Raw genomic sequence first — 115,343 nt, forward strand, 5'->3', positions numbered from 1 at the left:
GAAGCATCGCGTAGACGGCGTCCTCCGGCAATATCGGAAGGTCATCCGCCAAATGGTGCCCTATGGTTACTGGCTTATTTGTTATGAAATTGACGTTTAAGGCATACGCATCACATGAGCACAGATCCTTAAGTGCTTCGTCCACGAAGAACCCGCCCAGCCTCGGGTTTACCTCAATCACTTGGGGGCCGTTTTTGGATAATTTGAACTCGACGTGTAAAAATCCGTTCTTTACCTTCAGTGCTTTTATAGAATTGCTAATAGTTGATACGATCACCGATATCTGGTCGTTAGAAAAGCTTTGCGGTGGTGTAACTATGACCTTTTCTAAAACCGTACTGGAGGTGCTGCTTGTTATCATCTTTTCAAATATCAACATCGGGTGAATGCTCCCGTCGACAACCAAGCATTCTAAAGAACCTTCAGGCCCCTCAATGAATTCTTCAATTAACACGGAAACGCCCGGCGTATATAGCACAGGGCCTGCTTCTGGAGAACTAAGCCATTTTTCAGCTCCCGAGAAAGAATAGGCTCCAGGCACGTCAGGAAATCTTTGTATGAAGTGATTATATGCTTTTTCAAGACTCTTTCGGTCATCACATATCGAGACAAACGCCGAGCCGCCCCCGTATACCGGCTTCATCACTACGGGAAATATAAGATCATTTATAGTTTCGAAATCTCCATTGAAGAGTCTGAAATTTACCGACCTAACACCCTTTATATTGCTAAGTTGCGAACGCATTAAGTACTTATTGTTACAATTCTCTAGCGGCTCGGCGCTGTAATATTTAAGCCCGCATTGCCTAGCGATATCTTCAACTACATGGTTAGCGTCCCCACGCGGTGTGACATGCGCTGGGTAGCAAAACAGTCCTTTCACACTATATGTTCGGCTTAAACGTTCTACTGCGCAGAGTACTTCGCCAGTTTCAATACTATCTACCAAGACAACTTCATCACTTTCATCGCTAGCCTCCCTAATATTTTTGCTATCTTTTGCGATTATTGTTAAGCATCTGATACCTTCTTTTGCTGCGGCTTGAAAGTGCAATTTTCTATACAAATATAGTGAGGTTGATAGATAGTCGTTATCTATGAAAATTAATATTTCTGGCTTCATATATAGGTCCATGATCATTTTCGTTGTTGTAAAATGAGATAGCGAGCATTGTATGCACTGTTTGTCACACACGCATGATCAGTGGAGATCTGTTGGGAATGGCATAACTTTCTGCGCACCACGTAATTGTTGGCCGTTATCCTATGTAAACTCCCACGACGAAGTTGCACGCTGAATCCTCCTGCCATTACGAGGCTGGCTGCCCGCAGTTGCCACACGGTAGATAGCTGTGGGCGGATGAGCGTTGGCGTAAGCCTGTTGTTGCTCAATAATCCTCAAGACGTCTTTGTTCGCACCTTCAAGTTACTGCGAGAAAAGGTAATCTTCTTGGCTGCGAAGAAAATCAGGGGAGGCTTCATTGGTGTACAAAGGGGAGAGGGGAGCATTCATTTACAGACTCCTTAACTGTGAAGGGGTGTCCATGAATGATGCGGCACAAACTAAGTAATTCGTACCGCCGAATTCACAGTCACAGGAAGGAAAAGGAAACTTCGCAGTAATGGACACTAAAAATCCTACAGAAATTTCTGCTCGATAAGGCGCAAGACAATTTCAATCAAGCTTTCACAGTCCGTTGATCTTCCCTCGGACAGCGCTCCATGGCGCAAGCACTTGAACCTTACACAGGATGAAGTGGCCAAACGGATGGGTGTCTCTCAGCCGGCATTTGCCCAGCAAGAGACCGTCTCAAAGCCTCGGAAGGCCACTCGCGAAAAATAGCAGCGGCGTTTGGTATTACCGCTAATCAACTTGAGCTTTAGGCTGTGAAAGGGATCGACATGAAATTCTGCGGCATCGAAATCAAAGGCAGCGAAGCGATCATCGCCGTGGCCGCCCTCGACGGTCAGGCGTTGAATCACGTTGCGCTAACCACCAAGAAAATCGCCCTCGACGATGACGACGAAGCCGCGAACGTCAAAGTCTTTGCCGCTCAGGTGGCGTCGTTTGTGCGCGAGAACTCCATCGACCGGATCGCGATCAAGAAGCGCAGCAAGAAAGGTGAGTTCGCCGGTGGGCCGACCACGTTCAAGATCGAGGGTGTTTTCCAGTTGCTGGAGAATTGCGAGGTGACGCTGCTGTCGCCACAGACCATCAACGCGCAGAACAAGAAGTTCGATTTTGAACTGCCGGGCACGCTGAACAAGTATCAGCATGAGGCGTTTAAAGCGGCCTGCTCGGCGCTGATGAAAAAGTGAGTGCCGCAAATTCTGTAGGAGCGAGCGGTGCGGCGATCCAACTTGCCCGCGAAGAGGCCGGCACATTCAAAATTACTGTCGCCTGACACGTCGCCTTCGCGGGCAAGTCGGATCGCCGCACCGCTCGCTCCTACAGGGATTGGGTTTCGCCCCATGCCGGAGGTTCAGGCCTTTTGGCTTTGCCGGCGATCTTCCCGCGGACACCGCGCAAAACGCGCCCGATAACTGCGGGTGAAATACGACGGAGATTCAAACCCGCAGGCAATACTCACCTCCAGCACGCTCATGTCCGTCTGCCGCAGCAACTGCCGCGCTTTCTCCAGCCGTAAACGCAGGTAGAAATTGCTTGGCGTGTCGTTCAGGTGCAGGCGAAACAGGCGTTCGAGTTGCCGTCGCGTTACCTTGATCGATTCGGCTAACGTCAATGTGCTCAACGGTGGTTCGCTGTGCTGCTCCATCTCGCCAATCACCTGCACCAATTTCTTATTGCTGATGCCATAACGCGTGGCGACTTCCATGCGCTGGTGGTCTTTGCGCGGGCGGATGCGCCCCAGTACGAATTGTTCGCTGACCTGGATCGCCAGTTCCGGGCCGTGGGCCTGGCTGATGAGGTCGAGCATCAGGTCGATGGACGCGGTGCCGCCGGCGGAGGTAATGCGCCGGCGGTCGATCTCGAACAGCTCTTGGGTGACGCTGAGCTGCGGATAGGACTCCTTGAACGCGTCGATGGCTTCCCAGTGCAGCGTCAGGCGATGGCCGTCGAGCAGGCCGGCTTCGGCGAGGACGAAGCTGCCGGTGTCGATGGCGCCGAGGGTCACGCCTTCGTTGTCCAGTCGACGTAGCCAGTGCTCCAGCGCCGGGGTGGCGAATTTCAGGGGTTCGAAACCGGCGACCACCAGCAGAGTCGCGCCTTTCTTCAACGGTTCCAGCGCCGCATCGGCGTTGACCGACATGCCATTGCTGGCCAACACCGCACCGCCGTCAGCGCTCAGCACATGCCAGCGGTACAGCTCGCCGCGAAAGCGATTGGCGACCCGCAGCGGCTCGATGGCCGAGATAAAACCGATGGCCGAGAAACCCGGCATCAACATGAAGTAGAAATCCTGGGACATGGAGCGCACTCGACTGGCAGGTAACGAGAGGGCGGGAAGCGTGTGGACGTTGATACGCCACTTGCAAGAGGCATTCAAGAGGACAGGTCGCTGCAGTGCAAGAGCTGGTCGCCGCAGTGCGCTTTCACGGGAGCTTAGCTGCGTAACTTGGCATCACCGGCGCACGAAGACGCCCGGACCCACAATAACGACCTGCCGAGGAACCCGACATGAAACGACTGATCAGCAGCTGTGTTCTTGCACTCAGCGGTACCGCTTTCTTGAGCGCCAGCGTCATGGCGGCCGAACCTGCTTCATGCCAGAACGTGCGCATGGGCGTAGTGAACTGGACCGACGTAATCGCCACCAGCGCCATGACCCAAGTCCTGCTCGATGGCCTCGGCTACAACACCAAACAAACCAGCGCGTCCCAGCAAATCATCTTCGCCGGGATCCGCGACCAGCGCCTGGACCTGTTCCTGGGCTACTGGAACCCGCTGATGACCCAGACCATCACCCCGTTCGTCGATGGCAAGCAGGTGAAAGTGCTTGAAGCACCGAGCCTCAAGGACGCCCGCGCCACCCTCGCTGTGCCGACTTACCTCGCCGACAAGGGCCTGAAAACCTTCGCCGACATCGCCAAGTTTGAAAAGGAACTGGGCGGCAAGATCTACGGCATCGAGCCAGGTTCGGGCGCCAATACCCAGATCAAGGCAATGATCGCCAAGAACCAGTTCGGTCTCGGCAAGTTCCAGCTGGTCGAGTCCAGCGAGGCCGGCATGCTCGCGGCGGTGGATCGCGCCGTACGGCGCAAAGAGGCCGTGGTGTTCTTCGGCTGGGCGCCGCACCCGATGAACGTCAACGTGAAGATGACTTACCTCACCGGTAGCGAAGACGCCCTGGGCCCGAACGAAGGCATGGCCACGGTCTGGACCGTCACCGCACCGAAATACGCCGAACAATGCCCGAACATCGGTCGTTTGCTGAGCAACCTGACGTACACCGCCGAAGACGAGAGCCGGATGATGCAGCCGCTGCTGGATCACAAGGACGCCTTCGAATCGGCCAAGCAATGGCTGAAAGATCACCCGCAAGACAAGCAACGCTGGCTCGAAGGCGTGACCACCTTCGATGGCAAACCGGCGGCTGAAAACCTGCAACTGACAACCCAATAAACCCGATTGAACCACCGACTCGCAGCCCGACCGGGCTGCGATCGGAATCATCACGCCTGCAAGGAACCCGCCTCATGAACCACGACGTCATCATCACCTGCGCACTCACCGGTGCTGGCGACACGACCGCCAGAAGCCCACACGTGCCGGTCACCCCGAAACAGATCGCCGCTGCCGCCGTGGAAGCCGCCAAGGCTGGCGCCACCGTGGTCCACTGCCACGTGCGCAACCCCGAAACCGGCAAGTTCAGCCGTGACGTGGCGCTGTACCGCGAAGTGATGGAGCGCATCCGCGAAGCCGACGTCGACATCATCGTCAACCTCACCGCCGGCATGGGCGGCGACCTGGAAATCGGCGCTGGCGAGAACCCGATGGAGTTCGGCCCGAACACCGACCTGGTCGGCCCGCTGACCCGTCTGGCCCACGTTGCAGAACTGCTGCCGGAAATCTGCACCCTCGATTGCGGCACCCTGAACTTCGGCGACGGCGACACCATTTACGTGTCCACCCCGGCCCAGCTACGCGCTGGCGCCAAACGCATTCAAGAGTTGGGCGTGAAGGCCGAGCTGGAAATTTTCGACACCGGTCACCTGTGGTTCGCCAAGCAAATGATCAAGGAAGGGTTGCTCGACGACCCGCTGTTCCAGCTCTGCCTGGGGATCCCGTGGGGCGCGCCGGCCGACACCACCACCATGAAAGCCATGGTCGACAACTTGCCTGCCAATGCGGTGTGGGCCGGCTTCGGCATCGGTCGCATGCAAATGCCGATGGCGGCACAAGCGGTACTGCTGGGTGGCAACGTGCGGGTCGGTCTGGAAGACAACATCTGGTTGGACAAGGGCGTACTGGCAACCAACGGCCAACTGGTCGAACGCGCCTCGGAGATCCTCAGCCGCCTCGGCGCCCGCGTTCTGACGCCAGCTGAAGGCCGGGCAAAAATGGGCCTGACCAAGCGCGGTTAATCGACCTTTTCAACTTCAGGAAATTGCCATGACTTTTATCACCGAAATCAAAACCTTCGCCGCTCTGGGCAGCGGTGTCATCGGCAGCGGTTGGGTCTCCCGCGCCCTCGCCCACGGCCTCGACGTGGTGGCCTGGGACCCGGCACCCGGCGCCGAAGCAGCCCTGCGCAAACGCGTCGCCAATGCCTGGGCTGCGTTGGAGAAACAAGGCCTGGCGCCCGGTGCATCGCAGGACCGGTTGCGCTTTGTCGCCACCATTGAAGAATGCGTTGGCGACGCAGATTTCATTCAGGAAAGCGCTCCGGAACGCCTGGATCTGAAACTGGAACTGCACAGCAAAATCAGCGCGGCGGCCAAGCCCAACGCGCTGATCGGCTCCAGCACCTCGGGCCTGCTACCGAGCGAGTTCTACGAGAGTTCGACGCACCCGGAACGCTGCGTTGTCGGCCACCCATTCAACCCGGTTTATCTGCTGCCGCTGGTGGAAGTGGTTGGCGGCAAAAACACCGCTCCCGAAGCCGTTCAAGCGGCAATGAAAGTCTATGAATCCTTGGGCATGCGCCCGCTGCATGTGCGCAAGGAAGTACCCGGCTTTATCGCCGACCGCTTGCTCGAAGCGCTCTGGCGTGAGGCGCTGCACCTGGTTAACGACGGTGTAGCGACCACCGGTGAGATCGATGATGCCATTCGTTTTGGTGCGGGCTTGCGCTGGTCGTTCATGGGCACGTTTTTGACGTACACCCTGGCGGGTGGCGATGCGGGTATGCGGCACTTCATGGCGCAGTTCGGGCCAGCGTTGCAGTTGCCGTGGACGTATCTGCCGGCGCCGGAATTGACCGACAAGTTGATCGATGATGTGGTGGATGGCACCACTGATCAGTTGGGCACGCACAGCATTTCGGCGCTGGAGCGCTATCGTGATGACTGTTTGCTGGCAGTGCTGGAGGCGGTGAAGACTACCAAGGAAAAGCATGGGATGGCGTTTAGCGAGTAGTCCACGCTGATCGTTCCCACGCGGAGCATGGGAACGATCAGCGCCGATCATGTCTGGAGAGAAAAATGCCCACCCTAACCACCTACCAAACCAAAATCATCCCCGACTGGGTCGACTACAACGGCCACCTGCGCGATGCCTTCTACCTGCTGATTTTCAGCTACGCCACCGACGCGCTGATGGATCGCCTGGGAATGGACAGCAACAACCGCGAAGTCAGCGGTAACTCGCTGTTCACCCTCGAACTGCACCTCAATTACCTGCACGAAGTGAAGCTCGACGCCGATGTCGAGGTGCACACCCAAATCGTCGGCCACGACAGCAAACGTCTGCACCTCTATCACAGCCTGCATCGGGTGGGCGACGACAAGGCGCTGGCGGGCAACGAGCAAATGCTGCTGCACGTCGACCTCGACGGCCCGCGATCCGCACCCTTCAGCGAAGAAACCCTGAGCAAGCTGCAAGCCATCGTTGCCGAGCAAGCCGACCTGCCCGCCCCCGCCTACATTGGCCGAGTGATCGCGTTACCGCCGAAAAAATGACAAGGAGATCGCCATGAACACCGCCGCCGCTTTTGCCGACTTCCGTACCTACCCGTTGATCAGCGCATTGACCGCCGTACAAACCCTGGCGGACCGAGTTCAAGTGAAGTGGGCCGATGACCGTGTCAGCCCGTTTCATCATCAGTGGTTGCGGGACAACTGTCCGTGCCCGCTGTGCGTCTACACCGTGACCCGCGAGCAAGTGCTGGAAATCGTCGACGTCGCCGAAAACCTGAAGCCCTCGCACGCCAGCATTGATGCCGAAGGCTGCCTGCGTGTCGATTGGCAGGACGGCCATCTCAGCCGCTTCGATCCTGGCTGGTTACGGGCCCACGCCTACGATGATGAGTCCCGCGCCGAACGCCGGAGCGCCAAGCCCAAAAGCCAGCTCTGGAACAGCAACCTGAAGCTGCCGGCGTTCGAATACCAGGCGTTGATGAACGACAACGATGCCCTGTTGCAATGGCTGCTGGCCGTGCGCGATATCGGCCTGACCCAGGTCCGCGGCGTGCCGACCGAACCCGGCTCGCTGAAGCTGATCGCCCAGCGGATTTCCTTCATCCGCGAGAGCAATTTTGGCGTGCTGTTCAACGTGCAATCCAAGGCCGATGCCGACAGCAATGCCTACACCGCTTTCAACCTGCCGCTGCATAGCGATTTGCCGACCCGGGAGTTGCAACCGGGACTGCAGTTTCTGCATTGCCTGATCAATGAAGCAGACGGTGGCGAGAGTATTTTCGTCGACGGCTTTGCCATTGCCCAAGCCTTGCGCCAGGAAGATCCCGAGGCGTTTAAAAGCCTTTGCGAAATCCCTGTGGAGTTCCGTAATAAAGACCGCCACAGCGACTACCGTTGTCTCGCGCCAATCATCGCTCTGGATGCCTTCGGGCAGGTTTCGGAAGTCCGTATGGCGAACTTTCTGCGCGGCCCATTCGATGCGTCGGTCAAGCAGATGCCCACTCTCTATCACGCTTACCGCCGCTTCATTGCGATGACCCGCGAAAATCGATTCCGGGTGATGACGCGGCTAAACCCCGGTGAAATGTGGTGTTTCGACAACCGCCGCACCCTCCACGCCCGCAACGCCTTCGACCCTACCACCGGCACCCGGCATTTCCAGGGTTGCTATGTCGACCGGGATGAATTGTTGTCGCGCATCCTCGTCCTGCAGCGTTAAACCCCAGCCAAAAAAAGCCCCGATCAAGCCGTGACAGGATCGGGGCAGAGGTGGGTACTGTTGAGGAGCCGTTGCGCGAGGGTGACCAAACCTTCGTGAAGCCAGCTGACTCCAGTGTGCCTACTCCCATCCGCAGCAAGTTAGCCGAAAACGACCTGTTCATAGGTATTGCGGCCATTGCGACAAATCGTCCTTGCCGACACCCACGGCCCCTACGAGAATCAAGCCACGACACCGTTCCCTGAAGAAGGATTGCGTCATGATGCACGTCGATTTGATAGACCAGGAAGACCTGTTGGGCCAGCTCAAGGCGTTGGGATTTGCAGTGCCCCCTGGCGCAACCGCTGAGCAGGCCTGCGAATGCGCGGTACGGGGCTTGAACAACGAACGGGCAACGGAACTGCGCACGATGGTCAAGCAGATGTACACCAGCAGCGCGACCATTCTGCCCGCCGTGCGCCAGGCCATTGATAAGCAATTGCTGCCTGCACTGGCGCAGTATCAGCAGAGCCGTAGCGCCTGATCAACCGCTTTCGCGAGCAGGCTCGCTCCCACATTATTGGATCGCATATCCCTGTGGGAGCGAGCCTGCTCGCGAATGAAGGCGCCTCGGTTTAGAGCCTTACGCTGGCGAACGTCGACTCGTTGCGCGCCTGACTCAGCGCCGACAACGGCCCGGACAACGGTGACAGCACCAACGCTTGTGGCAGCGGCATCATCGCCACTTGTTGCGTGGTGTTGGAACCTACGCGCTCGTCACGCGGTGGAATGCCGAAGTATTCGCGGTAGCACTTGGAGAAGTGTGGTGTGGAAACGAAACCACACACCGACGCCACTTCGATGATCGACATCGGCGTTTGCTTGAGCAGTTGCCGAGCACGGATCAAGCGCAGTTTCAGGTAATAACGCGACGGCGAGCAGTGCAGGTATTTCTGGAACAGCCGCTCCAGCTGACGACGCGACACGGCGACGTACACTGCCAGTTCGTCGAGGTCGATCGGCTCTTCCAGGTTGGCCTCCATCAGCGCGACGATTTCCTGCAACTTCGGCTGGTTGGTGCCGAGCATGTGTTTGAGCGGCACACGCTGGTGATCCTGCTCGTTACGGATGCGCTCATAGACGAACATTTCCGAAATCGCGGCAGACAGTTCACGACCGTGATCGCGGCTGATCAGGTGCAGCATCATGTCCAGCGGCGCGGTGCCGCCGGAACTGGTGAAACGGTTACGGTCGAGGGTGAACAGACGCGTACTCATGGCCACACGCGGAAAAGCTTCCTGCATCGAGGCCAGACATTCCCAGTGCACGCTGCAATCGAAACCATCCAGCAGGCCGGCGCACGCCAGGGCCCAGCTGCCGGTGCAGACCGCACCGAGACGGCGGGACTGCCGTGCCTGGCTTTGCAGCCACGAAACGTGTTCACGGGTAACAGTGCGCTGGATGCCAATACCGCCGCAGACAATGATGGTGTCCAGGGCCGGTGCCTTGTGCATGGAACAGTCGGGAGTGATCTGCAGACCGTCACTGGCCCAGACCTGACCGCCGTCGACGGTGAGTGTGGTCCAGCGATACAGCTCGCGGCCGGACAATTGGTTGGCCATACGCAGGGGTTCTACTGCGGAGGCCAGAGAAATAAGCGTGAAATTGTCCAGCAGCAAAAAGCCGATGGATTGAGGCGCACGGTTCTGGGGTTGAGCCCCTGAGTTGAACGTCGTCATCGCGGTATCTCCTCACACAAAGCGGGTGATGGCCTCAGGCGGAGGCTCTTGTTATTGCCATCGTTCTCGCGTGGGAGACGGGCTTTGTAATGACAGAGCAATTGCCATGCCTAAAGTTGAATGCGCGTTCAATAACTCCTGAAAACGACGTCGGGATGTGTCTATATAAGCCGCGCGCTGAAGGGGGGATATAAGTGCCATTATCGGCAGCAGGCGCTCTGCCTCGTTGGGCGTGAGCAAATCGGTAGCACTTGTGGGAACAGGGCTGCGAGGTGCCGGGAGAGAGTGTCACCGCAAGCACAGGTGACAGGCGGTAATGGCCAACTTGGATCCCTGACCTGGGTGAAGTCGCTTATCTGTAAGCGACGCGCCAAAACGTGGCGCGTTTTGAATTGGGTGTTCACTTAGTGCGCAGTTTTGACTGGTCTGACGCCTTCGCGGTTTCAGCACTCAACCGCGCTAACCGCCAACCCACCGCGCGATGTCTCTTTATATTTGTCATGCATATCGGCGCCAGTATCACGCATCGTGCGGATCACCCGATCCAGCGAGATAAAGTGCTGACCATCGCCACGCAGCGCCATCTGCGCCGCGTTGATGGCTTTCACCGCGGCAATCGCGTTGCGCTCGATGCACGGCACTTGCACCAGCCCGCCCACCGGGTCGCAGGTCAGACCGAGGTTGTGTTCCAGACCGATTTCCGCCGCGTTGCACAGCTGCTCCGGTGTGGCGCCGAGGATCTCCGCCAACCCGGCCGCCGCCATGGCGCAGGCCGAACCGACTTCGCCCTGGCAACCGACTTCGGCACCGGAAATCGAAGCGTTCTTCTTGCACAGAATCCCTACCGCCGCCGCACTGAGGAAATAGTCGACCACGTTGGCGTCGGTCACCACTTCACTAAACTTCATAAAGTAGTGCAACACCGCCGGAATGATCCCCGCGGCGCCATTGGTCGGCGCCGTGACCATGCGCCCGCCAGCGGCGTTTTCTTCGTTGACCGCGAGGGCGAAGAGGTTGACCCACTCCATGGCGCTCAACGTTGAGCCGATTACGTTAGGTTTCCCCAGCTCTTGCAGGCTGCGATGCAACCTGGCCGCACGACGACGCACATTAAGTCCGCCGGGCAGGATGCCTTCGTGCTTGAGGCCTTGTTCGACGCAATCCTGCATGGCGCGCCAGAGTTTCATCAGGCCGGCACGGATTTCCTCTTCGCTGCGCCAGACCTTCTCGTTGGCCATCATCAATTCGGCGACGCGCAAGTTGTGTTTCTGGCACAGGCTGAGCAGTTCGACGGCGCTGGAGAAATCGTACGGCAACACCGTGCGATCCAGATCCACTACGCCGCTGGAGGCTTGTGCTTCATCGACGACAAAACCGCCGCCGATGGAATAGTAGGTGTCGCGATGCAGTTCACCGTCATCGCCCTCGGCGATCAGGGTCATGGCGTTGGGATGGAACGGCAGGTTTTCGTCGATCAGGCGCATGTCCCGGGCCCAGATGAACGGGACCGACAAGCGACCGTCGAGCAACAGCGTGTGAGTTTCGCGCAGGGTTTCGATGCGGATGCCGATTTGCGACGGATCGATCGCGTCCGGCCACTCGCCCATCAGGCCCATGATCACCGCGTTGTCGCTGCCGTGACCGATGCCGGTGGCCGACAACGAACCATAAAGCTGAACTTCGACGCGACGCACTTGCTCCAAAAGACCCTGCTCACGCACACCTTGCACGAACAACGCGGCGGCCCGCATAGGTCCCACGGTGTGCGAACTGGAAGGGCCGATGCCGATTTTGAACAGGTCGAAAACACTGATAGCCATTACTGCCGAACTCCTGGATGTCCCAACTCCAGACGCAAAAGCGCCCAGTGACGGAGCTGCTACGCTGAAGCTGCAATCCGCCGAGATGGCCGCATCATCAGGCTTTTGCCTTGTCGTTCGACGTCTCACACCGACGCACTCATGCCCACAAACGCCGCGAGCCTTTGACGCTGCGTTTTCGCCGTTTTTTTGCGGATCGGAGGGGCAAAGAGGGCTGAAAAAAGCTGTAAACGACGTCACCGACACTGGATGCGACCATCCCTGTACTGGTTACGACGCCCCCTGTAGGCGTCAGATTTTCACTGGTACATGATCGTATCGACTCGATTGCAAGGCGCCGTGGTAGAGCTGTCTCCAAAACGCCATCCAACCGCAACCTATAAGTGCGGTGGTCCAGTCGGAACACTGCCAAAAAAAACACCAAGGAGTCCATCCATGAAAGGTTCCCCGTCGTTGTTGTTGGCCGCCATGCTGAGTCTGCCGTTTCTGGCTCAAGCCGCCGAACCGGCTCAATGCAGCACCGTAAATTTCTCCGATGTCGGCTGGACTGACATTACCGTCACCACCGCCACCACCAGCGTCGTCCTCGATGCCCTCGGCTACAAGACCAAAACCACGATGATTTCCGTACCGGTGACCTACAAGTCCCTGGCCGACGGCAAGAACATGGACGTATTCCTGGGCAACTGGATGCCGACCATGGAAAACGACATCAAGGCCTACCGCGATGCCGGCACCGTGGACACCCTGCGTGCCAACCTGGAAAACGCAAAATACACACTCGCCGTCCCGGAAGAGTTGTATAACAAAGGTCTGAAAGATTTCGCCGACATCGCCAAGTTCAAGAAAGAACTCGACGGCAAGATCTATGGCATTGAACCAGGCAACGACGGCAACCGCCTGATCCAGAGCATGATCGACAAGAACGCCTTCGGCTTGAAAGACGCCGGCTTCAAGGTGGTCGAGTCCAGCGAGGCAGGCATGCTCTCGCAAGTCGATCGCGCCCAGCGCCGCAACACCGCCGTGGTGTTCCTGGGCTGGGAACCGCACCCGATGAACACGCGTTTCAAGATGAAGTACTTGACCGGCGGCGACGAGTATTTCGGCCCGAACTTCGGCCAGGCAACCATCTACACCAACACCCGCAAGGGCTATGCGCAGGAATGCAGCAACGTGGGTCAGCTGTTGAAAAACCTGCAGTTCACTCTGGACATGGAAAGCACCCTGATGGGCAACGTCCTGGACGACAAAATGAAGCCTGACGCGGCCGCCAAAGCCTGGCTGAAAAAGAATCCACAGGTCCTCGATACCTGGCTCGCTGGCGTGACCACCATTGACGGTAAACCAGGCCTGGAGGCCGTGAAAGCCAAGCTCGCGCAGTAATCGCTTACGCCGGGCGATCCAGGTCGCCCGGGCTGTTAATTTCCTTGCATGCGGACGTTCACTACCATGCTGATTGATCAGAAAATACCTTTAGGCCAGTACATCGCGGGCTTCGTTGAATGGTTGACGCAACACGGCGCCAACACCTTCGACGCAATCGCCGTGTCACTGGAAACGATGATCCACGGCGTGACTTTTGCGCTGACCTGGTTCAACCCGCTGGCATTGATCGGCCTCATCGCGCTACTGGCACACTTCATTCAACGAAAGTGGGGACTGACCGTTTTTGTCATCGCCTCCTTCCTGCTGATCCTCAATCTGGGGTACTGGCAGGAAACCATGGAAACCCTCGCCCAGGTGTTGTTCGCCACCCTGGTCTGCGTGGTCATCGGCGTGCCGTTGGGCATCGTCGCCGCGCATAAACCGATGTTTTACACACTGATGCGTCCGGTGCTCGATCTGATGCAGACCGTGCCGACCTTCGTGTACCTCATTCCTACCCTGACCCTCTTCGGTCTGGGTGTGGTCCCGGGTCTGATTTCTACGGTGGTGTTCGCAATTGCCGCGCCTATCCGCCTGACCTACCTGGGTATCCGTGATGTTCCCGCAGAATTGATGGACGCCGGCAAAGCCTTCGGCTGCTCGCGCCGTCAACTGCTCGCACGCATCGAACTGCCCTACGCTATGCCAAGCATCGCTGCCGGTATCACCCAGTGCATCATGCTGTCGTTGTCGATGGTGGTGATCGCGGCACTGGTGGGCGCCGACGGCCTGGGCAAACCCGTGGTCAACGCACTGAACACTGCTGATATCGCCCTGGGCTTCGAAGCGGGCCTGGCGATCGTACTGCTGGCGATCATGCTCGACCGTATCTGCAAACAACCCGAAGCCAAAGTAGGGGGTGACGCATGAGCATTATTCGCTTCGAAGACGTCGACGTAATCTTCTCCAAAGACCCGCGCGAGGCCTTGAAACTCCTCGATCAGGGCATGACCCGCGACCAGATCCTGAAAAAGACCGGGCAGATTGTCGGCGTCGAAAAGGCCAGCCTGGATGTCGAAAAGGGGGAAATCTGCGTACTGATGGGCCTGTCCGGCTCCGGCAAGTCCAGCTTGCTGCGCTGCATCAACGGTCTCAACACCGTCAGCCGCGGCAAATTGTTCGTCGAGCACGAAGGCAAGCAGATCGACATCGCTTCCTGCACCCCGGCGGAACTGAAAATGATGCGCACCCAGCGCATTGCGATGGTGTTCCAGAAGTTCGCCCTGATGCCTTGGCTGACCGTTCGCGAGAACATCAGCTTCGGTCTGGAAATGCAGGGACGACCGGAGAAGGAACGGAAAAAACTGGTCGATGAAAAACTTGAGCTGGTGGGCCTGACCCAGTGGCGTAACAAGAAGCCGGATGAGCTCTCCGGTGGTATGCAGCAACGTGTGGGCCTGGCCCGCGCGCTCGCGATGGATGCCGACATTCTGCTGATGGACGAACCGTTCTCGGCCCTCGACCCGCTGATCCGTCAGGGCCTGCAAGACGAACTGCTGGAGCTGCAAAGCAAGCTGAACAAAACCATCGTGTTCGTGAGCCATGACCTCGATGAAGCACTGAAGCTGGGCAGCCGTATCGCGATCATGAAAGACGGTCGGATCGTCCAGTACAGCAAGCCGGAAGAGATCGTATTGAACCCTGCGGACGACTATGTGCGGACCTTCGTCGCCCATACCAACCCGCTGAACGTGTTGTGCGGTCGCAGCCTGATGCGCACCCTGGACAACTGCAAACGCATCAACGGTTCGGTATGCCTCGATCCGGGCGGCGACTCCTGGCTGGACCTGGCCGAAGGCAACACCATCAAAGGCGCACGCCAGAACGGCGCGAGCCTGGACCTGCAGAACTGGATTCCAGGGCAAGCGGTTGAAGGCTTGGGTCGTCGACCAACGCTGGTGGATTCGAGTATCGGCATGCGCGACGCGCTGCAGATTCGATATCAGACGGGTAATAAGCTGGTGCTGCACGACAACAACAAGGTTGTCGGGATTCTGGGTGACAGCGAGCTGTATCACGCGCTGCTCGGCAAGAACCTGGGGTAGGCAGCAGACACAAAAACGCCGCGAGAGGATCGCGGCGTTTTTGTTTACGGGATATCGAGTCAAACAGTATTGCGGCTGATGGCCCCTTCGCGGGCAAGCCTCGCTCCTACAAGTTCAACGGAAATCCTGTAGGAGCGAGGCTTGCCCGCGAAGGATGCGACGCGGTGCATCTGATGCACCGCGCCCTTCAACATTAGCTATAGACCCGGCCAAGGAGCTGCCGATGGCTTTCAAACTGATCGAGCACGTCACGGGTGATCTGATCTTGAGTGAAGCCCATCAAGTCGTAGTCCTGGCTGCCATTGTGCAAATAAACCTCGGCGCGGTAGTAACGTGCGCGCGGTTCATCAGCACTCTCAGCCGAAACCGTGTCGCTCGCCGCTGCCAGATAGCCGTCCAGGCTCACTTCGTAGACAAAAGGGTTGCCCTCTTCCCTCTCGATCCGCAGGCCCATGCAACGCTTGGCCTTGCCCAGCAACGTTTGCACATCCAGGCCTTGAGTACGCAGTTGCACCGCAGCCTCTTCCAGCGCCGGGCTCACTTGCTTGTCCATGAAACGCTGAACGATCGACTGATTCGGCTGCAAGTCCAGCTGAGTCAAACGCTCGCTGAAACCACGACGACCGCGCGCTGCGAGCTCCGCTTGCTCCTGTTCGATCTGCACGTCCTGGCGCATGGCCTTGTGCAAGCCGAACATGAAGAACACCAGCACCACCGAGAACGGCAGACCGGCCAGCACCACCATGGTTTGCATGGCTTCGAAGTTACCGGCAAACAGCAGGCCGATGGTCACCAGGGTAATCACCGCCGACCAGAAGATCCGCAGCCAGTGCGGCGCATCTTCGTCAACGTTGCCGCCCTTGCACGAAAGGTTGGCCATCATCACCGCGCCGGAATCCGCCGGGGTCAGGAACAGCACAAAACCAACAAAGATCGACACGCCGATCACAATCTTCGACGCCGGGTAATGCTCCAGCAACTGGTAAATCGCCATGGACGGCTGTTCCAGCGCCGTCTTCCCGAGCTCCACCGCCCCGTGGTTCATCACCAGGTCCAGGGCCGAGTTACCGAAGATCGACAGCCACGCCAAGGTGAAACCCAGCGGGATCAGCAGCACACCGGCCACCAGTTCACGCACCGTGCGACCACGGGAAATACGCGCGATGAACATGCCTACAAATGGCGCCCAGGAAATCCACCAGGCCCAGTAGAACAGGGTCCACAGGCCCAACCAGCGGTCGGATTTCTCACTGTCGCCTTCGTACACATAGAGGTCGAACGTTTTCAGCACCACGCTGTTCAGGTAGTCGCCGACGTTTTGCACGAAGCCGTTGAGCAGGTGCAGGGTCGGGCCGAACAGCAGCACGAAAATCAGCAGACCGCTGAACAGCACAATGTTCAGGTTGGACAGACGGCGAATACCGTTTTCCACGCCGGACACGGCAGCGATGGTCGCCACGGTGCTCATCACGATGATCACGATCAGCAGGTTGGTGTTGTTGTGCTCCATGCCGAACAGGTTTTCAAGGCCCGACGACACTTGCAGCGAACCAATCCCCAGGTTCGTCACCAGCCCCAGCAGGGTCACGAACATGCCAAAGCCGTCCACCGCATGCCCGGCCGCGCCTTTGACCCAACGCTCGCCGACCAACGGATACAGCGCCGAACGCAATGCCAGCGGCTGGTTATGGCGATACGCAAAGTACGCCACGGCCAGGCCGACCAATGCATAAATCGCCCAGCCATGCAGGCCCCAGTGCAGGAACGTCAGCTGAACCGCCTGACGTGCAGCAAGGTTGCTGCCGGCCACGCCTTCCGGCGGATTGAAGTAGTGGTCCAGCGGCTCGGAAGCACCGAAGTACAACAGCGAGATGCCGATACCCGACGAGAATAGCATCCCCGCCCAGGCGCCATAGCTGAAGTCTGGGGTGTCGTCCTTACTGCCCAGCTTGAGTTTGCCGTAGGACGAAAACGCCAGGCCGAGCACGAAGACCAGGTAAGCGGCGATCACCACCATGTAGTACCAGCCGAAGCTGCGGGACAACCATGCTTGGGCGATGCCGAGCAATCTGCCGGCCTCTTGCGGGGCAATGATCAGAATGGCGGTCAACAACAGGATCAACGCGGTAGAGGTGTAGAACACCCAACCGTTGACCGTCACCTTCTCGGGTGGGGTCTTTATAAGAGAGGCAGAACTCATGGCACAGATGCTCCGGGCAGTGCGGGAGAAGAACACAAGGCAACGCGGTACCCGACTAATCGGTTAGTTGGCAGCCGACCGGCGGGTGATATAAAGACACCCCGAAAAAAGCCCGAAGCCCGGGAGCGCCAGTGCGCAAGGGTTTCGAGCGTTTTCGGATGTCGTTTTTCGCCAACTACGTTTAGGAAAAACCTGTTAGGTAGCGACGATTTGTCGCAGATCTTATTCTTTGTTGATTGAACGTTCAATCAAAACAAAATAGACTGGCCCTCAATCCGATAGACGTTTTACGTCCGCCGGAAGGCCTAAGGAGATGTGCAAGATGCCCAAGGTCGGTATGCAACCCATCCGCCGCCAGCAGTTGATCGAAGCCACATTGCAGGCCGTCGATCAGGTCGGAATGGGGGACGCCAGCATTGCGCTGATCGCCCGTTTGGCCGGTGTCTCAAATGGCATCATCAGTCACTATTTTCAGGACAAAAACGGCCTGATCGCTGCCACGGCGCAGTACCTGATGAGCGTGCTCAGCGAGAACGTCACCGCGCGCCGTCAGGCGCTGGCAGATGACAGCCCACGGGCGCATCTGCAGGTGATCATCGAAGGCAACTTCGACGCCAGCCAGGTCAATGGCCCGGCAATGAAAACCTGGCTGGCCTTCTGGGCCACCAGCATGCACCACCCGTCATTGCACAGGTTGCAGCGGATTAACGATCACCGCCTGTATTCCAACCTGTGCTGCCAGTTCCGCCGTGTGTTGCCGCTCGATCAAGCGCGCAGCGCCGCCCGCGGCCTGGCGGCCCTCATTGACGGCTTGTGGTTGCGCGGCGCGCTGTCGGGAGATGCTTTCGACACCGGGCAAGCGCACCAGATCGCTTACGAATACATGGATTTCCAACTGGCCAAGCAGGTGAGTTAGAGCACACAGAACCGCTCAGCACCTGAACTGCCACTGACCAGCGTTGCCCAAGCTATAAGGCACGCCCAGTGGTCAACGCCAACCACTTATGCACTTGCGAGGACACTATGGCCCGTTTCGAACTGCAAAAACTCTACATCGATGGCGGCTACTCCGACGCCAGCAGCGACGCCACCTTCGAAGCCATCAACCCGGCTAACGGTGAAGTCCTCGCAACCGTACAGCGTGCGACCAAGGAAGACGTTGAGCGTGCTGTGGTCAGCGCTGAAAAGGGCCAGAAAATCTGGGCCGCGATGACCGCCATGGAGCGTTCGCGCATCCTGCGTCGTGCCGTGGACATCTTGCGCGAGCGCAACGATGAACTGGCTGCCCTGGAAACCCTGGACACCGGCAAGTCGTACTCCGAAACCCGTTACGTCGACATCGTTACCGGCGCTGACGTGCTGGAGTACTACGCAGGTCTGGTTCCGGCTATCGAAGGCGAGCAGATTCCGTTGCGCACCACTTCGTTCGTCTACACACGTCGCGAGCCGCTGGGTGTTGTGGCCGGTATCGGCGCGTGGAACTACCCGATCCAGATCGCCCTGTGGAAATCCGCACCAGCCCTGGCGGCCGGTAACGCGATGATCTTCAAGCCAAGCGAAGTCACGTCCCTGACCACGCTGAAACTGGCCGAGATCTACACCGAAGCCGGCGTTCCGGCTGGCGTGTTCAACGTGCTGACCGGTAGCGGCCGTGAAGTCGGCACTTGGTTGACCGAGCACCCACGCATCGAAAAAATCTCCTTCACCGGCGGCACCGACACTGGCAAGAAAGTGATGGCCAGCGCTTCCGCGTCTTCGCTGAAAGACGTGACCATGGAGTTGGGCGGCAAATCCCCGCTGATCATTTTCGACGACGCCGACCTCGATCGCGCCGCCGACACCGCGATGATGGCCAACTTCTACAGCTCCGGTCAGGTCTGCACCAACGGCACTCGCGTGTTCGTACCGACTCATCTGAAAGCCGCTTTCGAAGCCAAGATCGCTGAGCGTGTTGCGCGCATCCGCATCGGCAACCCAGAAGACGAAAACACCAATTTCGGCCCGCTGGTCAGCTTCGCCCACATGGAAAGCGTGCTGGGTTACATCGCCAAAGGTAAGGAAGAAGGCGCTCGCGTCCTGTGCGGCGGTACTCGCCTGACCGACGGCGACTTCGCCAAAGGCGCATTCGTGGCACCGACCGTGTTCACCGACTGCACCGACGAGATGACCATCGTTCGCGAGGAAATCTTCGGCCCGGTGATGAGCATCCTGACCTACGACACCGAAGAAGAAGTGATCCGTCGTGCCAACGACACCGACTTCGGCCTGGCGGCTGGCATCGTCACCAAAGACCTGAACCGCGCTCACCGCGTGATTCACCAACTGGAAGCCGGTATCTGCTGGATCAACGCCTGGGGCGAGTCCGACGCCAAAATGCCGGTCGGCGGCTACAAGCAGTCGGGCGTGGGCCGTGAGAACGGCATCAGCTCGCTGAACAACTTCACACGCATCAAATCGGTACAGGTCGAACTGGGCGATTACGCCTCGGTGTTCTAAACCCCGGCTGAAAACCCTGTAGCAGCTGCCGAGGTACGAGGCTGCGTTGCGTGTCCGCAGGACCGCCCTCAGAGGGCCGCTGCGCGACCCAACGCAGCCTCGTGCCTCGACAGCTGCTACAGGCGACCTGACCAACTTCAAAGAGGGTGCATTTAATGTCCCAAGAATTCGATTACATCATCATCGGTGCCGGCTCGGCCGGTAACACCCTGGCGACCCGTCTGACTGAAGACCAAGGCGTCACCGTCCTGCTGCTCGAAGCAGGCGGCCCGGACTACCGTTTGGATTTCCGCACGCAAATGCCGGCCGCTTTGGCGTTCCCACTGCAAGGTCGTCGCTACAACTGGGGGTACGAAACCGATCCAGAGCCACACATGGACGGTCGCCGGATGGAATGCGGTCGCGGCAAGGGCCTGGGTGGTTCTTCGCTGATCAACGGCATGTGCTACATCCGCGGCAACGCGATGGACTACGACAACTGGTCGAAACTGCCAGGCCTGGAAGACTGGGACTACCTGAACTGCCTGCCGTACTTCCGCAAGGCTGAAACTCGGGACATCGGCGCGAACGACTACCACGGTGGCGACGGTCCGGTCAGCGTGACCACGCCGAAAGCCGGCAACAACCCGCTGTTCCACGCGATGGTTGAAGCCGGCGTGCAAGCCGGTTATCCGCGTACCGAAGACCTCAACGGTTATCAGCAGGAAGGTTTCGGCCCGATGGACCGCACCGTGACGCCGAACGGCCGTCGCGCCAGCACCGCTCGCGGTTACCTGGACATCGCCAAGAAGCGCTCGACCCTGACCATCGTCACCCACGCCCTGACCGACAAGATTCTGTTCGAAGGCAAGCGTGCAGTCGGCGTGCGTTACTTGATCGGCTCCGCTGAAGAGCGCGTTGAAGCCCGCGCCCGCAAAGAAGTGCTGCTGTGCTCCGGCGCCATCGCTTCGCCGCAGATTCTGCAACGTTCCGGCGTCGGCCCTGCCGAACTGCTGAACAAGCTCGACATTCCGGTGGTCCACGACCTGCCAGGTGTCGGCGAAAACCTGCAGGATCACCTTGAGCTGTACCTGCAATACGCGTGCACCCAACCGGTTTCGCTGTACCCGTCGCTGCTTTGGTACAACCAACCGGCCATCGGTGCCGAGTGGCTGTTTAACGGCACCGGCATCGGCGCCAGCAACCAGTTCGAAGCCGGCGGTTTCATCCGTACTCGCGAAGAATTCGATTGGCCGAACATTCAGTACCACTTCCTGCCGGTCGCGATTAACTACAACGGCAGCAACGGCGTGAAAGAGCACGGTTTCCAGGCGCACATGGGTTCCATGCGTTCGCCGAGCCGTGGTCGCATTCAGGCCAAGTCCAAGGATCCGCGCGAGTACCCGAGCATCCTGTTCAACTACATGGCCACCGAGCAGGACTGGCAGGAATTCCGTGACGGCATCCGCCTGACCCGTGAAATCATGCAACAGCCTGCGCTGGACGCTTTCCGTGGCCGCGAAATCAGCCCCGGCATCGACGTGCAAACCGATGAGCAGCTGGACAAGTTCATCCGCGAACACGCCGAAACCGCGTTCCACCCGTCCTGCTCGTGCAAGATGGGCACCGACGAAATGGCCGTGGTTGATGCCGAAGGTCGTGTGCATGGCATGCAAGCCCTGCGCGTGGTCGACGCCTCGATCATGCCCATCATCACCACCGGCAACCTGAACGCGCCAACGATCATGATCGCCGAGAAAATCGCCGACAAGATCCGTGGTCGCCAGTCATTGCCGCGCAGCACCGCCGACTACTTCGTGGCCGGTAATGCACCGGTGCGTGGCAAGCCGTTGCGGGATGTGAGCCTTACTGCTCAGTAAGACGTAATACCGAGGTGCGCCCTTCGCGGGCAAGCCTCGCTCCTACATGGGATCGTGTTTCCTTGTAGGAGCGAGGCTTGCCCGCGAAGGGGTCCTCCCAACCAACACACAACCTCCTGATACACCCTGGTAATCCATTCCTACACCGCTCCGCCCTTGATCCTACCCCCCGCTCAGGCCTAATCTAGCGCCACGCAAACGTTTCACCCCCTCGCAACATCGATACACCGCCACTCCATACCAAGGAGGTTCCCGAATGTTCGATTTCCACCCCCAGCTCAAGCAGCGCTTCGCTGCCTTGCGCACGGGCGCTGAATTCTTTTCGCTGCGTTATGTGCGCGAGTCCGGTCAATACCTGTCGGTGCGCAAGAATGTCGCCGAACCTCCGAGCCTGAGCCATGACGAAGGCGCGATGCTGACCATTCGAGTCAACGGCGTCGAAGCCTACGCCGCGACCAACGACCTGTCCCAATCAGGCCTGCAAGCCGCGCTGGAGAGAGCCGAGCAACAAGCCCGTCGACTCAAGCCCCACGCCTTGCTCGACCTGCGCGAGCAAGGCGTCTCCAGCGACCGCGCCGACTACTTTTCACCGAATCTGAACCAGCCCTTCCCATCCCTGAGCGACTGCTACCAACTGCTCGGCGCCGAATCCGCCGCCGTGCCCAAGGACGAGCGATTGGTGAACTGGCAGGTGAGCATCGGCATCACCCACGTCGAGCAGATCTACCTCAGCAGCGCCGGCGCCGAACTGCGTCAGGCCCAGCGTTTCGTCTACCCAAGCCTGGAAGTCACCGCCTACAACGGTAGCGACAGCCAGACCCGCACCCTTGGCCGCGAGAACTTTGGCCAACAGGGTGGCTTCGATGTCATCAGCCGCTGCGGCCTGGTCGGCGCCGGCCCGAAAGTCGCCGATCAGGCGTTGCAATTGCTGCTGGCACCGAACACCCCGCAAGGCGCACGCGACCTGCTGCTGATGCCGGACCAGATGATGCTGCAGATCCACGAATCCATCGGCCACCCACTGGAGCTGGACCGAATCCTGGGCGACGAACGCAATTATGCCGGCACCAGTTTCGTCAAGGCAGAAGACTTCGGCCATCTGCAGTACGGCTCCAAATTGCTCAACGTGACCTTCGACCCGGACATCCCCGAGCAGCTCGCCAGTTACGGCCATGACGACGACGGCACTGCCGCGAGCAAACAGTTTCTGATTAAAGAAGGCTTGCTGCTGCGCCCACTGGGTGGTGCGTTGTCGCAATTCCGTGCCGGCATGGACGGTGTCGCCAACAGCCGCGCCTGCGGCTGGAACCGCCCGCCAATCGACCGCATGGCCAACCTGAACATCGAGCCCGGCGATCAGCCACTGGAACAGCTGATCGGCAACATCGAGCACGGCATCATGATGTCGACCAATCGTTCGTGGTCCATCGACGATGCGCGCAACAAATTCCAGTTCGGCTGCGAATGGGCTCAGTTGATCGAAAACGGCGAGCTCAAAGGTGTAGTGAAAAACCCGAACTACCGGGCGATTTCCGCACAGTTCTGGAAAAGCCTCAGCGCCGTCGGTGACGCCAGCTCCTTGAAGGTTCTGGGTACGCCGAACTGCGGCAAGGGCGAACCGAATCAGGTCATTCGCGTCGGCCATGCCTCGCCGGCCTGTGTGTTCAGCAACGTAGATGTATTTGGGGGAGACGCCTGATGAGCACTTCAAAAAATCAGGCCGAGTCGTTCAAGGCTTTGGTCAACTGGCTGCGCGATGCGATTCGCGAGCCGGAACAATTCACCCTCAGCTACGCCGCCGAATCGTCGGCCTTCGTGCGCTTCAACCACGCCAAGGTTCGTCAGGCCGGTCAGGTGCAGCAGGCGAGTGTCGGTTTCAAACTGACCAACGAGGGTCGCCACGCCGACCTGAACATCACCCTTTCCGGTGATGCCGAAGTCGATGTTCAGCGCCTCGCCGAAGGTCTGCAACAGTTGCGCGAAACCTTGCCGTTGTTGCCGCAGGACCCGTACCTGCTGCTCAACCACAACGACTGGCAGAGCAAGAACGTGCAGGAACATCCGCTGCCGGACACCGAGCAGGTGGTGGCCGAAATCACCCAGGCCGCCGAAGGGCTGGACCTGGTGGGCTTCTATGCTGCCGGCCCGATCAGTCGCGGTTTCGCCAGCTCTTCGGGTGCGTTCGGTTGGCACCAGGCCAACAGCTTCAACTTCGACTTCAGCCTGTTCCATGACAACGGCCAGGCGGTGAAAGCCAGTTACGCCGGGCACGACTGGAACAGCGAAGGGTTTGCCAGGCGCTTTGCGCTGGCGCGCGAGCAGTTGGCGTTTCTAGGCCGACCACAACACACCCTGGCGCCGGGTCAGTACCGCGCCTATCTAGCGCCGGCCGCCCTAGGGGAAATCATGGACATGCTGGGCTGGGGTGGTTTCTCGGCGCAGTCAATTGCCAGCAAAAGCAGTCCGCTGCAGAAGCTTTACGCGGGCGACATTTCGTTCAGCCCGTTGGTGTCCGTCGATGAAAAGGTCAGCGGTTCGTTGAGCCCGGCATTCTCCGGCGAAGGGTATCCGCGCAGCGATCTTGGGTTGATCGTCAACGGCAAGGCCGGCGTGCAGATGGTCAGTTCACGCAGTGCGGCCGAGTACGGTCTGACCGCCAACGGCGCCAGCGGTGGTGAAATGCCGAGCGCAGTGAACATGGCGGCCGGTACGTTGCCTGACGCAGAGATTCTCAAGCAATTGGGCACTGGCTTGTACATCAGCAACTTGTGGTACCTGAACTACTCGGATCAGCCGGCAGCACGCCTGACCGGCATGACGCGGTTTGCGACCTTCTGGGTCGAGAACGGCGAGATTCAGGCGCCGGTGAGTACCATGCGGTTTGATGACAGTGCCTACAGTTTGCTGGGATCGCAGCTGGAAGCATTGACCGAAGAGCGCGAGTTGATGTTGTCGGCGAGCACCTACAGTCAGCGGGCCACGGCCTCGGCGTTGTTGCCAGGTGCCCTGATCAGCAAACTGACCTTGACCCTCTGACACAGATCGTTCCCACGCTCCGCGTGGGAATGCAGCCTGGGACGCTCCGCGTCCCTGCCGAAGCGGACGCGGAGCGTCCATTGAGGCATTCCCACGCGGAGCGTGGGAACGATCATCTCCGACAACAAGAGGTCCCATGCCCAGCCGCCCGCCTCTCGACGCTGTCACCGCCCGCTGGGTGCCGTGGGTTGTCGCGATCGCTTTCTTCATGCAATCCCTCGACGGCACCATCCTCAACACCGCCCTGCCCGCCATGGCCCGGGACCTGGCCGAAGACCCGCTGCGCATGCAGGGCGTGATCATCGCCTACATGCTCACCGTCGCCTTGCTGATCCCCGCCTCGGGCTGGATTGCCGACCGCTTCGGCACCAAGAAAATCTTCTTCGGCGCGATTCTGCTGTTCAGCCTCGGCTCGTTGCTCTGCGCGTTGTCGAGCACCCTGAGCATGCTGATTGGCGCGCGGGTGATCCAGGGCCTGGGCGGTGCGTTGATGCTGCCGGTCGGGCGATTGGTGGTGCTACGCGCCTACCCGCGCTCGGATTTGGTGCGGATCATGGGCTTCATCACCATTCCCGGATTGCTCGGCCCGTTGATCGGCCCGACCATGGGCGGCTGGATGGTCGAATACCTGACCTGGCACTGGATCTTCCTGATCAACCTGCCGGTGGGCGCCGTCGGGTGCTACGCGGTGTGGAAATTCATCCCCGATCTGCGTGGCAGCGAACGCACGCGTTTCGACAGCCTGGGCTTTTTGCTGTTTGGCGCAGCGATGGTGCTGATCACCATTGCCATGGAAGGTCTCGGCGAATTGCACCTGCCGCACTTGCGCGTGATGTTGCTGCTGTTCGGTGGCATGGCCTGTCTGGCCGCGTACTGGTTGCGGGCCGGGCACATCGACAATCCGCTGTTCGCGCCATCGCTGTTCAAGACCCGGACGTTTGCCGTGGGCATCCTCGGCAACCTGTTCGCCCGACTGGGCAGCGGCGCCCTGCCGTTTCTCGTGCCGTTGCTGCTTCAAATAGCGCTGGGCTATTCGCCGTCCCAGGCCGGGATGAGCATGCTGCCGCTGGCGGCGGCAGCGATGGTCGCCAAGTCGGTGGCGCGACCGCTGATCGAACGTTTGGGCTATCGCATCGTACTGACCGGCAACACGTTGGCGCTGGGGTTGATGCTGGCGAGCATGGGCCTGGTCAGCGAGCAAACGCCGTACTGGCTGTTGTTGGTGATGCTATCGATTCTGGGGGCGATCAACTCCTTGCAGTTCACCGCAATGAACACCGTGACCCTGATTGACCTCGACGATGCCAGCGCCAGCAGCGGCAATAGCTTGCTGTCGGTGGTCGCGCAATTGTCCCTGAGCCTTGGCGTTGCCTGTGCCGGTGCGCTGCTCGGCGGCTTCACGGCGGAGATCGGCAACGACGGAGTGGACACGGTTCTGGGCGCGTTCCAGCTGACTTTTGTAACAGTCGGAATCATGGCGATGCTGGCCGCGACGATCTTCTCGCAGCTCTCACCAAAGGATGGCCGACGGACGGTCAGCCGCGAACACGATATAGAGCACTGATCTGTAGCAGCTGCCGAGGCACGAGGCTGCGTTGCGTGTCCGCAGGACCGCCCCCGGGGGCCGCTTCGCAGCCCAACGCCGCCTCGTGCCTCGGCAGCTGCTACGACTATTCGTCCAGAATTTGCAGGTAGAGAGAGCGAGGCTGGTACACTGCGCGACATTTTGTTTTGCAGGCCAGTCCCGTGACCACCATCGCCACCGCTTTTAATACTTTGCCGCTGTCCGCCGCCATGCTGGCTAACCTCGACTCCCTCGGTTATGCCCAGATGACGCCGATCCAGGCGCAAAGCTTGCCGGTGATCCTCAAGGGGATGGACCTGATCGCCCAAGCCAAGACCGGCAGCGGCAAGACCGCCGCCTTCGGTATCGGCCTGTTGAACCCGATCAATCCGCGCTTCTTCGGTTGCCAGGCGCTGGTCATTTGCCCGACTCGCGAGTTGGCTGACCAGGTCGCCAAGGAAATCCGTCGCCTGGCCCGCGCCGAAGACAACATCAAGGTCCTGACCCTGTGCGGCGGCGTGTCCTTCGGCCCGCAGATCGGTTCGCTGGAGCACGGCGCGCACATCATCGTCGGCACTCCGGGTCGCCTTCAGCAGCATTTGCGCAAAGGTTCGCTGGTGCTCCATGGCCTGAACACGCTGATCCTCGACGAAGCCGACCGCATGCTCGACATGGGTTTCTACGACTCCATCGAAGAAATCATTGCCCAGACCCCAGAGCGTCGCCAGACCCTGCTGTTCTCCGCCACGTACCCGACGGGTATCAAGCAGTTGGCGGCGAAATTCATGCGCACCCCTCAGATCGTGAAGGCCGAGGCGTTCCATGACGACACGCAGATCGAGCAGCGCTTCTACGAAATCTCCCCGGAAGAGCGCATGGACGCCGTGGTCAAAGTCCTCGCGCATCATCGTCCGGCGTCCACCGTGGCATTCTGCTTCACCAAGCAGCAGGTTCAGGAAACCGTCGATCACCTGACCTCCAAAGGCATCTCCGCCGTCGGCCTGCATGGCGATCTGGAACAGCGTGACCGTGACCAGGTACTGGCCATGTTCGCCAACCGCAGTACTTCGGTCCTGGTTGCCACCGACGTCGCCGCTCGCGGTCTGGACATCGATGCGCTGGACATGGTGATCAACGTCGAACTGGCCCGTGACTCGGAAATTCACATCCACCGTGTGGGCCGTACTGGCCGCGCGGGTGAGAAAGGCATTGCGATCAGCCTGGTCGCACCGTCCGAAGCGCACCGCGCCCAGGCCATCGAGCAACTGCAGAAGTCGCCGTTGAGCTGGGATCAGCTGGACAACCTCAAATCCCAGGGCGGCGCGCCGCTGCTGCCGGTGATGAGCACGCTTGTCATCGGCGCGGGCCGTAAAGACAAGGTTCGTCCGGGCGACATTCTTGGCGCACTGACTGGCGATGCGGGCATTCCGGGCGCTCAGGTTGGCAAGATCGCGATTTTCGACTTCCAGGCGTATGTGGCTGTTGAACGCGGGATCGCCAAGCAAGCCTTGCAGCGCCTGAACGACGGCAAGATCAAAGGCCGTTCGTTGCGCGTTCGCATCCTCTGACCCTGATCGTTCCCACGCTCTGCGTGGGAATGCATCCCGTGACGCTCCGCGTCACATAACGGCGGACGCAGAGCGTCCATGGCGGCATTCCCACGCAGAGCGTGGGAACGATCATTGTGTGAGGACACCGTTTTGCGCTCTACCGAAGTCGTGATCATTGGCGCTGGCGCCGCAGGTTTGATGTGTGCGCTGACCGCCGCCGGGCGCGGGCGCAAGGTGATGTTGCTCGACCATGCGAACAAGGCAGGCAAGAAAATCCTGATGTCGGGCGGTGGCCGCTGCAATTTCACCAACATGTACACCGAACCGAACAATTTCCTCTCGCAGAACGAACACTTCTGCAAATCGGCCCTGGCCCGCTACACCCAGTGGGATTTCATTGGGATGGTCGCCAAACACGGCGTGCCCTACCACGAGAAAAAACTCGGCCAATTGTTCTGCGATAACAAATCCAGCGACATCCTCGAGATGCTGCTCAACGAGTGCGATCAGGTCGGCGTCAGCCTGCACCTGGACACCTCGATCCAGCACATCGAGAAAATGGAAAGCGGCTACCTGCTGCAAACCACTCTCGACCAGATCACCTGCGAATCGTTGGTGATCGCCACGGGCGGCTTGTCGATCCCGACGCTGGGTGCGACCGGTTTCGGTTATCAAGTGGCCAGGCAGTTCGGCCACGACTTGCTGCCGACCCGCGCAGGGCTGGTGCCGTTCACCATCACCGATCAGCTCAAGGAGCTTTGCACCGAGCTGTCCGGTACATCGGTGGATTGCCTGGTGAGCTGCAACGACCAGAGTTTCCGCGAGAACATCCTGTTCACTCACCGCGGCCTCAGTGGCCCGGCGATTTTGCAGATCTCGTCGTTCTGGGAGTCCGGCGATACGGTGCAGATCAACCTGCTGCCGGATCACGACGTACCGACCTGGCTGCAACAGCAGCAGGCCGAGCGTGCGAACAGCGAGCTGAAAACCCTGCTGGGGGAAATCTTCACCAAGAAGATGGCCAACCTGCTGGCGGACAGCTGGTTCGTGTCCAAACCGATGAAGCAGTACACCCACGCGGAAATTGCCGACATCGCCGAAAAACTGGCGAGTTGGAATGTGGTGCCGGCCGGCACCGAAGGCTACCGCACCGCCGAAGTGACTCTGGGCGGTGTAGATACGCGAGAAGTCTCGTCCAAGACCATGGAATCGCTGAAAAGCCCCGGCCTGTATTTCATTGGTGAAGTACTCGACGTCACCGGTCATCTGGGCGGCTTCAACTTCCAGTGGGCCTGGGCCTCGGGTTACGCCGCCGCGCAATTCGTCTGATCGACCGCGTTATCGTTCTTCGCGGGCCAGTCGGCGTCATTACTGACTCGATTTAGCGTCATTGCCTCGGAAGGCCTTCGCACTTCATGCCATCGACCCCGTTTAATCAGTCTCTGCGTCGCCTCTGGGCGCTGGATAAATTCAGCTACAGCGTGCGGGTGTTCATCGCGCTGACCGGCAGCATGGCGCTGTGTTGGTATAAGGATGAAATGGGGCTGCTGATCCCGCTGTTCCTCGGGATCATCGCCAGCGCCCTGGCCGAGACCGACGACAGTTGGCAGGGCCGCCTTAACGCACTGGCCGTGACGCTGGTGTGTTTCAGCGTCGCCGCCTTCTCCGTCGAATTACTGTTCCCCTACCCCATCATTTTTATCATCGCCCTGGCGCTGGCCAGTTTCGGCCTGACCATGCTCGGTGCCCTCGGCGAACGCTATGGCGCGATTGCCTCGGCGACGTTGATTCTGTCGGTCTACACCATGATCGGCGTGGACCAGCGCGGCGGCGCCGTCACCGATTTCTGGCACGAGCCGGTGCTGCTGGTGGCCGGCGCGGCCTGGTACGGTTTGCTCTCGGTGCTGTGGCAGGCGCTGTTTTCCAATCAGCCCGTGCAGCAAAGCCTGGCGCGGTTGTTCCGTGAACTGGGTTTTTACCTGAAGCTGAAATCGTCGCTGTTCGAGCCGATCCGCCAGATGGACATGGAAGCGCGTCGACTGGAACTGGCGCAGCAAAACGGTCGTGTCGTGGCAGCACTGAACGCCGCCAAAGAGATCATCCTGCATCGGGTGGGCAACGGTCGACCGGGCTCGAAACTCAGCCGATACCTGAAGTTGTACTTCCTCGCCCAGGACATCCACGAGCGCGCCAGCTCCTCGCACTACCCTTACAACGCCCTGGCCGACGCCTTCTTCCACAGCGACGTGATGTTCCGTTGTCAGCGCCTGCTGCGCCAGCAAGGCAAGGCCTGCCGGGCGCTGGCCGAGTCGATTCAGATGCGCCAGCCGTTCATCTATGACGCCAGCTTCGCCGAAACCCTGAGCGATCTGCACGCCTCCCTCGAACACCTGCGCATTCAGAGCAACCCGGCCTGGCGTGGGTTGTTGCGCTCGTTGCGGGCACTGGCGGCCAACCTCGGCACGCTCGACCGTTTGCTCAGCGACGCCAGCAACCCCGATGCCCTGGCCGACGCCACCGACAGCAGCCTGCTCGACCGTTCGCCACGCAGCCTCAAAGATGTCTGGATACGCTTGCGCACCCAGCTGACACCGACCTCGTTACTGTTCCGTCACGCCCTGCGTTTGCCCCTGGCCTTGAGCATCGGCTACGCGATGGTGCATTTGATCCACCCGTCCCAAGGTTACTGGATCATCCTCACCACGCTGTTTGTCTGCCAGCCAAACTACGGCGCCACCCGCCGCAAACTCGGCCAGCGGATCATCGGCACCGCCTTCGGCCTGACGGTGGCCTGGGCGCTGTTCGATCTGTTTCCGAATCCGTTGGTCCAGTCGTGCTTTGCGATCGCCGCCGGGGTGGTGTTCTTTATCAACCGCACCACCCGCTACACCTTGGCCACAGCCGCGATCACCTTGATGGTGCTGTTCTGCTTCAACCAGGTCGGGGATGGTTACGGGCTGCTCCTGCCGCGGCTGTTCGATACCTTGCTCGGCAGCCTGATCGCCGGGCTGGCGGTATTCTTGTTCCTGCCGGACTGGCAAGGCCGACGCCTGAATAAAGTGCTGGCCAACACGCTGACCTGCAACAGCATTTACCTGCATCAGATCATGCAGCAATACGCCGCCGGCAAAAGCGATGACCTGGCTTATCGCCTGGCCCGCCGCAACGCGCACAACGCTGATGCGGCCCTATCGACGACGCTCGCCAACATGCTGATGGAACCGGGGCATTTCCGTAAGGAAGCGGATGTCGGTTTTCGCTTCCTGGTGCTGTCGCACACCTTGCTCAGTTATTTGTCCGGACTGGGCGCACACCGGGAAACCCAGCTACCGCCGGACGTACACGAGCAGTTGATCGACGGTGCAGGCGTGAAACTGGCCGCCAGCCTCGATGAAATTGCCCAAGGCCTGGCGAGCAAACTGCCGATTGCGATTCAAAGCGATGAGGAAGAGGCACTGGCCAATACGCTTGAGCAGATGCCGGATGAGATCGATGAAGGGCAACGATTGGTGCAGACGCAGTTGGCGTTGATCTGCCGACAGCTTGGGCCATTGCGGACGTTGGCAACGCACCTCCTCAAGGAAACGAGTGAGAATTGAGCGTGGGCCCGGCACTTACATTCCGTGCAGCTTCATCAATCGCTGATAACTCCCATCCACTTTCATCGCCGCGATCTCGCGGTCGAATCCGGCGACGATCTGTTCATGCCTGGGGTTCTTCAGGCTGACCAGGATGTGCAGGCTGTTCTCGCTCAGTGGCTTGGGCAAAAACTCCACCGCATTGCGCACTTTGGAGGATTCCAGTGCCAAGTAGTAACGCGCGACGTATTCGTCCTCCAGCGTCAATTTGACCCGGTCCGCAGCAACCATGCGCACAGCCATGGAGAAGTTGTGCACCGGGACTTTCTGCAGCGACACGTCACCATCAAACTCCGGCGAATAGGCATAACCGCGCACCATCGCTATCGGGTAGGTATGCAGTTGTTGCAGGTTCTCGTATTCGATCGGTGTGTCTTTGCGCTTGAGAAACCGCACACGGTTGAGCAGGTATTCGCCGGAAAACTGGCCAATTTTCGTGCGATCGTCGGTGTACCAGGCGTTGATCAACACGTCGTATCGACCCTCGCCCACCCCCAGTATCGCCCGCGCCCAAGGCACTTGTTCGAAATCACTGGCATAACCGGCCCGGGCCAGAGCGGTGCTGACGATGTCCGTGGCCAACCCACCGTTGACCAGCGTGGCATCGGTAAAGGGTGGCCAGGCATCGGCCACCAATCGCAGCTTTTCCGCTGCCGCGCCTTGAGTCAGCAACAGCAACCCAATCAAAGCAAAGGCTCGATGCAATCGCGACATGCTCGAAGATCCTTAGAGGGCGGGACGCCCGACATGTTTTCAGCCAAAACTCCAAGGCTCCCTGTGCTGCCAAACCCAAGAACTAACATTAGCTCATCGACGCCACTGCTCAGCGCTTCATCTCAGATTACACAAAGAAGACAACGCCACGCGAAATGAATGATGGCTTTTTGGCCTTCGTCACAGATTCCTCTGCCATAAAGACATCTTTCGTCTGGGCGCTTAGTATCGGAACGACTTTGTTCAAGGAATGTGAAGATGACAATCGATTGGGTCTGCAAACACCACAGCGATCTAGGCAAAGAGCAGCTATACGCCATTCTGCAGCTGCGTGCAGAAGTGTTTGTCGTTGAGCAGAAATGCGTTTATCAAGACGTCGATGGCCAGGATCTGGAAGGTGACACCTGCCATTTAATGGCCTGGGACGGGGATCGGCTGGTGGCGTACCTGCGGTTGCTCGACCCGGAGTTACAGGGTGGTGACGTGGTGATCGGCCGGGTGATCATTGCCCCTCAAGCGCGCGGCACCGGGCTTGGGCATGAGCTGATGGCGCAGGCGTTGAAGCAGGCTGAGAAGCACTGGCCTGAAATGCCGATTTATCTCTCGGCCCAGGCGCATTTGCAGGGGTACTACGGGCGGTACGGGTTTGTGGTGGCGGGTGAGGAATTTCTGGAGGATGGCATTCCTCATATCGGAATGCGGCGTCCGCAATGATCGTTCCCACGCGTGCGTGGGAACGATCGGGGTCGGTCATTCAGGGGTACTCAAGCACCGCTTTAATCTGCAGCAAATTACGCTCGATCCACCCCCGATCAATCGCCCCCCACTCGCGAATCCGATAGCGCCCGGCATGATTGCGTGCGCCTTCTTCCTGCTCGAACTCGCAAACAATATCCAGATCCGCCAACGCCGCGATAGTGTCCTGGGCTGTGCGCCGGGGCATGCCGGTCACTTCGGTCAGCGCCGGGACACTGCTGGCCAGCCCGCTATCAATCAGGTACGCCACGTACAATCGGCGATAGAAGCTGCTCTTGGTCTTGCTTACATCCATCTAAACACTCCCGGCTGCGCTATTTTGATCTCTATTGCATATCTCGCCACGTCAGGTACACCCGCACATCGAACTCCACCTGGTGATACCCCGGCAACATGTGTTCGCACAGTTTGTAGAACGCTTTGTTGTGATCCGACTCCTTGAAGTGCGCCAGTTCATGCACCACGATCATTTTCAGAAACTCGGCAGGCGCCTCCTTGAACAACGAAGCGACACGAATCTCTTTCTTGGCCCTGAGCTTGCCGCCCTGCACCCGGGATATCGCGGTGTGCAGGCCGAGGGCGCGGTGGGTCAGGTCCAGGCGGTTGTCGAACAACACTTTGTCGATGGCCGGGGCGTTACGCAGGTATTCCTGCTTGAGATCCAGCGTATAGGTGTACAACGCCTTGTCGCTCTGTATCCGGTGTTTTTCCGGGTAACGCTGGCTCAGGTAGTCGCCCAGCCGACCCTCGGCGATCAGCTGGCGCACCTGGTCCTGCAACGCTGCGGGATAGGCCTGGAGGTATTTCAACGCAGTCATTGGGGCGGCAACACACATCAGGAAAAGGTCGCCAGTGTAGCGAATTCAGCCGGTCAGCGTGTTCCAGTCGAATGGCTGCACAAAGTCGCCGACGTCCTTGGCCATCATCGGCCGCGCGACCAGAAACCCTTGTACGTACTCGCAACCATTGGCTTGCAGCCACTGATATTGCGCAATGGTTTCCACCCCTTCGGCGATCACCAGCATCCCGTACTGCTTGCACAGGTCGATCACATTGCGCACCAGCGCCGCATCGCGTGAGGACTCCGGTAACCGGGCAATCAAATGCCGGTCGAGCTTGAGCGTGTCCAACTCAAAATCACGCAGATGAGACAGCGAACACGGCCCGGAACCGAAGTCATCCAAGGCCACTCGCACCCCCAGGTTACGCAGCAGGCGCAGCTGTTTGCGAGTCTCCTCGGGGTTTTGCATCAAGCCCTCTTCAGTGACCTCGACTTCCAGATGGCGCGCCTGCAAACCATGGCGCTCCAGTACCTGGCGCAACTCGGTGACGAGATTGGGCATGCCAAACTGCGTACCGCTCAAACTGACGCCCAGCACCAGATCCTCAGCAAACGAGGTTTCCCAGGCTTTTCGCTGGCTCGCCACTTGTTGATAGATCCAGCTGCCCAGGTGACTGATCAACCGCGCCTCTTCCAGCAATGGTAAAAACAGCCCCGGCGGTACATCGCCGACGCTCGGGTGCTGCCAGCGCAGCAACGCCTCGAAGCCGCGAATCTGCCCACTGGCAATGGCCACCTGAGGTTGATACACCAAATTGAAATCACGGTTCTCGATCGCCGCGCGCACACTTTCTTCGAGCATCAGCCGCGAGCGTGCGCGGCCGTTCATCTCGTGATCGTAGAAACGATATTGCTGACGGCCGGCGCGCTTGGCTTCGTACATGGCGATGTCGGATGCGCGCAGCAAGCCGTCGAGATTGGCACCGCAATCCGGATACGTCGCAATGCCGATGCTGGCGCCCAACGCGATATCCAGACCATCAATCTGCTGACAGATCGACACCCGCTCAATGAGTTTCTCGGCAATCTTTGCCGCTTGCTCGGGGAATTCCAGATCCAGCAAAGCAGTGAACTCATCACCGCCCATGCGCGCCAGAATGTCGAAGGGCCGCAGACTGGCCTTCAACTGCTCGGACACCCAGCGCAGCACCCGGTCGCCGGCATCGTGACCGAGGGAATCATTGACCCGTTTGAAGCCGTCGAGGTCCAGATATAGCAGCACCCAGGCGCTGTCGGAACGTTCGCCACGCAGCAGCAGGTTTTCCGCCGTCTGATAAAAACCGCGACGATTGAGCAGCCCGGTCAATGGGTCAGTGACCGCCTGGAACTCCAGTTGCTGATGCAGATGGCGCACCACCGACATGTCCAGCACCGTCACCACCATGGCATGTTGTTCGGTGGGCAATGGCGCGCAGGACAGCGCCACCGGCACCTGCTGGCCGGGCGCCGTACGCAGCAATGCATCATGCAGGCGCAAGGTTTCGCCGCGTTTGTAACCGGCGAACAGCTCGGAGTCGGCCCAGATCGGGATGTGCGGATTTTGCAGGAAATCCAGGAACTCTTTGCCTTGCAGGTCTTGCACCGCGGCATTGAGTAGCCGTGACATCGCCGGATTGGCAAAGCGGATCAGACCGTCCTCACCGACCACCAGGATGCCTTCGGCGGCGTTGTCCAGCACCGAGGCATTGAACGCGCGTGCGACCTCCAGATCGTGGCTCAGGCGCTGTAGTGCACGGCGATTGCGCTGATGCTCGAGCAGCGCCTGGACTTTGGGCTTGAGAATTTGCGGGTCGAACGGTTTAAACAGGTAATCCACCGCGCCGCTGGCATAGCCCTTGATCACGGCGTCCTGGGACTGTTCGTTGGCGGTCAGGAAAATAATCGGTGTAAGACGGGTTCGCTGGCTGCCGCGCATCAGGCGCGCCACTTCAAAACCGTCCATGCCCGGCATCTGCACATCCAGCAGCACCAGGTCGACATCGTGTTCGAGTAACAGATTGAGTGCCTCGAAGCCCGAGGCGGCGGTCATGACCTGCCAATCCTGGCGCTGTAACAACGCGCGCATGCTGATCAGGTTTTCAGGGTAATCATCGACGATTAAAAGGATTGAGTTGCCTTCAGATGGCGGGGGCTGCGCGCATTCCATGCTGCTTCTCTTATGCGGGACGTCAGGCCGGTTTCTCGTGAAAACCGGACAAATACTAAGCCTTCACTCTAGACCGGGATCCGCGAAAGCAGAAGGTGTCAGTGCGCCATCATTAACCAAAGCGTTCATTTGCCGACTAACGGTCGACGCCACAGGCCCCTGAAACCGGGAAAGATGGCCTTTTAACAGGATTTTGACGTCACCCGTTTGTCATTTACGCGTTAACAAATTGAACTTCTGCGCTTATAAGGATGGCCCCCAAGGCGCGTGCCAGAGCTTCTGGAACGTGCGTGCAGTAAAAAAACCGTGGAAGCTTTTGTCTATGATTGATCTCGCAACCTGGAACCTCAGTGTTCCTGTCGGCAATCCGCCGTACACCGTTGATACGCCAAAACTGGTGAATGGCTTCAAGGACCAATACTTCCACTCCTACACCGGCACCTTGTTTTTCTGGTCCCCGGTCACCGGCACTAAAACTGAAAACGCAACGTATCCCCGCACCGAGCTTCGCGAAACCTACAGCAACGGCACCCTGCGCAACTGGCTCTACCCGGACGCCGACAATACCCTGCGTGCCACCCTGGCGGTGAACCAGGTTCCGAGTTCGGGCAAGATCGTCATCGGCCAGATCCACGCCTATCAAAGCCAGAAGCCCATGGTGAAGCTTGAGTATCAGTACAAGACCAGCACGCAGTCGGGCAACATCGTCGCCAAGGTTCGTATGCGCCCTGATGACGGTGAAGGGCGGGTGATCACCCTTGCTACCGGGGTGAAACTGGATAAGGAATTCAACTACCTCATCCACCTGAGCCCGGGCGGCGCGCTGGGCATCAGTGCGGCGGGCTATCAGTGGAACACCGACATCAGCGCGTCCTGGCGCGACAAGCCGCTGTACTTCAAGGCTGGGGTTTATGTGCAGGACAACACCGGGTACACCAGTGAAGGCGGGAAAGTGACATTCAGCAAGCTGGATATTGATCACGATAAGTAAGCCCTTAAGCGCGACTCAATCCCTGTAGCAGCTGCCGAGCCTGCGAGGCTGCGTCCGGCTGCGAAGCAGTCGTAAAACCGGCGACTGCGTTTTTTCAGGAATCCAGTGTTTTCCAGATTGCGACCGCTTCGCGATCGAACGCAGCCTCGCAGGCTCGACAGCTGCTACAAAATCCTGGCGTCCGCAAAATTTGTAGGACCACTCCCTCCGTGGCGAGGGAGCTTGCTCCCGCTGGGCGGCGAAGCAGCCCCAAACCCTGCCACCCTATTTCCTCAGACACACCGCAGTGCCCGGTTTTACGACGGCTGCGCCGCCGAACGGGGCGATGCGGCGTTCCGACAAGCCCCTTCGCCAAAAGTGCGCGGTCCTACACCCCGGTTGCAGCCATCAAAGTCGCCGCTTATAGCTCGCCCCGTCGCCGGCTACAGTCGGCGATAGGGTTTCGCAGCCCTACCGAGTTAGAACCACAACCGTCAAAATACGACACGGGCAGCGCTTGCCCGTACTCGTTTTTTATGGCGGCTGTGCGTGGGAGACCCTCGGGTCTGCCGGGTCTTAACTCCTCGGTCTGCGAACCCGCGCACAGCTGTCACCTAATTTGTTTCGCAGCAAACGGTGGCAAATTCTTTTCTCGAGTTAAGGATTTCCCATGTCAAATCAGCTACCGCCCCGCCGCTTCACCCCCATGTCCCAATTCGCCACTGACTACCCGTCCTGCTCATCGACAGCGACGCCCCGCTACGCGAACTCCACAACTGCGTCAGCGAACGCCTCAACGCCGTTCTTGCATCTGATGGCCTGCACCAGCCTGCCCGACTACGCCGAGAACGACATCAACACTGTCACTAACATTGCGCGGATCATGGTCCAGGATGTGAGCGATATATTTCGGGTGATTGAGCAGCGCGGATTTGAAACGCCCAAGAATAAGTAGCCAATTTTCAGACAATAAAAACCCGTATCGCAGCGGGTTTTTTAATACCGGTAAACGCTTAAGGCTTAGTTCACTTTTGCGTTCAACTCGCCCTGCAAATACAGCTGATACATCGCTTCCAACGAGATCGGCTTGATCTTCGAAGCATTACCTGCAGTGCCGGAAGCTTCGTAGCGAGCGATACAAACATCACGCATCGCCGTCACAGTAGCGCCAAAAAACTTACGCGGATCAACAAACAATGGGGCGGATCTATTTAACCGTGACGATTAAATAGATCCGCCCCTAGATCTGTCCCCTATTCGCTACTTTTCACCTTTCTTTGCAGCAGGCCAAAATTATCGGTTGAACTTGAACTGACAGTCACCACTAGAAAGAATTATAAACTGTCAGTTCAAGTTTTAAGTGTTAAGCCTTACAACTCATTTAATTCGATCATAACCACCAGCAGCGTTCCTAGTATATTGAGTACCTATAGGGTGGCCAAAGGAGTTTGTTAGCGAAGGGGAAGCATTCCCAGGTTCTGAAACAACTCTGAGTGTTAAATAACCGTCGTTATCGCTAATTCCAAGCTCATTCATGCACATCCATAAATCCAACCCAGCCACCACGCATATACATCCTGTATCATCCAAAATTACTGGATGTCCGTTTTCACCTACGCGAATAACAAGTTGACCGAGTACGGCGCCATCATCACTGTAAGGATATCTAGTGTCACCCTTACTTATTTCTCTGACGTAGTAGTTCCCAGAGGTGTTACTTCGACCCCTTGAGTTACAGCGCTTTGCGTTATCGTTAGCCTCCCAATACCATTCTCCATCAGCATATAAGGTTGCGCTTTTTTCCACTTTGCCGATATGTTGCCAGCCTTTGTTTGCATAAACTTTAGTTTCCACTTCTCTCACCTGCTCGTGCTTAACAATAAAGGAACTGAACAATAATAATAAAGTGGACAAATCTATTTAATCCACCTCACTCCACTTTTCTCGGGTTACGCATCAAACAATAAGCATCCACCAACATTAAATCACCTGTAATAAATGACAGTTTTTAATACGTTTTCGCGATAATCGATATAACTTTAAAATAAGAATACCGGAAATGACTTTAGCGGCAAGGGCACGACTATTTGCTGCTACGATTCCCCATCACTACAAGGACGTAGGAGGATATATGCCCAGAATGGGACGTGTTGTGTTACCCAATTATATGCATCATGTCGTGCAACGCGGCCACAACAGGCAGGTTGTGTTCGCCGAGCCGAGTGACTTCAAGCATTACCTCGAAGATCTGCGAGCTCAAAACGCTATTCGACGTGAAAGTGTATGCCTTCTGCTTGATGGCCAATCATGTCCATCTATTGCTCGCCCCGGGAGACTCCGTTGCGGGTCGCGGGAGATCGAACCGCTAAAAATGTCACCTATATCGGACTTTTCTGTCTCAAGCCTTAAAAATGTCCGTTATAGGTGACATTTGATTCGCTGAGCATTACCTGCGCCGCGTAAAAATCTCCGGCCACAAAAAACCCGCCTCTCTCGGCGGGTTTTTATGCGACTCAAACGCTTAAGGCTTAGTTAACCTTAGCGTTCAACTCACCCTTCAAATACCGCTGATACATCGCTTCCAACGAGATCGGCTTGATCTTCGAAGCATTACCGGCAGTGCCGAAAGCTTCGTAGCGAGCAATACACACATCACGCATCGCAGTAACAGTCGCGCCGAAGAACTTACGCGGATCGAACTCACTCGGGTTGGTTGCCATCAGGCGACGCATCGCACCGGTGGGCGCCAGACACAGGTCGGTGTCGATGTCGATGTCGATGTTGACCTTGCGCACGCAATAAGGAAAAGGGGACGGATCTTAGATCTGTCTCCTTTTCATTGTCCCTTTTCATTTTATTCTAGTTTTGTATTATTAATTATTGCGAAATCGTATAAGAAACTGTCATTTATTACAGGTACCCAAGCAGGGAAAAATCTTTAACCTTCGCTACGCAACATCAAAAAGCGGAGTAAAGCGGACAAATAAATTTGCCAATTTTTCCGTCCTGTTTTTCCAGGTTGAACCTCGTCGATTCCCGACGAGTCAAGGAGCGACTAAAATGGCTAAGCCAGTTATCACATCGATTACAGGGACCCAACAAACCGACACCGTTGTCACCGGCGACGGCGCCCCTGCGAATACATGGATTTACCTTTCAAAGGATGATCACGGAGCGGAGTTCGGGAGAGCCCTTTCTAACGCGAGTGGGGAGTTCACCATCAATGCTGGTCGTCGCGGCTCAGATGTTTACGATTTCGTCGTAACAGCTCTCGATAGCAACGGAACAGTAGGTGACAACCAAGGCTGGTCAATCCCTAAGCGCCATAAAATCTATTAATAACGCGACAAATAGCTATAAAGGCAAATAAAGCCTGAAGATTTTATTCAAGTTTTCTTCATACTCCCCCATTAAAAACCCGCCTCTCGGCGGGTTTTTAATGCGACTCAAACGCTAAAACCTTAGTTAACCTTAGCGTTCAACTCACCTTTCAAATAACGCTGATACATCGCTTCCAACGAGATCGGCTTGATCTTCGAAGCATTACCGGCAGTGCCGAAAGCTTCGTAGCGAGCAATACACACATCACGCATCGCAGTAACAGTCGCGCCAAAGAACTTACGCGGATCAAACTCGCTCGGGTTGGTCGCCATCAGGCGACGCATCGCACCGGTGAACGCCAAACGCAGGTCAGTATCAATGTTGACTTTGCGCACGCCGTGCTTGAGGCCTTCGACGATTTCTTCAACCGGTACGCCGTAGGTTTCTTTGATGTCGCCGCCGTACGGGTTGATGATCGCCAGCCACTCTCGTGGAACCCACTAGGAACCGTGCATCACCAGGTGGGTGTTCGGGATGCGTTTGTGGATTCTTGACGGTCTACGACCCCCGTGTCGCCGCTGGCCGTGGACTTAAATGCGACGTAGATAAAATGTTGCGCATACGCTACATTCAGCTACGAATGTTACGGTAGTGGAACATGGATTATTTTCTGTTGATCAGCCGTCTTGGCAACCAATTACGGGAAAAACGTATAAATCGCGGTCTGACGCAAGCACAGCTTGCCGACCTCGCGGGACTGACACGATACAAAGTCATTGCAGTAGAGAAAGGTACTCTGTCTGTCGGCATGATCGCCTATGCGCGTGTCCTTGGCGCTCTGGATTGTGAGCTTGCTGTCGTTCCAGCTGCTATGCCGACCCTTGAAGAGCTTGGGGATTTATTCGAATGAAGATGACCTCTCTCAAAGTCAGCACGCCTGAGGGGCGTAGCGGCAGGCTTTTCAGCGATGCCGAAGACTTCACTTTCCGTTATCACGAAGATGCATCGCCAGAAATGGCTATCAGCTTGTCGATGCCAGTAAGGCATGACGAGTTTCGTCGGCGTGAACTGCACCCTGTTTTTCAGATGAACCTGCCGGAAGGCTATGTATTGGAGCAACTGCGAAATCGATTAGCCAAGACTGTGAATGTCGACCCGATGCTGTTACTGGCGCTTTCCGGCAGCACTTCGCCCATTGGCAGGGTTCAAGTGCGCTCTGAAACGGTTGACGCCTTGCTGGAGGAGCAACAATTTCCGGGGGAAAAACTCGAAGAGATTCTGACGTGGGACGGCACGGAAGATATCTTCGCTGACATTCTTGATCGCTACATTCTGCGTGCCGGCATTTCCGGTGTTCAACCCAAGGTGTTGGTACCAGAACGTCAGGAAACCGGATTACCACGAGTGACCTCGAAAACCTCGGACCTGATCATCAAAAGCGGTCGAGACGAATATCCCGGTCTGGCAATCAACGAGTTCCTTTGCATGTCCATTGCGAAGGAGGCCGGTATTCCCGTTCCGCCGTTTTACCTTTCCGACAATGCCAAGCTGTTTGTCATGCGTCGCTTTGATCGCGACGACCAGCTCAACCCAATTGGATTTGAAGACATGGCGGTGTTGATGGGGCTATCGGCTAACCAGAAGTACAGCAAAAGCTATGCGGCAATCGCCAAGGCTATCCGTGTGTTCTGCCCGACTAAACATTTACGCACCTCCCTTGATCAACTCTTCGATAGCGTTGCCCTGAGCTGTATTGTCGGGAATGGCGACGCTCATTTGAAAAACTTCGGATTGCTCTATTCCGAGCCTACGCAACGCGATGCACGCCTGGCGCCGGCCTACGACATCGTCAACACCACGGCCTATATTCCGGAAGATGTTTTGGCTTTGGATCTGGCGGGCAACAAGTCAATGTTTGCCTCGCGGCAAGGACTGCTGGAGTTTGCGCACACCTGTGAGATCGAGCGACCCCAGGAGCGCATTCAGCAATTGCTTGCCTCGGTTGAAGCAGTACTTGAGCGCTATCCTGAGTATCGGGAACAGGTACCTCATGTGGTCAGTGCCATTGAGCAAGCGGCAGCGCCATTTTCTCTGACTTTTGGGTAGTGATTGCGCGCAAAAGTCCCTGCCCATAAAAAACCCGCCTCTCGGCGGGTTTTTTATGCAACTCAAACGCTCAGGCTTAGTTCACCTTAGCGTTCAACTCACCCTTCAAATACCGCTGATACATCGCTTCCAACGAGATCGGCTTGATCTTCGAAGCATTACCGGCAGTGCCGAAAGCTTCGTAGCGAGCGATACACACATCACGCATCGCAGTAACAGTCGCGCCGAAGAACTTACGCGGATCGAACTCGCTCGGGTTGGTCGCCATCAGGCGACGCATCGCACCGGTGGAGGCCAGGCGCAGGTCGGTGTCAATGTTGACCTTGCGCACGCCGTGCTTGATGCCTTCGACGATTTCTTCAACCGGTACGCCGTAGGTTTCTTTGATGTCGCCGCCGTACTGGTTGATGATCGCCAGCCAGTCTTGCGGAACCGAAGACGAACCGTGCATCACCAGGTGGGTGTTCGGGATGCGTTTGTGGATCTCTTTGATGCGGTCGATGGCCAGCACGTCGCCGGTAGGCGGCTTGGTGAATTTGTAGGCGCCGTGGCTGGTGCCGATGGCGATGGCCAGGGCGTCGACCTGGGTGCGCTTGACGAAGTCAGCGGCTTCTTCCGGGTCGGTCAGCATTTGGCTGTGATCCAGAACGCCTTCGGCGCCGATGCCGTCTTCTTCACCGGCCATGCCGGTTTCCAGCGAACCCAGGCAGCCCAGCTCGCCTTCTACCGATACACCGCAGGCGTGAGCCAAGGCGACGGTTTGTTGGGTAACGCGGATGTTGTAGTCGTAGTCGGTCGGCGTTTTGCCGTCTTCGCCCAGGGAACCGTCCATCATCACCGAGCTGAAGCCCAGTTGAATGGAGCGCTGGCAGACGTCAGGGCTGGTGCCGTGGTCCTGGTGCATGCACACCGGGATGTGCGGGAATTCTTCGATCGCCGCCAGGATCAGGTGACGCAGGAACGGTGCGCCGGCGTATTTGCGAGCACCGGCCGAAGCCTGGACGATCACCGGGGAGTCAGTCTTGTCAGCGGCTTCCATGATGGCGCGCATCTGCTCAAGGTTGTTGACGTTGAAGGCTGGAACGCCGTAGCCGAACTCGGCTGCGTGGTCCAGCATCTGGCGCATGCTGATAAGTGCCATTGTGTGTGTATCTCCCGGTTGAGGGTCGTTAATCGTGCCAGCCTGCCGTAGCGGCGGCGGCTATTCAAGTTATTGCAGATCGGGGGTCAGCCCGGCCTGCCAATTCGGTGTTGCCTCAATCTTGCGGCGTTACTGCGCTTTGCAACCGCGGCCGATCAAATCATTGGTGGCGACCCAGTACACCAGGCCTTCCTCACCTTTTATGTGAAACGCCAGCATGTCGTTGCTGTACAGCGAACCTTCGGCGCCCGGCTCATGCTTCAAGCGGTAGACCTGATCGGCACCGCCGAGGCGAACGTCGACTTCCTTGCGGCTTTCGTCGCTGTAGCGCCAGAGCACGTTGGCCTGACTGTCGCAGGTCCAGGTGGTCCAGCTGTCCGTCGATTCGGCAGGCTTGAACAGGTTCAAATTGGCGCAACCTGCCAGCAGAGCCAGCGCCGTAACGGCGATAAAACCTTTCATCCATGTTCCTCGACTGACGACGCACGCCGCCAGCCCTGAGTAAAGTGTCAGACCCGTCAAGGGCAACCATGTTCCTTGGCCGGGGTCTGCGTCTCGTATTTGTCCAGGCCATCAGGCCCGGAACGCTTGTTGATCACCGGGTTGGTTTCGGCCTGCCAGTCGGCCTGGTAGCAGCCTTTGTCCTGTTCAGGCGTCTCCGGCACCTTCGGGGCTTTCGGGTTACTCCCGCAAGCCGCAAGCGAACCCGCGATAATCAACAGCGCTAACGTTTTGACCATCTGAACACTCCTTTGCCTGGTCAAATGGGCGGCCTCAGGCCTTGGCCCGGCTTTCCAGGACTTCAACGGCCGGCAGAACCTTGCCTTCGACGAATTCGAGGAACGCGCCACCGCCGGTAGAAATGTAGGAGATCTGATCGGCAACGCCATATTTATCGATCGCTGCCAGGGTGTCGCCGCCGCCAGCGATGGAGAACGCCGAGCTTTGTGCGATGGCCTGGGCCAGGACTTTGGTGCCGTTACCGAACTGGTCGAATTCGAACACGCCGACCGGGCCGTTCCACAGGATGGTCTTGGACGACTTCAGCAGCTCGGCGAAATTCGCCGCGGTCTGTGGGCCGATGTCCAGAATCATGTCGTCTGCGGCCACATCAGCAATCAGCTTGACGGTAGCGGTGGCGCTTTCAGCGAATTCCTTGGCAACGACGACGTCGACCGGCAGCGGTACGCTGACCTTGGCGGCGATGGCGCGAGCGGTGTCCAGCAGATCCGGCTCGTACAGGGACTTGCCGACCGGGTGACCGGCAGCGGCCAGGAAGGTGTTGGCAATGCCGCCGCCGACGATCAGCTGGTTGCAGATCTGGCTCAGGCTGTTGAGTACATCAAGTTTGGTCGAGACCTTGGAGCCGGCAACGATGGCAGCCATGGGTTGAGCCGGGGCGCCGAGGGCTTTGCCCAGTGCGTCCAGCTCGGCGGCCAGCAACGGACCAGCGGCCGCGACTTTGGCGAACTTGGCCACGCCATGGGTCGAACCCTCGGCGCGGTGAGCGGTGCCGAAGGCGTCCATCACGAACACGTCGCACAGGGCGGCGTATTGCTTGGCCAGTTCGTCAGCGTTCTTTTTCTCGCCCTTGTTGAAGCGCACGTTTTCGAACAGCACGATGTCGCCGGCTTTCACGTCGACGCCGCCGAGGTAATCGGCCACCAGCGGCACTTCACGACCCAGAGCCTTGCTCAAGTAGTCAGCGACTGGCTTGAGGCTGTTTTCGGCCGAGAACTCGCCTTCGGTCGGACGGCCAAGGTGCGAGCAGACCATCACGGCCGCGCCTTTTTCCAGGGCCAGCTTGATGGTCGGCAGCGAGGCCAGGATTCGCGCATCGCTGGTGACAACACCGTCCTTGACTGGGACGTTGAGGTCTTCGCGGATCAGTACGCGCTTACCTTGCAGATCGAGGTCGGTCATCTTCAACACGGTCATGGGTCGCATTTCCTACTGTTTTGGAGAGCAGTGTTTTGGAGAGCCAGCTGATTGCAGATAGTGTTCCGCAACATCCAGCATTCGGTTGGCAAAACCCCATTCGTTGTCGAACCAGGCCAGGATGTTCACCAGCCGCGGGCCGGAAACTCGGGTCTGACTGGCATCGACGATGGCCGAATGTGGGTCATGATTGAAATCACAACTGGCGTGAGGCAACTCGGTGTAGGCCAGAAGGCCCTTGAGTGGGCCCGTGGTGGCGGCCTCGCGCAAAATCCGGTTGACCTCGGTGGCGTCGGTGTCGCTCACGGTCTGCATCGTAATGTCGAGGCAAGACACGTTAACCGTCGGCACCCGCACGGCTTTGGCCTGAATTCTCCCGGCAAGTTCCGGCAACAGCCGTTCGATGCCACGCGCCAGACCAGTGGACACCGGAATCACCGACTGAAACGCCGAACGGGTGCGGCGCAAATCTTCGTGGTGATAGGCGTCGATCACCGGCTGATCGTTCATCGCCGAGTGAATGGTGGTGATCGACACATATTCCAGACCAATGGCCTGATCCAGCAGGCGCAACAGCGGCACGCCGCAGTTGGTGGTGCAGGACGCGTTGGACACCAGCAGCTCGTCGCCGGTCAGGCAATCCTGGTTCACGCCATAGACGATGGTGGCGTCGACATCCGCCTCGCTGGCCATCGGCTGGGAAAACAGCACGCGCGGTGCGCCGGCATCCAAAAAACGCTGGCCGTCGACCCGAGTGTGGTAGGCGCCGGAGCACTCCAGCACCAGATCGACGCCCAACGACGCCCAATCGATGCCTTCGGGGGTGGCACTGCGCAGGACCTTCACGCAGTTGCCATTAATATGCAGACAATCGCCGTCGACCTTCACTTCACCGGGAAAGCGCCCGTGAGTGGAGTCGAAGCGTGTCAGGTATTCGATGCTGGCCATGTCAGCCAGATCGTTGATCGCCACAATTTCAAACCCGGCCGCCGCCCCTCGCTCGAACAACGCACGCAAGACGCAACGACCAATCCGGCCGTAGCCGTTGAGTGCAACTTTGTAAGGACGCGGTTGAGGCATGGGGTTCTCGATAGACGCGGGCAGACGAATTCTTTGTAACAACACGGACCTGTAGCAGCTGGCGCAGCCTGCGTCCGGCCGCGAAACGGTCGTAAAATCAAGCACCGCGCTCCATTTTGAAGATACGCGTTGTCAGGTTTACGACCGCTTCGCGGCCGGACGCAGCCTTCGGCAGCTGCTGCAGGGATCGTGGCCGGCATGAAAACATGACTGCCACGTCCGTGTTTAGTCTTCCAGCAGCTCTTCAGCCTGACCCAGGATGTTTTCCAGGGTGAAGCCGAATTCTTCGAACAAGGCTGGCGCAGGCGCCGACTCGCCGTAAGTGGTCATGCCGATGACGCGGCCTTCCAGGCCCACGTACTTGTACCAGTAGTCCGCGTGGGCGGCTTCGATGGCGATACGGGCGCTGACCTGCAATGGCAGAACCGCTTGCTTGTAGCCGGCGTCCTGAGCATCGAACACGCTGGTGCAAGGCATCGAAACCACGCGCACCTTGCGACCCTGTTCGGTCAGCTTGTCGTAGGCCTGAACCGCCAGGCCGACTTCGGAACCGGTGGAGATCAGGATCAACTCAGGCTCGCCGTCGCAGTCCTTCAACACGTAACCGCCACGCGCGATCTCTTCGATCTGAATCGCATTGCGGGTTTGATGCTGCAGGTTCTGACGCGAGAAGATCAGCGCCGAAGGGCCGTCCTTGCGTTCCAGAGCCAGTTTCCAGCACACCGCCGATTCAACGGCATCGGCTGGGCGCCAGGTGTCGAGGTTCGGCGTGCTGCGCAAGCTGGTCAGTTGCTCGATCGGCTGGTGAGTCGGGCCGTCTTCGCCCAGACCGATGGAGTCGTGGGTGTAGACGAACACGACACGCTTCTTCATCAGCGAGGCCATGCGCACTGCGTTGCGGGCGTATTCCATGAACATCAGGAAGGTCGCGCCGTAAGGCACCAGACCGCCGTGCAGAGCCACGCCGTTCATGATCGCGCTCATGCCGAACTCGCGAACGCCGTAGTACATGTAGTTGCCGCTGGCGTCTTCAGCGGAAACACCTTTGCAACCTTTCCACAGGGTCAGGTTGGAACCGGCCAGGTCAGCGGAGCCGCCCAGCAGTTCAGGCAACAGCGGGCCGTAGGCATTCAGTGCATTCTGGCTGGCTTTACGGCTGGCGATGGTTTCGCCCTTGGCGGCGACTTCAGCAATATAAGCAGAGGCTTTTTCAGCGAAGTCTTCCGGCAAGTCGCCGCTCAAGCGACGGACCAGTTCGTTGGCCAACTCAGGGAAAGCAGCGGAGTAGGCCGCGAAACGCTGATCCCACTCGGCCTCGGCCGCGCGACCGGTTTCCTTGGCGTCCCACTCGGCGTAGATGTCGGCCGGGATTTCGAACGGGCCGTGATTCCATTTCAGCGCGGCGCGGGTCAGAGCGATTTCCGCATCACCCAGTGGGGCGCCGTGGCAGTCTTCTTTGCCTTGCTTGTTCGGCGAACCGAAACCGATGGTGGTCTTGCAGCAGATCAGCGTCGGTTGCTCGCTTTTACGCGCGGTTTCGATCGCGATCTTGATCTCTTCAGGGTCGTGACCGTCGACGTTGCGGATGACCTGCCAGTTGTAGGCTTCGAAACGCTTAGGCGTGTCGTCGGTGAACCAGCCTTCGACTTCGCCGTCGATGGAGATGCCGTTGTCATCGTAGAAGGCGATCAGTTTGCCCAGGCCCAACGTACCGGCCAGGGAGCCAACTTCGTGGGAAATGCCTTCCATCATGCAGCCATCACCCAGGAACACGTAGGTGTGGTGGTCGACGACATTGTGGCCCGGACGGTTGAACTGCGCCGCCAGGACTTTTTCTGCCAGGGCAAAACCAACCGCGTTGGCCAGGCCTTGGCCCAGTGGACCGGTGGTGGTTTCAACGCCTGGGGTGTAGCCGAGTTCCGGGTGGCCCGGGGTGCGGCTGTGCAGCTGGCGGAAATTCTTCAGGTCATCGATCGACAGATCGTAGCCGGTCAGGTGCAGCAGCGAGTAGATCAACATCGAGCCGTGACCGTTGGACAGCACGAAGCGGTCACGGTCGGCGAACGATGGATTGCTCGGGTTGTGCTTCAGGTAGTCACGCCAAAGTACTTCGGCGATATCCGCCATACCCATAGGGGCACCGGGATGGCCGCTGTTGGCTTTTTGCACGGCATCCATGCTGAGGGCACGAATGGCGTTGGCACGCTCACGACGGCTGGGCATCGCTGTTCTCCTGCGGGTTCTGAATCGAGAGTGAATAAAACGAAACGGAAAAAAGGCGAGCATTTTCCCTCACCGGGCCGCCTCGGGGCAATGACAGATAGTCATCTGAAGGCGTTTTTCCGGTGGATAAAGTCGCATTCGCCTGATGAAACCTTTCCGCTGACGATTTGTAGAGTGACCCTGTCCCCGAGAAGTGCCATCTATCGAGCAATATCAAAACTTTTTGATATTGCTCTTGCAGTGATTTCTGACCGTCACTAGACTGCTGGCCTTATGAATTTACGTGCGCCCTCCATTCGACATGACGATTGCGATGAGCTGGCGGCCCTGTGCAAGGCCGGCGGTGATCCTCTGCGTCTGAATGTACTGCGCGCGCTGGCCAACGATTCGTTCGGCGTGCTGGAACTGGCGCAGATCTTCGGCATCGGTCAGTCCGGCATGAGTCACCACCTCAAGGTATTGGCCCAGGCCGACCTGGTGGCGACTCGCCGTGAAGGCAACGCGATTTTCTACCGTCGCGCCCTGCCTCACACCGACCTGCTGGGTGGCAAGCTGCACGCTGCGCTACTGGAAGAAGTGGATAACCTGACCCTGCCTGCCGAGGTGCAGTCGCGGATCGGTCAGGTCCATGGGCAACGAGCGGCGGCCAGCCAGGACTTTTTCTCACGGGTCGCGGAGAAGTTTCGCGCCCAGCAAGACTTGATCGCCGGTCTGCCGCAATACCGTGAAAGCGTGGTGGCGTTGCTCGACAAACTGAGTTTCGGCGCAGACGCCACGGCCATCGAAGTCGGCCCCGGTGACGGTGCATTTTTGCCGGAACTGGCGCGTCGTTTCACACAGGTGACCGCGCTGGACAACAGCCCGGCGATGCTCGAACTGGCGCGTCAGGTCTGCGAGCGTGAAACGCTGACTAACGTCAGCCTGCAATTAGCCGATGCATTGAACGGTGTAAACCTCAAGGCTGACTGCGTTGTACTGAACATGGTGCTGCACCATTTCGCCGCGCCGGCCGAAGCGCTCAAGCGCATGGCCGACTTGCTGCAACCAGGCGGAAGCCTGCTCGTGACAGAGTTATGTAGCCACAACCAGAGTTGGGCCAGGGAGGCCTGCGGTGATCTCTGGTTGGGGTTTGAACAGGACGATTTGGCCCGTTGGGCCACCGCTGCGGGACTCGTTCCCGGGGAAAGCCTCTATGTAGGCTTACGTAATGGTTTCCAGATCCAGGTCCGCCATTTTCAGCGACCGGCTGGCGACACTCACCATCGGTAAATTCAGGAAAAAATCGAGATGAGCGAATACTCCCTCTTCACCTCCGAGTCCGTGTCCGAAGGGCATCCGGACAAAATCGCCGACCAGATTTCCGATGCGGTGCTGGACGCCATCATTGCTGAAGACAAATTCGCCCGTGTAGCGGTCGAGACACTGGTTAAAACCGGCGTGGCAATCATCGCGGGTGAAGTCACCACGTCGGCCTGGGTCGATCTGGAAGAGATCGTGCGTAACGTCATTCTGGACATCGGCTACAACAGCTCCGATGTCGGCTTCGACGGCGCCACTTGCGGCGTGATGAACATCATCGGCAAGCAGTCCCCTGACATCAACCAGGGTGTCGACCGTGCCAAGCCTGAAGATCAGGGCGCCGGCGACCAGGGCCTGATGTTCGGCTACGCCAGCAATGAAACCGACGTGCTGATGCCAGCACCGATCACCTTCTCGCACCAACTGGTGCAGCGTCAGGCCGAAGCCCGTAAATCCGGCCTGCTGCCTTGGCTGCGCCCGGACGCCAAGTCGCAAGTGACTTGCCGTTACGACGGCGGCAAGGTTGTCGGTATCGACGCCGTTGTACTGTCGACCCAGCACAACCCTGACGTGTCCTACAAAGACCTGCGCGAAGGCGTGATGGAGCTGATCGTCAAGCACGTCCTGCCTGCCGAACTGCTGAGCAAAGACACCCAATTCCACATCAACCCGACCGGCCAGTTCATCATCGGCGGCCCGGTGGGCGACTGCGGTCTGACCGGTCGCAAGATCATCGTCGACAGCTACGGCGGCATGGCCCGTCACGGCGGCGGCGCGTTCTCCGGTAAAGATCCATCGAAGGTTGACCGTTCGGCCGCCTACGCGGGTCGTTACGTGGCCAAAAACATCGTGGCAGCCGGCCTGGCCGAGCGTTGCGAGATCCAGGTTTCCTACGCGATCGGTGTTGCTCAGCCGACTTCGATCTCATTGAACACCTTCGGCACCGGCAAAATCAGCGACGACAAAATCGTCAAACTGGTTCGCGAAGTGTTCGACCTGCGTCCATACGCAATCACCACCATGCTCGACCTGCTGCACCCGATGTACCAGGAAACCGCTGCGTACGGCCACTTCGGTCGCACCCCGGCCACCAAGACCGTGGGCGAAGACACTTTCACCACCTTCACCTGGGAAAAGACCGACCGCGCCGATTCCTTGCGCGCTGCTGCCGGCCTGTAAGACTTCCCCGGCGGTACCAAAAAGCCCCGCACGGTTCGCCGTGCGGGGCTTTTTATTGTCCGCTGCCCCGGTGCCGACACACGCTGAAAAACAGCAGGCCTTCTCATCCTGAAAATCCGTCCTAGCCTTCAAGCATTCCACTTGAGCAAGGACGCTCACGATGCGACTCTACCTGTGCCTCTTTTTCGGTTTTCTACTGACAACTTTCTGCCTGACCACCCACGCGGCCGAGTGCCCCAACTGGCCACCGACACGCGCACTGGACGAAGTCACGTCACTGCAAAAACAAATCGACCTCTGGGACGACAGCTATCACCGGGAAGGCCGCTCATTGGTCGCCGACGAACTCTACGATCAGTCCCGTGTGCGACTGACCGAATGGCGCACCTGTTTTGGCCTGGGCCAATCCGCGGAACCGTTACGCACCGCAGGCGGCACGATTGCTCACCCCATCGCCCACACCGGTCTGGAAAAACTCCACGATGGTCACGCCGTCGAAGCCTGGCTAAAAGGTCGGAACGATGTCTGGATTCAGCCAAAAATCGACGGCGTGGCGGTGACGCTGATCTACCGCAAAGGCCTGCTGACTCAGGCAATCAGTCGCGGTGACGGGATAAATGGCCAGGACTGGACGGCTTCGGCGCGCCAGATCGCCACCATCCCCCAACGATTGCCACAACCGCGCGACTTGCTGCTGCAAGGTGAACTCTATTGGCGCCTGACCGACCACGTACAGGCCCAGGCCGGCAGCCTCAATGCACGCGCTACAGTGGCCGGTTTGATGGCCCGTAAAAAATTGAGCACTGAACAAGCCGCCGGGATCGGCCTGTTTGTCTGGGACTGGCCCCAAGGCCCGGCCAGTTTGCCCGCCCGCGTCGCGGCCCTGGATGAGTTGGGTTTCCCGAGCTCCGCACCTTACAGCCAGTCGATCAAGGTATTCGCCGACGCCGAACGCTGGCGAGATCACTGGTATCGTACGCCCCTGCCCTTCACCAGTGATGGCATTGTCCTGCGCCAGGGTCAGCGTCCACCCGCCGAGCGCTGGCAGGCCAAACCGCCTTATTGGAGCGTCGCCTGGAAATACCCTTTTGCTCAGACGCTGGCCGAGGTGCGCAAGGTCCATTTCAAGATTGGACGGACCGGACGGATCACGCCGGTTCTGGAACTGACACCGGTAATGCTTGATGACCGGCAGATCAAGCGAGTCAGTGTGAGTTCACTGCAACGCTGGGAAACGCTGGATATCCGACCTGGAGACCAGGTCGCCATCAGCTTGGCAGGCCTGACCATTCCAAGGCTCGACGGTGTCATGCTGCGCAGTACCGAACGCACTGAATTGAGCGTACCGCTGGTAGAAGACTTTCATCATTTGAGTTGCTGGCAGCCGACACCGGGGTGCGAAAGCCAATTCCTCGCTCGACTGACCTGGCTCAGCAGCAAGCAGGGACTGGCTTTGCCTCATGTTGGCCCTGGCACGTGGGAGAAACTTCTCGAAACAGGCCGCCTGAACGGCCTGCTGGATTGGTTAACCCTCGATGCTCAAGAGCTTGCTAACATTGAAGGCTTCGGCGAACGCAGCAGTGCTCGTCTTTTGAACAGCTTCATCAGTGCCCGGCAACGCCCATTCACTCGCTGGCTCAAAGCCTTGGGTTTGCCACCGACCGGCCTGGCACGCCTCGCCAACTCATGGCAGGAACTGGCACAACGAAGCACCGAACAATGGCAGGCAGAACCTGGCATCGGCCCGGGACGCGCAGCGCAATTGAGCGCATTTTTCCGCGACCCGCAGGTCCTGGCCTTGAGTGAAACATTACGTGTTGCCGGGATTGATGGTTTTTAACGACTGACGATGCCCACCAACCCGGAACCCAATGGCGCCGCCGGGCTCAAACACCCTATCGCCACATAGACCCGATTGCCTTTTCACATGGAGCTTTTATGAAACTTCTTTCACCGCTCGCCCTGTTGACCCTTTGCAGCGTGATGGCCACTCCACTGATGGCCGCCGAAGAAGCTCCGGGGCTGACCGGCTGCGCCGCGAAGAAGCAGGGCATCATCAACCAGATTGAACTGGCCAAGTCTCACGGCAATGCTGATCAGCAGGCTGGCCTTGAAACTGCCCTGAGCGAAGTCACCGCTCATTGCACCGACGCTTCCCTGAAGAAAGAACGGGAGAACAAAGTGCTCGACGCCAAGCACGAAGTCAGCAAGCGTCAGGCTGATCTCGACAAGGCAATGAAGAAAGGCGACGCCGAAAAGATCAACAAGCGCAAAGACAAACTCGCCGAGTCCCGCAAGGAATTGCAGGACGCACTCGACGAGTTGGATAAGTGATCGTTCCCACGCTCTGCGTGGGAATGCAGCCATGGACGCTCCGCGTCCACCTCTGATCAGAGATCAATGATCCCGAAACTCTTTATGGCACGCACTGCAGGCATCTTCGACTTTCTGCACTGCCGGACCCAGGTTACTGGCCTTGTAAGGCTGAACCTTGCTGGCAATCACCAATTCACCGGTGGCGGCTTCAAGGGTGCGGACCATTTCCTGGAAGCGTGCCTGCTGCTGCCACACATTGTCCTTGGCGCTGGTGTGATCTTCTTCGCGCACCTGCGGAAAATGTTTCCAGGGTTCATGGGACAACGCGTCAAGTTTCACGGCGCCATCAGCGAATTTCGGACCGTCGAATGGAATGCGACCACGCAACATGCCGCCCAGGTCTTCGCCGGTCTTGAGCATTTGCTTGAAGATTGCCTTGCGCTGCCCCAGCGGCGAGTTGGGGTCGACACCACCGCAGGCGGACAGCGTCAGGCAGGCCAGCAATACAACAGAAAGTCTTTTAAGAGTCATGGTGGCTTCAGGTCACGGGAAACGGCGGCCAGTATCCTCGCGTCATCGGCAAAGACCAATAGCCCTATTATCAATACGGGTTGTTTGAGCGCATGGAGCACTCAGGCAACCGGCAAAGGAATTACTCCATGAACAGCCGTTTCAAGGCATGCCGTCACAACCTCGCTTGGACCCTTCCGATGGTGGTCGTGCTTGCGGGCTGCACCGGTGGCGACAACAACAAACCAAAAACCCACGCCCTGGCCACCTACTCCAGCGCCACGTGGGAAGCACTTCCGACGGTGTCCGACAACGACCTGGTCGCCGGCTTCGGCTCGTGGCGCAGCGCTTGCACCCGACTCAAAGCCGACCCGGTCTGGGGTTCAACATGTGCGGCTGCCGCCAATGTGCCGCAAACCGCCAACGACATTCGTGGCTTCCTCAAGCAGAACCTCGACGTCTACGGCCTGCGCGCCGCCAATGACAATCCCAACGGCTTGATCACCGGTTATTACGAGCCGGTCTACCCTGGCAGCCTGACCCAGACCGAAGTGGCGAACATCCCGGTGTACGGCGTACCCGAAGACATGATCATCGTCTCCCTGGACAGCATTTACCCGGAACTCAAAGGCAAACGCCTGCGTGGACGACTCGAAGGTCGCGTGCTCAAGCCTTACGACGATGCGGCAACGATTGAAACCAAAGGGGTCAAGGCACCGGTTGTTGCCTGGCTGACCGACCCGATGAATCTTCAATTTCTGCAAATTCAGGGCTCGGGCCGCATTCGACTCGACGACGGCCGTCAATTGCGCATTGCGTATGCCGACCAGAACGGTCACCCCTATCGACCCATCGGCCGCTGGTTGGTCGAGCAGGGCGAGCTGAAAAAAGAAGAGGTGACCATGGGCGCCATCAGCCATTGGGCCAAGGCCAATCCGACGCGCATTCCGGAACTGTTGGGCAGCAACCCCAGCTACGTGTTCTTCACCCGTAACCCGGACAGCAACGAAGGGCCTCGCGGCTCGCTGAACGTACCGCTGACCGCAGGCTATAGCGCGGCGGTGGATCGCAAAGTGATTCCGCTGGGCAGTCTGTTGTGGTTATCGACGACTAAACCGGACGGTACCGCACTGGTACGCCCGGTAGCCGCTCAAGACACCGGCGGCGCAATTGCCGGCGAAGTCCGTGCGGACCTGTTCTGGGGCACGGGCGATGCGGCCGGGCAATTGGCCGGCGACATGAAACAGCAGGGGCAGATCTGGATGCTCTGGCCTAAAGGCGCAGCCCTGCCTCAAGTGCCTCAGGTGACCGACAAGCTTTAAAGTCAAAAGATCGCTGACTTCGCCAGCGATCTTTTGAGCTTGCTCTTAAACAGAAACCACAAAGAAACTGACGATCAACCCCATCCCCACCAACCACACCAGCGACCGCAAAATCGCCCAGTCCGCCAGGTAGCAAATGATGTACAGCAGCCGACTGGTGATAAACAACACCGATAGCACATTGATCGTCACCAGTTCGGCATTGCCGGCCAGGTGCGCAACGATCACCGCCGCCGCGAACGCGGGAGTCACTTCTAAACCGTTCAGATGCGCCGCATACGCGCGTCGGCCCAAACCATTCAGTGACTCGAGAAAGTCACGGGGGTCATGGTTGTCTTTCGGCCTGAACCCGCCACTGACCCTGGCGATGCCCGTGCAGATATAGGGCAGGAAAATCGCGATCAAAATGCACCACAGAGCAACCGTCATAACGCAATCCCTTCTTCAAGTTTCAAGAGTCGAGCTCCAGTCAAAACTTCATCACCAGTATGCCGATCAGCACCAGTCCACAGGCTAAGAGCCGTGGCCTGCCGAAAGGTTCTTTCAGGTAACGCATGCCGAACAGCACCACCAGAATCACACTGATCTCGCGCAATGCCGCCGCTTCGGCAATCGAGCCCAGCTGCATGGCCCACAGCACCAGAGCGTAGCTGAACAACACGCAAAAGCCGACTGCCAACCCCAGTCGCCACTGCTCACGCCAGAACAACATGAAGGCCGGTCGCTTGCGCACCAGAGCCAGTAACGGAAACGGCCAGGCGCTGAGCAACGTGACCCACACCAGGTAATCCAGCGGATGCGACCAGCGTCGCAACGCCTGGCCGTCGATGAAGGTGTAGCAGCCGATGCACAGGCCGATCAACGCCACCACCGGCAGCATCGACCATGGCAAACGCGCGCCGCCACCGCCCTGCCAGAGCAGGCACAGCATGCCAAACGGGATCAGCAGAATCCCGAAGATCTGCTGGTTTGTCAGCACTTCCCCGGCAAAAATCAGCGTCAACGCCAGCACCACCAGCGGCGACAAACCACGCATCAGCGGGTAGACCAACCCGAGGTCGCCGACGCGGTACGCCTGGATCAACAGATAGCGATAGAGCAACTCGAACGCCGCCGACGCCAAAATCCACGGCCAGATTTCCATGGGCGGCACGTTCACCAAAGGCAGCATCACCGCGACAAACAACATCGCCACGCTGTCCATGCAGGCCACTACCAACAATCGTTCCGCACTGAATTTGATCAGGGTATTCCACGCCGCGTGCAACAGCGCCGCGACTAACACCAGTGCTGTGGCAAGCACGGCACACTCCTTTTTGTTGCCCAACCCGCCCTTGTAGGAGCGCGGCTTGCCGGCGAAGGCGTCCTTGAGATCGCCATCGCCGGCAAGCCGTACTCCTACAGGGAGCGGGTCGGATAATTGATTCGCCATATGTCAGCAGCTGTTTATACTGCAAGCGACCACGCCGCACTCAGTTGTGCACTGACTAATTCCAATAATTTGTGCCACCGCCCGCTCTCGTCGAGAACGGGCGTCGGCATGCGTATGCCTGATCAGAGCGTCAAGACTACCGACAGAGACCTTGCGCATGCCACTCGCCTTGCTTGCCCTCGCTGTTGCCGCGTTCGGCATCGGCACCACTGAATTCGTCATTATGGGCCTGTTGCCCGATGTGGCCCGCGACCTCGCCGTGAGCATTCCGACGCCGGCCTGCTGATCACCGGCTACGCCCCGGGCGTGGTGTTTGGCGCACCGATCCTCGCAATCGGCACCGCCAACATGCCGCGCAAAGCCACGCTGCTGGGCATGACGTTGATGTTCATTCTTGGAATATTCTGTGCGCGCTGGCGCCAAACCACGCCACGTTGATGGCCGCTCGCGTGGTAACTGCGTTGTGCCACGGGGCGTTCTTCGGGATTGGTTCGGTGGTGGCCGCCGGCCTGGTCGCGCCGAACAAACGGGCCCAGGCGATTGCCATGATGTTCACCGGCCTGACCCTGGCCAACGTGCTTGGCGTTCCGCTGGGAACCGCGCTGGGGCAATACGCCGGCTGGCGCTCGACGTTCTGGGCGGTGTCAGTGACCAGATCGACTTCGGTGATCTGCTGATGAACTGGATGCTGTCGTTCCTGCTGTTTGCCGGCGCCCTGCACGTCAACCTCAATGACTTGCGCAGCTACCGTTAGCCCATAGGCCTGTTGGCAACGTTCGGCGTATTGATCGCGACCGCCGTGATCGGCTGGCACGTGAGTTTCCTGTACTGCCTGCTGTTCGGCGCATTGATCTCCCCGACCGACCCGATTGCCGTGCTCGGCGTGCTGCGGACCGCCAACGCATCCAAGCCGCTGAAAACCACCATCGTCGGTGAGTCGCTGTTCAACGACGGCACTGCGGTCGTGGTGTTCACCGTTTTGCTGAGCATCACTTACATCGTGGTGCTGTCGTCGATCCTGCTGCAGGGCCTGACGATTGAACATTGAACTACGCGCCTGCTGCATCACCCTGATGCGGCAGGCGCGGGTGCGGCTGCTCTCAGCACCGCATCAACTTGCTCCGCAGCCAGTAACAGATTGCTGTCGTTTCTAAATCCCCCGATCATTTGAAGTCCCACTGGTAACGCCCTGGTATTCCGAACGAGAGGGATATTGATTTGAGGCAATCCAAACGCCATCCAAAACTTGCAGAAATCAGAAGATCCGGTAGCTCCAAGCCCCAACGGCGCGACGATGCCGCAGCTCGCACCCAAGACGGCGTCAAAAGGCATGAATATCGGTTCCAGAACAGCGGCTAACTTTGCTAAACGCTTCTTTGCCGCTGACTCTTGGTTCCAAGTCGTCAGACTGGCGCGTTCGAACATGGCTAACAACTCTTCACTTAGTTTGTCAGGGTGCAATTGCAGTTCTTTGGAGAGTGATCGGGCGCCCTCGCAATCGTTTATCAGCAGATGGTCATCAAATACACCCGCAAATTCCTCGGGCAGCAATACCTCGCTCACTTGATGTCCCGCCAATCGCAGATCTTCTACAGCAGCGTCCAGTGATTTGGACACGTGCTCGTCTACCTGATCCCAACGGGCCGTACGACAGAAGCCGAACGACCGTAAATTGCGCTCATGAGCAAGCTTTGGAAATCCAGGAATCAACACTTTAGCCATCAGCACCAGATCACGAACGGAGCGGCCATACCAACCCACCGTGTCGAAGCTCGGCGCTAATGGTTTGACCCCTTCTAGAGGAACTAACCCGTACGAAGGTTTGAAAGCATACAGTCCGCAATAGGATGCCGGTTTAATCAATGATCCGGCTGTCTGTGTTCCCAAAGCGATCGGAAAAAAGCCGGCCGCCATCCCCGCTGCCGATCCGGCACTGGAGCTCCCTGGGGTCCTGTCGAGATCATGTGGATTGCGGGTTGGACCGGTATGCATGTAAGCGAATTCGGTGGTATGCGTCTTGCCCATGATGACCGCTCCGGCCTGGCGCAGAAGCGAGACGACATGGGCGTCACGCGAAGGACAGTTGTCATCATAGATCGGAGAGAAAAAACGGGTGGGATGATCCGTGGTGTCATAGTTGTCTTTGATTCCCACTGGGACACCCGCCAGGAGACCATTCGCGTTACTCTTTTTTAGTTGGCAAGCTTGAGTGCGCACCCCTTCTGGGTCGAACGAAACGAATGCTCTAATGTTTCGCTCTTGCGATTCAACGTACTCAAGAAAGTGATCAGCTACTGTCTCTGCGCTCACGACACCTGAACGAACCATTTCCGAAATGGTGGTGGCGTCAAACTTATTAAAATCGTGCATATCGCTCCTTCGAGCTACTTATAACCCGGAGACTAATTGGAGGGTTGTCATTACCGACAACTCATGAGATTTCGAGCTTCATCTTTATGGGTGCGCGCCGAGCAGCACTCGGCAGAACCAGCAGATGTATCCAGATAATCAATGCAGAATCTGGCTCAGGAACAGCTTCGTACGCTCATTCTGCGGATTATCGAAGAAGTCGTTCGGCGCGGCCTGTTCGACGATTTCGCCCTTGTCCATGAAGATCACGCGATTGGCCACGGTGCGGGCGAAGCCCATTTCGTGGGTTACGCAGAGCATGGTCATGCCGTCTTCAGCCAGGCCGATCATGGTGTCCAGAACCTCTTTCACCATTTCCGGGTCGAGTGCCGAGGTCGGTTCGTCGAACAGCATGATTTTCGGTTTCATGCACAAGGCACGGGCAATCGCCACACGCTGTTGCTGACCGCCGGACAGTTGCCCCGGGAATTTATGCGCCTGCTCTGGAATGCGGACGCGTTCCAGGTAATGCATGGCGATTTCTTCGGCCTGGCGCTTGGGCATCTTGCGCACCCACATCGGCGCCAGCGTGCAGTTCTGCAGGATGGTCAGGTGCGGGAACAGGTTGAAGTGCTGGAACACCATGCCGACTTCACGGCGGACCGATTCGATCTGCTTGAGGTCGTTGGTCAGCTCCACGCCATCGACCACGATGCGGCCCTGCTGGTGTTCTTCCAGACGGTTGAGGCAACGAATGGTGGTGGACTTGCCGGAACCCGACGGGCCGCACAGGACGATACGCTCGCCCTGTTTAACGTTCAGGTTGATGTCTTTCAACACGTGGAACTGGCCGTACCACTTGTTGACGCCCTGCATCTGAATAATGCCTTCAGGGCTCACAGGCTGTTTGATCGCTTCACTCATAAACTACGCTCCTAACGCTTGTGGCCAGTGTCCAGCTTACGTTCCAAATGCATGGAATAGCGGGACATACCAAAACAGAAAATCCAGAACACCAGGGCCGCGAACACATAGCCTTCGGTGGCCATGCCCAACCATTTCGGGTCGGCGGCAGCTTGTTTGACGCTGTTGAGCAAGTCGAACAGGCCGATGATGATCACCAGGCTCGTGTCCTTGAACAGCGCAATGAAGGTGTTGACGATGCCAGGGATCACCATCTTCAGGGCTTGCGGCAGAATCACCAGGCCCATGCTGCGCCAGTAACCGAGGCCCATCGCGGCAGCCGCTTCGTACTGACCTTTGGGAATCGCTTGCAGACCACCGCGCACCACTTCGGCCACGTAAGCCGACTGGAACAGGATCACGCCGATCAGCGCCCGCAGCAGTTTGTCGAAGTTCATGCCTTCAGGCAGGAACAACGGCAGCATCACCGAGGACATGAACAGCACCGTGATCAACGGCACGCCGCGCCAGAATTCGATGAAGGTCACGCAGACCACCCGAATCGCCGGCATGTTCGAACGACGGCCCAGCGCCAGGACGATACCCAGCGGCAACGCACCGGCAATACCGACGGTGGCGATCACCAGGGTCAGCATCAGGCCGCCCCATTGGCTGGTCGCCACGGCGCTCAGGCCGAACACGCCGCCGTGCAGCAGGCACCAGGCGACAATCGGGTACAGCACCAGGAAGCTCAGGCCATACACCGCTTTATGGTGAAAACGCGAGATGAACAACGGTGCCACGCCGATGACCGCCAGCCACACGGTCAGGTCCACGCGCCAGCGCAGGTCCACCGGGTAGTAGCCGTACATGAACTGGCCGAAGCGCTGCTGGATGAACACCCAGCAGGCGCCCTCCTTGGTGCAGTCAGCCTGGGTGGTACCGACCCAGTTGGCATCGAGGATCGCCCAGCTCAGGATCGGCGGCACCACCAGGTAGATCAGGTAGAACGCGAACAGGGTCAGCAGGGTGTTGAGCCAGCTGGAGAACATGTTGGCGCGCATCCACGCCACGACACCGATGCTGCGGCTCGGGGGTGGCATGTCAGGTTTGAAAGTATGAGTCGTCATGCGCTTTTCCTTACCGCTCGATCAGCGCAATGCGCTTGTTGTACCAGTTCATCAGCAGGGAAATGCTGATACTGATCGCCAGGTACACGCTCATGGTGATGGCAATCACCTCGATCGCCTGCCCGGTCTGGTTCAGCACCGTACCGGCAAACAACGACACCATTTCCGGATAACCGATACCGGCCGCCAACGAGGAGTTCTTCGCCAGGTTCAGGTATTGGCTGGTCAGCGGTGGAATGATCACGCGCAGGGCTTGCGGGATGATCACCTTGCGCAGCGTCGGACCGTTGCGCAAACCCAACGAGTGCGCCGCTTCGGTCTGGCCGTGGCTGACCGACTTGATGCCCGAACGCACGATCTCGGCGATGAACGCCGCGGTGTACACCGTCAGGGCCAGGGTCAGCGCCAGCAGTTCAGGGATCAGCACCCAGCCACCGACGAAGTTGAAGCCCTTGAGCTCCGGCATTTCCCAATGCACGGGGGCGCCGAAGATCAGCGCACACAGCGCCGGGATCACCAGCAACAGCGCCAGGCCGGTCCAGAACTTGCGGAACGGAACGCCGGTGGCTTCGAAGCGTTTGTTGGCCCAGCGGCACATCAGCACGATGGCGACGATGGCCACGACGACGCTGACCACAAACGGCCAGAAACCGTCCGCCGCCAACGCTGCGGGCATATTCAGACCGCGGCTGCTGACGAAGAAGGTGTCGCCGAAGTTATGGCTGTTGCGTGGCCCTGGCATGGTCAGGAACACCGCGAAGTACCAGAACAGGATTTGCAGCAGCGGCGGAATGTTGCGGAAGACTTCCACATAAACAGTCGCCAGTTTGGCAATGATCCAGTTCTTCGACAGCCGTGACACACCGACGATGAACCCGAGGATCGTCGCCAGGATCACGCCGATGAAAGTCACCAGTAGCGTGTTGAGCAAGCCGATGACAAACACCCGGGCATAACTGTCCGATTCGGTGTAGTCGATCAGGTGTTGAGCGATGCCGAAACCGGCACTGCGCTCCAGAAAGCTGAAGCCGGAGGTAATGCCCCGGTGCTGAAGGTTGGTCTGTGTGTTATCGAACAGATACCAGCCCATCGAGACCACCGCCACAATGGTGATGATCTGAAATAGCCACGCACGCACTTTCGGATCGCTGAGGCTGAGCCTCTGCTTTGGTGCGCCGATTGAATTTTGCATGAAGTGCCCCGCAAATAATGGAACAGAACATCACCCGGCGGTTGGCCCACCGGGTGATAGAACCATCAGCGCACTGGTGGTGCGTATTGAATGCCGCCGTTGTTCCACAGAGCGTTCAGCCCGCGGTCAATGGCCAGTGGAGTGCCCTTGCCGAGGTTTTTCTCGAACACTTCACCGTAGTTACCTACTTGCTTGACGATCTGAACGACCCAGTCTTTCTTCACTTTCAGGTCTTTGCCGTATTCACCGTCAGCGCCCAGCAGACGAGCAACGTCCGGGTTCTTGGTGGCTTGGGCTTCAGCTTCAACGTTTTTCTGGGTGATGCCCATTTCTTCAGCGTTGAGCATCGCGAACAGGGTCCACTTGACGATGCTGAACCACTCTTCGTCGCCTTTACGCACGACCGGGCCCAGAGGCTCCTTGGAGATGGTTTCCGGCAGAACGACGTAGTCGGTCGGGGTCGCCAACTTGCTGCGTTGTGCGTAGAGCTGGGATTTGTCGGAGGTCAGCACGTCGCAACGACCGGATTCCAGCGACTTGGCGCTTTCATCGGAGGTGTCGAAGGTGATCGGGGTGTATTTCAGACCGTTGCCGCGAAAATAGTCGGAAACGTTCAGCTCGGTGGTGGTACCGGCTTGAATGCAGATGGTGGCGCCGTCAAGCTCTTTAGCGCTCTTCACACCCAGTTTGTTGTTCACCAGGAAGCCGATGCCGTCGTAGTACGTTACGCCGGCAAACACCAGACCCATGCCCGAATCGCGCGAGCTGGTCCAGGTGGTGTTACGCGACAGCACGTCGATTTCGCCGGACTGCAGCGCGGTGAAGCGCTCTTTGGCGTTCAACTGGCTGAATTTGACTTTGGTCGCATCGCCGAAAACGGCAGCGGCCACCGCGCGGCAGACGTCAGCGTCGATGCCGATGATCTTGCCAGTGGAGTCTGGAACCGAGAAGCCTGGCAGGCCGTCACTTACACCGCACTGTACGAAACCTTTCCTCTGAATAGCGTCCAGCGTCGGACCTGCGACCGCTGCACTCCCCACTCCAAAAAAGGAAGTAACGGTTATTGCGACCACGGCGATTTTTGATACTTTCATTGGAATACCTCAAGTTTGTACATATTGTTTTTTTTATCAGATGCTTGAGTGACACCGACTATTGTCTGGCGTTCGGCGAATTAATACGTGCGGATTTATCCGAGCGTTATTTATTTGAAGAGCAATTATGGAAGTGCATCAAAGAGAAACTTCAAGCCGCATACACTGATTCGAAATCAGTGAAACCTTTTATCTCGATAGGATTTCCGGCAGGGTCCATAAAAAACATAGTTGCTTGTTCACCAGGCTCTGCTGGAAAACGAATGTTCGGCGAGAGCACAAATTTGACTTCAGCGTTGATTAAACGGTCTTTCAAAACAATCCAGTCCGACATATTCAGTATCACTCCAAAATGGGGCATTGGCACCCTGTGCTCTCCTACCTTTCCCGTACGACTCACCGGAAATGGTTCGCCCAAATGCAATGACAACTGATGCCCGAAAAAATTGAAATCGACCCAGGTATCAGTGCTACGCCCTTCCTCACCGCCCAGTAAATCACCATAAAACTGGCGTGACGACTCCAGATCGCGGACGTGAAGGGCAAGATGAAAAATCGACTGCATAGGTGGCTCCTGAAGATCGCCGGAGGATGGAAACGAGTGAACGGGTTGAAGCTTGTGCGGTTTTCACCGAAAGAGATAGCATGTAATTTCTGTGCTACCGAAAGTATTTCTTATGGATACACGCTATTTGAAAAGCCTTATCACAGTCGTGGAATGTGGCTCCATAGCACATGCCGCGCGCGTGGAAGGGTTGACGGCAGCAGCGGTCAGTCAGCGAATTCTCGCGCTCGAACGGCAACTCGGCTTCGAACTGCTTTCTCGCGTCGGACACGCAGCCAAGCCGAGTCAAGCCTGTCTTGCATTACTGCCCAGGGCTAAACGCATCGTTCGCGAGATCGCATTACTGGCGGGAGACGCCGACGTGGGGGGGCTTACGGGACAGTTGAGAATAGGCGCCATTTCAACCGTTCTGACGGGTCTTCTACCCGAAGCATTGCGAGCACTCACCGAGTTGGCGCCGGGGATCACGCCGGTGATAGTGCCCGGAACATCGCGTTCGTTGTATGAAGCGCTTCTCTCAGGGGAAGTGGACGCTGCCGTGTTGGTCGTTCCTCCGTTTGAATTGCCAAAAGCCTTGCAGGTGGTTTCACTTCGCAAGGAACCTCTGGTTTTTCTGTCGAAGGAAAAGTCCTCGGACAGCATCCCTGCTCAACTGATTAGCCGACCCTACATCCGGTACGATCCTGACTCGTGGGGCGGGCGGCATGCTGAGGATTATCTGGCGGACCATGAATTGGTGCCGACGCCGTTGGTCGATCTTGATGCACTGGAGACAATTGCCATGCTGGTGACTGAAGGTCTTGGCGTGAGCCTTGTGCCCTATTGGTCTGGCTTTGAACACTGGGGCCATAAATGCGCTGTGAACCGGGTCGGCAACAATCGGTATGACAGAGAGATTGCGCTGATCAGCCATGTTCAGACTGACCGGCCCAACATGATGAGCGCCTTGTGCAAAGTACTTCAGCAAAAGCCTGACCAGGTTTACTCCGGCCTGGATTCGGAATGATCTTTTTCAGGGCCGTCGGATTTCGGCGGCCCACTCTCACTGCGAATCTGCGCATGGCTGATCAGCGCGAAGATGAAGCTGCCGCCGATGATGTTCCCCGCCAGCGTCGGCCCGGCGAACACCAGCCAGAAATCCTTCCACGGCAACTCGCCGGCGAACACCAGATACGAGACCTCGGCGGAACCGACCACGATGTGGGTGAAATCCCCCAGCGCCATGAGGTACGTGATGAGGATGATGATCCACATCTTGGCGCTCTCCATGGACGGAATCATCCAGACCATGGTGGCGATCATCCAGCCCGACACAATGCCTTTGGCGAACATCTGGCTGGCACTGTTCTCCATGATCTTGCGCCCGATATCGAGGAAGGCCAGGTCGGTCTTGCTGTCGAAAATCGGCAGATGCAGCATCACATACGCCACCAGCAACGTGCCGCAAAGGTTGCCCACCAGCACCACCGACCACAGACGTAGCAACCGACCGAAATTGTTCAGTGTGGGTTTGGTCATAATCGGCAGCACAGCCGTCAAAGTGTTCTCGGTGAACAATTGCTGACGGGCGAGAATAACCGCAAGAAACCCTGCGCAGTAACCAAAACTGGCGATCACCTTGAAGCCTTCGCCGTCCGGCAGACGGGAGTTGAGCAGCCCCATGGCCATCAGCGACAGGCCCATGGTCAGGCCGGCCGCCAGCGCCGACCACCACAAGGCGGCGACGCTGCGCTCAAGCTCCTGATCGCCCTGGGTGCGGATGATTTCGTGCAGCACCGCCGCCCGTGGCGGCTGGCTCTTGTCGACGTCATGCTGCTCTTCAGGCGAGAGGTTCGGGGTCTTGCCGTCTTTTTGCGTGTGCATATAGCTTCGGAACCAGTGGGGTGTCATGTAGGTACGACACGCGCGGTTCGGAGCTGTTCACTGACCACCGAAACGATACCGGTTCTGTAGGAGCGAGCGGTGCGGCGTTCCGACTTGCCCGCGAAGGGTTCGCCTCGGTTTTGGCGGTGACGCAAATGACGCCTTCGCCAGCAAGCTCGGCTCCTACAGGGCTCGCATTACTCGCTGATGCCATCATCCTTGAACTGGTCTTTGACGTACAAGATCTCGGTCCGGCCGTGCGGTGCAGGCAAGCCGTCTTCACCCAGATTGACGAAGACAATCTTCTCTACCGTCAGGATGCTTTTGCGGGTGATCTTGTTACGCACTTCGCACTTCAGGGTGATTGAGGTGCGACCGAACTCGGTGGCGGTGATGCCCAGTTCGATGATGTCGCCCTGGCGCGAGGCGCTGACGAAGTTGATCTCTGAAATGTACTTGGTCACCACACGCTGATTGCCCAACTGGACGATGGCGTAGATCGCCGCTTCTTCGTCGAGCCAGCGCAACAGGCTGCCGCCGAACAGCGTGCCGTTGGGGTTGAGGTCTTCGGGTTTTACCCATTTGCGGGTGTGGAAATTCATATTCACTCCTGAGCGTCTTGCCGAATGATGACGGGCATCATGGCAGAGCCCGACCCAGGGCTCTATCAAGCATCGACTATGGTCTCGATTACCGTTCAGACATTGACCAACAGAAACGCTTTGGAAGTATCGCTCACACGGCTATAATCGCCACCGTTTCAAAACGGTAACGTTCCATTGCTACCGTTTTCCCGCCACCTGTCCGAGGGGCGCTGCAGCAGGTTCGACCTGTCAGGCTCGGATGGGGCGTTGCTTGACCGTTATCGGTCAGACACTAAACGCACAACGGCGCCCATTCGCATACATTACGAATGGAGGCTCATCATGAGCGCTGTTATCACGCCTGCAGATTTTAACGATTACAAAGTGGCCGACATGTCCCTGGCTGCCTGGGGCCGTCGCGAAACCATCATCGCCGAATCCGAAATGCCAGCCCTGATGGGGCTGCGCCGCAAGTACGCCGGTGAGCTGCCACTCAAAGGCGCCAAGATCCTCGGCTGCATCCACATGACCATTCAGACCGCTGTGCTGATCGAAACCCTGGTTGCCCTGGGTGCCGAAGTGCGTTGGTCGTCCTGCAACATTTTCTCGACTCAGGACCAGGCCGCTGCCGCTATCGCCGCTGCCGGCATCGCGGTTTACGCCTGGAAAGGCGAGACCGAAGAAGAGTACGAGTGGTGCCTTGAGCAAACCATCCTCAAAGATGGCGCGCCTTGGGATGCCAACATGATCCTCGACGACGGCGGCGACCTGACCGAGCTGCTGCACAAGAAATACCCGGCGATCCTGGACCGCGTCCACGGCGTCACCGAAGAAACCACCACTGGCGTTCACCGCCTGCTGGACATGCTGGCCAAGGGCGAGCTGAAAATCCCGGCCATCAACGTCAACGACTCGGTGACCAAGAGCAAGAACGACAACAAATACGGCTGCCGTCACAGCCTGAACGACGCCATCAAGCGCGGCACCGACCACTTGCTGTCCGGCAAGCAAGCGCTGGTCATCGGTTACGGTGACGTGGGCAAGGGTTCGGCCCAGTCCCTGCGACAGGAAGGCATGATCGTTAAAGTCTCCGAAGTCGACCCGATCTGCGCCATGCAAGCCTGCATGGACGGTTACGAGCTGGTTTCGCCGTTCATCGACGGTATCAACAACGGTACTGAAGCAAGCATCGACAAAGCGCTGCTGGGCAAGATCGACCTGATCGTGACCACCACCGGCAACGTCAATGTTTGCGACGCGAACATGCTCAAAGCTCTGAAAAAGCGCGCTGTTGTCTGCAACATCGGCCACTTCGACAACGAAATCGACACTGCTTTCATGCGCAAGAACTGGGCATGGGAAGAAGTGAAGCCACAGGTTCACAAGATTCACCGTACCGGTCCTGGCACATTTGACGCTCAGAACGACGACTACCTGATCCTGCTGGCCGAAGGCCGTCTGGTTAACCTGGGTAACGCCACTGGCCACCCAAGCCGCATCATGGACGGTTCGTTCGCCAACCAGGTTCTGGCGCAAATCTTCCTGTTCGGCCAGAAGTACGCCGACCTGTCGCCAGCCCAGAAAGCCGAGCGTCTGACCGTTGAAGTACTGCCGAAAAAACTCGACGAAGAAGTGGCCCTGGAAATGGTCCGCGGTTTCGGCGGCGTAGTGACTCAACTGACCAAGACTCAGGCCGACTACATCGGCGTGACCGTCGAAGGTCCGTTCAAGCCACACGCTTACCGCTACTGATTGGACCTGCTGTCCGCTTCCCATGGGAGCGGACTTGTGCAGAATCCACGCTCCCCTGTAGGAGCGAAGCTTGCTCGCGAACGCATCACCGCGCTGCTCCTGAAGCACCGTGTCGTTGCTTTCGCGAGCAAGCTTCGCTCCTACAGTAAGCGCGGCGACTGCAAGGCTTACGTGCTTCCAAGGATATGACCATGTCCCAAGACCGTCGCTACAGCTTTGAGTTCTTCCCTACGAAGACCGACGCTGGGCATGAAAAACTGCTCGCCACTGCCCGTCAGCTGGCCACGTACAACCCCGATTTTTTCTCCTGCACCTATGGCGCTGGCGGTTCGACGCGTGATCGCACGCTCAACACCGTGTTGCAGCTCGAAAGCGAAGTCAAAGTCGCTGCCGCACCGCATTTGTCCTGTGTTGGCGACAGCAAGGACGACTTGCGTGGCCTGCTGACCCAATACAGGGCCGCCGGCATCACGCGTATCGTTGCCCTGCGCGGTGACCTGCCTTCAGGCATGGGCATGGCCAGTGGTGAAATGCGCCACGCCAATGACCTGGTTGAATTCATTCGTGAAGAAACTGGCGATCATTTCCACATCGAAGTCGCCGCTTACCCGGAAATGCACCCGCAAGCGCGCAATTTCGAAGACGATCTGACCAACTTCGTGCGCAAGGCCAACGCAGGCGCCGACAGTGCGATCACCCAGTACTTCTTTAACGCCGACAGCTACTTCTACTTCGTCGAGCGTGTACGGGCGATGGGGGTGAACATCCCGATCGTTCCGGGGATCATGCCGATCACCAACTACAGCAAGCTGGCGCGCTTCTCCGATGCCTGCGGTGCGGAAATCCCGCGCTGGATCCGCAAGCAGCTGGAAGCCTACGGCGATGACACCCAAAGCATCCAAGGCTTTGGTGAGCAAGTCATCACCGAAATGTGCGAACGCTTGCTGCAGGGTGGCGCTCCAGGGCTGCACTTCTACACGCTGAACCAGGCCGAACCGAGCCTGGCGGTGTGGAACAATCTGAAGTTGCCACGCTAGACGTCGATCGTCCGATCACGGCCCGAGCCCTGCTCCAGCTCTTGGTATCTCGACTATCGTTCCGCCAGGAGCGATAGCTCTTCAGCTGTTCATCGAAGGAGGGCCTGGAAGCCGCACGGCTCCCTGAAGCTGCCTGCAGTGTTGAACATACCGTTTGTCGGGACTGTCATCTCTGACAGTAGATAATCCCCTTAATAAAATCCACGATTCCAGTATGCCTTCATGGCTAAAGTACTAAATCGTTAATCAGAAAGGGAATTAACTATGAGCAAGGTAACTGCATCAGCCCAAGTTGTTTTTTTTATTAACGCATGGGACTACCCGAACCATCTTTCATTAACGCCACAAATATACCAAAAAACATTCCCACAAGCAGGAGTGCCAGAATATAAAAAAATTGATGGTGTCGCAGGAAACACCAGCGGTGGTTACTATTACACTGATATAACGAAAAACAACTACGAACAGGTTGTTGGATACAACCCAAAATCCGAGCGTATTAGATTTAGCTTTAGCGCAGACGTATTCGATTTTCAGTTAGACAAGAGTGGCAGAGATGTCACCTACAGCCCGCCACAAAACGGAACCGTTTACGCTTTTAACGTCCTTTATCCTGATATCATAGGGGCGGTAGCCTTGAAAATAGGAGGTACGACGCCGAACGCCAATGAAAGTGTAAAAGCTCCTGTAAAGATAAACGATGTCTACTTCGTGCAAAATGACAGTACGCCCTCTAAAAGTTCCCATAGCACTACGCGCGCAACATCGAAGACAATACCTGATCATGCATTGTTTTCCTTTCTATGGAATATCCCTCTTCATTTTGATGGCCCGATCCACCAATTAATCCGCGGAAGTCTTATCAAGATTGACAGCCTTGAATCCTCTGGCCTTGGATCTTATGGCGGATACTTTTCTCTCACTCAAGACCAAAACAAGCCTTACCCTGACGGGAAAACAAGATTAGTAATATCCGATGGATTGTCAGAAGGCACGGCCACCGTTGTATTCCAGCACAATGCCGCCAACAAAACAGTAACCATTACAGTGGAGTCTCACACATTTAAATTGTGCGAACTTAGAGATTTAACTGAAGTCGGCGTTCCCGAACATCCAAACACACTTTGCGTTACTTTGTAGCTCTGCACCACTTCATTATTGTGGCGTGGGTCAGCGCCAATCGGTGTGATGAAGGCCTGGCTGCGCCAGGCCATTATCGACCAGGACACAAAAAATCTGATTCATCCGGTTTCGGTGATTCCACTCAACGTCGCCGAACAGCGCTTTTAAACGTATGCGATCCATGAAGCACACCTACCGTCAGATGCGCTTCCCGTTTATCGTGGCATTTCCGGTGAGCAGTTCCACGGCAGCAATGCTTCATAGTCGGTTACTGACTGCGCATGCGGCAGTCGCTCCAGTACGTGGCGCAGCCACGTATAGGGCTCTTGGCCGTTGACCTTCGCGGTTTCGACCAGGCTGTAGATCTGGGCGCTGGCAGTCGCGCCTTTGGGCGTATCGCTGAACAGCCAAGCCTTGCGACCGATCACAAACGGCTTTATTGCGCGCTCTGCCGGGTTGTTGTCGATCGGTAAAAATCCGGCCTCCACGTAGCGCTCCAGACGGCTCCAGTTGCTGGCCAGATAATTAACGGCCTTGCCAAGCGCACTTTGCGGCGTCACCTGCGACTGCGTTTTATCCAGCCAGCTTTTCAACTGAGCCAAGATCGGCAGGCTCTTTTCCTGACGAACGATAAAACGCTGCTTATCGCTGACATCCTTGAGTTCACGCTCGATGCCGTACAGCTTGTTGATCATCGTCAGCGCGATATCGGCACGTCCCGTCTTGCCCTTGGGCTGCACTTTTTGCGCATCGACGAACTTGCGCCGTGCATGGGCCATGCACGCCAGACGTTCCACGCCCGGTTGCAACACCAACGCGTTATATCCCGCGTAATCGTCGGTCATGACATAGCCGCAATAACCTTCCAGCAGGCGCAACGGCACGTCCTGCGCACGGCTGGAGGTGTAGTCGAACAGCACGACTTTTCGATCGGGTGGCCCGCTGGTCTGCACCCACATCCAGGATTGGCTGGTCGGGTCTCGATCCGGCTCTTTCAGTACCTGGACGCGGGTTTCATCACAGTGGATGACCGGGCTTTCCAGCAACCGGTCGCGCATCAGATTCAGCAGCGGTTGCAAGTGCTCGCCGCACTGGATAATCCAGCGGGCGAGGGTCTGACGCGGGATATCGATACCGTGTCGACTCAACACCGTCTCGAAACGATGCAGCGGCAAGCCATCGACATACTTGGTGGTCAACAGCATCGCCAACACGCTCGGACTGGCCATGCTCTTTTCGATCAATTGAGCGGGCTTGTCAGCGGTGACCGGAGCCGTTTCACAACCGCGGCAACCGTAGACTTTGCGGATGTGTTTGATCACCCGAATCTGCATTGGCACGATGTCCAGCTGCTCGCTGGTTTCTTCACTGATCACATGCTTGCGGCAACCGCAGGCACAGGTCAGTTCGTGTTCGGGCAGTTCGTGGATGACTTCAATACGCGGCAGATCAGCCGACAGTGGCTTGCGCTTGCCACGGCGCGGAACTGGAGCAACGACTTCCTCATCGGCATCGCCGACGACGGGCATTGGTTCGCTTTCGGGTTCGTTGAATAAGGCCAGTTGCGGCGTGTTGGGCTCGACTGTTTGCTCGGATTTACGACCGAACAAACGGTCGCGTAACAACTTGATCTGTTCTTTCAGGTCAACAATATGCGTTTCGTAAGCCTGACCCACTTCCTGCTGGCGAGCGAGCGCGTCGAACGCATCAAGCAGCATTTGCTTGAGAAGTTCTGGGTCATCAGGAAGGTGTTCGGGCATCGAAATGTCGGGTAGCCCCAGATCATTACTGATCCGGGGCCCCCTTAGAACCGTACGTGCGAGTTTCCCCGCATACGGCTCAAGCTTACGAAAGCCAGTCTATTACTGGCCGGTCACGCGGAAGGTGGTTTTTGCAAACCGCTATGCTTAAGTGGCTCCTTGAATCCCTGCTTGTGGCACTGTAAGTGGCAGTCGGGATGGAGCAGTACACGGTTATTTAGTTTATCCGGGCCGCCATCCACCCGCCTGACAATGTGGTGATCGTGCCAGCCGGTATCCTTGCTGATGGCATGCCCGCATAAAGCACATTTACCCTGTTGCCGCCTGAAAAGACTCAGTATCTGCCGCCGATACCGGAGCTTATGTAGCATCCGTTGAACCCTTAATGCTTCCCACTTGAACTCCTGTTCTGCATCGTACGGCTGATACGCACCCGGCAAGCGCTTGTGACGAACGATTACGGTATCCGCCAGCATGTATAGCTGGCGAAACTTCACTGTCCCGTCGATCCCCTTTACTGGGTATACAAATGCCCGGTGAATTCTGGAACAGTAATATCGCCGTTTAAGCCAACCAACAGACTTCCTCGGATGCCGACGCTTTGCCCACCTCAAGATCCGCCAGAAGATAAGGTTGTCCAGCTTGTTAAAGGTGGCTTTCGCCACAACCGGGGAGTGATATTGCGCCCACCCTCGCAGCACTGGGTTCAGTCGCCCCATCAGTGCACCCTGAGTAAGGGTTCCGCTGTTTTTTATAATATCTCGCACTTTCCGATAGAACGTTGAAACATTCTTCTTCGCAGGCTTGATAAACAGCTTTGCCTTTCTGTGCGGCGACTTCGGGACGTACTTCCTAAAATTCCACCCAAGAAAATCAAAGCCTTGATGGATGTGTGCGATGCGCGTTTTTTCTTGCGATAATGCAACCCCGCGTACAGACAGGAATTGCTCTATCCAAGGCTTGATTTCGTTTTCAAGCAACTCTTTCGAGTTTGCCAAAACCACAAAGTCATCTGCATAGCGCACAACCTGAACCTTGGTTTTCTTCGCTTCTATGGTGCCAAAGCGCTTTTTCAAGTGATCTTTCAGCAAAAGCTCCAAACCATTCAAGGTGGCGTTTGCCAGACAGGGAGAGATGATACCGCCCTGTGGCGTGCCTGCCTCCGTAGCAACAAATTGCCCCCGGTCAACAACCCCGGTTTTCAGCCATTTGCGCAGTATCGTCTTATCCATTGGGATATTTTGACAAAGCCAATCATGGCTGATGTTATCGAAAAAACCTTTGATGTCCCCTTCCAGAATCCAGACAGGGGCTACTTGGGGGGCCAGCAAATGAAACAGCTCTACCATTGCGTCGGCCGTCGAGCGATCCGGTCGGAAGCCGTAGCTTCGGGGGTCGCTCTGGCTCTCTACAACAGGTTCAATTGCCAGCAGATGAAGCGCTTGCATGGCCCGGTCCAACATCGTGGGAATTCCGAGTGGGCGTTTCTCCTGTTTGCCAGGTTTCGGTATCCATACCCGCCTCAACGGTTTAGAACAGTAACCCCGCTTGATCGATAGACACATCACCCCTCGAAGTTTGGCTTGGGGCGTCTCCCACGTTTCGCCATCGACCCCCGGCGTCCTGCGACCCCGGTTCTCCGTGACTCGCCGCACAGCTAAGCATCGCCCATGAAACGAGTGAGTTAGCATGCGTTGCAGGCGCTTCACCTTTCGCCAGTCGGCCTTCCTTGTTGCCTGCGCAATTTTCAACTGTGTTTTCCGAACGGAGGTTTGAATTCTGGCCCAATCGAGACCGTACCAATTCATGGCCCCATCCAAGGACGCAGACGTAACCGAAGTCGGTGGTTGCGTATTCATACAGTCCTGCTCGAAGTTAGAAACTGTTTGCACAGGATCTCTTAGCGTGTACCCGTGCTAACTTCATAGTTCGACGGAATCAACAGTTGTATTTGCGCTCGTAAACCAGATGCACGTCAGCCAGGGTTGCCCCTGCCGGTAATGTTGAAACCGGTATGCCATCCGTTACAGACGGCCCTTTGCTTTTTGCATCCTCCTATTCCCCACACTCATCAACGTCCCTTGCGGAAAGTCTGCCTTGCCGATGTGGATGGTAAGGCGAGTGGTCGGGATTGCCACGTTCCCTGAATCGCATCAATTCCCCGTTTAGGCTTCGTCTATCCCCCGGCAGCGCTTCTAGTACCGCATCCCATTACATGACAGGAATGGCTGGCTGCAATGCCTTTTTTTTGGCTGGGGCCGATAATTGCCGTAGGCCCGTCAATCCTTACGAGGGTTCTGTCGACGATTCACATATGTTAGCCATGCGGGTTGGGTCACTAGTCCCCGTACTACCGTGCAATTCGGTTGTGCTGCGCATCCCGTTACCGGGTTGCACTCTCTTGCGGGAGGGACATTGTTGATCGGGCTTCACACCCCAAGATTGGCTCCTGACGCATGCCGATCTAGTGAACTGACGGATACACGTCAGGCTCGTTACTCCAGAAAGCGGAGTTGAGCAATGAGATCCAGAGCTTACGACACGTGTTTGACTGCTAACCTATTGAAGTTAAACAGTTGAACACGCGATCTCGTGTCGCACCATGCCCCGGATTATACCCGTCAGGCGACGAATCTTGGAGTCAAAACCTGATGAGGGCGATTGCGCCACAGGTCAAAACCGTCGAGCAACCAGTTCAATTCCTGGACGCTCAGCACGATGGCCTCGTCGCTGGCGTCGGGCGATGTTTTAAAACGCTCGGATTCCAGGCGCTTGAGCCAAAGGCAGAAGCCGTTGCGCTCCCAGTAAAGGATTTTCACTCGATTACGGTGGCGATTCAGAAAGACGAAAAGCACAGGGTCGAACACCGCGACCTTGATATCCAGCTCGACCACGGCGGCCAGGCCGTCGATGGATTTTCGGAAGTCCACGGCCTTGGGATAGAGGTACACTTTTTCGACTTTAGCGTCGGGTCGCATCATGACGTGCTGGCTCCAGAGAGAAATCGGAGTACAGCTTCGGGGATCAACTGCTGGCTTTGAATGTGGGGTTTATGGAGCGGTTACTTTTAAACCGCGTTTAAAGCAACCGCATCATGCTGGCTGAGATCGCAGTCTTTGGCTGCGCATGCAAGCATTGCACATTTCAAAGCCGGCCATTCTCAAGGCAGCGATTTTTTGCTTTTTACACCCGAACCAGAGCTTCTGGATCCCGTTTCTGGCTCTTTCCGGTTTCTCGTCGTAATCTCAAGCCATGCCTTTGATCACGCAGTTACTGACCGTGTTTCTTTTTACTTGCCTGAGCTTCGCCGCTCGGGGCGAGAAGCTGCGCATTGTCACCGAGCCGTGGGCGCCTTACGTGTATGAGGAGGACGGCAAATCCCTGGGACTGGACTACGAAACCACTGCGATTGTCTTCAAGCGCTTGGAGATCGAGGTCGAGTGGCAGTTTCTGCCGTGGAAACGCTGCCTGTCGATGCTCGAAACAGGCCAGGCGGATGGCGCGCTGGATATTTTTCACAGCGCCGAACGCGACGCGGCCCTGCTCTACCCGACCGAACCGCTCTCGGAAGTCGAATTCGTGATGTTTTACGCCAATGAGCGCCCGCATCCGTTTCACACTCTGGACGATCTGAAAGGCCTGACCATTGGCACCTCACCGGGCTATCTGTACAGCCCGGACTTCCGCGAATCGACGCTGTTCACCCGTGAGCCGGCACCGACCCATGAAGCCAACTTCGGCAAACTGGTGCGCGGGCGGATCGACCTGCTGATCACGGACCGCCGGGTGGGTCAGCACTTGCTCGACAAATTGGGCATCCGCGACAAGATTACCGAGAACCCGACCGTCATCAGCCACCAGAGCCAGTTCCTGGCGGTGCGCCGCAACGCGGGCATGGACTTGTTGGTGCAGCGCTTCGGCGCCGAGCTCAAACGCTTCAAGCGCGAGCCTGCGTACGCAGAATTGAGCGCCCGTTATGGTGCCAATCGGGCAGCCGAGGTAAAAACCACCCGAGCCACCGCCGCCAGCGGAAAAACCGTTGAGCAGCAGGAAAGCGGCGCGCAGTGATTGCTCTGTTATACTCCGGCCTTCCCGCCAGGCTCACGCCCGGACGCTCGGACTTGTTCAAGGCATCTCGACACCGCTACAGCGCAGCTTTTCAGCCCGCGCGAGCACTCCAGACGAGCTTTCAAGGCCCAGCAGGACCGGACGGGATTGCGTTCTTCTTAAACGCCATTCGCGCCAGGCAAGACTCCCATTGGGCCAAGCCCTAACTAAAACAGGATTACTCATGTCCTTTGCTTCCCTCGGTCTCTCCGAGGCTTTAGTCCGCGCCATCGAGGCAGCGGGCTATACCGAGCCTACTCCGGTGCAACAGCGGGCCATTCCCGCCGTGTTGCAAGGTCGCGACCTGATGGTCGCGGCTCAGACAGGTACTGGTAAAACCGGCGGCTTCGCCCTTCCGATTCTGGAGCGGTTGTTCCCCAACGGTCACCCGGACAAATCCCAGCGTCACGGCCCGCGCCAACCGCGCGTACTGGTCCTGACCCCTACTCGCGAACTCGCGGCTCAAGTACACGAGAGCTTCAAGGTTTATGCCCGTGACCTGAAGTTCGTCAGCGCTTGCATTTTCGGCGGCGTCGGCATGAACCCGCAGGTTCAGGCCATGTCCCGCGGGGTTGACGTGCTCGTGGCCTGCCCTGGCCGCCTGCTTGACCTCGCTGGCCAAGGCAGCGTCGATTTGTCCCACGTGGAAATCCTCGTGCTGGACGAAGCCGACCGCATGCTCGACATGGGCTTCGTCCATGACGTGAAAAAGGTCCTCGCCCGTCTGCCGAGCAAACGCCAGAACCTGCTGTTCTCGGCCACCTTCTCCAAAGACATCACCGACCTCGCCGGCAAGCTGCTGCACAACCCGGAACGCATCGAAGTCACGCCGCCGAACACCACGGTCGAGCGCATCGAACAGCGCGTATTCCGCCTGGCCGCCAGCCACAAGCGCTCGTTGCTCGCGCACTTGATCACCGCTGGCGCCTGGGAACAGGTTCTGGTGTTCACCCGCACCAAGCACGGCGCCAACCGTCTGGCCGAGTACCTGGACAAACACGGCCTGAGCGCCGTCGCGATCCACGGTAACAAGAGCCAGAACGCTCGCACCAAAGCCCTGGCCGACTTCAAGGCCGGCGAAGTGCGCATCCTGGTCGCCACCGACATCGCCGCTCGCGGCCTCGACATCGATCAGTTGCCACACGTGGTCAACTTCGAACTGCCGAACGTCGATGAAGACTACGTGCACCGTATCGGCCGTACTGGCCGTGCCGGTCGTTCGGGCGAGGCGATCTCGCTGGTGGCTCCGGACGAAGAAAAGCTGCTGAAAAGCATCGAGCGCATGACCAGGCAGAAAATTGCCGACGGCAATCTGATGGGCTTCGATTCCAGCGCTGTAGAAGCCGAGAAACCAGAAGTTCGCGAGCGCCCGGATGTGCGTAACCCGCGCAACCCACGTGGCCCGCGCGGCGACGGTCCGAACGGCACTGGTGGTGGCGGCGGTCGTAAAGACAAAGGCAAGGACAAGGGCGGCAAGGAAAAACCTGCTGCCACTGGCCGTGGTGATCGCCCGGCGCGTGAACACAAGCCACGCGAAGGCACCCCGGCTCGCGAGCAACAGCGCCCGGCACCTCGCGCCGCCGCTGATCGAGCACCGGACGAGTTCCTCGACGACGATGTCGATAACTTCGGTAACCGCGCCGACTACGTGCCGCAGGCCAAGCCTGCTCAAGGCCGTGGTCGCCGTCCGAGTGCTCCGGCACAAGGCTCGGCCGCAGGCGCAGGTGCTCCGCGCACCGGCGGCAAGCCTCAGGGTCGCCAAAACGGCCCGCGCAGCAGCGATGGCGCCACCACTGGCACGCCGCCGGCCAAGCGCAGCGGTCCACGCAACGGCGCTCCACGTGACGGCCAGGCCCGTCGCGAAGAGTCCCGCGACCGCCGACCGGCTCGCACCGACGATCAGCCACGTGCGGAACCGGCCGTGCAAAACCCGCGCGGTCCGGCACCGAAGATCATCCATAAAGAGTCGAAAACCGATCGGTTCCCGACTCCTGAGCAACTGGATCAACTGCCAGGCCGTCCTCGCGGTGAGAAACCAGCCTTGCTGACCCGCAATCGCTGATTTAACGCAGCCATAAAATATGCCCCTGATCGCGAGATCAGGGGCATTTTTGTTTTAGCGGCGAAAATTACTTCGCTTTGACACCTTCAAACGAAACATACAACTCTACCGCGTCTGACTGTGGGCCCAGGTCTTTCTGCTTGCCGAAATCAGAGCGCTTGATGCTGGTGGTGCCTTCGAAGCCGGCACGGTAGCCGCCCCATGGATCCTTGCCTTCACCCAGGAAAGTGGCTTTGACCACGATTGGCTTGGTCACGCCCAACAGGGTCAGGTCGCCGGTTACGTCGGCAGTGTCTTTGCCAGCGGCGTTTTTGCCGGTGGATTTGACGCTGGTGGAGACGAACTTGGCGTCCGCGAACTTGCCCACGTTCAGGAAGTCACCGCTGGCGATGTGCTTGTCACGTTCAGCGTGGTTGGTGAACACGCTGGCGGTTTTGACATTGAACTCGAGCTTGCTGTCTTCTGGCTTTGCAGCGTCGAAGCTGAACTTGCCGTCGATGTCCTTGAAGGTACCGGTGATGAAGCTGTAGCCCAGGTGGCTGATCTTGAAGTCAACGAAGGCATGTTGGCCTTCTTTGTCGACGACGTAGTCGGCCGCCATTACGTTGGCGGACAGCAGGGCCGAACCGATGGCCAGAGCAGCGAGGGTCTTTTTCAACATGCTTTCTATTCCTATGGAGTCGAGGTTGAACTTCATGCTTTGCGGCCCAGCATTCGCGCCAAGGTCGCATCACGATCGATAAAGTGGTGTTTCAGTGCTGCCAACGCATGGAGGCCGGAAAAAATTACCAGCACCCACGCCAGATATAGATGAATCACACCAGCGGTGTCTGCCTGGTCCGGTAGTCCGGAAACCAATGCAGGGACTTCAAACAGGCCAAACACCGGAATCCCGACACCTTCTGCGGTGGAAATCAGGTAACCGGCAATCATCACAGCGAACAGACTGAGATACAGGAACGAGTGGCCGAACTTGGCGCCAAGGCGCGTCATGCGGCTATAGCTTTGCAGTGCTGGTGGTGGCGGGCTGATCAAGCGCCACAAAACCCGTAGAGCCATGACAGCTAACAGCACCAGACCAATACTTTTGTGCAAGTCCGGCGCGTCTTTGCGCCAGCTGCTGTAGTAATCGAGACCGACCATCCACAAGCCCAACGCAAACAGACCGAAAACTGCCAGCGTCACACCCCAGTGCACAAAGATGCTGACCCAACCGTAGCGGGAAGAAGAGTTACGTAGCTGCATTGCCCAATTCCTGTGAAAACTGCGAACCAAGACTATCGAGTTATCTATCGATTTAAAGCGGAAAATTTTGCTTTGAAATATCGAGAAATACGATCAAGAGTCTGAAATGGATGAGTTAAGGAAAGATTAAAGACCCCTGTGTAAAAAAACGAAGTCCAACTAAAGAACACCTCCGCCATAGGGTTTATTTGAATCTTGATATTGGTTTTCTTCAGGCAAAAAAACGCGGCATTTCTGCCGCGTTTCTTTAATCCCAAAGCTTACTGCGCTTTGGTATCTGTTGCCGGGGTCGCAGCGGGCTTGGCCGCAGGCTTCTTAGCCGGTTCGGCTTTCTTCGCCGGAGCTTTTGCCGGAGCCTTTTTGGCCTCGGTTTTGGCTGCAGGCTTTTTCGCCGGGGCTTTTTTCGCCGGCTCGGCTTTCACCGGTGCCGCTGGTTTCGGTGCTTCGACCGGAGCTGGCGCAGGGGTCGGGGCTGGCGTTGGAGCCGGTGCAGGAGCAACCGGAGCCACTGGCTCTGGCACCTTGACCGGTTCCGGTTTGTCGTCAGAACCACCAAACAGGTTGGTGAAGAAGTTACCTTTCTTCGCCGCCGCTGCGCCAGCCACCGCTGCGGTCGCTGCTGGAACAATCTTCACAGGTTCAAACGACTTGCCAGCCGCCAGGTCTTCTACCTGACTGGCTGCACGCTGACCGGTGCGAAGTGCGCCTTCCAGCGTGCCTGGGTACAACGTATCAGTGTGTTCGCCGGCAAAGGCTACACGCTGAATCGGACGTTCCCACAGCCGCCAGTACTTGCTGATCTGGCCAGGACCGAAGGCCAGGTAAGCGCCGCCCATGGATGGGTCGGTGCTGTAGCGGCGGATTTCATAACCGGTGAACGAACCGCGAGCCTGTGGATAAAAGGCGTGCAGACGGATCAGCACCTGATCGACCATCTGCTTGTCGCCGAAGGCCTGCATCACGCGCGCGTTGTCGCCGGACAGGTTGATCACCACATTGGCGCCGCCCTTCAAAGCGGGCTCAACCCACAACATGCCCAGACCGGCGTTGCTGTAAATCTCACCGGTCATGCGCGCCTTGCTTTCCCATACCGGAGTCTTGAACTTCAGCATGATCTGGTCGCGCCAACCGTAGTTGGTGCCCTTGATCGCGCCCATGTGCTGGGCATCCAGCGACGGGGTCATCTGAATCTTGTTCAGTGCGCGCAACGGCACGGCCACGACGACGTAGTCCGCCTGATAGCCAACGCTGCCGACTTTGACGGTCACACCGTCCTTGTCCTGCGTGATAGCCGAGACCGGGGAGCTGGTCTTGATGGTTTTCAGCTGTTTGACGAAGGCCTGGGCCAACACCGGGCTACCACCAAGCAGACGCGAAGCGCGCAGGTCACGGTCGGCAACGCCACGATAAACGCGGCTTTGCTGTGCGAAGTACAGCAGCGACAGGCGCGAAGGTTCGTCATAACGGGTACGAATCTGCTGATTCACCAACTGACGTGCCGTGGCCGGCAGATTCAAACGGTCGAGCCAGTTGGCCACGTTGATCTGGTCCAGAGCGAACAGTGTGCTGTTGGCCGCCGGGTTCTGCGGGTCTTCGATCGAGCGCGCCAGATCGTCCAGGGTCTTTTCGTAGCGCTTGAGCGCCTCGCTGGTGGCCGGTTGCTTGGTTGCCAGATCGGCGGCAGTGAAATACTCACCGTCAATCAGATAGCCCGGGGTCCGCACGAACTCAGGGGCCGGCGTGGTGCTCAGCTTGAAGGTCGAGACGTACTTGTTCAGAACCGGTTGGGTCTTATCGTTGCCGATCCACTCACTGGTGGCCATGCCGGAGCGACCGCCCATGCTCGGTTTGGCTTCCAGCAGGGTCACCTGCCAGCCTTTGTTTTGCAGTTCGTAAGCAGCGGTGAGGCCAGACAGCCCTCCCCCGATCACGATCGCCGTTTTATCCTTGGCCAGCGCAGACACGCTGAACAGCCCTAACATCACCAGCGCACAGGCGCGCAGCCAACCAGCAGACATTCAGCGAACTCCGGAAATACACGTAGGGAAAAGCGGTTTTGCGAGTCAGACGACTCAAAGAACCGCGAAGAATACGTCAGCCATCAAAAGGCCGCCAGCGACGTCGACCGACCTATACAAAGTAGCTCAATCCACGCAATGGGTTGTCCCCACGCCGCGCATTGCATAGGCTTGCGCGATTGTTTGCCCGCGCACCCAGCGAGCCGCCTCGAGGAGACTGAAAATGGGCCTGAATAATCAGTGGATGCAACGCGATCTCGCGGTGTTGTGGCATCCCTGCACCCAGATGAAAGACCACGAACAGCTGCCGCTGATCCCGATCAAGCGCGGTGAAGGCGTGTGGCTGGAAGACTTCGAAGGCAAACGCTACCTCGACGCCGTCAGCTCCTGGTGGGTTAATGTATTCGGCCACGCCAACCCGCGGATCAACCAGCGCATCAAGGACCAGGTCGATCAACTGGAACACGTGATTCTCGCTGGTTTCAGCCATCAGCCAGTGATCGAGTTGTCCGAGCGCCTGGTGAAGATGACGCCGGAAGGCCTGACCCGGTGCTTCTACGCCGATAACGGTTCGTCCTGCATCGAAGTCGCGCTGAAAATGAGCTTTCACTATTGGCTCAACCGCGGCCAGCCGAACAAGAAGCGCTTTGTCACCCTGACCAACAGCTACCACGGCGAGACCATGGCTGCGATGTCGGTGGGCGACGTGCCGCTGTTCACCGAAACCTACAAGGCCCTGCTGCTGGACACCATCAAGGTGCCGAGCCCCGATTGCTATCTACGCCCGCAAGGCATGAGCTGGGAAGAACACTCGCGGAACCTGTTCGCCGCCATGGAACAGACCCTGGCCGAGCACCACGACACCGTGGCCGCGGTGATCGTCGAGCCGCTGATCCAGGGCGCCGGCGGCATGCGCATGTACCACCCGGTGTACCTGAAATTGCTGCGCGAAGCCTGCGACCGCTATGGCGTGCACCTGATCCACGACGAAATCGCCGTCGGCTTCGGCCGCACCGGGACAATGTTCGCCTGCGAACAGGCCGGCATCCGCCCGGACTTCCTCTGCCTGTCCAAGGCCCTGACCGGCGGTTACTTGCCGCTGGCGGCCTGTGTGACGACCGAAGATGTCTACAGCGCGTTCTACGACGACTACCCGACCCTGCGCGCCTTCTTGCATTCCCACAGCTACACCGGCAATCCTCTGGCGTGCGCGGCAGCCTTGGCGACGCTGGATATCTTCGAAGAAGACAACGTCATCGAGAACAACAAGGCCCTGGCCCAGCGCATGGCCAGCGCCACCGCACACCTGGCCGATCACCCGAACGTTTCGGAAGTGCGTCAGACCGGCATGGTGCTCGCCATCGAGATGGTCAAGGACAAGGCCAGCAAAGAAGCTTATCCGTGGCAAGAACGTCGCGGCTTGAAAGTGTTCCAGCATGCGTTGGAGCGTGGTGCTTTACTTCGACCGCTGGGCAGCGTGGTGTACTTCCTGCCGCCGTACGTGATCACGCCTGAGCAGATCGACTTTCTGGCCGAAGTGGCCAGCGAAGGCATCGACATCGCGACTCGCGATAGCGTCAGCGTATCGGTGCCAAAAGACTTTCATCCGGGCTTCCGCGATCCGGGCTGATTGAACGACGCTCGTTCCCACGCTCTGCGTGGGAATGCAGCCAGGGACGCTCTGCGTCCCAAAAAGCGGACGCGGAGCGTCCGGTGAGGCATTCCCACGCAGAGCGTGGGAACGATCAAATTAAAGAGAATCCGCATGAGACTGTCCCGCTTCTTTATCGACGCCCCCTTGAGCACTGGCGAACACGAGTTGCCCGAGGCCCAGGCCCATTACATCAGCCGCGTGCTGCGCATGGCCGAGGGCGATGCGCTGCAACTGTTCGACGGTTCGGGCCATGAGTTTCGCGCCACGCTGGTGGAGGTCGGCAAGAAGCGTGTGGTCGTGCAGATCGATGAAAGCTTCGCCGGGCAGGTCGAGTCGCCCTTGCAGATCCATCTCGGCCAAGGCTTGTCCCGTGGCGAGCGGATGGATTGGGCGATTCAGAAAGCCACCGAACTGGGCGTCACAGAAATCACCCCGATCTTCAGCGACCGCTGCGAAGTCCGGCTGAAGGACGAGCGCGCCGACAAACGCCTGATGCACTGGCGCCAAGTGGCGATCAGCGCTTGCGAGCAATGCGGGCGTTCACGGGTGCCGGTGATTCATCCACCGCTGCTGCTGGCGGACTGGTTGAAGCAGACTCAAGCAGAATTGAAGTTGGTGCTGCACCCGGTGGCCGAGCCACTGTTGAGCCATGCCAAGCCTGGGTCCTTGGCTTTTTTGATCGGGCCGGAGGGTGGATTGTCGGAGGCTGAAGTGGATCAGGCCAAGGTCGGCGGTTTTCACGCCGCCCGCCTTGGGCCGCGCGTTTTGCGGACTGAAACCGCGCCGGTTGTTGCATTAGCGGTTGCCCAACAGCTTTGGGGTGACTTCTAGGGCCCTATCGCGAGCAAGCTCGCTCGCGATGGCCGCGCCTCGGTCTACAGCACATAAAACAGGATCGCCACGAAGTGCAGCAAACTCCCGGCGATCACGAACAGGTGCCAGATCCCGTGGGCATGGCGCAGTCGATGATCGAGGGCAAAAAAGACAATCCCCACGGTGTACAACACGCCGCCCGACGCCAGCCAGGCGAAACCTGTACGGCCCAACGCCGTCAGTAACGGTTTGACCGCCACCAGCACGATCCAGCCCATCACCGCGTAGATCACGATCGACAGAATCCGCGCTTCCGAACGCGGTTTGATCTCTTGCAGGATGCCGATCAGCGCCAATCCCCAGACAATCCCGAACAACGTCCAGCCCCACGGCCCGCGTAGCGTCACCAGGCAGAACGGCGTGTAGCTGCCGGCAATCAGCAGGTAGATCGAAAAGTGATCGACCTTCTGCATGATCGCTTTCTTGCGCCCACGCACGCTGTGGTAAACGGTCGAGGCGCTGTAGAGCACCATCAAGGTGAAACCATAAATCGCCACGCTGACGATCTTCCACGGGCTGCCGTCCAGGCTGGCAATCACCAGCATCCACACCACCCCGACACACGCCGCCACTGCCCCAACCAAATGCGTCCAGGCGTTCAATCTTTCCCCGTGATACATGTGTTGCTCACCTCGAAATCCAATACAACAATGCGCAAGGCTCAGGCTTGAAGGTTAAAAGTGCAATGTTCCCTAGGCAATCACCGGGCAAAAAGGTTGCTTAGCGGTTCAACAGCCACGTTGGGGGAAATGGATGAGCCCGGTATAACTCGCACATCTTGTGCCGGTCGCGGTTAAACCACTCATTCACCCACTGCTGGTATTGCTGCTGGATGCTGAGTTCATGCCAAGGCGTACTCCGCGCTTGAATCACCGCATGCGCGGCCATCATTCCTGACATCAACGCCTTCAACACGCCCTGTGATGCCGCCGGGTCCAGCACAAAAGCCGCATCCCCCGCGATAAAGAAGCCATCGCCGGCCGCCTGCTGACCTACACGCCAGGTCACATCGGCCCCGCGTACCGGGCCGGATGCCGCCAGGTGTTTGAACGTGGCAGGTGGAATGTCCTGCGCTTGGTTTTCAGGGAAAAAGCTCAGACGGGTCCAGTGGTAACGGCGTTCGCCGATCTTCGCAGTCCAATACCAGCCAAGCGGGTCAGCCTCAATCCCGCAAAAAACATTATCTTCAAGGCACACCCCGGCGGCATAACCATAGTGAGCGATCAGACGCGGCGAAAATTTTCGCCAGCGAAGTTGCAGCTGACGTGACAACCAGCTGCAGGCGCCACTGGCGTCGATCAAATGAGGGGCCGTGAAATCACCTTGTCGGGTTTGTACTCCGCATACCCGCTGCCGGTCCCTGATCACCCTAAGTACACGACAAGGTTGCAACACCTGCACACCCGACTCGGCGGCCCGACACAGCAGCAAGTTATCCAGCACATCGCGAGGAATCTGAAAGCCCCGGCACGGTCCCGTCGCACCTTGACCGAAGGCACTGAATTGGCGTGCGCTCCCCCATTGCACCCAATGGCCTGTATGACGTAAAAAACCTGCCGTTTGCACCGCGTCGGCCACGCCCAGTTGTTGCAGCAAAAGCTCAACAGCAGGCTGCAGAGTCTCACCAGGACGCTCGCGCGGGAAAACCGCCTGCTCCAACAGCGCCACCCGCAATCCTCGTTGAGCACACAAAATGGCCGCTGCGGTGCCCGCAGGCCCGGCGCCGATGATGACCACATCGTGATCAGTCACGAGGGCGGGCCTGCCAGCCCATCTTGTCTCTGTTGATCAAAAGGTGTTTAACCCCGATAAAAAGCTCGACCATTTCGAGTATTTCAACGTGACGCCGAGTGAAATCAGCGGGTGTCGATAGGGCGCCGTATCGGTAAATCCTGAAGAAGTGCACATCGCCCTCCAGCTGCACCTTTGCCTCAGACTCTGCCTGATCCAAGACCAGATCAGGACGTAAGACATCAACAAAGGACAGCACTGACCACTCCCCTTGCCGCGTGCGAGTGGTCGCACCTACGGCGATGTAAGCCGAATGCATGGCGAGAATCCGTTGCTGATATTGCTCGCGTGAAGTCTGCCCGGTGACCGACAGCGACAACTGCCCGGCCAGTGCTCTATTGGTGTAATCGCTGTACGTAAAAGCGGTGCATTCGACCACTTGGCGCCCATCTGCCATAACCAGACGTGGCCCGGCTTCGCCATCCCAGGATGCCCCGCCGGTCTGACCATTTTCAGAATCCGTCAGCGGTATGACTGTCGGTTTTGTAGGCCATGGCTCAAATGTCCTCGCACTGTCAGGTGTCACGGCGGGCCAATAGCCGCCCGCGGCCGAACAGATTCTCACGTCTTCTGTAAACGGGCTGCCCAAGTTGTAGCCGCAGAGAAATGTCGGCCTAAATCCCCCATTTGTGGAAATTTCCCATCCCGGGCTAAAGGTGCCCGCAGCCTGATCGGGCAGCCAGGACGGACGCTTGGTACTTGCAGAAGGCCCCGTCGTTGCGGCGCCCATACCCGGCAATCGCTGAGAGACCAGCGCGGTGATACCTTTGTCCTGTTCTACGAAATGCCCCCCTGCCAGTTCCGGGTTACCTGCCAGCCTCTGTGCAGATAAAGCATTCAAAGTGACGTACCAGATGGGCTCGGGAAACGCCTGTTGTTCTGCCCACTCAATCAACTCCGCTTGTCCACAGCCCGGGTAAAAATCAGGTGCGGATAGAATTGAGTAGGCGGCTACATTCAAGGGAATGTGTGCACTCAGCGCCGGACAATTGGCCTTGACCCAGCCTTCAGCAGTGAAGTCTATAAAGTGCAATGCCCGGTAGTTCCCGGCGCTGACAATCGCGTCCATGTCTTGATCTTTGTTCAAGTCACAGATCAAGCCACTGTCCAGTAACTTGTGGCGTTTATTGATGATGTAACCACCAAAATTCGCGCCGGGCGGGACCCTGAAAGAGACTAATTGATTGTTAAACAAGGCGGGCTCAACCAGCCTTGGCCGGGTTACCGGTACATTCAAGCCGGCCCCGAATACCGGACTGGCACCCCATTCGGCAAGGCCATTAGTAAGCACAAATGGCGCTTTCGAAATGTCGGGTTCAGACCAGTCCGCATCAGCCCCTCTCCTGATGTGGAACTGCCGCAACTTGTCATTGACGTGATATGCCTCGAGATCCAGCTCCACATCGAGCCCGGCAATGCATTCGGGGCCATTGAACACCTTGTGCAGCGGAAACCAGAAATCCAGTTCTTCATCACCTGCTGCCCCCGTATCGCTTACCCCACCTTTTTGCTGCACGGCTATGTATGCACTGAAGCGCGCCGGCACGACCCGCATGGCATGAGGCTTATTCTGCACAAAAGGGCTGAAGCCACGCAGGCGAGCGTCGTACAGCACGGCATCGGTGCCGACCCGTGCGATACCGGTGCGGGAGAAACAAAGGTCGGCATGCTTGCGATGCGTCGTGCCTGGTCCAAGCCGGTATTCAAGCGCAAACACCGCCAGCCCCAAGGTCGCATCTGCACCCGCCAGTGCCTGAAGTTGCGCCAGTGTCGGAGGGGAAACGCCGTACACATAGTTGAGCAGTGTCTCTAACTCTGCCCCAGTCGCGAAATCAGCGAGCGGGGTTGCCCCTGCGCCTTCTGTCACACTGGGCGATGCCAAGGCGTGGTACAGCAGACTGCGCGCCGGATGGCCGGCCTCAACCCCGCATGTGCCTTGCAACGAAAAGTCTTCAAAGCCCTTGATTGTGCGGTCAATCGACAGCGCTTTATTCAACTCGTCGGCCAGCGGCCGGGCCTGGATATCCAGCCCATGAAGCATCAGCAGATCGCGCCAGCCAGCGGACGCCAATCGCTCGCAGACGCTTTGAACCTCATCAATCAGGGGCATACAGACTCCTGGAACAGAACCCAAAGTGTCAGTCAGAATGCAACAGTTACGAGGCAGCCGCACCTGACAGAACTACCAGTTTTCTGTCACGAGACTAACGCTGGCTGTAGGGAGGGGTGATCGCGGATTATTTCTGGTGCTGACTTCTGTCAGGCGTGATCTTTGAGAATTGGCGCCTGACCCGCGAAGCCGCCGGTTTCTCCGCCGAGCGCTTCAAGCTGGGCTCGCTGTATTCGCTGACGGTGAAGACAATGAAGACGGTGCCGCAGCTGATCATGGGCCTGAAGATCCGCCGCAGCGAGCTCAATATCGACCTGATCCTCGGCTCGAACTTCGACCTGCTGTACAAGCTCAAGAACATGGAAGTCGACGCGATCCTGGTGTCGCTGGACGAGAGCGTCAACAACCCGGACTGCGAGCAGATCCCGTTGTTTTCCGACGACATCTTTCTCGCCACACCGGCGGATTCAAAGTTTGCCCAACGGACCGAAGTTGATCTCGCCGAAGTGCGCGACGAGACTTTCATTACGCTGACCCAGCGAGCTTGCTCCGGGCGGCGTTCCGACGATGGGGCCAGTCAAGTCAACCCGGCATTCACCAGTAATTCCTCAAGCGCCAACAAGTCCGGCACCTTCGCCACTTGCTCCCCCACCTGCACCGCCGCCTGTTCCAGCGAACACAACGGCACATCCACATAGCTCAACTGACTATCAAGCTTGTAAGACCGCGGAATCCCCTGCACCAGCAGTGCAATAAATTTCAAATCAGGCCGCCCGCCGAGAGCATTGAGGATGACAATCCGCGCCCGTTCACCGATCACGATTTTCTGCCCACACGCCGACTCAAAACTCAGCAACGGAATCTGCCGGTTCCGCCACGTTACCCGCCCGAGGTACCACGGCGGGGTGTCGAGGTCGAAGGCACTGGGTTGGTAATCAATGAGCTCCGCAACAGCAACGTTGGGCAGAATCAGGTTGCGGTCGGCCAGGGGCAGCAGCAGGCCGGTGAGGTTGCTGGTGCGGTGCTCAAGCATGGGTTTTGCTCCACAGGGCGATGCTTTCGAGCAGCACCGATTCCTGGTACGGCTTGCCGAGGTAGTCGTTGACGCCGATGGCCATGGCACGGTCGCGGTGCTTCTGCCCGGTGCGGGAGGTGATCATGATGATTGGCAGGTGCTGCAGACGTTCGTCGGCGCGTACCTGGGTCGCCACCTCGAAGCCGTCCATGCGCGGCATTTCGATGTCCAGCAACATCAGGTCAGGCCTGTGTTCTTCAAGCAGCAGCATGGCGTCGACACCGTCCTTGGCGGTCAGCACGTTCATGCCGTGGCGTTCCAGCAAACGGCTGGTGACCTTGCGCACGGTCACCGAATCGTCGACCACCAGCACCAGCAGCGGTTTATGCGGCTCGACCTCCGCCTCCTGAGTCACTGACTGTTGCGGCACACGGGCCTGCATGGCGCGGATCGGCGCCAGCAAATCGAGAATCAGCACCACCCGTCCGTCGCCGAGAATCGTTGCTCCGGACAACCCCTGCACCGCCGCAAATTGCGGGCCGAGGCTTTTGACCACGATCTCGCGAGTGCCGGCCATGGAGTCGACTTGCACGGCGATGTGCCGCTCGTTGCACTGCACCAGCAATACCGGCAGCGGCAGGCTCTGGCCCAGCAGTTTCGGGCGGTGGCTGGTTTTCAGCAGTTCGCCGAGGTAGCACAGTTCATAGTGTTGCCCGGCGTATTTGTAGGTCGGCGGATCGAGCCGGTAGTGCCCTTCAAGTTCGTTGGGCAGCACGCGAACGATGCCGTCGATGGTGTTCAGCGGGATCGCGTACTGATCATCAAAGCATTGCACCATCAGCGCCCGGTTGACCGACACGGTGAACGGCAGGCGAATCCGGAAGTGCACGCCCTGCCCTGGCACAGAGTCGATGCTCATGCTGCCGCCGAGTTGCCGGACCTCTTCGTGAACCACGTCCATGCCGACGCCGCGCCCGGAAATCTGGGTGATTTTCTCGGCGGTGGAGAACCCCGGTTGCAGGATGAATTGCAGCACATCGCGGTCGCTGATGTCGCTGTCCGGGGCCAATAACCCGCGCTTGATCGCCTTGCGCCGCACCGCGTCCAGCGGCACGCCGGCACCGTCGTCGCGGATGTCGAAAATGATGTCGCCGCCCTCTCGCGACAGGTCCAAAGTGATTCGACCCTGAGCCGGTTTACCCGCGGCGATACGCACCTCGGCCGATTCCAGCCCATGATCCACCGCGTTGCGCAGCATGTGTTCCAACGGCGCGGCCATGCGTTCCAGGACGTTGCGGTCCATCTCGCCTTCGGCATTGCCGACGATGAACTCCACGTCCTTGCCCAGTTCGCTGGAGACCTGACGGACGATGCGCTTCAAACGCGGCAGCATCCGCTCGAACGGCACCATGCGCGTGCGCATCAGGCCTTCTTGCAATTCGGTGTTGATGCGGCCCTGCTGTTGCAGCAGGTTTTCCGCGTCCTGATTGCGTCGGTCGAGGGTTTCCTTGAGGTCGAGCAAGTCGGAGGCCGATTCGAACAGCGCGCGCGACAGTTGCTGCAATTGTGAGTGGCGGTCCATTTCCAGCGGATCGAATTCTTCGTAGCCCAGGCGTTCGGCGTCGACTTGCTGGCGGCTGAGAATCCGCCCCTGGGTTTCAGTGTCGAGACGACGCAACTGGTCGCGCATGCGCTCGATGGTGGTTTCCATCTCGCTCAGGGTCACGCGCGCATCATTGACCTGTTGTTCGATCCGGCCACGGAAGATCGACGTTTCGCCGGCCAGGTTCACCAGGTCATCGAGCAACTCAGCCGAGACCTTGACCATGTCCCCGCCGGCATCGGGTTGCGGTGCGGGCGTCTCGGCTTTCGGCGTTGCGGACACTACGACCGGTGCCGGTGTGTCGGTCACTGCCGGATGACTGAAATTCTTGATCGCGTCGATCAATCGATCGGCCGGCGGCAAAGGATGACCGGCACGGGCCGCATCGAGCATCTGCGCCAGTCGATCGTGGCTGCTTTGCAACAAGTCGAACAACGCGGCGGTGGGTTGCAGCACGCCAGCCGAGAGGCCTTCGTAGAGGAATTCCAGCTCATGGGCGAGGTCGCCAATCGGTGCGATTTCCACCATCCGCGCGCCCCCCTTGAGGGTGTGCAGGTCACGCAGCAGGGTTTCCACTTCCTGACGATTCGAAGGCTCGGCCTGCCAGCGCACCAGCGCCGCGCCGGAGTTTTCGATGATGTCGAAACCTTCCTCGAGGAAGATATCCAGAAGCTCCGGATCATGGCCCGGTGAATCTTCGGCCCGGGCAGGTTCGACCGTTTCAACAGCGCTGACAATGCCCTGGCGAAACGCGCGAATGGCCACGATCAGCTCGTCTGGATCGCCCAATGGCTGCTGGTTCTGCAACTGATCAAGCAGCTGTGCGAGCCGTTCATGGCTTTGTTGCAGCAGTTGCGCCAACGCTTCGCTGTAGGCGTAGCGGCGATCCACCAGACCTTCATAAAGGCTTTCCAGCTCATGGGCCAGATCACCGACCGGCTCGACCTCGGCCATCCGCGCGCCACCCTTGAGGGTGTGTAGATCACGCTGTAACGACAACAGCGGTGCGGCGTTGTCCGGGTCACTCAGCCAGCGCTGCAAGGCCTGGCCAGCACTTTCGAGGATATCCACCGCTTCTTCGAGGAAGATCGAAACGATCTCATCGTCCATTTCAACCTGGGTCGCGTTCTGCGCCAGTTCGGCCGTGGCGCTGCCCAGTTCCCGAATGCTCAAGGTACGGCTGCCGTCACTGCGAATCAGCCCCATCGCCGACGGATCGAGACTCGCATCCAGCAAACCGCGCAAGGCCCGGACCCGCTCCGGTTGCGGGCTGACTTCCTGGCCCGCGGCCAGTTCGTCGAGCATGTTGATCAGCGCTTCGTGGGCACTTTGCGCCTCGTGGAAAAACGCCTCGCTGACCGCCAGGCTGCTTTCTTCCACGGCACCGTAGAGATCGAGCAACGCTTCGCAAAGCTCATCCACCGGATGCAGGTCAGCCAGATGGGCGCCCTCGCCCAGGGTGGTCAATTCATCCAGCAGCGCGCTGAGTTCCTGACGCTCGCCGGGGTGTTGCTGCCAGCGCTGCAACAGGCTTTCGGCGTCCAGCAGGATGTCCATACCTTGCGCGAGGAAGTTATTGATCAGTTGCGGATCACGCTTGATGCGCAACCCGGTATTCGGTGCACTCAGGAGGGTTTCCAGACGCTCGGCCAGCAATGCCTGGGTTCGCTCGATCAACGAGCGGGCGCCGGGAATCTCCGCCAGTGGATCAGTCTTGAGCTGTCGCAGCCCAAGACGGAACAGTCCTTCGGCTTCCAGCAACAGTTCGACTTCATCCAGGTCCAGGGCGATCAGGTGCGCCTTGTACTCCCGGGCCAGATGATCCAGTGGCGTCGCCAGCTCGGCAATCGGTAATACGCCGGCCATGGAGGCGCTGCCCTTGAGGGTGTGCAGCGCTCGCTGCAACTCGTCGCTAGCCTGCAACGGCACGTGCTCGGCGGCTTGATCGAGGAAGCGGTTGAGGCTGCCCAAGTGGGTTTCGGCTTCGTTGCGGAAGATCTCAAGCAGCAACGGATCGAGGGCTGCGACGTCCTGTGCGTCTTCATCGAGTATCGATTCATCGCCCTTGGCCAAGGCATGGGCGCGTGCGGCCAATTGGTCGACATCGTTGCGCTGGCGCTGGGCATTGGCCGCAAACTCGGCCACCAGTTCCGGTAGCAGATTCAGCGCGTCGCCCAGCAGTTGCTGCACCGCCGCCCCCGGTGGAACGCTGTGTTCCAGTACGCGGTTGAGCAGATTTTCCATCGCCCAGGCCAGTTCGCCCAGCACCAAAGCGCGGACCATCCGGCCACTGCCTTTCAACGTATGGAAGGCCCGGCGCAGTTCACTCAAGGCCGATTGACTGTCGGGATTGGACGACCAGCGCGGCAGGTATTCCCGGAGAATTTCGAGGACTTCATCGGTTTCTTCGAGGAAGACTTCCCGCAACTCATCGTCCACCGGCTCTTCACCGGCGGGTGGCGGCAACAGGCTTCCCGGAGTGGTCAGGGCGGGCGGGTTGACGCAAGATACGGGGCTGGCCAAGACATCGGCCAGAGACTGGACGGTGTCAGGGTCGTCCAGTTCCTGCAGATCTTGCATGACCTGCGCTTCGCTTGGGCTGAGCACATCTTCAAGCACCGGCACCTGCTGCTCGCGGGGGAAAAAGCCGAGTGATGCCAGGCTTTTTTCCGCGACGTCGAGCAACTGTTCACCCGACGCTTCGGGGTCGTCGCTGAGGCGCTCCAGGTAATACTCGATGCTGGTGACGACGTCGGCCAGGCTGTCCAGTTCCTGCCAGCCGGGGTGATCTGGATCCAGCAACAAGTGCTCGCGGATGAAGTGGTTGCACGTTTCGATCAGGCTCGCCGCACGGCTCAACGGAATCATCGCCAGCGCACCGCGCAACTGGGTCAGCAAGGCCGGCAGTGGCTGCAAGTGCTGTCGGTCCCAGTCGGCGTCGATGTAGTCAACGATCATGTCCTTGGCCTGCTGCAGGCAGATGCGCGCTTCCTTGATCACGATCTGATGGATCTGTGTCAGGTCGATGGTCGGCAGGCGGCTTTCTTCCTGGCTTTCCGGTTCGACGGTGCCGACCATGCCGGCGAGGGTCGCCTCGACATAGAGCAAAGCACCGGCGACGTCCATGAGGGTCGCGTCATTGGGCTCACGCTGGCCCTGGACGAGGCTCAGCACCACCGCCAGTTGATCAATGATGACCTTGCGTGGCTGGCCGAAACCGAGCACCGCCAGGGTGTCGGCGATTTGCCGCAGTGGCGCCAGCAGGCTTTCGAGGTCCGAAGTGTGTTGGCGGTCACTGCGCACGAACAGGTCCAGGCGCTCCTTGACCCGCACCAGCTCTTCGCACAGCGCGGCCAGCACCGAACGCATGGCGTCGCGGTCGGGACCGGCCAGCCGTGCTCGTTCTTCGTCGACCATCGCGCTGTCAGGCAGCGCGTCGTCCAATCCGTAGCGATCTTTCATGGTCAGCATCTGCCCGGTGGGATGTTCGGCCTTGGCAATGTAGAACAGCAAACTCTTGAGCAACTCTAGCGGCGCCGGCTGATTGATTCCGGGCATGCCCTGCTCGAGCAGGCGCTTCAGCTCTTTGTCGGCGTCTTTGAACAGGCGGCGCAACGCCGGACTGTTGGCGATCGAGCCGCTGCGCATACCTTCTACCAGCGCCGAGGCGACTTGCCACAACGGGCTCAGCGGTGCGTTGCCGCTCAGTCCTTCGAGATGGGTAAAAACCCTGGTCAGATAATCGAGGTTGGTTTCGCCGTCCTGCTCACGCAGCAATCCGACCAGGGCCATCTGCAACATTTGCCGCAACTTGCGCAGCACGTTCGGTAAATCGGCCGGCTCCAGCAGCGCCAGCGACGCTTCGTCCAGCGGTGGCAGGTCCGGCAATTGCGGGCTGAACAGGCTGGTTTCCGACAACAGGCTTTCGCCACGGGCGCTGCGCAGATCGTTGATCAGCGGCAGCACCACCAGCGGCAGGTCGCGACGGGCGCCTTGCACCCGGTCGAGGTAAATCGGCAGCTGCCCAAGCGCTTGCAGCAATAGATGGATCGCCTCATCACGATGACCGACGCGGTTCTGCTGCAAGGCGGTGGTCAGCTGTTCCATCTCTTCGGCGAGCAGCGCCGCGCCGTAAAACTCGACCATCTGCAAACTGCCGTGAACCTGATGGACGCAGGCCAGGCATTCACTGAGGGCGTGCGTCGCCTGCGGGTCATCAAGCAGGGTTTCGATGGCCTGATGAGCCACTTTCAGCGTTTCGGCAATCTCGCCTTTGACCCACTCGAGGGCCACATAGTCGTGCCGATCACCCATAACCACTCCGTTCACTGCTCCAGTCAAAAAAAGCAAACGCCCATAGGCGCTTCACACTTTATCCGCGGCCTGGGGCTTGGCGGCCGGCAAGGTGAACCCGGACACGGAACGCCGCAGCTGGCTGGCCATCTTCGCCAGGTTGCCAATGCTCTCGGCGGTGGCAGTGGAGCCGGACGATGTCTGCGTGGTGATCTGCTGGATCACGTTCATCGTCAGGGAAATCTGACCGGCCGAAGACGTTTGTTGCTGCGCTGCGTTGGAAATACTCTGGATCAGCGCTGCGAGGGTCTTCGACACGCCTTCGATTTCTTCCAGGGCCACTCCGGCATCCTGCGCCAGACGCGCGCCGCGCACCACTTCGGTGGTGGTCTGCTCCATGGAAATAACGGCTTCGTTGGTGTCGGTCTGAATCGCTCGCACCAGGGTTTCGATCTGCCGGGTGGCGGCAGACGAGCGCTCGGCCAGCCGCTGGACTTCATCGGCAACCACCGCAAAACCGCGCCCGGCATCACCGGCCATGGAGGCCTGGATCGCCGCGTTGAGCGCAAGGATGTTGGTCTGGTCGGCAATGTCATCGATCAGGCTGACAATGTCGCCGATTTCTTGAGAAGACTCGCCGAGACGCTTGATGCGCTTGGCGGTGTCCTGAATCTGCTCGCGAATATTGTCCATGCCGTGGATGGTGTTGTGCACCACCTCATTGCCCTTGTTGGCGATTTCCACCGAGCGCTCGGCCACCGCTGAGGATTCGGCGGCGTTGGCCGAGACCTGGTCGATAGACTGGGCCATGTCGTTGATCGCGGTGGAGGCTTCGGCAATCTGCTGCGCCTGATGCTCCGAAGCCTGCGCCAGGTGCATGGCGGTGGCCTGGGTTTCCTGCACGGCGGCAGCGACCTGGCCAGCGGTGAGGTTGATGGTTGCCACCAGATCGCGCAGTTGGTCCACGGAATAGTTGATCGAGTCAGCGATGGTCCCGGTGAAGTCTTCGGTCACCGAGGCGGTCACGGTCAGGTCGCCGTCCGCCAGGTCTTCGATCTCGTCGAGCAGGCGCATGATCGCGTTCTGGTTGCGTTCATTCTTCTCGGCGGTTTCGCGCAACTGACGATTGGTTTCGCGAACCATCACCAGGCCAATGAGGATGATCGACATCAGTGCCAGCAGGCCCAGCACATACCCGCCAATGGTGTCGGTGCTGCGCCCGCCCGCCAGGTTTTCGAAACCGCCGGCCAGGTGTGAGGCTTCGTCGAGCAGGGTCTGCGACAGGGTGAAAATGTTGGTGGCCGATTCGCGGACCTTAAACAGTTCCGGCGAGGTTTCGAGGATTTCATCCACCGAGCCCGAAACGAATTCGAACAGCTCGGAAATCTCGATCAACCGCGCGCGCGCGTCACGGTCTTCAACCTGACTGACCTTAAACGCCGGATTGCCCTGGAGCATGCCGGTGAGTACCTGGCCGAATCGCGCAGCATCGCGCCCGAAGGCGTCGGCGGCCTGCTGCGAATTTTCATCGCCGGACAACACGGTGTTCACCGCACCGAGAATCCGTTCAGCCAACAACGATTGTCGCTGGGCCATGGCGACCTGTGCGGCCGGGGCACCGCGCTGGAGGAGAATTTCGACGACTTTTTCGTACTCGACCTGCAACTGCGGCACCGTTTCGGCCAGGGTCGCGGCGACTTGATGCAGCGACAGCACGGTCTGTTCGCTGGAGAGGATCGCGTCGGTGTTTTTCAGCAGGCGTTCCCAGTCCAGTTGCACGGCGCGCATTTCCGGGCGCACGGTGGAAGGTGCCGGCGGCAGGCCGGTGGAGGGATCGCCTTTCTTCAAATAGCCCCAGCGTTGGGCAAAGTCATTGCGCGCATCGCTCAGCAGTTTGAACGCCGCTGCCTTGCCGGCAGCGGCTTCGGTGGCGTTCTTGGCAATGCGCTGAGACAGCACGCGCAGCTCGCCGGCGTGGCCGATGTACTGTTTATCGTACGTGGCCTGGGTATTGAGGTAAGCGAAGTTAGCGAACAGCAGCATGATGAAGACGATCAGCGCGATGAACAGCGCGATGATCTGTGACCGGCTGCGCGACCCTTCTGGCTTGCCTGTTTTTGCTTTTATCATCGGTCCTCGCCTGAACAGCTGAATTCTCTGTGACCGCCAATCCTCGACACCTACGCGATCCCTTGTAGCAGCTGGCAAAGCCTGCGTCCGACTGCGAAGCGGTCGTCAACTCTGGCGCTACGGTGCATCTGAAAAAACACGCCGCCTGATTTTGCGAGGGCTTCGCCCTCGAACGCAGCCTTCGGCAGCTGCTACATAAGGCAATGCGTTCGCGTTTACAGCGCTACGTGCATAAAGCTTTGTGACTGCGCCAATGCAAACGGGCTGAACACCTGCCAGCTCTGCTCACGCTGGAACCGGCCTTTGATGAACGGTGCAATCGGGCCACTCAAGGTCTCTACCGGTTCCAGACTGTTCTGGGCAAAGTGCTGCAAGCCGAAAACCTCATCGACCATCAACCCGGCAAACACCTCGTTGTGTTCCACGACCAACACCCGCCGCTGCCTACGCACCGCCGACAACTCATGGCCAAGCTCATAACCAGAAAAGAAGCCGCACAGTTCGATGATCGGTAATAGACGCCCGCGCAGGTTGGCAACGCCCTTGACCCAAGGTTTGACCCCCGGCAATTGCGTGAACCGCGGCTCATGCAAGACTTCGCTGACTTCGCCCATGGGCGCGACGTACCAGTGCTCGCCCAGCCGAAAGCCGATGCCGCTCCAACTGTCTTGTCGGGTCGGCTGGGACGGCAAGTCCGCCGCCAGCACACGGCAACGCTGGTCGATCTGCAGCAGCAGTTCGAAGGCAGTCAGCGACTCGGTCATGGCCGGACGGTCAACCGGCCAGCACGTTGTTCAGGGTCTTGATCAGGGTGTCTTCGTCGACCGGTTTGGTCAGGTAATCCTTCGCGCCCTGGCGCGTGCCCCAGACTTTGTCGGTTTCCTGATCCTTGGTGGTGATGATGATCACCGGGATGTGCCCGGTTTCCGGGTCTTTGGTCAGCTGGCGGGTCGCCTGGAAACCATTGAGGCCGGGCATGACGATGTCCATCAGCACCGCGTCGGGTTTTTCCTGACGGGCCAGGGCCACGCCGTCGGCACCGTTTTCGGCTTTCAACACTTCATGACCGTGCTTTTCCAGCATGCCGGTCAGTTTGTACATTTCAGTCGGCGAATCATCGACGATCAGAATACGTGCCATGGTCTTCCCCATTCTTGTCGACGCCGGGCCCGCTGGCCGAGCGTCACTGTGCGTGTCCTAGTGCGGCAAAACGGCGGCGAAGCCCGGTACATGGGCCTGGATCGCGTTCAGCAGTTCTTCCTTGCTGAAAGGCTTGGTCAAAAACTGGTCGGAGCCGACGATTCGCCCCTTGGCCTTGTCGAACAGCCCGTCCTTGGACGACAGCATAATCACTGGCGTGGACTTGAACGCACTGTTGTTCTTGATTAAAGCGCAGGTCTGATAGCCGTCCAGACGCGGCATCATGATGTCGACAAAGATGATGCCGGGGTGATTGTCGGCAATCTTGGCCAAGGCATCGAAACCATCGATGGCCGTGATCACTTCACACCCCACGTTCTTCAACAACGTTTCGGCGGTGCGGCGAATCGTCTTCGAATCGTCGATCACCATGACCTTCAAGGCGCTGGAATGCTGTTCCATAAATGCTCTGCCGTCGCCTTTGCGAATCAAATTGTCCATTTCCGATAACCGGAGGCTCGAAACCCTTGATGTTCAAGGTAGGGGGCGTTCTCAGTCAGTTTCCCCGCCGCGTTGTCGCCTTAAAGCGGGCCAGGCAAGGCGCAGGCCGCTGGGAATGGTTGTTCCCTTTCCAAGGCCTGCAACGCAGCCTGGCCCGCTTTAAGGCACAACCCGAAGGGCCGGGTCTGCTGTTGTGCAGGGCAGCGTTGCTCGAAGCTTATTTGGAATGACCAAACCACGCTTCTCGCGCCTTGCCCTGCACAACAGCAGACCCGGCGCGGTGGGGAAACTGATTGAGAACGCCCCCTGGCACGATATGGCAGCCTTTTTAGCACAGTCTCCAAATCCAATCTATCGGGCGACTGGCGCAGTGGTTTTTCCTTGACCGGGAACACACTCAGCGCCACTCTGACGCCACTTTTTCGTGTCCATTCGGACCACCCAATTCGAGGAAAAACCCATGAGCGTTCGCGTCGGGATTGTCATGGACCCAATCGCCAGCATTTCCTATAAAAAGGATAGCTCGCTGGCCATGCTGCTGGCCGCACAGAAGCGCGGCTGGGAACTGTTCTATATGGAACAGAGCGATTTGTACCAGGCCGAAGGTGACGCGCGTGCGCGGATGCGTCCGCTGAAAGTCTTCGCCAACCCGCAAAAATGGTTCGAACTCGACGCCGAGACCGACGCGCTGCTGAGCGACCTGGACGTGATCCTGATGCGCAAGGATCCGCCGTTCGACATGGAGTTCGTCTACTCCACTTACCTGCTGGAGCAAGCCGAGCGTGCTGGCGTATTGGTGGTCAACAAGCCGCAAAGCCTGCGTGACTGCAACGAAAAACTGTTCGCCACGCTGTTCCCGCAGTGCACGCCGCCGACTATCGTCAGCCGTCGCCCGGACGTCCTGCGTGAATTCGCCGATCACCACGGCGACGTGATCCTCAAGCCGCTGGACGGCATGGGTGGCTCATCGATTTTCCGTCACACCGCCGGCCATCCGAACCTGTCGGTGATCCTCGAAACCCTGACCCTGCATGGCAAACAGCAGATCATGATTCAGGGTTATCTGCCGGCCATCGTTGATGGCGACAAGCGCATCCTGATGATCGACGGCGAACCGGTGGATTACTGCCTGGCGCGAATTCCTGCCGCCGGTGAAACCCGTGGCAACCTCGCCGCCGGCGGCCGTGGCGAAGCCCGCCCGCTGACCGAGAAAGATCGCTGGATCGCCGCACAAGTCGGCCCGACCCTGCGTGAAAAGGGTCTGCTGTTCGTCGGCCTTGACGTAATTGGCGAGCATCTGACGGAAATCAACGTCACCAGCCCGACCTGCATTCGCGAGATTGATAATGCGTTTGGCACCGACATCGGTGGCCTGTTGATGGATGCCATCGATCAGAAGCTCAAGGCCCGTTGAGATAGAACAGCCAAGAAACGACCCACATTGCGTTATCATCCGCGGCCTGTGAAAAACGCGATGTTGGTTTTTTTGTCATGACACTCCCGTCCGATCTGCCCGCTGAACTCGCCCACCGTGGCGTGCGCCCGGCCGATCGCCTCGGTTTTACCCTGTTTCTCGCGGCGCTGATTCACCTGGCCTTGCTGTTGGGCGTCGGGTTCACCATCGTCGAACCCAAGCAAATCAGCAAAACCCTGGAAATCACCCTCGCCACCTTCAAGAGCGAAAAGAAGCCTGAAAAAGCCGATTTCCTCGCCCAGGAGAATCAGCAAGGCAGCGGCACCCTGGATAAAAAGGCGATTCCCAAGACCACCGAGGTCGCGCCTTTCCAGGACAACAAGGTGCAGAAAGTCACCCCACCGCCGGCGGCCAAGCCCGAAGTGCGGGAAGCGGCGCCCAAGGCAGCTGTGACGACCGTCGCGCCGAAGCCGAAAAAAGCCGCGGCCAAAACCGAAGAACCGAAGCCGGTCACCAAACCCGCAGTGGCCGCGCCGACGTTCGACAGTGAACAGCTGTCCAGCGACATCGCCAGCCTGGAAGCGGAATTGGCCAATGAACAGCAACTGTACGCCAAGCGCCCGCGCATTCACCGCCTGAGCGCCGCATCGACCATGCGCGACAAGGGCGCCTGGTATAAGGACGAGTGGCGTAAGAAGGTCGAGCGCATCGGCAACCTGAATTACCCGGACGAAGCCCGACGCAAACAGATTTACGGCAATTTGCGCCTGATGGTTTCGATCAACCGCGACGGCTCGCTCTATGAAGTGCTGGTGCTGGAGTCATCCGGGCAACCGCTGCTGGATCAGGCCGCCCAGCGCATCGTGCGGCTGGCGGCACCGTTTTCGCCGTTTACCGGGGATTTGTCGGATATCGATCGTCTGGAAATTATTCGAACGTGGAAGTTTGCTCGCGGGGACAAGTTGTCCAGTAATTAAGGGACGGCACGCTCTCTGTAGCAGCTGGCGAAGCCTGCGTTCGAGGACGCAGTCCTCGCAAACCCACAAAACACGGTCCTCCTGAGTAAATGACGTATAGCTGTTTAGACTGCCACCGTGGCGCATTGACGCCTCGGCTTGGGCGAGTCCATCCAATTACAGGGGTGTGCGACAGCATTTCCCGTGCATCCCCAGCTTGTCAGTTCCCCCCTCCAACGCCACACTAGCGCTCATGAAGAACGTCAGCCCCAGCTACCTCAAGCATCACTTCCTGATCGCCATGCCTCACATGGTCGACCCGAACTTTGCGCACACCTTGACCTATATCGTCGAGCACACGGCCAATGGTGCCATGGGGCTGGTGGTCAATCGTCCGCAAGACCTCAATCTGGCCGATATCCTCGAGCAACTGCGCCCCGACATCGAACCGCCGTTGCTCTGTCAGCATGTGCCGATCTTCATCGGCGGCCCGGTGCAGACCGATCGCGGTTTTGTCCTGCACCCCTCGGGCAAGACGTTTCAGGCGACCGTTGATCTGGAGGGCGACCTTTCCCTGTCCACCTCCCAGGATGTGCTGTTCGCCATCGCTGACGGCGTCGGCCCGGCAAAAAGCGTGATCGCCCTCGGATACGCTGGCTGGGAAGCCGGGCAGCTTGAAGCCGAACTGGCCCAGAACGCCTGGCTGACCTGCCCGTTCGAAGCCGATATTTTGTTCAACACCAGCAGCGAACTGCGCCTGGAAGCAGCGGCCAAGCACCTGGGCGTCAATCTCAGCCTGCTGACCAGCCAGGCGGGGCACGCCTGATGGCCCTGCGCCTGATTTTGGGTTTCGACTACGGCACCAAACAGATCGGCGTTGCGGTCGGCCAGGTGATTACCGGCCAGGCCCGCGAGCTGTGCACCTTGAAGGCACAAAATGGTATTCCCGACTGGAATCAGGTCGAAGCCCTGATTAAAGAGTGGAAACCGGATGCTGTAGTCGTCGGCCTACCGCTGAACATGGATGGCACACCGAGCGACATGTGCCTGCGCGCGGAGAAATTCGCCCGCCGCCTCAACGGCCGCTACAACCTGCCCTTCTATACCCACGACGAACGCCTCACCACCTTCGAAGCCAAGGGCGAACGGCGTGATCGTGGCGGACAAAAGGGCAGCTACCGCGACAACCCGGTCGATGCCATCGCCGCCGCCCTGCTGCTGCAAGGCTGGCTCGACGAAAACAGCGCACTGTTCGAGTCCTGACTGCATCTAATTCTAAAGAGCCGCTGTAAGCGTCTCTCTATAGCGAAAACCCGAGCCAAACCCCGCACGCACCGGCTCGGGCCCAAGAAGGAGCAACCATGAGCCTGCCCAATCCCGCCGAACTGATCAGCCAGATGGCGATCCGTCTCAAGGCACACTTGGAACACCGTGGCATCAGCGAACCGCGTTACATCGGCATTCGCACCGGCGGCGTCTGGGTCGCCCAGGCGTTGCTCGATGAACTGGGCAGCGACTCGCCCCTGGGTACCCTGGACGTGTCCTTCTACCGCGATGACTTCAGCCAGAACGGCCTGCACCCGCAAGTGCGCCCATCCGCGCTGCCGTTCGAGATCGAAGGCCAGGACCTGGTGCTGATCGACGACGTGCTGATGAGCGGCCGGACCATCCGCGCCGCCCTGAACGAACTGTTCGACTACGGTCGCCCGGCCAGCGTGACGCTGGTGTGCCTGCTGGACCTGGACGCCGGCGAGCTGCCGATCCGCCCGAATGTGGTCGGCGCGACCTTGTCGCTGGCGGCCCACGAGCGGGTGAAACTGTCCGGCCCGGAACTGAAGCTCGAACTGCAAGACCTCGCCCTTTAATTCGCCCTATTGAGAGTCCCCCTCGCGATGACGCCTCTAGAAACCAAGCGCCCGCTGCAGCTCAATGATCAGGGCCAGCTGCGCCACTTCCTCTCGCTCGACGGTTTGCGCCGCGAGCTGCTGACGGAAATCCTCGACACCGCCGACTCGTTCCTCGAAGTCGGCGCCCGGGCGGTGAAAAAAGTCCCGTTGCTGCGCGGCAAGACCGTGTGCAACGTGTTCTTCGAGAACTCCACCCGCACACGTACTACTTTTGAACTGGCGGCCCAGCGGTTGTCGGCAGACGTGATCACGCTGAACGTGTCCACCTCGTCGGCAAGCAAGGGTGAAACACTGCTCGACACCCTGCGCAACCTTGAAGCCATGGCCGCTGACATGTTCGTCGTGCGCCACGGTGATTCCGGTGCGGCGCACTTCATTGCCGAACATGTCTGCCCGCAAGTGGCGATCATTAACGGCGGCGACGGCCGTCACGCCCACCCGACCCAAGGCATGCTCGACATGCTCACCATCCGTCGGCACAAGGGCGGCTTCGAAAATCTTTCGGTGGCCATCGTCGGCGACATCCTGCACTCGCGGGTGGCGCGCTCGAACATGCTGGCCCTGAAAACCCTCGGTTGCCCGGACATCCGCGTGATCGCGCCGAAAACTCTGTTGCCGATCGGCATCGAGCAATACGGCGTGAAGGTCTACACCGACATGACCGAAGGCCTGAAGGACGTCGACGTGGTGATCATGCTGCGCCTGCAACGCGAGCGCATGACCGGCGGCCTGTTGCCGAGCGAAGGCGAGTTCTACCGCCTGTTCGGCCTGACCACCGCGCGCCTGGCCGGGGCCAAGCCGGATTGCATCGTCATGCACCCGGGGCCGATCAACCGCGGTGTGGAGATTGAGTCGGCGGTGGCCGACGGCCCGCACTCGGTAATCCTCAACCAGGTCACCTACGGCATCGCGATTCGTATGGCCGTGTTGTCCATGGCCATGAGCGGGCAGACTGCCCAGCGCCAATTCGAGCAGGAGAACGCCCAGTGAAGCTCAGCATTCTCGGCGCACGCGTTATCGATCCGGCCAGCGGCCTGGATCACGTGACTGATATCCACGTTGAAGCCTGCAAGATCGTCGCCCTTGGCGCGGCACCGACCGGTTTTGTCCCAGTCGAGACCATCGACGCCAAAGGTCTGGTGGCCGCGCCTGGCTTGGTTGACCTGAACGTCGCCCTGCGCGAGCCGGGTTACAGCCGCAAAGGCTCGATTGCCAGCGAAACCCGCGCCGCTGCGGCCGGCGGTGTCACTAGCCTGTGCTGCCCGCCGAAAACCAAACCGGTGCTGGACACCTCGGCCGTGGCCGAACTGATCCTCGACCGCGCCCGCGAGGCCGGCAACACCAAAGTCTTCCCGATCGGCGCCCTGAGCAAAGGCCTGGACGGCGAACAGCTTGCAGAGCTCGTTGCCTTGCGTGATGCCGGCTGCGTAGCCTTCGGCAACGGCCTGGAGAGCTTTCGCAACACCCGCACGCTGTGCAGGGCGCTGGAATACGCCGCCACATTCGACCTGACGGTGATTTTCAACTCTCAGGACCATGACCTGGCCGAAGGTGGCCTGGCCCACGAAGGCCCGACCGCCAGTTTCCTCGGTTTGCCGGGCATTCCGGAAACCGCTGAAACCGTGGCTCTGGCCCGGGATCTGCTGCTGGTCGAGCAAAGTGGCGTGCGCGCGCACTTCAGCCAGCTCACCAGCGCTCGTGGCGTGGAGCTGATCGCTCAGGCCCAGGCTCGCGGGCTGCCGGTGACCGCCGATGTGGCCTTGTATCAGCTAATCCTGACTGACGAAGCGCTAATCGACTTCAGCAGCCTCTATCACGTCCAGCCGCCGCTGCGCACCCGCGCCGACCGCGACGGCCTGCGCGAAGCTGTGAAATCGGGTGTGGTGTCGGCGATCTCCAGTCATCACCAACCCCACGAACGTGACGCCAAACTGGCGCCGTTCGGTGCCACCGAGCCGGGCATCAGCAGCGTTGAACTGCTGCTGCCGTTGGCGATGACACTGGTGGAAGACGGTTTGCTGAACCTGCCAACGCTGTTGGCGCGCTTGAGCACCGGACCTGCCGAGGCGTTGCGCCTGCCGGCGGGCAAACTGGCGGTGGGTGGACCAGCGGATATCGTGCTGTTCGATCCGGCGGCTTCGACCGTGGCCGGTGAAACCTGGCTGTCCAAGGGCGAAAACTGCCCGTTCATTGGCCACAGCTTGCCGGGTGTGGTGCGTTACACCCTGGTGGATGGACGGATCAGCCACCAGGCGTAAGCGCGACCTGATCATTCCCACGCTCCGCGTGGGAACGATCATCAACGGTTCTGCGCATTACGAATCGACACCTGATCATTCAGCGTCCAGAAGTCATACAGCACCCCCAGAAAGAACAACCCGCCCGTCACCAGATACAGCAACCCGCTGATCCATTTGCCCTGATACATCCGATGTACGCCGAATACCCCAAGAAATGTCAGCAGAATCCACGCCACGTTGTACTCAATAGGTCCGGCGGTAAAACGCAGGTCTGCTTCGCGATCCATGGCCGGGATCAGAAACAAATCAATCAGCCAACCGATACCCAACAGACCGAAGGTGAAGAACCAGATCGTCCCGGTCACCGGCTTGCCGTAATAGAAGCGGTGAGCGCCGGTAAAACCCAAAATCCACAGCAGGTAACCAATCATTTTGCTGTGCGTGTCTTGCTGCGGAACGGGCTGTTGATAGGTGTTCATGAAGGACCTCGATTCACACGATAGATAAATATTCTTGAATTCTTTGTGACTTTTTTACAGGTGGCCGACATATGGCAGATGTTACCTTGTCTCCGTCAAAGCCTTGTGCCACCTGACTTGTGTCCGACAATTGCGTCCATTTGCCGCTTATTTGGTTCCGTTGACCTCAAGTTGAATCGACCAACGGCCTCGGAAGGGGCAAAAAAGCTGTTATAAAGTTGCGCGCTAACTTATATGAGCCTTGCCTAATGCGTCCATTTTTCAAGACATGGCTAACCATTTGCCTTTTGATGCCACTGGCCGCCCACGCCACCAATCGTGAGCAACGTCTTCCTGACGTTAATGGTTATACCCAAAAATCCCATGTTTCTGCTCCTTCGAGCAAAAACAAACAGACCGTAAAACGCTCTCCCCAACTGAGCAGCAAAAGCAGCCTGGTTCCGCCGATGGCGACCAAGGAAAGCAGCAACGTGCTGAGCCGCGCAGTGAACGTCCTCGGTACTCCGTACCGTTGGGGTGGCAGCAGCCCAAGCAAAGGGTTCGACTGCAGTGGCCTGGTGAAATACGCGTTCAACGACGCCACGTTTGACCTGCCGCGCACCTCCAACGCCATGGCCAGCGGTCATGGGGAGAAAGTCGATCGCAAGGACCTGAAGCCTGGCGACCTGATCTTCTTCAACCTCAAGAGCCGTCGGGTCAATCACGTTGCCATCTACCTGGGCAACGACCGCTTCATCCACGCACCGCGTCGTGGCAAGTCGGTGAGCATCGACACCCTGAAAAAACCGTACTGGCAAAAACACTACGTGGTTGCCAAGCGGGTTATGCCGAAAGAGAAGAACACCTTACAGGTTGTTCAGCGCTAACTCGATCATTCCCACGCTCTGCGTGGGAATGCAGCCTGGGACGCTCCGCGTCCCTTTCAGAGCCGAACGCGGAGCGTCCGTAGAGGCATTCCCACGCAGAGCGTGGGAACGATCAACTTCTTTCAGAAGTTATCCGGCGTGCGCGCCTTCTCCCGCGCATGCTCGCGGCTGATCAACCCTTTGGTCACCAGCTCCTTCAAGCACATATCCAGCGTCTGCATTCCCAGGTTTCCCCCGGTCTGAATCGATGAGTACATCTGCGCCACCTTGTCTTCGCGGATCAGGTTACGGATCGCTGACGTACCGAGCATGATTTCGTGGGCTGCGATCCGCCCGCCGCCGATCTTTTTGACCAGCGTCTGCGACACTACCGCCAGTAATGACTCGGAAAGCATCGAACGGACCATCGACTTCTCGTCCCCCGGAAACACGTCCACCACTCGGTCGATGGTTTTTGCCGCCGATGTCGTGTGCAGCGTGCCAAACACCAGGTGACCGGTTTCGGCGGCGGTCAACGCCAGGCGAATGGTCTCGAGATCGCGCATCTCACCGACCAGAATCACGTCCGGGTCCTCCCGCAGGGCCGAGCGTAGTGCCGTGGCGAAACTGCGAGTATCACGATGGACTTCACGCTGGTTGATCAAGCATTTGCGCGACTCGTGGACGAACTCGATCGGGTCTTCGATAGTGAGGATGTGGTGATGGCGATGGGTGTTCAGGTGATCGATCATCGCCGCCAAGGTGGTGGATTTGCCGGAACCGGTCGGACCGGTCACCAGCACCAGCCCCCGCGGCGCTTCGGTAATCTTGCGAAACACTTCCCCCATACCGAGATCGTCCATGCTCAGGACCTTGGACGGAATGGTCCGGAACACCGCACCAGCACCGCGATTGTGGTTGAACGCGTTAACCCGAAAACGCGCCACGCCAGGCACGTCAAAGGAGAAGTCGGTCTCCAGGTGCTTCTCAAAGTCCACCCGCTGCGTGTCGTTCATGATGTCGTAGATCAGCGCTTGAACCTGCTTGTGGTCCAGGGCCGGCAGGTTGATGCGCCGCACATCGCCGTCGACCCGAATCATCGGCGGCAGGCCGGCGGACAGGTGCAGGTCGGACGCGCCTTGTTTAGCGCTGAAGGCCAGCAGCTCAGTGATATCCATAGCGCTCCTCAATTCCAGTAGAATGCCGCCAACCTTCAGACCGCTGGCGCCTCTTGATGTCCACGATAGCAGACAACATTCTTCAGGTTAGTTCACGCATCCACGCCGCTGCCGTCGCCGCAAAGCGCGATGAAGACAGCGTCCAGCTACTGGCCGTGAGCAAGACCAAGCCGGCCGAGGCCGTGCGTGAAGCGCATGCCGCCGGTATCCGCGACTTTGGCGAGAACTACCTGCAGGAAGCCCTGAGCAAACAGCTCGAATTGGCCGACCTGCCCTTGATCTGGCACTTCATCGGCCCCATTCAATCGAACAAGACTCGCGCTATCGCCGAGCACTTCGCCTGGGTGCATTCCGTGGATCGTTTGAAAATCGCACAACGCCTGTCCGAACAACGTCCTGCCGATTTGCCACCACTGAACATCTGTATCCAGGTCAACGTCAGCGGTGAAGCCAGCAAGTCCGGCTGCACCCCGGCCGACCTGCCAGCCTTGGCCAATGCCATCAGCGAACTGCCACGCATCAAGCTGCGTGGGTTGATGGCAATCCCCGAGCCGACTGAAGACCGCGCCGCCCAGGATGCCGCGTTTGCTGCCGTGCAGCGCCTGCAAGCCAGCCTGAACCTGCCGCTCGACACACTTTCCATGGGCATGAGCCACGACCTCGAGTCGGCCATCGCCATGGGCGCCACGTGGGTCCGTATTGGTACGGCCCTGTTCGGTGCTCGCGGCGCTCAACAAATGCATGGCCAGCCATAACGTGGCTCGCGCCTCTCTTTATAAGGACCTGACATGAGCAAGACTCGTATTGCCTTTATCGGTGCCGGCAACATGGCCGCCAGCCTGATCGGCGGCCTGCGCGCCAAAGGTCTGGACGCCGCGCAGATTCGCGCCAGTGATCCGGGCGCTGAAACCCGCGCCAAAGTGAACGCTGAACACGGCGTTGAAGTACTCGCCGACAACAGCGACGCCATCAAGGGCGCCGACGTCGTCGTACTGGCGGTCAAACCCCAAGCGATGAAAGCCGTCTGCGAAGCGATTCGCCCAAGCCTGAAACCGAATCAACTGGTGGTCTCGATTGCTGCCGGCATCACCTGCGCCAGCCTGAACAACTGGCTCGGCGCCCAACCAATCGTGCGTTGCATGCCCAACACCCCGGCGCTGGTGCGTCAGGGCGTGAGCGGTTTGTTCGCCACGGCTCAAGTGACAACCGAACAACGCCAGCAAGCTGAAGAGCTGCTGTCGGCTGTCGGCATCGCCCTGTGGCTGAACGAAGAGCAGCAACTGGACGCGGTCACCGCTGTTTCCGGCTCGGGCCCGGCGTACTTCTTCCTGCTGATCGAAGCCATGACCGCCGCGGGCGTGAAACTTGGCCTGCCGCCGGAAACCGCTGCACAACTGACCCTGCAAACCGCTTTGGGCGCCGCTCACATGGCAGTGGCCAGTGACGTCGACGCTGCTGAACTGCGTCGCCGCGTGACGTCGCCTGCGGGCACGACGGAAGCGGCGATCAAGTCGTTCCAGGCCGGCGGCTTCGAAGCCCTGGTAGAAAAAGCACTCGGCGCCGCTGCGCACCGCTCGGCCGAGATGGCCGAACAATTGGGTCAATAAGGAGCCTTACATGATTGGATTGAACACTGCAGCGGTCTACGTGCTGCAAACCCTCGGCAGCCTGTACCTGCTGATCGTGCTGCTGCGCTTTGTGCTGCAACTGGTACGCGCGAACTTCTACAACCCGCTCTGCCAGTTCGCCGTGAAAGCCACTCAGCCGCTGCTCAAGCCACTGCGCCGGATTATCCCGAGCATGTTCGGCCTGGACATGTCCTCGCTGGTGCTGGCGATCCTCGTGCAACTGGCGCTGATGGCCCTGACCCTGCTGTTGACTTACGGCACTATCGGCAACCCGCTGCAATTGCTGATCTGGTCGCTGATCGGCGTGACCGCGCTGTTCCTGAAGATTTTCTTCTTTGCCCTGATCATCAGCGTGATCCTGTCGTGGGTCGCACCGGGCAGCCATAACCCTGGCGCCGAGCTGGTGAACCAGATCTGCGAACCGGCCCTGGCGCCGTTCCGCAAGGTCGTGCCGAACCTTGGCGGACTGGATATCTCGCCAATCCTGGCGTTCATGGTGCTCAAGCTGATCGACATGCTGGTGATCAACAACCTCGCCGCCATGACGATGATGCCGGAAATCCTCCGTTTGCTGATCTGACCCTTGGCGCATGATCGTTCCCACGCGCAGCAAAGGAATGCAGCCCGGGACGCTCCGCGTCCCTGCCGAATCGGACGCAGAGCGTCCATTGAGGCATTACCACGCAGAGCGTGGGAACGATCATGGGTTGTCGCTTGCTGCTAAAGGCAGCGGTCTTTAGACTTACGCCTCATTTCAACGAGAGCAGGGTCGATGCCAGCTGCCTTCCCCACCGATTCTGTTGGTCTGGTGACGCCGCAAGTGGCGCACTTCAGCGAACCCCTGGCCTTGGCCTGCGGCCGTTCGCTCCCAGCTTATGACCTGATCTACGAAACCTACGGCACGCTGAACGCCACGGCGAGCAACGCCGTGCTGATCTGCCACGCCCTGTCCGGCCACCACCACGCTGCCGGTTTCCACAGCCCCGACGACCGCAAACCCGGTTGGTGGGACAGCTGCATCGGCCCCGGCAAACCAATCGACACCAGCAAGTTCTTCGTGGTCAGCCTGAACAACCTCGGCGGTTGCAATGGCTCCACCGGCCCGAGCAGCGTCAATCCGGACACCGGCAAGCCGTTTGGCGCCGACTTCCCGGTACTGACCGTAGAAGACTGGGTTCACAGTCAGGCGCGCCTGGCAGACCTGCTCGGCATCAGCCAATGGGCTGCCGTGATCGGCGGCAGTCTCGGTGGCATGCAGGCCATGCAGTGGAGCATCACTTACCCTGATCGCATTCGGCACTGCCTGGCCATCGCCTCGGCACCCAAGCTGTCGGCGCAGAACATTGCCTTCAACGAAGTGGCGCGCCAGGCGATCCTCACCGACCCCGAATTCCACGGCGGTTCGTTCCAGGAAGCGGGCGTGATCCCCAAGCGCGGTTTGATGCTGGCGCGGATGGTCGGACACATCACGTACCTGTCCGACGACTCCATGGGCGAGAAATTCGGCCGGGGCCTGAAGAGCGAAAAGCTCAACTACGACTTCCACAGCGTGGAGTTCCAGGTCGAAAGCTACCTGCGTTATCAGGGCGAAGAGTTCTCCGGGCGTTTCGACGCCAACACGTACCTGCTGATGACCAAGGCGCTGGACTACTTCGATCCGGCGGCGAACTTCGACGATGACCTGGCGAAAACCTTCGCCAACGTCCAGGCCAAGTTCTGCGTGATGTCCTTCACCACCGACTGGCGCTTCTCCCCTGCCCGTTCGCGGGAACTGGTGGACGCGCTGATGGCGGCCAAAAAAGACGTCTGTTACCTGGAGATCGACGCTCCGCAAGGCCACGATGCCTTCTTGATTCCGATCCCGCGCTACCTGCAGGCGTTTAGCAATTACATGAACCGTGTTTCGCTTTGAGGAAGACATGAGAGCCGATCTGGAAATCATCCAGGAATGGATCCCCGCCGGCAGCCGCGTGCTCGACCTCGGTTGCGGTGATGGCGAATTGCTGACCTGGCTGCGTGAAAACAAGCAAGTCACCGGCTATGGCCTGGAAAACGACCCGGACAACATTGCCGAGTGTGTGGCCAAGGGCATCAACGTCATCGAGCAGGACCTGGACAAGGGTCTGGGCAACTTTGCCAGCAACAGCTTCGACGTCGTGGTCATGACCCAGGCACTGCAAGCCGTGCACTACCCGGACAAGATCCTCGACGAAATGCTACGCGTCGGTCGCCAGTGCATCATCACCTTCCCCAACTTCGGTCACTGGCGCTGCCGCTGGTACCTGGCGAGCAAGGGCCGGATGCCGGTGTCCGATTTTCTGCCGTACACCTGGTACAACACGCCGAACATCCACTTTTGCACCTTCGAAGACTTTGAAGCGTTGTGTCGCGAACGTGAAGCAAAGGTCATTGATCGGCTTGCCGTGGATCAACAGCACCGTCACGGGTGGGCCAGTAAGCTATGGCCTAATCTATTAGGTGAAATCGGTATTTACCGCGTCAGCAGCCCCGGGCTGCAAGACCACAAGGTCGCGGTCTGAGTCACGACACTTCGAGGAGAACGATCATGGGTCGTCTAGCGCTGTTTGTACTTACTGCCTGCCTGAGCATTACCACCATGGCCGCCGATGTTATCAAGGGCGAGCGCAAGCAAACCTTTGGCGACGTGACGGTGCATTACAACACCTTCAATTCCACCTTCCTGACACCGGATATCGCCAAAGCGGCCGAGCTGACCCGCAGCAAGAATCAGGGCGTGATCAACGTCTCGGTACTCAAGGAAGGGAAACCACAGACGGCTCAGGTCAGCGGCGCGGTCAAAGACCTGACCAGCCAAAGCATCCCGCTGAAGTTCAAACAAATCACTGAAACAGGCGCGGTGTACTACATCGCCCAGTTCCCGGTGGATCAGCAGGAAATTCGCACCTTTGACATCAAGGTGCAGACGGGCGACAAAACCAACACCATCAGTTTCCAACAAGAGCTTTTCCCCGGCCAATGATCAATTTCACGCAACTCGTACTGGCCAGCCATAACGCCGGCAAACTCAAGGAACTTCAGGCCATGCTCGGCGAATCGGTGCAACTGCGCTCGATCGGCGAGTTCAGCAGCGTCGAACCTGAAGAAACCGGCCTGTCGTTCGTCGAAAACGCCATCCTCAAGGCCCGCAATGCTGCGCGCATCTCCGGCCTGCCAGCGCTGGCCGACGATTCGGGGTTGGCAGTGGATTTCCTCGGCGGTGCGCCGGGTATCTACTCGGCCCGTTACGCCGACGGCCAGGGCGATGCGGCGAACAACGCCAAACTGCTCGATGTGTTGAAAGACGTGCCGCAAGACGAGCGCGGTGCTCAGTTCGTCTGTGTGCTGGCGCTGGTGCGGCATGCCGACGATCCGTTGCCGATCCTCTGCGAAGGCCTGTGGCACGGGCGTATCCTCACCGAGGCCAGCGGTGAGCATGGTTTTGGTTACGATCCGCTGTTCTGGGTGCCGGAGCGCGATTGCTCGAGTGCCGAGCTGAGCCCCAGCGACAAGAACCTCATCAGCCACCGCGCCCGTGCAATGGATCTGCTGCGCCAGCGTCTGGGCCTGAAATGATCCTCGACTCATCCGCATCGCCGCTGATCTTCGGCGGCGACGCACAATCGCCACGGGCCGCGCTGCCAACGCTGCCGCCCTTGGCGCTGTACATCCACATCCCGTGGTGTGTGCGCAAATGCCCTTATTGCGACTTCAACTCCCACACCGCCAGCCCGGTGCTGCCGGAAGAAGACTATGTGGACGCGCTGCTCGCCGACCTCGATCAGGACCTGCATGCGGTTTACGGCCGTGAGCTGAGTTCGATCTTCTTCGGTGGCGGCACGCCGAGCCTGTTCAGCGCCGGGGCATTGGGCCGCTTGCTCAAAGGCGTCGAGCAACGCATTCCGTTTGCCAGCGACATCGAAATCACCCTGGAAGCTAATCCAGGGACGTTCGAACAAGAGAAGTTCGTCGCTTACCGGGCGCTGGGCATCAATCGCCTGTCGATCGGCATCCAGAGCTTTCAGGAGGAGAAACTCAAAGCGCTGGGGCGGATTCACAACGGTGACGAAGCGGTACGTGCCGCTGGCATGGCCCGTCAGGCCGGGTTCGACAACTTCAATCTGGACCTGATGCACGGTTTACCCGATCAGTCCCTGGACGACGCCCTGAGCGACCTGCGCCAGGCCATTGCCCTGAAGCCGACCCACTTGTCCTGGTATCAGCTGACCCTGGAACCGAACACGGTGTTCTGGAACCAGCCGCCGACGCTGCCGGAAGACGACACCCTGTGGGACATTCAGGAAGCCGGCCAGGCGCTGTTAGCCGAACACGGTTACGCGCAATACGAAGTCTCGGCTTATGCACAGGCCGATCGTGCGGCGCGGCATAACCTCAATTACTGGAGTTTCGGCGACTTCATCGGCATCGGTGCCGGGGCTCACGGCAAGCTCAGCCATCCGGACGGGCGCATCGTCCGTACCTGGAAAACCCGTCTGCCGAAGGACTACCTCAACCCGGCCAAAAGCTTCAAGGCCGGGGAGAAAGCCCTGACCAATGAAGAGCTGCCGTTCGAGTTCCTGATGAACGCCTTGCGCCTGACGGCAGGTGTTGAATCGCGGCTGTATCCGGAGCGCACCGGGCTTGCATTGGAAAGCCTCGCCGAAGGCCGCCGGGTCGCCGAACAAAGTGGCTTGTTGCAGGTCGAACCGTCACGTCTGGCGGCCACCGAGCGCGGACAACTCTTTCTCAATGACTTGCTGCAGACATTTCTGAGCTGATTTCAGCCTTAAGGGAAAACGAATGGACTTGATACTCGACCTGCTCGCCACCGTCTCCCGCTGGAGCCGCAGCAACCTCTCGGAAATCTCGCTGGCGCTGGTGGGTTGTTTGCTGGTGCTGTTCGGCGCGGACATCAAAGGCTGGGTCGACCAACGCCTGGGCAGCATCGCCGGCGCCTTGCGCGTCCCGCTGATGGCCCTGCTGTGCATGGTCGGCAGCGGCGTCGCGCTGATCTACGCCACGCCGTGGATCATCAAAGGCCTGAGCCAGTTCAACAACTACAGCCTGGCGCCGGTGTTGTTGGTGGTGCTGGTGTTGATTGGCGTTGTGGCCGACCGCCGCTGATTCCGAGTGCACACAAAACAACTGTGGGAGCGAGCTTGCTCCCACATTTTGTATTTAGGACTGACTCGCTTTCTATTACTTGCTGGATAACCCGGCTGCATTGCGCATCATGGCGCTTAGCCCGTGGAAGTCGTTGCAGCCCAGCGCTTCAGCTTCATCCAGATAGGCAATATTCTGGCTGTCAGGCCGGTCATTCTTGTTTACACGCGTCAGCGCCAGAATGTAGTTGGCCTCGGCCCGATATTGGTCTTCTGTCAGGACCAGCGCGACGGCGCGGGCCCGCATGGCCGCCAGCACACCCTGCTGCGGCAAGGGCGCCGCTTCGTCCATGAAACATAGGGAATGCTTGGCCGGTAACGGATAGGCGTCACCATGGGCGTCGGGCTTTTGCAGCAACTGCTCCAGCGACTGCAAGTACTTCAGGTGATCCGCGTTGTGCAGATCAAACCTCTCGTATGCCTTATCACACAAGTGGTAATAGCCAACCGCAGCCGCCAGCAAGCCTTGGTCCATGGCTTTTTGGTAAAGACCACACGTCTCTTTGCGCGTACGCTCGGAGAACATCGGGTTGTCCTGCAGGTTGGCCAAAAAGTACGTTGCTCCAGTGTGTCCGCCATCAGACGCTCGTTTCAGATTGTCTACGAGCGCTTCCAAATCACCTTCCGCATTGCGCAGCTGCTCTGGACTGTACTTGAAAGCAGATTCCCCGGCGGCTTCCAGCCTTAACCGTTCATCGGCGTCACGCTTGATTTTGTC

At 58.7% G+C, this 115,343-nt stretch carries 99 protein-coding genes, 9 pseudogenes and 1 riboswitch (2 of these 109 cut by a window edge); of the genes and pseudogenes, 60 read left to right on the forward strand and 48 right to left on the reverse strand.

Features of this window, described 5'->3' with window-relative positions; genetic code table 11:
• Positions 1–1,135: the 5' portion of an ATP-grasp domain-containing protein gene (locus ACYZT3_RS27380; protein ID WP_462031135.1), read on the reverse strand. Its footprint begins 269 nt before the window's first position; the window shows 1,135 of its 1,404 coding nt (coding positions 1–1,135); it begins with the start codon at positions 1,133–1,135; its stop codon lies beyond the left edge, outside the window.
• Positions 1,136–1,723: 588 nt separating this feature from the next.
• Between ACYZT3_RS27380 and ACYZT3_RS27385 the strand changes: the two are divergent.
• Both ACYZT3_RS27385 and ACYZT3_RS27390 read left to right on the forward strand, forming a co-directional pair.
• Positions 1,724–1,884, forward strand: a pseudogene (locus ACYZT3_RS27385) (helix-turn-helix domain-containing protein); the annotation flags it as partial.
• An 18-nt stretch (positions 1,885–1,902) separates the two neighbouring features.
• Positions 1,903–2,319, forward strand: coding sequence for a DUF3010 family protein (locus tag ACYZT3_RS27390; RefSeq protein WP_462031136.1), 417 nt, complete (start codon positions 1,903–1,905; stop codon positions 2,317–2,319).
• A gap of 164 nt (positions 2,320–2,483) precedes the next feature.
• Here ACYZT3_RS27390 and ACYZT3_RS27395 read toward each other — a convergent pair whose 3' ends face one another.
• A complete protein-coding gene (locus ACYZT3_RS27395; protein ID WP_462031137.1) occupies positions 2,484–3,431 on the reverse strand; it encodes a GlxA family transcriptional regulator in 948 nt (315 codons plus the stop codon).
• 209 nt (positions 3,432–3,640) lie between these two features.
• On the opposite strand from ACYZT3_RS27395, the gene ACYZT3_RS27400 reads away from it, so the two are divergent.
• The 6 genes from ACYZT3_RS27400 to ACYZT3_RS27425 all read left to right on the forward strand — a co-directional run bounded on the left by ACYZT3_RS27400 (position 3,641) and on the right by ACYZT3_RS27425 (position 8,783).
• On the forward strand, positions 3,641–4,585 hold the full coding sequence (locus ACYZT3_RS27400) for a choline ABC transporter substrate-binding protein (RefSeq protein ID WP_462031138.1): 945 nt from the start codon (positions 3,641–3,643) through the stop codon (positions 4,583–4,585).
• A 74-nt stretch (positions 4,586–4,659) separates the two neighbouring features.
• Positions 4,660–5,547 carry a 3-dehydrocarnitine:acetyl-CoA trimethylamine transferase CdhC gene (locus ACYZT3_RS27405; RefSeq protein ID WP_282380568.1) on the forward strand — a complete coding sequence of 296 codons (888 nt, stop codon included), beginning with the start codon at positions 4,660–4,662 and terminating at the stop codon, positions 5,545–5,547.
• A 28-nt stretch (positions 5,548–5,575) separates the two neighbouring features.
• Positions 5,576–6,541 (forward strand): L-carnitine dehydrogenase, encoded by a 966-nt coding sequence (locus tag ACYZT3_RS27410; protein ID WP_282380570.1) that lies wholly within the window; start codon positions 5,576–5,578, stop codon positions 6,539–6,541.
• 65 nt (positions 6,542–6,606) lie between these two features.
• Positions 6,607–7,083, forward strand: a complete 477-nt coding sequence (locus tag ACYZT3_RS27415; protein ID WP_282380572.1) for a thioesterase family protein — start codon at positions 6,607–6,609, stop codon at positions 7,081–7,083.
• 13 nt (positions 7,084–7,096) lie between these two features.
• Positions 7,097–8,260 (forward strand): gamma-butyrobetaine dioxygenase, encoded by a 1,164-nt coding sequence (locus ACYZT3_RS27420; RefSeq protein WP_282380574.1) that lies wholly within the window; start codon positions 7,097–7,099, stop codon positions 8,258–8,260.
• A 259-nt stretch (positions 8,261–8,519) separates the two neighbouring features.
• Positions 8,520–8,783: a hypothetical protein gene (locus tag ACYZT3_RS27425; protein ID WP_462031139.1), complete on the forward strand. Its 264-nt coding sequence runs from the start codon at positions 8,520–8,522 to the stop codon at positions 8,781–8,783.
• Between the two features lie 91 nt (positions 8,784–8,874).
• Here the strand turns inward: ACYZT3_RS27425 and gbdR are convergent, their stop codons facing one another.
• Entirely contained in the window at positions 8,875–9,978 is a 1,104-nt protein-coding gene (gene gbdR / locus ACYZT3_RS27430; protein ID WP_201198415.1) for a choline metabolism transcriptional regulator GbdR, read from the reverse strand.
• A gap of 443 nt (positions 9,979–10,421) precedes the next feature.
• Positions 10,422–11,798, reverse strand: a complete 1,377-nt coding sequence (locus ACYZT3_RS27435; protein WP_282380587.1) for an L-serine ammonia-lyase — start codon at positions 11,796–11,798, stop codon at positions 10,422–10,424.
• A gap of 435 nt (positions 11,799–12,233) precedes the next feature.
• Between ACYZT3_RS27435 and ACYZT3_RS27440 the strand changes: the two genes are divergently transcribed.
• The 3 genes from ACYZT3_RS27440 (at position 12,234) to choV (ending at position 15,268) form a co-directional block, all read left to right on the forward strand.
• On the forward strand, positions 12,234–13,181 hold the full coding sequence (locus ACYZT3_RS27440) for a choline ABC transporter substrate-binding protein (protein WP_282380589.1): 948 nt from the start codon (positions 12,234–12,236) through the stop codon (positions 13,179–13,181).
• A gap of 66 nt (positions 13,182–13,247) precedes the next feature.
• On the forward strand, positions 13,248–14,093 hold the full coding sequence (gene choW / locus ACYZT3_RS27445) for a choline ABC transporter permease subunit (RefSeq protein WP_282380591.1): 846 nt from the start codon (positions 13,248–13,250) through the stop codon (positions 14,091–14,093).
• Positions 14,090–15,268: a choline ABC transporter ATP-binding protein gene (gene choV / locus ACYZT3_RS27450; RefSeq protein ID WP_282380593.1), complete on the forward strand. Its 1,179-nt coding sequence runs from the start codon at positions 14,090–14,092 to the stop codon at positions 15,266–15,268. The genes choW and choV overlap by 4 nt, the downstream gene beginning before the upstream one ends.
• Before the next feature lie 193 nt (positions 15,269–15,461).
• Here choV and ACYZT3_RS27455 read toward each other — a convergent pair whose 3' ends face one another.
• Positions 15,462–17,411 (reverse strand): BCCT family transporter, encoded by a 1,950-nt coding sequence (locus ACYZT3_RS27455; RefSeq protein WP_282380656.1) that lies wholly within the window; start codon positions 17,409–17,411, stop codon positions 15,462–15,464.
• Positions 17,412–17,790: 379 nt separating this feature from the next.
• Between ACYZT3_RS27455 and betI the strand changes: the two genes are divergently transcribed.
• From betI to yccS, 9 genes are all read left to right on the forward strand, one after another.
• Positions 17,791–18,384 (forward strand): transcriptional regulator BetI, encoded by a 594-nt coding sequence (gene betI, locus ACYZT3_RS27460; protein WP_282380595.1) that lies wholly within the window; start codon positions 17,791–17,793, stop codon positions 18,382–18,384.
• Positions 18,385–18,491: 107 nt separating this feature from the next.
• On the forward strand, positions 18,492–19,964 hold the full coding sequence (betB, locus tag ACYZT3_RS27465; RefSeq protein ID WP_282380597.1) for a betaine-aldehyde dehydrogenase: 1,473 nt from the start codon (positions 18,492–18,494) through the stop codon (positions 19,962–19,964).
• 155 nt (positions 19,965–20,119) lie between these two features.
• Complete coding sequence (gene betA, locus ACYZT3_RS27470; RefSeq protein ID WP_462031140.1) at positions 20,120–21,823, forward strand: choline dehydrogenase; 1,704 nt, start codon at positions 20,120–20,122, stop codon at positions 21,821–21,823.
• 256 nt (positions 21,824–22,079) lie between these two features.
• A complete protein-coding gene (locus tag ACYZT3_RS27475) occupies positions 22,080–23,522 on the forward strand; it encodes a TldD/PmbA family protein (RefSeq protein WP_462031141.1) in 1,443 nt (480 codons plus the stop codon).
• Positions 23,522–24,859, forward strand: a complete 1,338-nt coding sequence (locus ACYZT3_RS27480) for a TldD/PmbA family protein (protein WP_462031142.1) — start codon at positions 23,522–23,524, stop codon at positions 24,857–24,859. The genes ACYZT3_RS27475 and ACYZT3_RS27480 overlap by 1 nt, the downstream gene beginning before the upstream one ends.
• A gap of 136 nt (positions 24,860–24,995) precedes the next feature.
• The gene (gene mdtD / locus ACYZT3_RS27485) at positions 24,996–26,423 is read left to right on the forward strand and encodes a multidrug transporter subunit MdtD (protein WP_462031143.1); all 1,428 of its coding nucleotides are present in this window, start codon (positions 24,996–24,998) and stop codon (positions 26,421–26,423) included.
• A 230-nt stretch (positions 26,424–26,653) separates the two neighbouring features.
• The gene (dbpA, locus tag ACYZT3_RS27490; protein ID WP_462032435.1) at positions 26,654–27,991 is read left to right on the forward strand and encodes an ATP-dependent RNA helicase DbpA; all 1,338 of its coding nucleotides are present in this window, start codon (positions 26,654–26,656) and stop codon (positions 27,989–27,991) included.
• 132 nt (positions 27,992–28,123) lie between these two features.
• A complete protein-coding gene (locus ACYZT3_RS27495) occupies positions 28,124–29,302 on the forward strand; it encodes a BaiN/RdsA family NAD(P)/FAD-dependent oxidoreductase (protein ID WP_462031144.1) in 1,179 nt (392 codons plus the stop codon).
• Between the two features lie 86 nt (positions 29,303–29,388).
• Complete coding sequence (gene yccS, locus ACYZT3_RS27500; protein WP_462031145.1) at positions 29,389–31,572, forward strand: YccS family putative transporter; 2,184 nt, start codon at positions 29,389–29,391, stop codon at positions 31,570–31,572.
• A gap of 15 nt (positions 31,573–31,587) precedes the next feature.
• On the opposite strand, the gene ACYZT3_RS27505 is transcribed toward yccS, so the two are convergent.
• Positions 31,588–32,325: a substrate-binding periplasmic protein gene (locus ACYZT3_RS27505; protein ID WP_282380610.1), complete on the reverse strand. Its 738-nt coding sequence runs from the start codon at positions 32,323–32,325 to the stop codon at positions 31,588–31,590.
• A gap of 258 nt (positions 32,326–32,583) precedes the next feature.
• Between ACYZT3_RS27505 and ACYZT3_RS27510 the strand changes: the two genes are divergently transcribed.
• On the forward strand, positions 32,584–33,039 hold the full coding sequence (locus tag ACYZT3_RS27510; RefSeq protein ID WP_462031146.1) for a GNAT family N-acetyltransferase: 456 nt from the start codon (positions 32,584–32,586) through the stop codon (positions 33,037–33,039).
• Between the two features lie 40 nt (positions 33,040–33,079).
• Here ACYZT3_RS27510 and ACYZT3_RS27515 read toward each other — a convergent pair whose 3' ends face one another.
• From ACYZT3_RS27515 to ACYZT3_RS27525, 3 genes are read right to left on the reverse strand one after another with little or no spacing between them, the layout of a single operon-like run.
• Positions 33,080–33,376: a winged helix-turn-helix domain-containing protein gene (locus ACYZT3_RS27515; protein ID WP_462031147.1), complete on the reverse strand. Its 297-nt coding sequence runs from the start codon at positions 33,374–33,376 to the stop codon at positions 33,080–33,082.
• Between the two features lie 31 nt (positions 33,377–33,407).
• On the reverse strand, positions 33,408–33,899 hold the full coding sequence (locus ACYZT3_RS27520; protein WP_462031148.1) for a M48 metallopeptidase family protein: 492 nt from the start codon (positions 33,897–33,899) through the stop codon (positions 33,408–33,410).
• A 45-nt stretch (positions 33,900–33,944) separates the two neighbouring features.
• Positions 33,945–36,068: a putative bifunctional diguanylate cyclase/phosphodiesterase gene (locus ACYZT3_RS27525; RefSeq protein WP_462031149.1), complete on the reverse strand. Its 2,124-nt coding sequence runs from the start codon at positions 36,066–36,068 to the stop codon at positions 33,945–33,947.
• Between the two features lie 322 nt (positions 36,069–36,390).
• Between ACYZT3_RS27525 and ACYZT3_RS27530 the strand changes: the two genes are divergently transcribed.
• Entirely contained in the window at positions 36,391–37,059 is a 669-nt protein-coding gene (locus ACYZT3_RS27530) for a polysaccharide lyase family 7 protein (protein WP_462031150.1), read from the forward strand.
• Between the two features lie 649 nt (positions 37,060–37,708).
• Positions 37,709–37,993, forward strand: a pseudogene (locus ACYZT3_RS27535) (fructose-bisphosphate aldolase).
• A gap of 65 nt (positions 37,994–38,058) precedes the next feature.
• Here ACYZT3_RS27535 and ACYZT3_RS27540 read toward each other — a convergent pair.
• Together ACYZT3_RS27540 and ACYZT3_RS27545 are read right to left on the reverse strand one after the other, a co-directional pair.
• Positions 38,059–38,232: pseudogene (locus tag ACYZT3_RS27540) on the reverse strand (fructose-1,6-bisphosphate aldolase); the annotation flags it as partial.
• A gap of 183 nt (positions 38,233–38,415) precedes the next feature.
• Positions 38,416–38,952: a hypothetical protein gene (locus ACYZT3_RS27545; protein WP_462031151.1), complete on the reverse strand. Its 537-nt coding sequence runs from the start codon at positions 38,950–38,952 to the stop codon at positions 38,416–38,418.
• A gap of 217 nt (positions 38,953–39,169) precedes the next feature.
• On the opposite strand from ACYZT3_RS27545, the pseudogene ACYZT3_RS27550 reads away from it, so the two are divergent.
• Positions 39,170–39,386, forward strand: a pseudogene (locus ACYZT3_RS27550) (transposase); the annotation flags it as partial.
• Between the two features lie 180 nt (positions 39,387–39,566).
• Here ACYZT3_RS27550 and ACYZT3_RS27555 read toward each other — a convergent pair.
• Positions 39,567–39,839 (reverse strand): annotated as a pseudogene (locus ACYZT3_RS27555) (fructose-1,6-bisphosphate aldolase); the annotation flags it as partial.
• A gap of 259 nt (positions 39,840–40,098) precedes the next feature.
• Between ACYZT3_RS27555 and ACYZT3_RS27560 the strand changes: the two are divergent.
• Positions 40,099–40,377 carry a hypothetical protein gene (locus tag ACYZT3_RS27560; protein ID WP_462031152.1) on the forward strand — a complete coding sequence of 93 codons (279 nt, stop codon included), beginning with the start codon at positions 40,099–40,101 and terminating at the stop codon, positions 40,375–40,377.
• A 122-nt stretch (positions 40,378–40,499) separates the two neighbouring features.
• Here the strand turns inward: ACYZT3_RS27560 and ACYZT3_RS27565 are convergent.
• A pseudogene (locus ACYZT3_RS27565) lies at positions 40,500–40,922 on the reverse strand (class II fructose-bisphosphate aldolase); the annotation flags it as partial.
• A 95-nt stretch (positions 40,923–41,017) separates the two neighbouring features.
• On the opposite strand from ACYZT3_RS27565, the gene ACYZT3_RS27570 reads away from it, so the two are divergent.
• Both ACYZT3_RS27570 and ACYZT3_RS27575 read left to right on the forward strand, forming a co-directional pair.
• Complete coding sequence (locus tag ACYZT3_RS27570) at positions 41,018–41,269, forward strand: helix-turn-helix domain-containing protein (protein WP_449645621.1); 252 nt, start codon at positions 41,018–41,020, stop codon at positions 41,267–41,269.
• Positions 41,266–42,465 (forward strand): type II toxin-antitoxin system HipA family toxin, encoded by a 1,200-nt coding sequence (locus ACYZT3_RS27575; protein ID WP_449645620.1) that lies wholly within the window; start codon positions 41,266–41,268, stop codon positions 42,463–42,465. The genes ACYZT3_RS27570 and ACYZT3_RS27575 overlap by 4 nt, the downstream gene beginning before the upstream one ends.
• Positions 42,466–42,541: 76 nt before the next feature.
• On the opposite strand, the gene fba is transcribed toward ACYZT3_RS27575, so the two are convergent.
• The 6 genes from fba to tkt all read right to left on the reverse strand — a co-directional run bounded on the left by fba (position 42,542) and on the right by tkt (position 48,847).
• Positions 42,542–43,606, reverse strand: coding sequence for a class II fructose-bisphosphate aldolase (gene fba, locus ACYZT3_RS27580; RefSeq protein ID WP_046045276.1), 1,065 nt, complete (start codon positions 43,604–43,606; stop codon positions 42,542–42,544).
• 129 nt (positions 43,607–43,735) lie between these two features.
• On the reverse strand, positions 43,736–44,068 hold the full coding sequence (locus tag ACYZT3_RS27585; RefSeq protein WP_282380629.1) for an MliC family protein: 333 nt from the start codon (positions 44,066–44,068) through the stop codon (positions 43,736–43,738).
• Between the two features lie 56 nt (positions 44,069–44,124).
• Positions 44,125–44,346 carry a hypothetical protein gene (locus ACYZT3_RS27590; RefSeq protein ID WP_046045274.1) on the reverse strand — a complete coding sequence of 74 codons (222 nt, stop codon included), beginning with the start codon at positions 44,344–44,346 and terminating at the stop codon, positions 44,125–44,127.
• A gap of 34 nt (positions 44,347–44,380) precedes the next feature.
• Positions 44,381–45,544: a phosphoglycerate kinase gene (locus ACYZT3_RS27595; RefSeq protein ID WP_462031153.1), complete on the reverse strand. Its 1,164-nt coding sequence runs from the start codon at positions 45,542–45,544 to the stop codon at positions 44,381–44,383.
• A gap of 12 nt (positions 45,545–45,556) precedes the next feature.
• Positions 45,557–46,624, reverse strand: coding sequence for an erythrose-4-phosphate dehydrogenase (gene epd, locus ACYZT3_RS27600; protein ID WP_462031154.1), 1,068 nt, complete (start codon positions 46,622–46,624; stop codon positions 45,557–45,559).
• A gap of 225 nt (positions 46,625–46,849) precedes the next feature.
• A complete protein-coding gene (gene tkt, locus ACYZT3_RS27605) occupies positions 46,850–48,847 on the reverse strand; it encodes a transketolase (protein WP_282380636.1) in 1,998 nt (665 codons plus the stop codon).
• Between the two features lie 273 nt (positions 48,848–49,120).
• Here tkt and ACYZT3_RS27610 point away from each other — a divergent pair, with 273 nt between their 5' ends.
• From ACYZT3_RS27610 to ACYZT3_RS27625, 4 genes are all read left to right on the forward strand, one after another.
• Positions 49,121–50,116 (forward strand): ArsR/SmtB family transcription factor, encoded by a 996-nt coding sequence (locus ACYZT3_RS27610; RefSeq protein ID WP_282380638.1) that lies wholly within the window; start codon positions 49,121–49,123, stop codon positions 50,114–50,116.
• 18 nt (positions 50,117–50,134) lie between these two features.
• A complete protein-coding gene (gene metK, locus ACYZT3_RS27615; protein WP_282380640.1) occupies positions 50,135–51,325 on the forward strand; it encodes a methionine adenosyltransferase in 1,191 nt (396 codons plus the stop codon).
• A gap of 160 nt (positions 51,326–51,485) precedes the next feature.
• The gene (ligB, locus tag ACYZT3_RS27620) at positions 51,486–53,165 is read left to right on the forward strand and encodes an NAD-dependent DNA ligase LigB (protein ID WP_462031155.1); all 1,680 of its coding nucleotides are present in this window, start codon (positions 51,486–51,488) and stop codon (positions 53,163–53,165) included.
• 98 nt (positions 53,166–53,263) lie between these two features.
• On the forward strand, positions 53,264–53,659 hold the full coding sequence (locus tag ACYZT3_RS27625; RefSeq protein ID WP_282380644.1) for a DUF1090 domain-containing protein: 396 nt from the start codon (positions 53,264–53,266) through the stop codon (positions 53,657–53,659).
• A 63-nt stretch (positions 53,660–53,722) separates the two neighbouring features.
• On the opposite strand, the gene ACYZT3_RS27630 is transcribed toward ACYZT3_RS27625, so the two are convergent.
• Positions 53,723–54,172: a c-type cytochrome gene (locus tag ACYZT3_RS27630; protein ID WP_282380646.1), complete on the reverse strand. Its 450-nt coding sequence runs from the start codon at positions 54,170–54,172 to the stop codon at positions 53,723–53,725.
• A gap of 128 nt (positions 54,173–54,300) precedes the next feature.
• On the opposite strand from ACYZT3_RS27630, the gene mltA reads away from it, so the two are divergent.
• Positions 54,301–55,473, forward strand: coding sequence for a murein transglycosylase A (mltA, locus tag ACYZT3_RS27635; protein ID WP_462031156.1), 1,173 nt, complete (start codon positions 54,301–54,303; stop codon positions 55,471–55,473).
• Positions 55,474–55,518: 45 nt separating this feature from the next.
• On the opposite strand, the gene ACYZT3_RS27640 is transcribed toward mltA, so the two are convergent.
• Together ACYZT3_RS27640 and ACYZT3_RS27645 are read right to left on the reverse strand one after the other, a co-directional pair.
• The gene (locus ACYZT3_RS27640; RefSeq protein WP_462031157.1) at positions 55,519–55,902 is read right to left on the reverse strand and encodes an MAPEG family protein; all 384 of its coding nucleotides are present in this window, start codon (positions 55,900–55,902) and stop codon (positions 55,519–55,521) included.
• Between the two features lie 40 nt (positions 55,903–55,942).
• Positions 55,943–56,776 (reverse strand): EamA family transporter, encoded by an 834-nt coding sequence (locus ACYZT3_RS27645; protein WP_462032436.1) that lies wholly within the window; start codon positions 56,774–56,776, stop codon positions 55,943–55,945.
• Positions 56,777–57,062: 286 nt separating this feature from the next.
• Between ACYZT3_RS27645 and ACYZT3_RS27650 the strand changes: the two are divergent.
• Together ACYZT3_RS27650 and ACYZT3_RS27655 are read left to right on the forward strand one after the other, a co-directional pair.
• A pseudogene (locus ACYZT3_RS27650) lies at positions 57,063–57,555 on the forward strand (MFS transporter); the annotation flags it as partial.
• Between the two features lie 2 nt (positions 57,556–57,557).
• Positions 57,558–57,896 (forward strand): annotated as a pseudogene (locus ACYZT3_RS27655) (cation:proton antiporter domain-containing protein); the annotation flags it as partial.
• Positions 57,897–57,970: 74 nt separating this feature from the next.
• On the opposite strand, the gene ACYZT3_RS27660 reads toward ACYZT3_RS27655, so the two are convergent.
• The 6 genes from ACYZT3_RS27660 to ACYZT3_RS27685 all read right to left on the reverse strand — a co-directional run bounded on the left by ACYZT3_RS27660 (position 57,971) and on the right by ACYZT3_RS27685 (position 64,138).
• Positions 57,971–59,275, reverse strand: a complete 1,305-nt coding sequence (locus ACYZT3_RS27660; RefSeq protein WP_462031158.1) for an amidase — start codon at positions 59,273–59,275, stop codon at positions 57,971–57,973.
• Between the two features lie 138 nt (positions 59,276–59,413).
• A complete protein-coding gene (locus ACYZT3_RS27665; RefSeq protein WP_129441418.1) occupies positions 59,414–60,178 on the reverse strand; it encodes an amino acid ABC transporter ATP-binding protein in 765 nt (254 codons plus the stop codon).
• A gap of 11 nt (positions 60,179–60,189) precedes the next feature.
• Entirely contained in the window at positions 60,190–61,287 is a 1,098-nt protein-coding gene (locus ACYZT3_RS27670; RefSeq protein WP_462030908.1) for an amino acid ABC transporter permease, read from the reverse strand.
• A 10-nt stretch (positions 61,288–61,297) separates the two neighbouring features.
• On the reverse strand, positions 61,298–62,479 hold the full coding sequence (locus tag ACYZT3_RS27675) for an amino acid ABC transporter permease (RefSeq protein WP_449643016.1): 1,182 nt from the start codon (positions 62,477–62,479) through the stop codon (positions 61,298–61,300).
• A 65-nt stretch (positions 62,480–62,544) separates the two neighbouring features.
• Entirely contained in the window at positions 62,545–63,573 is a 1,029-nt protein-coding gene (locus ACYZT3_RS27680) for an amino acid ABC transporter substrate-binding protein (RefSeq protein WP_462031159.1), read from the reverse strand.
• A 151-nt stretch (positions 63,574–63,724) separates the two neighbouring features.
• Positions 63,725–64,138, reverse strand: coding sequence for a VOC family protein (locus ACYZT3_RS27685; protein ID WP_282382368.1), 414 nt, complete (start codon positions 64,136–64,138; stop codon positions 63,725–63,727).
• A gap of 112 nt (positions 64,139–64,250) precedes the next feature.
• Here ACYZT3_RS27685 and ACYZT3_RS27690 point away from each other — a divergent pair, with 112 nt between their 5' ends.
• A complete protein-coding gene (locus ACYZT3_RS27690; RefSeq protein ID WP_282382366.1) occupies positions 64,251–65,144 on the forward strand; it encodes a LysR family transcriptional regulator in 894 nt (297 codons plus the stop codon).
• Here ACYZT3_RS27690 and ACYZT3_RS27695 read toward each other — a convergent pair.
• Entirely contained in the window at positions 65,120–66,001 is an 882-nt protein-coding gene (locus tag ACYZT3_RS27695; RefSeq protein WP_282382364.1) for a formate/nitrite transporter family protein, read from the reverse strand. The genes ACYZT3_RS27690 and ACYZT3_RS27695 overlap by 25 nt on opposite strands.
• A 197-nt stretch (positions 66,002–66,198) precedes the next feature.
• A complete protein-coding gene (locus ACYZT3_RS27700; RefSeq protein ID WP_282382363.1) occupies positions 66,199–66,603 on the reverse strand; it encodes an acyl-CoA thioesterase in 405 nt (134 codons plus the stop codon).
• A gap of 198 nt (positions 66,604–66,801) precedes the next feature.
• A riboswitch (S-adenosyl-L-homocysteine riboswitch) is annotated at positions 66,802–66,904 on the forward strand.
• A 23-nt stretch (positions 66,905–66,927) separates the two neighbouring features.
• On the opposite strand from ACYZT3_RS27700, the gene ahcY reads away from it, so the two are divergent.
• From ahcY to ACYZT3_RS27715, 3 genes are all read left to right on the forward strand, one after another.
• Entirely contained in the window at positions 66,928–68,337 is a 1,410-nt protein-coding gene (gene ahcY / locus ACYZT3_RS27705; protein WP_282382361.1) for an adenosylhomocysteinase, read from the forward strand.
• Positions 68,338–68,528: 191 nt separating this feature from the next.
• Positions 68,529–69,374 carry a methylenetetrahydrofolate reductase [NAD(P)H] gene (gene metF, locus ACYZT3_RS27710; protein WP_462031160.1) on the forward strand — a complete coding sequence of 282 codons (846 nt, stop codon included), beginning with the start codon at positions 68,529–68,531 and terminating at the stop codon, positions 69,372–69,374.
• A 264-nt stretch (positions 69,375–69,638) separates the two neighbouring features.
• Entirely contained in the window at positions 69,639–70,514 is an 876-nt protein-coding gene (locus ACYZT3_RS27715; protein WP_462031161.1) for a hypothetical protein, read from the forward strand.
• A 197-nt stretch (positions 70,515–70,711) separates the two neighbouring features.
• On the opposite strand, the gene tnpC is transcribed toward ACYZT3_RS27715, so the two are convergent.
• The 3 genes from tnpC to tnpB all read right to left on the reverse strand — a co-directional run bounded on the left by tnpC (position 70,712) and on the right by tnpB (position 75,237).
• Positions 70,712–72,256, reverse strand: coding sequence for an IS66 family transposase (tnpC, locus tag ACYZT3_RS27720; protein WP_462031162.1), 1,545 nt, complete (start codon positions 72,254–72,256; stop codon positions 70,712–70,714).
• 113 nt (positions 72,257–72,369) lie between these two features.
• Positions 72,370–74,115 (reverse strand): group II intron reverse transcriptase/maturase, encoded by a 1,746-nt coding sequence (gene ltrA / locus ACYZT3_RS27725; protein ID WP_462030198.1) that lies wholly within the window; start codon positions 74,113–74,115, stop codon positions 72,370–72,372.
• Positions 74,116–74,877: 762 nt separating this feature from the next.
• A complete protein-coding gene (tnpB, locus tag ACYZT3_RS27730) occupies positions 74,878–75,237 on the reverse strand; it encodes an IS66 family insertion sequence element accessory protein TnpB (RefSeq protein WP_462031163.1) in 360 nt (119 codons plus the stop codon).
• 271 nt (positions 75,238–75,508) lie between these two features.
• Here tnpB and ACYZT3_RS27735 point away from each other — a divergent pair, with 271 nt between their 5' ends.
• Positions 75,509–76,324: a substrate-binding periplasmic protein gene (locus ACYZT3_RS27735; RefSeq protein ID WP_282382357.1), complete on the forward strand. Its 816-nt coding sequence runs from the start codon at positions 75,509–75,511 to the stop codon at positions 76,322–76,324.
• A gap of 223 nt (positions 76,325–76,547) precedes the next feature.
• The gene (locus tag ACYZT3_RS27740; protein WP_462031164.1) at positions 76,548–78,425 is read left to right on the forward strand and encodes a DEAD/DEAH box helicase; all 1,878 of its coding nucleotides are present in this window, start codon (positions 76,548–76,550) and stop codon (positions 78,423–78,425) included.
• A gap of 67 nt (positions 78,426–78,492) precedes the next feature.
• Here ACYZT3_RS27740 and ACYZT3_RS27745 read toward each other — a convergent pair whose 3' ends face one another.
• The 3 genes from ACYZT3_RS27745 to ACYZT3_RS27755 form a co-directional block, all read right to left on the reverse strand.
• Complete coding sequence (locus ACYZT3_RS27745) at positions 78,493–79,086, reverse strand: YceI family protein (protein ID WP_449645600.1); 594 nt, start codon at positions 79,084–79,086, stop codon at positions 78,493–78,495.
• Positions 79,087–79,118: 32 nt separating this feature from the next.
• On the reverse strand, positions 79,119–79,670 hold the full coding sequence (locus ACYZT3_RS27750; RefSeq protein WP_462031165.1) for a cytochrome b: 552 nt from the start codon (positions 79,668–79,670) through the stop codon (positions 79,119–79,121).
• A 260-nt stretch (positions 79,671–79,930) separates the two neighbouring features.
• A complete protein-coding gene (locus tag ACYZT3_RS27755; protein ID WP_462031166.1) occupies positions 79,931–81,688 on the reverse strand; it encodes a flavin monoamine oxidase family protein in 1,758 nt (585 codons plus the stop codon).
• Between the two features lie 223 nt (positions 81,689–81,911).
• Here ACYZT3_RS27755 and ACYZT3_RS27760 point away from each other — a divergent pair, with 223 nt between their 5' ends.
• Together ACYZT3_RS27760 and ACYZT3_RS27765 are read left to right on the forward strand one after the other, a co-directional pair.
• A complete protein-coding gene (locus ACYZT3_RS27760) occupies positions 81,912–83,318 on the forward strand; it encodes an adenosylmethionine--8-amino-7-oxononanoate transaminase (protein ID WP_282382349.1) in 1,407 nt (468 codons plus the stop codon).
• A 135-nt stretch (positions 83,319–83,453) separates the two neighbouring features.
• Complete coding sequence (locus tag ACYZT3_RS27765) at positions 83,454–84,173, forward strand: 16S rRNA (uracil(1498)-N(3))-methyltransferase (RefSeq protein ID WP_462031167.1); 720 nt, start codon at positions 83,454–83,456, stop codon at positions 84,171–84,173.
• Positions 84,174–84,217: 44 nt separating this feature from the next.
• On the opposite strand, the gene trhA is transcribed toward ACYZT3_RS27765, so the two are convergent.
• The 3 genes from trhA to ACYZT3_RS27780 all read right to left on the reverse strand — a co-directional run bounded on the left by trhA (position 84,218) and on the right by ACYZT3_RS27780 (position 88,116).
• Positions 84,218–84,835: a PAQR family membrane homeostasis protein TrhA gene (gene trhA, locus ACYZT3_RS27770; protein ID WP_282382345.1), complete on the reverse strand. Its 618-nt coding sequence runs from the start codon at positions 84,833–84,835 to the stop codon at positions 84,218–84,220.
• A gap of 100 nt (positions 84,836–84,935) precedes the next feature.
• Complete coding sequence (locus tag ACYZT3_RS27775) at positions 84,936–85,967, reverse strand: NAD(P)/FAD-dependent oxidoreductase (RefSeq protein ID WP_282382342.1); 1,032 nt, start codon at positions 85,965–85,967, stop codon at positions 84,936–84,938.
• Positions 85,960–88,116, reverse strand: a complete 2,157-nt coding sequence (locus tag ACYZT3_RS27780) for a hypothetical protein (RefSeq protein WP_462031168.1) — start codon at positions 88,114–88,116, stop codon at positions 85,960–85,962. The genes ACYZT3_RS27775 and ACYZT3_RS27780 overlap by 8 nt, the downstream gene beginning before the upstream one ends.
• Positions 88,117–88,286: 170 nt before the next feature.
• On the opposite strand from ACYZT3_RS27780, the pseudogene ACYZT3_RS27785 reads away from it, so the two are divergent.
• Positions 88,287–88,715 (forward strand): annotated as a pseudogene (locus tag ACYZT3_RS27785) (LysR substrate-binding domain-containing protein); the annotation flags it as partial.
• Here ACYZT3_RS27785 and ACYZT3_RS27790 read toward each other — a convergent pair.
• The 6 genes from ACYZT3_RS27790 to pilG form a co-directional block, all read right to left on the reverse strand.
• A complete protein-coding gene (locus ACYZT3_RS27790; protein WP_282382339.1) occupies positions 88,694–89,149 on the reverse strand; it encodes a chemotaxis protein CheW in 456 nt (151 codons plus the stop codon). The pseudogene ACYZT3_RS27785 and the gene ACYZT3_RS27790 overlap by 22 nt on opposite strands.
• Positions 89,142–95,048, reverse strand: coding sequence for an Hpt domain-containing protein (locus ACYZT3_RS27795; protein ID WP_462031169.1), 5,907 nt, complete (start codon positions 95,046–95,048; stop codon positions 89,142–89,144). Before ACYZT3_RS27795 ends, ACYZT3_RS27790 begins: the two co-directional genes overlap by 8 nt.
• 51 nt (positions 95,049–95,099) lie before the next feature.
• Positions 95,100–97,157 (reverse strand): methyl-accepting chemotaxis protein, encoded by a 2,058-nt coding sequence (locus ACYZT3_RS27800; RefSeq protein ID WP_282382333.1) that lies wholly within the window; start codon positions 97,155–97,157, stop codon positions 95,100–95,102.
• 215 nt (positions 97,158–97,372) lie between these two features.
• Positions 97,373–97,921 carry a chemotaxis protein CheW gene (locus ACYZT3_RS27805; RefSeq protein ID WP_282382331.1) on the reverse strand — a complete coding sequence of 183 codons (549 nt, stop codon included), beginning with the start codon at positions 97,919–97,921 and terminating at the stop codon, positions 97,373–97,375.
• 10 nt (positions 97,922–97,931) lie between these two features.
• Positions 97,932–98,297, reverse strand: a complete 366-nt coding sequence (gene pilH, locus ACYZT3_RS27810; RefSeq protein ID WP_007897961.1) for a twitching motility response regulator PilH — start codon at positions 98,295–98,297, stop codon at positions 97,932–97,934.
• 57 nt (positions 98,298–98,354) lie between these two features.
• On the reverse strand, positions 98,355–98,759 hold the full coding sequence (gene pilG / locus ACYZT3_RS27815; protein WP_282382370.1) for a twitching motility response regulator PilG: 405 nt from the start codon (positions 98,757–98,759) through the stop codon (positions 98,355–98,357).
• Between the two features lie 499 nt (positions 98,760–99,258).
• On the opposite strand from pilG, the gene gshB reads away from it, so the two are divergent.
• The 7 genes from gshB (at position 99,259) to ACYZT3_RS27850 (ending at position 105,333) form a co-directional block, all read left to right on the forward strand.
• Positions 99,259–100,212: a glutathione synthase gene (gene gshB / locus ACYZT3_RS27820; RefSeq protein ID WP_462031170.1), complete on the forward strand. Its 954-nt coding sequence runs from the start codon at positions 99,259–99,261 to the stop codon at positions 100,210–100,212.
• A gap of 77 nt (positions 100,213–100,289) precedes the next feature.
• Positions 100,290–101,189 (forward strand): energy transducer TonB, encoded by a 900-nt coding sequence (locus tag ACYZT3_RS27825; protein WP_282382326.1) that lies wholly within the window; start codon positions 100,290–100,292, stop codon positions 101,187–101,189.
• A gap of 232 nt (positions 101,190–101,421) precedes the next feature.
• A complete protein-coding gene (locus tag ACYZT3_RS27830) occupies positions 101,422–101,994 on the forward strand; it encodes a YqgE/AlgH family protein (protein ID WP_282382323.1) in 573 nt (190 codons plus the stop codon).
• Complete coding sequence (ruvX, locus tag ACYZT3_RS27835; RefSeq protein ID WP_090178626.1) at positions 101,994–102,431, forward strand: Holliday junction resolvase RuvX; 438 nt, start codon at positions 101,994–101,996, stop codon at positions 102,429–102,431. Before ACYZT3_RS27830 ends, ruvX begins: the two co-directional genes overlap by 1 nt.
• A gap of 98 nt (positions 102,432–102,529) precedes the next feature.
• Positions 102,530–103,033 carry a bifunctional pyr operon transcriptional regulator/uracil phosphoribosyltransferase PyrR gene (gene pyrR, locus ACYZT3_RS27840; RefSeq protein WP_282382315.1) on the forward strand — a complete coding sequence of 168 codons (504 nt, stop codon included), beginning with the start codon at positions 102,530–102,532 and terminating at the stop codon, positions 103,031–103,033.
• Positions 103,034–103,060: 27 nt separating this feature from the next.
• Positions 103,061–104,065: an aspartate carbamoyltransferase catalytic subunit gene (locus ACYZT3_RS27845; protein WP_007897943.1), complete on the forward strand. Its 1,005-nt coding sequence runs from the start codon at positions 103,061–103,063 to the stop codon at positions 104,063–104,065.
• Complete coding sequence (locus tag ACYZT3_RS27850) at positions 104,062–105,333, forward strand: dihydroorotase (RefSeq protein ID WP_462031171.1); 1,272 nt, start codon at positions 104,062–104,064, stop codon at positions 105,331–105,333. The genes ACYZT3_RS27845 and ACYZT3_RS27850 overlap by 4 nt, the downstream gene beginning before the upstream one ends.
• Before the next feature lie 41 nt (positions 105,334–105,374).
• Here the strand turns inward: ACYZT3_RS27850 and ACYZT3_RS27855 are convergent, their stop codons facing one another.
• Entirely contained in the window at positions 105,375–105,794 is a 420-nt protein-coding gene (locus tag ACYZT3_RS27855; protein ID WP_282382306.1) for an NINE protein, read from the reverse strand.
• 248 nt (positions 105,795–106,042) lie between these two features.
• Between ACYZT3_RS27855 and ACYZT3_RS27860 the strand changes: the two genes are divergently transcribed.
• Positions 106,043–106,660: a C40 family peptidase gene (locus ACYZT3_RS27860; RefSeq protein WP_282382304.1), complete on the forward strand. Its 618-nt coding sequence runs from the start codon at positions 106,043–106,045 to the stop codon at positions 106,658–106,660.
• A gap of 122 nt (positions 106,661–106,782) precedes the next feature.
• Here the strand turns inward: ACYZT3_RS27860 and ACYZT3_RS27865 are convergent, their stop codons facing one another.
• The gene (locus ACYZT3_RS27865; RefSeq protein ID WP_462031172.1) at positions 106,783–107,817 is read right to left on the reverse strand and encodes a type IV pilus twitching motility protein PilT; all 1,035 of its coding nucleotides are present in this window, start codon (positions 107,815–107,817) and stop codon (positions 106,783–106,785) included.
• Between the two features lie 56 nt (positions 107,818–107,873).
• On the opposite strand from ACYZT3_RS27865, the gene ACYZT3_RS27870 reads away from it, so the two are divergent.
• The 9 genes from ACYZT3_RS27870 (at position 107,874) to ACYZT3_RS27910 (ending at position 114,587) form a co-directional block, all read left to right on the forward strand.
• On the forward strand, positions 107,874–108,572 hold the full coding sequence (locus ACYZT3_RS27870) for a YggS family pyridoxal phosphate-dependent enzyme (RefSeq protein WP_462031173.1): 699 nt from the start codon (positions 107,874–107,876) through the stop codon (positions 108,570–108,572).
• 33 nt (positions 108,573–108,605) lie between these two features.
• Positions 108,606–109,424: a pyrroline-5-carboxylate reductase gene (proC, locus tag ACYZT3_RS27875; RefSeq protein ID WP_282382300.1), complete on the forward strand. Its 819-nt coding sequence runs from the start codon at positions 108,606–108,608 to the stop codon at positions 109,422–109,424.
• Between the two features lie 10 nt (positions 109,425–109,434).
• On the forward strand, positions 109,435–110,025 hold the full coding sequence (locus ACYZT3_RS27880) for a YggT family protein (RefSeq protein ID WP_282382299.1): 591 nt from the start codon (positions 109,435–109,437) through the stop codon (positions 110,023–110,025).
• A 192-nt stretch (positions 110,026–110,217) separates the two neighbouring features.
• Positions 110,218–111,357 carry a homoserine O-succinyltransferase MetX gene (gene metX / locus ACYZT3_RS27885; RefSeq protein ID WP_282382297.1) on the forward strand — a complete coding sequence of 380 codons (1,140 nt, stop codon included), beginning with the start codon at positions 110,218–110,220 and terminating at the stop codon, positions 111,355–111,357.
• A gap of 7 nt (positions 111,358–111,364) precedes the next feature.
• The gene (gene metW, locus ACYZT3_RS27890) at positions 111,365–111,985 is read left to right on the forward strand and encodes a methionine biosynthesis protein MetW (protein WP_282382295.1); all 621 of its coding nucleotides are present in this window, start codon (positions 111,365–111,367) and stop codon (positions 111,983–111,985) included.
• Between the two features lie 26 nt (positions 111,986–112,011).
• Entirely contained in the window at positions 112,012–112,446 is a 435-nt protein-coding gene (locus tag ACYZT3_RS27895) for a DUF4426 domain-containing protein (protein WP_282382293.1), read from the forward strand.
• Positions 112,443–113,039 (forward strand): RdgB/HAM1 family non-canonical purine NTP pyrophosphatase, encoded by a 597-nt coding sequence (gene rdgB, locus ACYZT3_RS27900; RefSeq protein WP_462031174.1) that lies wholly within the window; start codon positions 112,443–112,445, stop codon positions 113,037–113,039. Before ACYZT3_RS27895 ends, rdgB begins: the two co-directional genes overlap by 4 nt.
• Entirely contained in the window at positions 113,036–114,241 is a 1,206-nt protein-coding gene (gene hemW, locus ACYZT3_RS27905; protein WP_462031175.1) for a radical SAM family heme chaperone HemW, read from the forward strand. Before rdgB ends, hemW begins: the two co-directional genes overlap by 4 nt.
• Positions 114,242–114,263: 22 nt before the next feature.
• Positions 114,264–114,587: a DUF3392 domain-containing protein gene (locus ACYZT3_RS27910; RefSeq protein ID WP_084322429.1), complete on the forward strand. Its 324-nt coding sequence runs from the start codon at positions 114,264–114,266 to the stop codon at positions 114,585–114,587.
• 75 nt (positions 114,588–114,662) lie between these two features.
• Here ACYZT3_RS27910 and ACYZT3_RS27915 read toward each other — a convergent pair whose 3' ends face one another.
• Positions 114,663–115,343 carry the 3' portion of a hypothetical protein gene (locus ACYZT3_RS27915; protein ID WP_282382278.1) on the reverse strand. 108 nt of this gene lie beyond the right edge of the window, so only the last 681 of its 789 coding nucleotides appear in the window; its start codon lies off the right edge, out of view; it ends in the stop codon at positions 114,663–114,665.

It is taken from the genome of Pseudomonas sp. MDT1-16 (genome assembly GCF_054898115.1).

Bases quoted from the DNA above. Each gene is read 5' to 3' on its own strand.
- mltA (WP_462031156.1), top strand. From the start codon at position 54,301: ATGAACAGCCGTTTCAAGGCATGCCGTCACAACCTCGCTTGGACCCTT.
- ACYZT3_RS27425 (WP_462031139.1), top strand. From the start codon at position 8,520: ATGATGCACGTCGATTTGATAGACCAGGAAGACCTGTTGGGCCAGCTC.
- ACYZT3_RS27780 (WP_462031168.1), bottom strand. From the start codon at position 88,116: ATGCCCCTGATTGATGAGGTTCAAAGCGTCTGCGAGCGATTGGCGTCC.
- ACYZT3_RS27670 (WP_462030908.1), bottom strand. From the start codon at position 61,287: ATGACGACTCATACTTTCAAACCTGACATGCCACCCCCGAGCCGCAGC.
- ACYZT3_RS27515 (WP_462031147.1), bottom strand. From the start codon at position 33,376: ATGGATGTAAGCAAGACCAAGAGCAGCTTCTATCGCCGATTGTACGTG.
- ACYZT3_RS27625 (WP_282380644.1), top strand. From the start codon at position 53,264: ATGAAACTTCTTTCACCGCTCGCCCTGTTGACCCTTTGCAGCGTGATG.
- ACYZT3_RS27740 (WP_462031164.1), top strand. From the start codon at position 76,548: ATGTCCTTTGCTTCCCTCGGTCTCTCCGAGGCTTTAGTCCGCGCCATC.
- ACYZT3_RS27735 (WP_282382357.1), top strand. From the start codon at position 75,509: ATGCCTTTGATCACGCAGTTACTGACCGTGTTTCTTTTTACTTGCCTG.
- ACYZT3_RS27640 (WP_462031157.1), bottom strand. From the start codon at position 55,902: ATGACGGTTGCTCTGTGGTGCATTTTGATCGCGATTTTCCTGCCCTAT.
- ACYZT3_RS27680 (WP_462031159.1), bottom strand. From the start codon at position 63,573: ATGAAAGTATCAAAAATCGCCGTGGTCGCAATAACCGTTACTTCCTTT.
- yccS (WP_462031145.1), top strand. From the start codon at position 29,389: ATGCCATCGACCCCGTTTAATCAGTCTCTGCGTCGCCTCTGGGCGCTG.
- mdtD (WP_462031143.1), top strand. From the start codon at position 24,996: ATGCCCAGCCGCCCGCCTCTCGACGCTGTCACCGCCCGCTGGGTGCCG.
- metF (WP_462031160.1), top strand. From the start codon at position 68,529: ATGTCCCAAGACCGTCGCTACAGCTTTGAGTTCTTCCCTACGAAGACC.
- betB (WP_282380597.1), top strand. From the start codon at position 18,492: ATGGCCCGTTTCGAACTGCAAAAACTCTACATCGATGGCGGCTACTCC.
- ACYZT3_RS27560 (WP_462031152.1), top strand. From the start codon at position 40,099: ATGGCTAAGCCAGTTATCACATCGATTACAGGGACCCAACAAACCGAC.
- ACYZT3_RS27405 (WP_282380568.1), top strand. From the start codon at position 4,660: ATGAACCACGACGTCATCATCACCTGCGCACTCACCGGTGCTGGCGAC.
- ACYZT3_RS27630 (WP_282380646.1), bottom strand. From the start codon at position 54,172: ATGACTCTTAAAAGACTTTCTGTTGTATTGCTGGCCTGCCTGACGCTG.
- ACYZT3_RS27505 (WP_282380610.1), bottom strand. From the start codon at position 32,325: ATGTCGCGATTGCATCGAGCCTTTGCTTTGATTGGGTTGCTGTTGCTG.
- choW (WP_282380591.1), top strand. From the start codon at position 13,248: ATGCTGATTGATCAGAAAATACCTTTAGGCCAGTACATCGCGGGCTTC.
- ACYZT3_RS27525 (WP_462031149.1), bottom strand. From the start codon at position 36,068: ATGGAATGCGCGCAGCCCCCGCCATCTGAAGGCAACTCAATCCTTTTA.
- pilG (WP_282382370.1), bottom strand. From the start codon at position 98,759: ATGGAACAGCATTCCAGCGCCTTGAAGGTCATGGTGATCGACGATTCG.
- ACYZT3_RS27685 (WP_282382368.1), bottom strand. From the start codon at position 64,138: ATGCAGTCGATTTTTCATCTTGCCCTTCACGTCCGCGATCTGGAGTCG.
- pyrR (WP_282382315.1), top strand. From the start codon at position 102,530: ATGAGCCTGCCCAATCCCGCCGAACTGATCAGCCAGATGGCGATCCGT.
- ACYZT3_RS27530 (WP_462031150.1), top strand. From the start codon at position 36,391: ATGATTGATCTCGCAACCTGGAACCTCAGTGTTCCTGTCGGCAATCCG.
- hemW (WP_462031175.1), top strand. From the start codon at position 113,036: ATGATCCTCGACTCATCCGCATCGCCGCTGATCTTCGGCGGCGACGCA.
- ACYZT3_RS27590 (WP_046045274.1), bottom strand. From the start codon at position 44,346: ATGGTCAAAACGTTAGCGCTGTTGATTATCGCGGGTTCGCTTGCGGCT.
- betI (WP_282380595.1), top strand. From the start codon at position 17,791: ATGCCCAAGGTCGGTATGCAACCCATCCGCCGCCAGCAGTTGATCGAA.
- ACYZT3_RS27665 (WP_129441418.1), bottom strand. From the start codon at position 60,178: ATGAGTGAAGCGATCAAACAGCCTGTGAGCCCTGAAGGCATTATTCAG.
- ACYZT3_RS27805 (WP_282382331.1), bottom strand. From the start codon at position 97,921: ATGACCGAGTCGCTGACTGCCTTCGAACTGCTGCTGCAGATCGACCAG.
- ACYZT3_RS27845 (WP_007897943.1), top strand. From the start codon at position 103,061: ATGACGCCTCTAGAAACCAAGCGCCCGCTGCAGCTCAATGATCAGGGC.
- metK (WP_282380640.1), top strand. From the start codon at position 50,135: ATGAGCGAATACTCCCTCTTCACCTCCGAGTCCGTGTCCGAAGGGCAT.
- tkt (WP_282380636.1), bottom strand. From the start codon at position 48,847: ATGCCCAGCCGTCGTGAGCGTGCCAACGCCATTCGTGCCCTCAGCATG.
- ACYZT3_RS27585 (WP_282380629.1), bottom strand. From the start codon at position 44,068: ATGAAAGGTTTTATCGCCGTTACGGCGCTGGCTCTGCTGGCAGGTTGC.
- trhA (WP_282382345.1), bottom strand. From the start codon at position 84,835: ATGTATCACGGGGAAAGATTGAACGCCTGGACGCATTTGGTTGGGGCA.
- ACYZT3_RS27715 (WP_462031161.1), top strand. From the start codon at position 69,639: ATGAGCAAGGTAACTGCATCAGCCCAAGTTGTTTTTTTTATTAACGCA.
- ahcY (WP_282382361.1), top strand. From the start codon at position 66,928: ATGAGCGCTGTTATCACGCCTGCAGATTTTAACGATTACAAAGTGGCC.
- ACYZT3_RS27675 (WP_449643016.1), bottom strand. From the start codon at position 62,479: ATGCAAAATTCAATCGGCGCACCAAAGCAGAGGCTCAGCCTCAGCGAT.
- ACYZT3_RS27830 (WP_282382323.1), top strand. From the start codon at position 101,422: ATGAAGAACGTCAGCCCCAGCTACCTCAAGCATCACTTCCTGATCGCC.
- choV (WP_282380593.1), top strand. From the start codon at position 14,090: ATGAGCATTATTCGCTTCGAAGACGTCGACGTAATCTTCTCCAAAGAC.
- ligB (WP_462031155.1), top strand. From the start codon at position 51,486: ATGCGACTCTACCTGTGCCTCTTTTTCGGTTTTCTACTGACAACTTTC.
- ltrA (WP_462030198.1), bottom strand. From the start codon at position 74,115: ATGAATACGCAACCACCGACTTCGGTTACGTCTGCGTCCTTGGATGGG.
- gbdR (WP_201198415.1), bottom strand. From the start codon at position 9,978: ATGACGACGTTCAACTCAGGGGCTCAACCCCAGAACCGTGCGCCTCAA.
- ACYZT3_RS27755 (WP_462031166.1), bottom strand. From the start codon at position 81,688: ATGTCTGCTGGTTGGCTGCGCGCCTGTGCGCTGGTGATGTTAGGGCTG.
- ACYZT3_RS27880 (WP_282382299.1), top strand. From the start codon at position 109,435: ATGATTGGATTGAACACTGCAGCGGTCTACGTGCTGCAAACCCTCGGC.
- ACYZT3_RS27435 (WP_282380587.1), bottom strand. From the start codon at position 11,798: ATGGCTATCAGTGTTTTCGACCTGTTCAAAATCGGCATCGGCCCTTCC.
- ACYZT3_RS27825 (WP_282382326.1), top strand. From the start codon at position 100,290: ATGACACTCCCGTCCGATCTGCCCGCTGAACTCGCCCACCGTGGCGTG.
- epd (WP_462031154.1), bottom strand. From the start codon at position 46,624: ATGCCTCAACCGCGTCCTTACAAAGTTGCACTCAACGGCTACGGCCGG.
- ACYZT3_RS27860 (WP_282382304.1), top strand. From the start codon at position 106,043: ATGCGTCCATTTTTCAAGACATGGCTAACCATTTGCCTTTTGATGCCA.
- ACYZT3_RS27480 (WP_462031142.1), top strand. From the start codon at position 23,522: ATGAGCACTTCAAAAAATCAGGCCGAGTCGTTCAAGGCTTTGGTCAAC.
- ACYZT3_RS27790 (WP_282382339.1), bottom strand. From the start codon at position 89,149: ATGCTTGAGCACCGCACCAGCAACCTCACCGGCCTGCTGCTGCCCCTG.
- ruvX (WP_090178626.1), top strand. From the start codon at position 101,994: ATGGCCCTGCGCCTGATTTTGGGTTTCGACTACGGCACCAAACAGATC.
- gshB (WP_462031170.1), top strand. From the start codon at position 99,259: ATGAGCGTTCGCGTCGGGATTGTCATGGACCCAATCGCCAGCATTTCC.
- rdgB (WP_462031174.1), top strand. From the start codon at position 112,443: ATGATCAATTTCACGCAACTCGTACTGGCCAGCCATAACGCCGGCAAA.
- fba (WP_046045276.1), bottom strand. From the start codon at position 43,606: ATGGCACTTATCAGCATGCGCCAGATGCTGGACCACGCAGCCGAGTTC.
- ACYZT3_RS27745 (WP_449645600.1), bottom strand. From the start codon at position 79,086: ATGTTGAAAAAGACCCTCGCTGCTCTGGCCATCGGTTCGGCCCTGCTG.
- ACYZT3_RS27420 (WP_282380574.1), top strand. From the start codon at position 7,097: ATGAACACCGCCGCCGCTTTTGCCGACTTCCGTACCTACCCGTTGATC.
- ACYZT3_RS27760 (WP_282382349.1), top strand. From the start codon at position 81,912: ATGGGCCTGAATAATCAGTGGATGCAACGCGATCTCGCGGTGTTGTGG.
- metW (WP_282382295.1), top strand. From the start codon at position 111,365: ATGAGAGCCGATCTGGAAATCATCCAGGAATGGATCCCCGCCGGCAGC.
- ACYZT3_RS27390 (WP_462031136.1), top strand. From the start codon at position 1,903: ATGAAATTCTGCGGCATCGAAATCAAAGGCAGCGAAGCGATCATCGCC.
- ACYZT3_RS27800 (WP_282382333.1), bottom strand. From the start codon at position 97,157: ATGATAAAAGCAAAAACAGGCAAGCCAGAAGGGTCGCGCAGCCGGTCA.
- ACYZT3_RS27575 (WP_449645620.1), top strand. From the start codon at position 41,266: ATGAAGATGACCTCTCTCAAAGTCAGCACGCCTGAGGGGCGTAGCGGC.
- dbpA (WP_462032435.1), top strand. From the start codon at position 26,654: ATGCTGGCTAACCTCGACTCCCTCGGTTATGCCCAGATGACGCCGATC.
- ACYZT3_RS27695 (WP_282382364.1), bottom strand. From the start codon at position 66,001: ATGCACACGCAAAAAGACGGCAAGACCCCGAACCTCTCGCCTGAAGAG.
- ACYZT3_RS27700 (WP_282382363.1), bottom strand. From the start codon at position 66,603: ATGAATTTCCACACCCGCAAATGGGTAAAACCCGAAGACCTCAACCCC.
- ACYZT3_RS27415 (WP_282380572.1), top strand. From the start codon at position 6,607: ATGCCCACCCTAACCACCTACCAAACCAAAATCATCCCCGACTGGGTC.
- betA (WP_462031140.1), top strand. From the start codon at position 20,120: ATGTCCCAAGAATTCGATTACATCATCATCGGTGCCGGCTCGGCCGGT.
- ACYZT3_RS27895 (WP_282382293.1), top strand. From the start codon at position 112,012: ATGGGTCGTCTAGCGCTGTTTGTACTTACTGCCTGCCTGAGCATTACC.
- ACYZT3_RS27660 (WP_462031158.1), bottom strand. From the start codon at position 59,275: ATGCACGATTTTAATAAGTTTGACGCCACCACCATTTCGGAAATGGTT.
- ACYZT3_RS27865 (WP_462031172.1), bottom strand. From the start codon at position 107,817: ATGGATATCACTGAGCTGCTGGCCTTCAGCGCTAAACAAGGCGCGTCC.
- ACYZT3_RS27910 (WP_084322429.1), top strand. From the start codon at position 114,264: ATGGACTTGATACTCGACCTGCTCGCCACCGTCTCCCGCTGGAGCCGC.
- ACYZT3_RS27795 (WP_462031169.1), bottom strand. From the start codon at position 95,048: ATGGGTGATCGGCACGACTATGTGGCCCTCGAGTGGGTCAAAGGCGAG.
- ACYZT3_RS27440 (WP_282380589.1), top strand. From the start codon at position 12,234: ATGAAAGGTTCCCCGTCGTTGTTGTTGGCCGCCATGCTGAGTCTGCCG.
- ACYZT3_RS27510 (WP_462031146.1), top strand. From the start codon at position 32,584: ATGACAATCGATTGGGTCTGCAAACACCACAGCGATCTAGGCAAAGAG.
- pilH (WP_007897961.1), bottom strand. From the start codon at position 98,297: ATGGCACGTATTCTGATCGTCGATGATTCGCCGACTGAAATGTACAAA.
- ACYZT3_RS27395 (WP_462031137.1), bottom strand. From the start codon at position 3,431: ATGTCCCAGGATTTCTACTTCATGTTGATGCCGGGTTTCTCGGCCATC.
- ACYZT3_RS27410 (WP_282380570.1), top strand. From the start codon at position 5,576: ATGACTTTTATCACCGAAATCAAAACCTTCGCCGCTCTGGGCAGCGGT.
- proC (WP_282382300.1), top strand. From the start codon at position 108,606: ATGAGCAAGACTCGTATTGCCTTTATCGGTGCCGGCAACATGGCCGCC.
- ACYZT3_RS27520 (WP_462031148.1), bottom strand. From the start codon at position 33,899: ATGACTGCGTTGAAATACCTCCAGGCCTATCCCGCAGCGTTGCAGGAC.
- ACYZT3_RS27855 (WP_282382306.1), bottom strand. From the start codon at position 105,794: ATGAACACCTATCAACAGCCCGTTCCGCAGCAAGACACGCACAGCAAA.
- ACYZT3_RS27690 (WP_282382366.1), top strand. From the start codon at position 64,251: ATGGATACACGCTATTTGAAAAGCCTTATCACAGTCGTGGAATGTGGC.
- ACYZT3_RS27595 (WP_462031153.1), bottom strand. From the start codon at position 45,544: ATGACCGTGTTGAAGATGACCGACCTCGATCTGCAAGGTAAGCGCGTA.
- tnpB (WP_462031163.1), bottom strand. From the start codon at position 75,237: ATGATGCGACCCGACGCTAAAGTCGAAAAAGTGTACCTCTATCCCAAG.
- tnpC (WP_462031162.1), bottom strand. From the start codon at position 72,256: ATGCCCGAACACCTTCCTGATGACCCAGAACTTCTCAAGCAAATGCTG.
- metX (WP_282382297.1), top strand. From the start codon at position 110,218: ATGCCAGCTGCCTTCCCCACCGATTCTGTTGGTCTGGTGACGCCGCAA.
- ACYZT3_RS27610 (WP_282380638.1), top strand. From the start codon at position 49,121: ATGAATTTACGTGCGCCCTCCATTCGACATGACGATTGCGATGAGCTG.
- ACYZT3_RS27870 (WP_462031173.1), top strand. From the start codon at position 107,874: ATGTCCACGATAGCAGACAACATTCTTCAGGTTAGTTCACGCATCCAC.
- ACYZT3_RS27475 (WP_462031141.1), top strand. From the start codon at position 22,080: ATGTTCGATTTCCACCCCCAGCTCAAGCAGCGCTTCGCTGCCTTGCGC.
- ACYZT3_RS27400 (WP_462031138.1), top strand. From the start codon at position 3,641: ATGAAACGACTGATCAGCAGCTGTGTTCTTGCACTCAGCGGTACCGCT.
- ACYZT3_RS27570 (WP_449645621.1), top strand. From the start codon at position 41,018: ATGGATTATTTTCTGTTGATCAGCCGTCTTGGCAACCAATTACGGGAA.
- ACYZT3_RS27750 (WP_462031165.1), bottom strand. From the start codon at position 79,670: ATGCAGCTACGTAACTCTTCTTCCCGCTACGGTTGGGTCAGCATCTTT.
- ACYZT3_RS27765 (WP_462031167.1), top strand. From the start codon at position 83,454: ATGAGACTGTCCCGCTTCTTTATCGACGCCCCCTTGAGCACTGGCGAA.